Source organism: Bradyrhizobium brasilense (assembly GCF_029714345.1).
GTDB lineage: Bacteria > Pseudomonadota > Alphaproteobacteria > Rhizobiales > Xanthobacteraceae > Bradyrhizobium > Bradyrhizobium australafricanum.
The window spans coordinates 1-115,343 of the sequence record NZ_CP121669.1; the positions used below are offsets into that span (position 1 = coordinate 1).

97 protein-coding genes and 1 tRNA gene are annotated in these 115,343 nt (G+C 65.9%); 62 read left to right on the forward strand and 36 right to left on the reverse strand.

From position 1 onward, the window contains the following. From dnaA to QA635_RS00040, 8 genes are all read left to right on the forward strand, one after another. Positions 1-1,431, forward strand: coding sequence for a chromosomal replication initiator protein DnaA (gene dnaA, locus QA635_RS00005; protein WP_057015334.1), 1,431 nt, complete (start codon positions 1-3; stop codon positions 1,429-1,431). A 264-nt stretch (positions 1,432-1,695) separates the two neighbouring features. Further along, positions 1,696-2,814, forward strand: a complete 1,119-nt coding sequence (gene dnaN, locus QA635_RS00010; RefSeq protein WP_074126563.1) for a DNA polymerase III subunit beta — start codon at positions 1,696-1,698, stop codon at positions 2,812-2,814. 78 nt (positions 2,815-2,892) lie between these two features. After that, a complete protein-coding gene (locus tag QA635_RS00015) occupies positions 2,893-3,258 on the forward strand; it encodes an endonuclease domain-containing protein (RefSeq protein ID WP_076824746.1) in 366 nt (121 codons plus the stop codon). Between the two features lie 73 nt (positions 3,259-3,331). Further along, the gene (recF, locus tag QA635_RS00020; RefSeq protein ID WP_283065982.1) at positions 3,332-4,468 is read left to right on the forward strand and encodes a DNA replication/repair protein RecF; all 1,137 of its coding nucleotides are present in this window, start codon (positions 3,332-3,334) and stop codon (positions 4,466-4,468) included. Positions 4,469-4,955: 487 nt separating this feature from the next. Continuing rightward, entirely contained in the window at positions 4,956-7,391 is a 2,436-nt protein-coding gene (gene gyrB / locus QA635_RS00025; protein WP_283065984.1) for a DNA topoisomerase (ATP-hydrolyzing) subunit B, read from the forward strand. Positions 7,392-7,712: 321 nt separating this feature from the next. Then, positions 7,713-9,005, forward strand: a complete 1,293-nt coding sequence (gene murA / locus QA635_RS00030; protein WP_016842674.1) for a UDP-N-acetylglucosamine 1-carboxyvinyltransferase — start codon at positions 7,713-7,715, stop codon at positions 9,003-9,005. A 141-nt stretch (positions 9,006-9,146) separates the two neighbouring features. Beyond that, positions 9,147-10,544, forward strand: coding sequence for an MATE family efflux transporter (locus QA635_RS00035; RefSeq protein WP_283065986.1), 1,398 nt, complete (start codon positions 9,147-9,149; stop codon positions 10,542-10,544). Then, positions 10,541-11,014 (forward strand): DUF2867 domain-containing protein, encoded by a 474-nt coding sequence (locus QA635_RS00040; RefSeq protein WP_283065988.1) that lies wholly within the window; start codon positions 10,541-10,543, stop codon positions 11,012-11,014. Before QA635_RS00035 ends, QA635_RS00040 begins: the two co-directional genes overlap by 4 nt. 14 nt (positions 11,015-11,028) lie before the next feature. On the opposite strand, the gene QA635_RS00045 is transcribed toward QA635_RS00040, so the two are convergent. Further along, positions 11,029-12,168 carry an FUSC family protein gene (locus tag QA635_RS00045; protein ID WP_283065990.1) on the reverse strand — a complete coding sequence of 380 codons (1,140 nt, stop codon included), beginning with the start codon at positions 12,166-12,168 and terminating at the stop codon, positions 11,029-11,031. Positions 12,169-12,330: 162 nt separating this feature from the next. On the opposite strand from QA635_RS00045, the gene QA635_RS00050 reads away from it, so the two are divergent. Further along, positions 12,331-13,701: an MmgE/PrpD family protein gene (locus QA635_RS00050; protein ID WP_283065992.1), complete on the forward strand. Its 1,371-nt coding sequence runs from the start codon at positions 12,331-12,333 to the stop codon at positions 13,699-13,701. A gap of 273 nt (positions 13,702-13,974) precedes the next feature. Here QA635_RS00050 and QA635_RS00055 read toward each other — a convergent pair whose 3' ends face one another. From QA635_RS00055 to QA635_RS00070, 4 genes are all read right to left on the reverse strand, one after another. Further along, complete coding sequence (locus QA635_RS00055; RefSeq protein ID WP_225164648.1) at positions 13,975-14,265, reverse strand: DUF1330 domain-containing protein; 291 nt, start codon at positions 14,263-14,265, stop codon at positions 13,975-13,977. 128 nt (positions 14,266-14,393) lie between these two features. After that, complete coding sequence (locus tag QA635_RS00060; protein ID WP_283065995.1) at positions 14,394-15,821, reverse strand: serine hydrolase domain-containing protein; 1,428 nt, start codon at positions 15,819-15,821, stop codon at positions 14,394-14,396. A 328-nt stretch (positions 15,822-16,149) separates the two neighbouring features. Beyond that, complete coding sequence (locus QA635_RS00065; protein WP_283065996.1) at positions 16,150-17,223, reverse strand: AraC family transcriptional regulator; 1,074 nt, start codon at positions 17,221-17,223, stop codon at positions 16,150-16,152. A gap of 31 nt (positions 17,224-17,254) precedes the next feature. Then, the gene (locus QA635_RS00070; RefSeq protein ID WP_283065998.1) at positions 17,255-17,830 is read right to left on the reverse strand and encodes a GNAT family N-acetyltransferase; all 576 of its coding nucleotides are present in this window, start codon (positions 17,828-17,830) and stop codon (positions 17,255-17,257) included. 293 nt (positions 17,831-18,123) lie between these two features. Between QA635_RS00070 and QA635_RS00075 the strand changes: the two genes are divergently transcribed. The 4 genes from QA635_RS00075 (at position 18,124) to QA635_RS00090 (ending at position 23,600) form a co-directional block, all read left to right on the forward strand. After that, positions 18,124-19,041 (forward strand): pirin family protein, encoded by a 918-nt coding sequence (locus QA635_RS00075; RefSeq protein WP_028335539.1) that lies wholly within the window; start codon positions 18,124-18,126, stop codon positions 19,039-19,041. Between the two features lie 82 nt (positions 19,042-19,123). Next, positions 19,124-20,038 (forward strand): phosphoribosylaminoimidazolesuccinocarboxamide synthase, encoded by a 915-nt coding sequence (locus QA635_RS00080; protein WP_283066001.1) that lies wholly within the window; start codon positions 19,124-19,126, stop codon positions 20,036-20,038. 259 nt (positions 20,039-20,297) lie between these two features. After that, positions 20,298-21,104 carry a crotonase/enoyl-CoA hydratase family protein gene (locus tag QA635_RS00085; RefSeq protein ID WP_283066003.1) on the forward strand — a complete coding sequence of 269 codons (807 nt, stop codon included), beginning with the start codon at positions 20,298-20,300 and terminating at the stop codon, positions 21,102-21,104. 342 nt (positions 21,105-21,446) lie between these two features. Next, entirely contained in the window at positions 21,447-23,600 is a 2,154-nt protein-coding gene (locus QA635_RS00090) for a SulP family inorganic anion transporter (protein WP_283072110.1), read from the forward strand. A gap of 119 nt (positions 23,601-23,719) precedes the next feature. On the opposite strand, the gene QA635_RS00095 is transcribed toward QA635_RS00090, so the two are convergent. Further along, complete coding sequence (locus QA635_RS00095; RefSeq protein WP_283066005.1) at positions 23,720-25,096, reverse strand: NAD(P)/FAD-dependent oxidoreductase; 1,377 nt, start codon at positions 25,094-25,096, stop codon at positions 23,720-23,722. A 54-nt stretch (positions 25,097-25,150) separates the two neighbouring features. After that, positions 25,151-25,852, reverse strand: coding sequence for a GntR family transcriptional regulator (locus QA635_RS00100; protein ID WP_283066007.1), 702 nt, complete (start codon positions 25,850-25,852; stop codon positions 25,151-25,153). A 144-nt stretch (positions 25,853-25,996) separates the two neighbouring features. Between QA635_RS00100 and QA635_RS00105 the strand changes: the two genes are divergently transcribed. Continuing rightward, positions 25,997-26,896 (forward strand): amino acid ABC transporter substrate-binding protein, encoded by a 900-nt coding sequence (locus QA635_RS00105; RefSeq protein ID WP_283066009.1) that lies wholly within the window; start codon positions 25,997-25,999, stop codon positions 26,894-26,896. A 102-nt stretch (positions 26,897-26,998) separates the two neighbouring features. Here QA635_RS00105 and QA635_RS00110 read toward each other — a convergent pair whose 3' ends face one another. Further along, on the reverse strand, positions 26,999-29,065 hold the full coding sequence (locus tag QA635_RS00110) for a TonB-dependent receptor (protein WP_283066011.1): 2,067 nt from the start codon (positions 29,063-29,065) through the stop codon (positions 26,999-27,001). Positions 29,066-29,425: 360 nt separating this feature from the next. On the opposite strand from QA635_RS00110, the gene QA635_RS00115 reads away from it, so the two are divergent. Continuing rightward, complete coding sequence (locus tag QA635_RS00115) at positions 29,426-29,629, forward strand: hypothetical protein (protein ID WP_283066012.1); 204 nt, start codon at positions 29,426-29,428, stop codon at positions 29,627-29,629. A gap of 56 nt (positions 29,630-29,685) precedes the next feature. On the opposite strand, the gene QA635_RS00120 is transcribed toward QA635_RS00115, so the two are convergent. Together QA635_RS00120 and QA635_RS00125 are read right to left on the reverse strand one after the other, a co-directional pair. Continuing rightward, positions 29,686-31,182: an NAD-dependent succinate-semialdehyde dehydrogenase gene (locus QA635_RS00120; RefSeq protein ID WP_283066014.1), complete on the reverse strand. Its 1,497-nt coding sequence runs from the start codon at positions 31,180-31,182 to the stop codon at positions 29,686-29,688. A gap of 194 nt (positions 31,183-31,376) precedes the next feature. Next, positions 31,377-31,700, reverse strand: a complete 324-nt coding sequence (locus QA635_RS00125) for a hypothetical protein (protein WP_283066016.1) — start codon at positions 31,698-31,700, stop codon at positions 31,377-31,379. A 345-nt stretch (positions 31,701-32,045) separates the two neighbouring features. Between QA635_RS00125 and QA635_RS00130 the strand changes: the two genes are divergently transcribed. After that, positions 32,046-33,239 (forward strand): serine hydrolase domain-containing protein, encoded by a 1,194-nt coding sequence (locus QA635_RS00130; RefSeq protein WP_283066018.1) that lies wholly within the window; start codon positions 32,046-32,048, stop codon positions 33,237-33,239. Between the two features lie 315 nt (positions 33,240-33,554). Further along, entirely contained in the window at positions 33,555-35,267 is a 1,713-nt protein-coding gene (locus QA635_RS00135) for an AMP-binding protein (RefSeq protein WP_283066020.1), read from the forward strand. A 127-nt stretch (positions 35,268-35,394) separates the two neighbouring features. Here QA635_RS00135 and QA635_RS00140 read toward each other — a convergent pair whose 3' ends face one another. Continuing rightward, positions 35,395-36,396 carry an adenosine kinase gene (locus QA635_RS00140; protein ID WP_283066022.1) on the reverse strand — a complete coding sequence of 334 codons (1,002 nt, stop codon included), beginning with the start codon at positions 36,394-36,396 and terminating at the stop codon, positions 35,395-35,397. A gap of 268 nt (positions 36,397-36,664) precedes the next feature. Here QA635_RS00140 and murJ point away from each other — a divergent pair, with 268 nt between their 5' ends. The 16 genes from murJ to QA635_RS00220 all read left to right on the forward strand — a co-directional run bounded on the left by murJ (position 36,665) and on the right by QA635_RS00220 (position 51,831). Next, complete coding sequence (murJ, locus tag QA635_RS00145; RefSeq protein WP_283066024.1) at positions 36,665-38,203, forward strand: murein biosynthesis integral membrane protein MurJ; 1,539 nt, start codon at positions 36,665-36,667, stop codon at positions 38,201-38,203. Between the two features lie 65 nt (positions 38,204-38,268). Then, the gene (trpS, locus tag QA635_RS00150; RefSeq protein ID WP_283066026.1) at positions 38,269-39,321 is read left to right on the forward strand and encodes a tryptophan--tRNA ligase; all 1,053 of its coding nucleotides are present in this window, start codon (positions 38,269-38,271) and stop codon (positions 39,319-39,321) included. An 88-nt stretch (positions 39,322-39,409) separates the two neighbouring features. Further along, positions 39,410-39,904, forward strand: a complete 495-nt coding sequence (locus QA635_RS00155) for a universal stress protein (RefSeq protein ID WP_028335525.1) — start codon at positions 39,410-39,412, stop codon at positions 39,902-39,904. Positions 39,905-40,104: 200 nt separating this feature from the next. Next, on the forward strand, positions 40,105-40,674 hold the full coding sequence (locus QA635_RS00160) for a NifU family protein (protein ID WP_028335524.1): 570 nt from the start codon (positions 40,105-40,107) through the stop codon (positions 40,672-40,674). Between the two features lie 88 nt (positions 40,675-40,762). Next, positions 40,763-41,458, forward strand: a complete 696-nt coding sequence (gene tsaB, locus QA635_RS00165) for a tRNA (adenosine(37)-N6)-threonylcarbamoyltransferase complex dimerization subunit type 1 TsaB (protein ID WP_283066029.1) — start codon at positions 40,763-40,765, stop codon at positions 41,456-41,458. After that, positions 41,455-41,940, forward strand: a complete 486-nt coding sequence (gene rimI, locus QA635_RS00170; RefSeq protein WP_283066031.1) for a ribosomal protein S18-alanine N-acetyltransferase — start codon at positions 41,455-41,457, stop codon at positions 41,938-41,940. The genes tsaB and rimI overlap by 4 nt, the downstream gene beginning before the upstream one ends. Before the next feature lie 77 nt (positions 41,941-42,017). Continuing rightward, positions 42,018-42,470 carry a Fur family transcriptional regulator gene (locus tag QA635_RS00175; protein ID WP_016840396.1) on the forward strand — a complete coding sequence of 151 codons (453 nt, stop codon included), beginning with the start codon at positions 42,018-42,020 and terminating at the stop codon, positions 42,468-42,470. A gap of 5 nt (positions 42,471-42,475) precedes the next feature. Then, positions 42,476-43,156, forward strand: a complete 681-nt coding sequence (locus tag QA635_RS00180) for an HAD family hydrolase (RefSeq protein WP_283066034.1) — start codon at positions 42,476-42,478, stop codon at positions 43,154-43,156. A 204-nt stretch (positions 43,157-43,360) separates the two neighbouring features. Continuing rightward, positions 43,361-44,749 (forward strand): tRNA (N6-isopentenyl adenosine(37)-C2)-methylthiotransferase MiaB, encoded by a 1,389-nt coding sequence (gene miaB / locus QA635_RS00185; RefSeq protein ID WP_283066035.1) that lies wholly within the window; start codon positions 43,361-43,363, stop codon positions 44,747-44,749. A gap of 5 nt (positions 44,750-44,754) precedes the next feature. Further along, a complete protein-coding gene (locus QA635_RS00190) occupies positions 44,755-45,825 on the forward strand; it encodes a PhoH family protein (protein ID WP_077231173.1) in 1,071 nt (356 codons plus the stop codon). A 68-nt stretch (positions 45,826-45,893) separates the two neighbouring features. Next, entirely contained in the window at positions 45,894-46,391 is a 498-nt protein-coding gene (gene ybeY / locus QA635_RS00195) for an rRNA maturation RNase YbeY (RefSeq protein ID WP_212057937.1), read from the forward strand. Between the two features lies 1 nt (position 46,392). Then, positions 46,393-47,505: a hemolysin family protein gene (locus QA635_RS00200; RefSeq protein WP_283066039.1), complete on the forward strand. Its 1,113-nt coding sequence runs from the start codon at positions 46,393-46,395 to the stop codon at positions 47,503-47,505. Beyond that, positions 47,502-49,115 (forward strand): apolipoprotein N-acyltransferase, encoded by a 1,614-nt coding sequence (gene lnt, locus QA635_RS00205; RefSeq protein WP_283066041.1) that lies wholly within the window; start codon positions 47,502-47,504, stop codon positions 49,113-49,115. Before QA635_RS00200 ends, lnt begins: the two co-directional genes overlap by 4 nt. A 261-nt stretch (positions 49,116-49,376) precedes the next feature. Further along, positions 49,377-49,793 carry a helix-turn-helix domain-containing protein gene (locus QA635_RS00210; protein ID WP_028335515.1) on the forward strand — a complete coding sequence of 139 codons (417 nt, stop codon included), beginning with the start codon at positions 49,377-49,379 and terminating at the stop codon, positions 49,791-49,793. Positions 49,794-49,972: 179 nt separating this feature from the next. Next, entirely contained in the window at positions 49,973-51,097 is a 1,125-nt protein-coding gene (locus QA635_RS00215; RefSeq protein WP_283066044.1) for a M20 family metallopeptidase, read from the forward strand. Beyond that, positions 51,094-51,831, forward strand: a complete 738-nt coding sequence (locus tag QA635_RS00220; RefSeq protein ID WP_283066046.1) for a tRNA (guanine(46)-N(7))-methyltransferase TrmB — start codon at positions 51,094-51,096, stop codon at positions 51,829-51,831. The genes QA635_RS00215 and QA635_RS00220 overlap by 4 nt, the downstream gene beginning before the upstream one ends. A gap of 104 nt (positions 51,832-51,935) precedes the next feature. Here the strand turns inward: QA635_RS00220 and QA635_RS00225 are convergent, their stop codons facing one another. Then, positions 51,936-52,775, reverse strand: a complete 840-nt coding sequence (locus tag QA635_RS00225; RefSeq protein ID WP_283066048.1) for a phytanoyl-CoA dioxygenase family protein — start codon at positions 52,773-52,775, stop codon at positions 51,936-51,938. Between the two features lie 217 nt (positions 52,776-52,992). Continuing rightward, positions 52,993-54,063: a DUF2336 domain-containing protein gene (locus QA635_RS00230; protein WP_283066050.1), complete on the reverse strand. Its 1,071-nt coding sequence runs from the start codon at positions 54,061-54,063 to the stop codon at positions 52,993-52,995. Between the two features lie 347 nt (positions 54,064-54,410). Here QA635_RS00230 and rimP point away from each other — a divergent pair, with 347 nt between their 5' ends. The 11 genes from rimP (at position 54,411) to QA635_RS00285 (ending at position 66,899) form a co-directional block, all read left to right on the forward strand. Continuing rightward, positions 54,411-55,199 (forward strand): ribosome maturation factor RimP, encoded by a 789-nt coding sequence (gene rimP / locus QA635_RS00235; protein ID WP_283066052.1) that lies wholly within the window; start codon positions 54,411-54,413, stop codon positions 55,197-55,199. A 3-nt stretch (positions 55,200-55,202) separates the two neighbouring features. Further along, positions 55,203-56,819: a transcription termination factor NusA gene (gene nusA / locus QA635_RS00240; RefSeq protein ID WP_057015297.1), complete on the forward strand. Its 1,617-nt coding sequence runs from the start codon at positions 55,203-55,205 to the stop codon at positions 56,817-56,819. A 15-nt stretch (positions 56,820-56,834) separates the two neighbouring features. Further along, positions 56,835-57,521, forward strand: coding sequence for an RNA-binding protein (locus QA635_RS00245; protein WP_283066056.1), 687 nt, complete (start codon positions 56,835-56,837; stop codon positions 57,519-57,521). A 107-nt stretch (positions 57,522-57,628) separates the two neighbouring features. Continuing rightward, entirely contained in the window at positions 57,629-60,325 is a 2,697-nt protein-coding gene (gene infB / locus QA635_RS00250; protein WP_225164079.1) for a translation initiation factor IF-2, read from the forward strand. Between the two features lie 174 nt (positions 60,326-60,499). After that, on the forward strand, positions 60,500-60,910 hold the full coding sequence (gene rbfA / locus QA635_RS00255; RefSeq protein ID WP_028343913.1) for a 30S ribosome-binding factor RbfA: 411 nt from the start codon (positions 60,500-60,502) through the stop codon (positions 60,908-60,910). Then, a complete protein-coding gene (gene truB, locus QA635_RS00260) occupies positions 60,910-62,019 on the forward strand; it encodes a tRNA pseudouridine(55) synthase TruB (RefSeq protein ID WP_225164078.1) in 1,110 nt (369 codons plus the stop codon). Before rbfA ends, truB begins: the two co-directional genes overlap by 1 nt. 2 nt (positions 62,020-62,021) lie before the next feature. Then, entirely contained in the window at positions 62,022-62,291 is a 270-nt protein-coding gene (gene rpsO, locus QA635_RS00265; RefSeq protein ID WP_016844725.1) for a 30S ribosomal protein S15, read from the forward strand. A gap of 314 nt (positions 62,292-62,605) precedes the next feature. Beyond that, a complete protein-coding gene (gene pnp, locus QA635_RS00270; protein WP_283066060.1) occupies positions 62,606-64,768 on the forward strand; it encodes a polyribonucleotide nucleotidyltransferase in 2,163 nt (720 codons plus the stop codon). Between the two features lie 203 nt (positions 64,769-64,971). Beyond that, on the forward strand, positions 64,972-65,706 hold the full coding sequence (locus QA635_RS00275; protein WP_283066067.1) for a superoxide dismutase: 735 nt from the start codon (positions 64,972-64,974) through the stop codon (positions 65,704-65,706). Between the two features lie 123 nt (positions 65,707-65,829). After that, positions 65,830-66,306, forward strand: a complete 477-nt coding sequence (locus QA635_RS00280) for a GNAT family N-acetyltransferase (protein ID WP_283066069.1) — start codon at positions 65,830-65,832, stop codon at positions 66,304-66,306. Next, positions 66,303-66,899 carry a glutathione S-transferase family protein gene (locus QA635_RS00285; protein WP_283066070.1) on the forward strand — a complete coding sequence of 199 codons (597 nt, stop codon included), beginning with the start codon at positions 66,303-66,305 and terminating at the stop codon, positions 66,897-66,899. The genes QA635_RS00280 and QA635_RS00285 overlap by 4 nt, the downstream gene beginning before the upstream one ends. Before the next feature lie 121 nt (positions 66,900-67,020). On the opposite strand, the gene fabV is transcribed toward QA635_RS00285, so the two are convergent. The 3 genes from fabV to fabA all read right to left on the reverse strand — a co-directional run bounded on the left by fabV (position 67,021) and on the right by fabA (position 70,060). Beyond that, positions 67,021-68,193, reverse strand: coding sequence for an enoyl-ACP reductase FabV (fabV, locus tag QA635_RS00290; RefSeq protein ID WP_283066072.1), 1,173 nt, complete (start codon positions 68,191-68,193; stop codon positions 67,021-67,023). Positions 68,194-68,271: 78 nt separating this feature from the next. Further along, positions 68,272-69,495, reverse strand: coding sequence for a beta-ketoacyl-ACP synthase I (gene fabB, locus QA635_RS00295; RefSeq protein WP_092081034.1), 1,224 nt, complete (start codon positions 69,493-69,495; stop codon positions 68,272-68,274). 43 nt (positions 69,496-69,538) lie between these two features. Next, positions 69,539-70,060 (reverse strand): 3-hydroxyacyl-[acyl-carrier-protein] dehydratase FabA, encoded by a 522-nt coding sequence (gene fabA / locus QA635_RS00300; protein ID WP_057015289.1) that lies wholly within the window; start codon positions 70,058-70,060, stop codon positions 69,539-69,541. A gap of 327 nt (positions 70,061-70,387) precedes the next feature. Between fabA and irrA the strand changes: the two genes are divergently transcribed. After that, complete coding sequence (irrA, locus tag QA635_RS00305) at positions 70,388-70,879, forward strand: iron response transcriptional regulator IrrA (protein ID WP_026192029.1); 492 nt, start codon at positions 70,388-70,390, stop codon at positions 70,877-70,879. A 72-nt stretch (positions 70,880-70,951) separates the two neighbouring features. Here irrA and QA635_RS00310 read toward each other — a convergent pair whose 3' ends face one another. After that, complete coding sequence (locus QA635_RS00310; protein ID WP_425249112.1) at positions 70,952-71,476, reverse strand: SH3 domain-containing protein; 525 nt, start codon at positions 71,474-71,476, stop codon at positions 70,952-70,954. Positions 71,477-71,819: 343 nt separating this feature from the next. Between QA635_RS00310 and QA635_RS00315 the strand changes: the two genes are divergently transcribed. Then, positions 71,820-72,824, forward strand: a complete 1,005-nt coding sequence (locus tag QA635_RS00315) for a 2-hydroxyacid dehydrogenase (RefSeq protein ID WP_028335496.1) — start codon at positions 71,820-71,822, stop codon at positions 72,822-72,824. Between the two features lie 539 nt (positions 72,825-73,363). Here QA635_RS00315 and QA635_RS00320 read toward each other — a convergent pair. Continuing rightward, on the reverse strand, positions 73,364-74,275 hold the full coding sequence (locus QA635_RS00320) for a LysR family transcriptional regulator (RefSeq protein ID WP_050383437.1): 912 nt from the start codon (positions 74,273-74,275) through the stop codon (positions 73,364-73,366). A 121-nt stretch (positions 74,276-74,396) separates the two neighbouring features. On the opposite strand from QA635_RS00320, the gene QA635_RS00325 reads away from it, so the two are divergent. After that, on the forward strand, positions 74,397-75,404 hold the full coding sequence (locus QA635_RS00325) for an aldo/keto reductase (RefSeq protein WP_283066081.1): 1,008 nt from the start codon (positions 74,397-74,399) through the stop codon (positions 75,402-75,404). Between the two features lie 9 nt (positions 75,405-75,413). Here QA635_RS00325 and QA635_RS00330 read toward each other — a convergent pair whose 3' ends face one another. Beyond that, positions 75,414-76,217, reverse strand: a complete 804-nt coding sequence (locus QA635_RS00330) for a HesA/MoeB/ThiF family protein (protein ID WP_283066084.1) — start codon at positions 76,215-76,217, stop codon at positions 75,414-75,416. 111 nt (positions 76,218-76,328) lie between these two features. Between QA635_RS00330 and QA635_RS00335 the strand changes: the two genes are divergently transcribed. Continuing rightward, positions 76,329-77,687 (forward strand): serine protease, encoded by a 1,359-nt coding sequence (locus QA635_RS00335; protein ID WP_283066086.1) that lies wholly within the window; start codon positions 76,329-76,331, stop codon positions 77,685-77,687. Positions 77,688-77,990: 303 nt separating this feature from the next. On the opposite strand, the gene ggt is transcribed toward QA635_RS00335, so the two are convergent. The 3 genes from ggt to mutM all read right to left on the reverse strand — a co-directional run bounded on the left by ggt (position 77,991) and on the right by mutM (position 81,263). Further along, positions 77,991-79,676: a gamma-glutamyltransferase gene (ggt, locus tag QA635_RS00340; RefSeq protein WP_283072112.1), complete on the reverse strand. Its 1,686-nt coding sequence runs from the start codon at positions 79,674-79,676 to the stop codon at positions 77,991-77,993. A 115-nt stretch (positions 79,677-79,791) separates the two neighbouring features. Then, positions 79,792-80,355 (reverse strand): GNAT family N-acetyltransferase, encoded by a 564-nt coding sequence (locus QA635_RS00345; RefSeq protein ID WP_283066088.1) that lies wholly within the window; start codon positions 80,353-80,355, stop codon positions 79,792-79,794. Between the two features lie 2 nt (positions 80,356-80,357). Continuing rightward, the gene (mutM, locus tag QA635_RS00350; RefSeq protein ID WP_283066090.1) at positions 80,358-81,263 is read right to left on the reverse strand and encodes a bifunctional DNA-formamidopyrimidine glycosylase/DNA-(apurinic or apyrimidinic site) lyase; all 906 of its coding nucleotides are present in this window, start codon (positions 81,261-81,263) and stop codon (positions 80,358-80,360) included. A 162-nt stretch (positions 81,264-81,425) separates the two neighbouring features. Between mutM and ubiE the strand changes: the two genes are divergently transcribed. From ubiE to QA635_RS00390, 8 genes are all read left to right on the forward strand, one after another. Next, complete coding sequence (gene ubiE / locus QA635_RS00355; RefSeq protein WP_283066093.1) at positions 81,426-82,187, forward strand: bifunctional demethylmenaquinone methyltransferase/2-methoxy-6-polyprenyl-1,4-benzoquinol methylase UbiE; 762 nt, start codon at positions 81,426-81,428, stop codon at positions 82,185-82,187. Further along, positions 82,184-83,758 (forward strand): 2-polyprenylphenol 6-hydroxylase, encoded by a 1,575-nt coding sequence (ubiB, locus tag QA635_RS00360; protein ID WP_283066095.1) that lies wholly within the window; start codon positions 82,184-82,186, stop codon positions 83,756-83,758. The genes ubiE and ubiB overlap by 4 nt, the downstream gene beginning before the upstream one ends. A 134-nt stretch (positions 83,759-83,892) precedes the next feature. After that, a complete protein-coding gene (gene coaBC / locus QA635_RS00365) occupies positions 83,893-85,317 on the forward strand; it encodes a bifunctional phosphopantothenoylcysteine decarboxylase/phosphopantothenate--cysteine ligase CoaBC (RefSeq protein ID WP_283066097.1) in 1,425 nt (474 codons plus the stop codon). Next, the gene (gene dut, locus QA635_RS00370; RefSeq protein ID WP_076833820.1) at positions 85,314-85,772 is read left to right on the forward strand and encodes a dUTP diphosphatase; all 459 of its coding nucleotides are present in this window, start codon (positions 85,314-85,316) and stop codon (positions 85,770-85,772) included. Before coaBC ends, dut begins: the two co-directional genes overlap by 4 nt. A 520-nt stretch (positions 85,773-86,292) precedes the next feature. Continuing rightward, positions 86,293-88,803: a sensor histidine kinase gene (locus tag QA635_RS00375; protein ID WP_283066101.1), complete on the forward strand. Its 2,511-nt coding sequence runs from the start codon at positions 86,293-86,295 to the stop codon at positions 88,801-88,803. Next, positions 88,800-90,323 carry a tRNA (adenosine(37)-N6)-threonylcarbamoyltransferase complex ATPase subunit type 1 TsaE gene (gene tsaE / locus QA635_RS00380; RefSeq protein ID WP_283066103.1) on the forward strand — a complete coding sequence of 508 codons (1,524 nt, stop codon included), beginning with the start codon at positions 88,800-88,802 and terminating at the stop codon, positions 90,321-90,323. Before QA635_RS00375 ends, tsaE begins: the two co-directional genes overlap by 4 nt. Positions 90,324-90,411: 88 nt before the next feature. Then, positions 90,412-90,732 carry a PilZ domain-containing protein gene (locus QA635_RS00385; RefSeq protein ID WP_028337556.1) on the forward strand — a complete coding sequence of 107 codons (321 nt, stop codon included), beginning with the start codon at positions 90,412-90,414 and terminating at the stop codon, positions 90,730-90,732. A gap of 125 nt (positions 90,733-90,857) precedes the next feature. Continuing rightward, on the forward strand, positions 90,858-91,580 hold the full coding sequence (locus tag QA635_RS00390) for a nucleotidyltransferase family protein (RefSeq protein WP_283066106.1): 723 nt from the start codon (positions 90,858-90,860) through the stop codon (positions 91,578-91,580). Positions 91,581-91,593: 13 nt separating this feature from the next. On the opposite strand, the gene QA635_RS00395 is transcribed toward QA635_RS00390, so the two are convergent. Both QA635_RS00395 and QA635_RS00400 read right to left on the reverse strand, forming a co-directional pair. Then, the gene (locus QA635_RS00395; protein ID WP_283066108.1) at positions 91,594-92,607 is read right to left on the reverse strand and encodes a DUF2891 domain-containing protein; all 1,014 of its coding nucleotides are present in this window, start codon (positions 92,605-92,607) and stop codon (positions 91,594-91,596) included. After that, positions 92,604-93,527, reverse strand: a complete 924-nt coding sequence (locus QA635_RS00400; RefSeq protein ID WP_283066110.1) for a hypothetical protein — start codon at positions 93,525-93,527, stop codon at positions 92,604-92,606. The genes QA635_RS00395 and QA635_RS00400 overlap by 4 nt, the downstream gene beginning before the upstream one ends. Before the next feature lie 57 nt (positions 93,528-93,584). Between QA635_RS00400 and QA635_RS00405 the strand changes: the two genes are divergently transcribed. From QA635_RS00405 to trxA, 4 genes are all read left to right on the forward strand, one after another. After that, complete coding sequence (locus QA635_RS00405; RefSeq protein WP_283066111.1) at positions 93,585-94,541, forward strand: LysR family transcriptional regulator; 957 nt, start codon at positions 93,585-93,587, stop codon at positions 94,539-94,541. 80 nt (positions 94,542-94,621) lie between these two features. Next, positions 94,622-97,768, forward strand: a complete 3,147-nt coding sequence (gene addB / locus QA635_RS00410) for a double-strand break repair protein AddB (RefSeq protein WP_283066114.1) — start codon at positions 94,622-94,624, stop codon at positions 97,766-97,768. After that, positions 97,762-101,238: a double-strand break repair helicase AddA gene (gene addA / locus QA635_RS00415; protein ID WP_283066115.1), complete on the forward strand. Its 3,477-nt coding sequence runs from the start codon at positions 97,762-97,764 to the stop codon at positions 101,236-101,238. Before addB ends, addA begins: the two co-directional genes overlap by 7 nt. A 116-nt stretch (positions 101,239-101,354) precedes the next feature. After that, positions 101,355-101,675 (forward strand): thioredoxin, encoded by a 321-nt coding sequence (gene trxA, locus QA635_RS00420; RefSeq protein ID WP_016847387.1) that lies wholly within the window; start codon positions 101,355-101,357, stop codon positions 101,673-101,675. 158 nt (positions 101,676-101,833) lie between these two features. Here the strand turns inward: trxA and QA635_RS00425 are convergent, their stop codons facing one another. The 12 genes from QA635_RS00425 to aroA form a co-directional block, all read right to left on the reverse strand. Next, complete coding sequence (locus QA635_RS00425; protein ID WP_283066116.1) at positions 101,834-102,574, reverse strand: metallophosphoesterase family protein; 741 nt, start codon at positions 102,572-102,574, stop codon at positions 101,834-101,836. Between the two features lie 148 nt (positions 102,575-102,722). Beyond that, positions 102,723-103,967 carry a bifunctional folylpolyglutamate synthase/dihydrofolate synthase gene (locus tag QA635_RS00430; protein WP_425249223.1) on the reverse strand — a complete coding sequence of 415 codons (1,245 nt, stop codon included), beginning with the start codon at positions 103,965-103,967 and terminating at the stop codon, positions 102,723-102,725. Between the two features lie 95 nt (positions 103,968-104,062). Next, on the reverse strand, positions 104,063-105,004 hold the full coding sequence (gene accD, locus QA635_RS00435) for an acetyl-CoA carboxylase, carboxyltransferase subunit beta (protein ID WP_057020415.1): 942 nt from the start codon (positions 105,002-105,004) through the stop codon (positions 104,063-104,065). Between the two features lie 104 nt (positions 105,005-105,108). Then, positions 105,109-105,945, reverse strand: coding sequence for a tryptophan synthase subunit alpha (trpA, locus tag QA635_RS00440; RefSeq protein ID WP_283066121.1), 837 nt, complete (start codon positions 105,943-105,945; stop codon positions 105,109-105,111). Then, a complete protein-coding gene (gene trpB, locus QA635_RS00445; protein WP_057020413.1) occupies positions 105,942-107,159 on the reverse strand; it encodes a tryptophan synthase subunit beta in 1,218 nt (405 codons plus the stop codon). The genes trpA and trpB overlap by 4 nt, the downstream gene beginning before the upstream one ends. After that, positions 107,156-107,815, reverse strand: a complete 660-nt coding sequence (locus QA635_RS00450; protein ID WP_283066123.1) for a phosphoribosylanthranilate isomerase — start codon at positions 107,813-107,815, stop codon at positions 107,156-107,158. The genes trpB and QA635_RS00450 overlap by 4 nt, the downstream gene beginning before the upstream one ends. Before the next feature lie 75 nt (positions 107,816-107,890). After that, positions 107,891-108,277, reverse strand: a complete 387-nt coding sequence (locus QA635_RS00455) for a lipopolysaccharide assembly protein LapA domain-containing protein (RefSeq protein ID WP_283066126.1) — start codon at positions 108,275-108,277, stop codon at positions 107,891-107,893. An 84-nt stretch (positions 108,278-108,361) separates the two neighbouring features. Further along, complete coding sequence (locus tag QA635_RS00460) at positions 108,362-108,691, reverse strand: integration host factor subunit beta (protein ID WP_016847379.1); 330 nt, start codon at positions 108,689-108,691, stop codon at positions 108,362-108,364. 174 nt (positions 108,692-108,865) lie between these two features. Continuing rightward, positions 108,866-109,843, reverse strand: a complete 978-nt coding sequence (sppA, locus tag QA635_RS00465) for a signal peptide peptidase SppA (RefSeq protein ID WP_283066127.1) — start codon at positions 109,841-109,843, stop codon at positions 108,866-108,868. Positions 109,844-110,310: 467 nt separating this feature from the next. Further along, a complete protein-coding gene (rpsA, locus tag QA635_RS00470; protein ID WP_028337539.1) occupies positions 110,311-112,020 on the reverse strand; it encodes a 30S ribosomal protein S1 in 1,710 nt (569 codons plus the stop codon). A 394-nt stretch (positions 112,021-112,414) separates the two neighbouring features. After that, positions 112,415-113,044 (reverse strand): (d)CMP kinase, encoded by a 630-nt coding sequence (gene cmk, locus QA635_RS00475; RefSeq protein WP_283066129.1) that lies wholly within the window; start codon positions 113,042-113,044, stop codon positions 112,415-112,417. After that, a complete protein-coding gene (gene aroA, locus QA635_RS00480) occupies positions 113,041-114,378 on the reverse strand; it encodes a 3-phosphoshikimate 1-carboxyvinyltransferase (protein ID WP_283066131.1) in 1,338 nt (445 codons plus the stop codon). The genes cmk and aroA overlap by 4 nt, the downstream gene beginning before the upstream one ends. A 145-nt stretch (positions 114,379-114,523) precedes the next feature. Here aroA and QA635_RS00485 point away from each other — a divergent pair, with 145 nt between their 5' ends. Both QA635_RS00485 and QA635_RS00490 read left to right on the forward strand, forming a co-directional pair. Then, positions 114,524-114,931, forward strand: a complete 408-nt coding sequence (locus tag QA635_RS00485) for a TIGR02300 family protein (RefSeq protein ID WP_057020408.1) — start codon at positions 114,524-114,526, stop codon at positions 114,929-114,931. A gap of 95 nt (positions 114,932-115,026) precedes the next feature. After that, a tRNA-Ala gene (locus QA635_RS00490) sits at positions 115,027-115,102 on the forward strand. The last annotated feature ends 241 nt before the right edge of the window (positions 115,103-115,343 follow it).

Sequence of the window (115,343 nt, forward strand, 5' to 3'; positions counted from 1 at the left end):
ATGACGAACACGGAACAGGATCGCTGGTCGCGGGTGAAGGGACGTTTGCGGACGAGCGTTGGCGAGGACGTCTACACGAGCTGGTTCGCTCGGATGGATCTGGAGAGCGTGCACGACGAGAGCGTGCACCTGTCGGTTCCGACCCGGTTCCTCAAGAGCTGGATCCAGGCGCACTATGCCGAACGCGTGCTCTCCTGCTGGCAGGCCGAGATGCCCGAAGTGCATCGCATCGACCTCACCGTGCGCTCGGCGATCCGCGCGACGGCTCCGGTGAAGGAAACGGTTGCGCCCGTCGAAGTGCGCCGCATCGAGCGCACCGACGGCAGGCTCGTGCCTGAACTGCGCTCGGTTGCGACCGCGCCGGTGTCCGCGAGCCACGACGCGCTCGGCGGCTCGCCGCTCGATCCGCGCCTGACCTTCGCCAGCTTCGTCGTCGGCAGGTCCAACACGCTGGCTCATGCGGCGGCCCGCCAGGTCGCGGAAGGTCGCCGCGGCGATCCCGTGATGTTCAACCCGCTCTACATTCATGCCGGCGTCGGCCTCGGCAAGACGCATCTGCTGCAGGCGGTAACCTGGGCCGGCAATTCCGGCGGCGAGCGCAAGGTGCTGTATCTCACCGCCGAGAAGTTCATGTACGGCTTCGTCGCGGCGCTGAAGACGCAGACGGCGCTGGCCTTCAAGGAGGCGCTGCGCGGCATCGACGTGCTGGTCATCGACGATCTGCAGTTCCTGCAGGGCAAGTCGACGCAGGCCGAGTTCTGCCACACGCTGAACGCGCTGATCGATGCCGGCCGCCAGGTCGTGATCGCGGCCGACCGTCCGCCGTCGGATCTGGAAAGTCTCGACGACCGCGTGCGCTCGCGGCTCGCCGGTGGCCTCGTGGTCGAGATGGGCTCGCTCGGCGAGGAGCTGCGGCTCGGCATCCTGAAGTCGCGCGTCGCCGCCGCCCGCGCCCACCATGCGAGCTTCGATGTGCCGGAGGAGGTGCTCGACTATCTGGCGCGTACCATCACCCATAACGGCCGCGACCTTGAAGGCGCGATCAACCGCCTGCTGGCGCACTCCAAGCTCAACAACCAGCCGGTGACGCTGGAGATGGCCGAGCGCGAGGTGCGCGACCTGATCCGCCCGCAGGAGCCGAAGCGGATCAAGATCGAGGACATCCAGCGCGTGGTCGCCCGGCAGTACAATGTCAGCCGCTCCGACTTGCTGTCGTCCCGCCGCACCGCCAATGTGGTGCGCCCGCGCCAGGTCGCGATGTATCTGGCGAAGACGCTGACCTTGCGCTCGCTGCCGGAGATCGGCCGGCGCTTCGGCGGCCGCGACCACACCACGGTGTTGCACGCCGTGCGCAAGATTGAGGCACTGGTCGCCAAGGACACGGCGCTGTCGGAGGAAGTCGAATCGCTGAAGCGCCAGCTGCAGGAATAGGGCCGCTTCATCCAGCCGGATCGTTCCATAGCCCTCCCCTCGCCAAAGGGGAGGGCTAAACTTTTTTCCGACCCAAAACGTGGGGAACGGGGCTCGTTTCGCGCCCGTATCCCTTGCACCAGCCGCCCATCCGCGCCACCTTGCGGTCCCCCCGTGGGTTTGATCAAATCCGGTATTGATCCGGCTTTTCGGGTTTCCAATGCCGCGGTGCTGCCCTGAACGGCCGCCCGGCTTTTCCATCTGAGGGATCTGGCGGGTATTGCAATGAAGGTCACCGTCGAGCGCGCGCAACTCCTGAAATCGCTGGGTCACGTTCACCGCGTGGTCGAGCGCCGCAACACCATCCCGATCCTCGGCAACGTGTTGATCCGCGCCGAGGGCGCCAAATTGTCGCTGAAGGCGACCGACCTCGACCTCGAGGTGACGGAGACCTTGGCCGCCGAGACCGGAACCGCCGGCTCGACCACGGTGCCCGCGCACATGTTCTACGACATCGTCCGCAAGCTGCCCGACGGCTCGCAGATCGTGCTGGAAGCCGACGGCGACCGCTCGGTACTGGCCGTGCGCGCCGGCCGCTCGCGCTTTACACTGCAGACGCTGCCCGAGAGCGACTTCCCGGGCCTTGCCGCCGGCGACATGACGCATTCGTTCTCGCTGCCGGCGTCCGACATCAAGCGCCTGATCGACCGCACGCAGTTCGCGATCTCGACCGAAGAGACCCGCTACTACCTCAACGGCATCTATCTGCACGCGGCCGGCAGCGCCAAGGCGGCGACCCTGCGCGGCGTTGCGACCGACGGTCACCGGCTGGCGCAGATCGACCTCGCGCTGCCCAAGGGCGCAACCGGCATGCCCGGCGTGATCGTCCCGCGCAAGACGGTCGGCGAGGTGCAGCGGCTGATCGAGGGCGACGACGCCGAGATCTCGATCGAGCTGTCGGACGGCAAGATCCGCTTTACGCTGGGCAATGTGGTGCTGACCTCGAAGCTGATCGACGGCACCTTCCCGGACTATGGCCGCGTCATTCCGCAGAACAACGACAAGGAACTCGTCGTCGACAAGAAGGATTTCGAGGCCGCCGTCGACCGCGTCTCGACGATTTCCAGCGAACGCGGCCGCGCGGTGAAGCTCGCACTGTCCGCGGGCAAGCTGGTGCTCTCGGTTACCAACCCGGATTCCGGCAGCGCCACCGAAGAACTCGAGGTCGAGTACGCCTCCGACGCGCTCGATATCGGCTTCAACTCGCGCTATCTGCTCGACATCGCCGCCCAGATCGAGGGCGAGGTCGCAGTGCTGAAGCTCGCCGATCCCGGTTCGCCGACCCTGGTGCAGGACCGCGACAGCAAGGGCGCGCTCTACGTGCTGATGCCGATGCGGGTGTGATGACCCTCTCTTCACGAGCAACTGCACCCTCTCCCCTTGTGGGAGAGGGTGGCGCCGCAGGCGCCGGGTGAGGGGTTGGTGCCGCGAACGCCGCACCATCGACCGACCGATGAACGCCTCCGCAGCTTCGCAAAGAAGATGCGCCGGGAGCCGACTGACGCGGAAGCGAAGATGTGGCGCCTGCTACGCGATCGGCGCCTGTCGCACTTGAAATTTCGAAGGCAGGTTCCGTTTCGAAATTACATTCTCGACTTCGCGTGCTTCGAGAAGCGCCTCGCCATCGAGATCGACGGCGGCCAGCACGCTTCGTCGCCGCGTGATGCATCCAGGACTGACGCGCTTGCGGCGGAAGGCTTTCAGGTCTTGCGCTACTGGAACAATGACGTATTGCGGACGCCCGGGGCGGTGCTGGAAGACATTGTCGCCAAGCTTGCCGAGCTGTGAGATACCCCTCACCCGTCGCCTCACTTCGTGAGACGCCACCCTCTCCCACAAGGGGAGAGGGGAAGGAAGAGAGATGACCCCGTCCCGCATTCACCGCCTGTCGCTGACGCATTTCCGCAATTACCGGACGGCGACGCTACAGGTCGCCGGCGACATGGTGGTGCTGGTCGGGCCGAACGGCGCCGGCAAGACCAATTGCATGGAAGCGGTCTCGTTCCTGTCGCCGGGCCGCGGCCTGCGCCGCGCGACGCTGGAGGACATCGCCGACAACCAGGGCGACGGCTCCTGGGCGGTCTCGGCCGAAGTCGAAGGCGCGCTCGGCCTTGCGACGCTCGGCACCGGTATCGATCCGCCGACCGGTGACGCCGGCAACACAAGGCGCTGCCGCATCGATCGCGAACCGGTGGGGTCCGCAACCGCGTTCGGCGATCATCTGCGCATCGTGTGGCTGACGCCGGCGATGGACGGCCTGTTCATGGGCGCCGCCTCGGAACGGCGGCGCTTCTTCGATCGCCTGGTGCTGGCGATCGATTCCGAGCATTCCAGCCGCGTCTCGGCACTGGAGCGCTCGCTGCGCTCGCGCAACCGGCTGCTCGAGGTGCGCAACTATGACGACCATTGGTGTGATGCGATCGAGCGCGAGACCGCCGAGCTTGCGGTCGCGGTCGCCGCATCGCGCGGCCAGACCGCGGCCAAGCTCGCCGTGATGCTGCGCGAGCGCGGCGCGGCCTCGGCCTTCCCTTCCTCCGAGATCATGCTCGACGGCTGGATGGAGAACGCGCTGCTGCAGGAGCCCGCAACGGCGGTGGAGGACCGCTACCGCGAGATCCTGCGCGCCAGCCGGCCGCGCGATGCCGCCGCCGGGCGCACGCTCGACGGCCCGCATCTGACCGACCTGCAGGTGGTCTACGCGCCGAAGAACATGCCGGCGCGTGACGCCTCGACCGGCGAGCAGAAGGCGCTCCTGATCGGGCTGGTGCTGGCGCACGCCACGATGGTCGCGGAGATGACCGGCATCGTGCCGCTGCTGCTGCTCGACGAGGTCGTCGCCCATCTCGATCCGAACCGCCGCAAGGCGCTGTTCGACGAGCTCGCCAAGCTCGGCGCGCAGGTCTGGATGACCGGCGCCGATCCCGCGGCGTTCGTCGATGTCGGCCCGCGAGGAGAGATTTTCGACGTCGAATCCGGCCGCGCCACGCGGCGCGGCTGATTGGCTAGTCTAGGGCAATCTGAAGCGATGGCGCCGTCGCAGAGCGCATTGCCAAAATATCGAAAACAACCCCATGCAAAGTGGCCAGCGGCGGCAGGCGTTCGACCAAGCAGCTTGACACGTCGGGCAACTCAGGAACAATATTCTAATATTCCGAAATTACGCGAGCATCCCTCGCCCCCGGTTCGCCCATGCCCAGCGGGGAGAAGCGAACCTCCGAAGTCGCTCCAATTCAGCCTGGTCTCATCATGTTTCTGGCGGCGCAGAATCGGCCTCGATAAGGGCTCCGAATCCGCCACCGAATCGGGCTTTTCAAAGCCCTCGGAATCGGCCTTTGAAAGCCTTGAAACAGGCCGAAAAAATCCTATTTATTCAATAGTTTGTAGATGGAGACTTTGCGCTAGGCGCAACCCCTCTTTCATGGCACAAATAGCGGAATCAGCGCCTCATATTGCGCGGCTGATTCGGATATCCTCGAAGGCCTCACATGACTGAACCTGCCCGGCAGACCCCTGCCGAATCTGAGCATCCCGTTCCGGCCGAATATGGCGCGGAATCGATCCGGGTGCTGAAGGGCCTCGACGCCGTCCGCAAGCGCCCCGGCATGTATATCGGCGACACCGACGACGGTTCCGGCCTGCACCACATGGTCTACGAGGTCGTCGACAATGCGATCGACGAGGCGCTGGCGGGCCATGCCAGCCGCGTCCTGGTCACCCTCAACGCCGACAATTCCGTCACCGTGTACGACGACGGACGCGGCATTCCGGTCGGCATCCACAAGGAAGAAGGCGTCTCGGCAGCCGAAGTCATCATGACCCAGCTGCACGCCGGCGGAAAATTCGACCAGAACTCCTACAAGGTTTCCGGCGGTCTGCACGGCGTCGGCGTCTCCGTCGTCAACGCGCTCTCCAGCAAGCTCGCGCTGCGGATCTGGCGCGACGACAAGGAGCACTACATCGAATTCGCGCACGGCGATGCCGTGGCGCCGCTCAAAGTGGTCGGCGATGCCCCAGGCAAGCGCGGCACCGAGGTCACCTTCCTCGCCTCGGTCGAGACCTTCAAGAACATCGAATATGATTTCGCGACGCTCGAGCACCGGCTGCGCGAGCTCGCCTTCCTCAATTCCGGCGTCAACATCGTGCTCTCCGACATGCGTCACGCGGTCGAGAAGCGCGAGGAGATGCACTATTCCGGCGGCGTCGAGGAATTCGTCAAATATCTCGACCGCAACAAGAAGGCGATCGTGCCGGCACCGATCATGGTGCGCTCGGAAGCCAACGGCATCGGCGTCGAGGCGGCACTGTGGTGGAACGACAGCTACCACGAGAACGTGCTGTGCTTCACCAACAACATCCCGCAGCGCGACGGCGGCACCCATCTGGCCGGCTTCCGCGGCGCGCTGACCCGCCAGGTCAACGGCTATGCCGACGCCAATGCGAAGAAGGAAAAGATTGCGCTGACCGGCGACGATTGCCGCGAAGGCCTCACCGCGGTGCTGTCGGTGAAGGTGCCCGATCCGAAATTCTCGTCGCAGACCAAGGACAAACTGGTGTCCTCGGAGGTTCGGCCGGTGGTCGAGAACGTCCTGAACGAGGCGCTGGCCGCCTGGTTCGAGGAGAATCCGAAGGAAGCCAAGGAGATCGTCGGCAAGGTGATCCAGGCCGCCGCGGCTCGCGAAGCTGCGCGCAAGGCCCGCGAGCTGACCCGCAAGAATCCGCTCAGCGTCTCCTCGCTGCCCGGCAAGCTCGCCGACTGCCAGGAGAAGGACCCCGCCAAATCCGAACTGTTCATCGTCGAGGGCGACTCGGCAGGCGGCAGCGCCAAGCAGGGCCGCAACCGCGAATTCCAGGCGGTGCTGCCGCTGCGCGGCAAGATCCTCAATGTCGAGCGCGTCCGTCCCGACAAGATGCTGTCCTCCGAGCAGATCGGCACGCTGATCACCGCGCTCGGCACCGGCATCAGCGACGATTTCTCGGTCGACAAGCTGCGCTATCACAAAATCATCGTGATGACCGACGCCGACGTCGACGGCGCCCATATCCGCACGCTGCTGCTGACCTTCTTCTATCGTCAGATGCGCTCGATCATCGATGGCGGTTATCTCTATATCGCCCAGCCGCCGCTCTATAAGGTCTCGCGCGGCAAGTCCGAGCAATACCTGAAGGACGAGCGCGCCCTCGAGGACTACCTGATCTCGACCGGGCTCGACGAATGCGTCTTCAAGCCGGCCTCCGGCGACGACCGCTCGGGCCGTGATCTGCTGTCGCTGGTCGAAGACGCCCGGGTCATCCGCTCGGTGCTGCGCAACCTGCATAGCCGCTATAATCGCGCCGTCATCGAGCAGGCCGCGATCGCGGGCGTGCTCAATCCCAGGATCACCAGCGATATCGCCACCGCCAATTCGGCGGCCGAATACATCGCCAAGCGGCTGGACGCCGTGGCCGAAGAGGTCGAGCGCGGCTGGATCGGCACCTTCACGGAAGGCCAGGGGTTCCAGTTCGAGCGCACCGTGCGCGGGGTCAGGGAATTCGCCGTGATCGACGACGCGTTTCTCGGCTCGGCCGACGCCCGCAAGCTCGATGAATACGCGACCGAACTGCAAGAGATCTACGTGCGCGCGGGCAAGCTGCGGCGCAAGGATGCCGAGCAGATCATCCACGGCCCGATCGACCTGTTCGAGGCCGTGACCGACGCCGCCCGCAAGGGCATCTCGCTGCAGCGCTACAAAGGTCTCGGCGAGATGAACCCGGAACAGCTCTGGGAGACCACGCTGGACACCGAGGCGCGCTCGCTGCTGCAGGTGAAGATCAAGGAGGTCGACGAGGCCGACGATATCTTCACCAAGCTGATGGGAGACGTGGTCGAGCCGCGCCGCGAGTTCATCCAGGACAATTCGCTCAGCGCCACCATCGACATCTAGGAGGCCTGCGGCGCATTGCACCACCGTCATTGCGAGGAGCGAAGCGACGAAGCAATCCATTTTTCAGCTTGCGGCGCGATGGATTGCTTCGCTCCGCTCGCAATGACGTGGATCGTACAGTGCACACTACTTCCATTACCCTGGAGGCGAGCAACCGTCCTGACGGGTGACATCTCCGTGACAGCGCGACCGGTGCAGCCGCGGCGCCACCTTTCGTGTGGAAGCAGCGCCGCCAGTTGTGTTACGGTGCCGGACGGCCTTTGATTCCGTTGTGGAATTTCCAATGGCCCAGTCTGAATGATGCGTTAGGGGACATTCCGCGTGCCGCCGATCCAATACATCGTCGAAGGCGGCCGCCGCCTTTCGGGCACCATCGAGCCGTCGGGCAACAAGAACTCCGCGCTGCCGATCATCGCCGCGGCGCTGCTCACCGAGCACCCGGTCACGCTGACCAACGTGCCGCGTATCCGCGACACCGAAACGCTGGTCGAATTGTGCCGCTCGGTCGGCGCCACCGCCGAATGGACCGAACGCAACACGCTGCAGATTCATGCCAAGGAAATCCGCGCCGCCGATCTCGATCCGGCGCTGTGCGCGCGCATCCGCGCCTCGATCCTGCTCGCAGGCCCGTTGCTCGCCCGCTGCGGCGAGGTCGCGCTGCCGCCGCCCGGCGGCGACGTGATCGGCCGCCGCCGGCTCGACACGCACTTCCTGGCCTTCGAGCAGCTCGGCGCAACCGTCACCGCGACGCACCGGCTCGAATTCCGCGCCACGCGGCTGAAGGGCGCCGACGTGTTCCTCGACGAGCCCAGCGTCACCGCGACGGAGAACGCGCTGGTCGCCGCAGTCGCGGCGCGCGGCACCACCTATCTGCGCAACGCGGCCTCCGAGCCGCATGTGCAGGACCTCGCCAATTTCCTGATCGCGCTCGGCGCCAAGATCGAAGGCGTCGGCACCAACACCATCATCGTGCACGGGCCGGCAACGCTCGGCAGCACGACTTTCGCGATCCAGCCCGACCATATCGAGGTCGGATCGCTGATCGGGCTCGCCGCGGTGACCCGCTCGCCGCTACGCATCGCGCGCGCCGGCGTCGAGCATCTGCGCTCGATCCGGATGGGCTTTGAGCGGCTCGGCATCGTCTGCGGCGTCGAGGGCGACGACCTCGTCGTCCCGTCCGGCCAGACCATGAAGATCCAGGACGATTTCGGCGGCCATGTGCCGAAGCTCGAGGACCAGCCCTGGCCGGCCTTCCCGGCCGACCTGATGTCGATCGCGATCGTCACCGCGACGCAGTGCGACGGCGTCATCCTGATGCACGAGAAGATGTTCGAATCCCGGATGTTCTTCGTCGACAACCTGATCGCGATGGGTGGCCGCATCGTGCTGTGCGACCCGCACCGCGCGATCGTCGCCGGCCCCAGCCGGCTGCGCGGCGCGCCGATGAACTCGCCCGACATCCGGGCCGGTATGGCGATGCTGCTGGCCGCGGTGTGTGCCGAGGGCACCTCCACCATCAACAACGCCGACCAGATCGAGCGCGGCTATGAGCGGATCGATGAGCGGCTCAACGCCCTCGGCGCCAAGATCAAGCGGATTCCCGCGCGATCGTGATCCGGGCTCGATCCGGAAAGGTCTAAGGCGGTCTTCCGATTTCAATCGACAATCTGGGACGCGACGACCTCTGCGTGAGATCGTCGCGTTTGCGCAACTTGGCCATCCTTCCGGCCGGTTTGCCGTGCTATGCGTGCCGTCATGACCTGCATCGACAAGATCGACCCGGCCGCGCCGAACGCGGCCGTTGTCGTCCCTCGCAACCTGCTCACGGCCGAGCTCGCGGAAACGCTGAAGCTCGCGGTGCCGCTCGCGCTGACGCAGCTCGGGCAGATCGCGATGATGACGACCGATCTCGCCTTCATCGGCCGGCTCGGCAGCGAAAACGTCGCCGCCGCGGCTCTGGCGCACACCGTGTATTTCGTCAGCTTCACCATCGGCATGGGCATGATGTCGGCGGTCTCGCCCCTGGCCGCGCAGGCGTTCGGCGCGCGCAACCCCCGCGTGATGCGGCGCGCGCTCCGCGTCGGCCTGTGGGCCGGCTTCTTCATGGTGCTGCCGCTGATGGCGCTGCCGTTCCAGGGCGAGCGCATCCTGCTTATGCTCGGCCAGACCCAGGCCACCGCGCATCTGGCGCAGCAATATCTGTTCGGTCTCGCCTGGGGCATCCTGCCGGCGCTGTGGTTCATCGCGCTCCGCGGCTTCATGAGCGCGGTGAACCGGCCGGAGCCGGTGCTATGGATCACGCTCGCGGCGATCCCGGCCAATGCGCTGATGGTCTACCTGTTGCTCTACGGCAAATGGGGCATGCCCGAACTCGGCATGTTCGGCGCCGGGCTTGCGACCACGATCGTCAATCTCGGCACCTTCCTTGCCGGCGTGTGGTTCGCGGCGCGCCGCCGCCCGTTCCGCAAGTACCACGTATTCAGCCGCGTTTGGCGCATCGACTGGCCGCTGATGGGCAAGCTGGTCGCCGTCGGCGCGCCGATCTCGATCGCCTTCCTGCTGGAATACGGCCTGTTCGGCGCGGCCGGACTGCTGATGGGGCTGATCAGCACCACGGCGCTGGCCGCGCACCAGATCGCGCTGCAGATCGCGGCGATCCTGTTCATGGTGCCGTTCGGCGTCAGCATGGCCGCCACCGTGCGGGTCGGCCAGGCCGTCGGCCGCCGCGATACCGACGCGGTGCAGCGCGCCGGCTTTGTCGCGATCGCGCTCAGCGGGATCTTCATGAGCGTCATGACGCTCGCGGTGATCCTGGCGCGCTTCGAGATCGCGGCGCTGTTCCTCGGCGAGGCCTCCGATACCACCGCGCAGCTCACCGCGGCGCTGCTGTTGATCGGCGCGACCTTCTTCATCGCCGACGGCATCCAGACCACCACCGCGGGCGCGCTGCGCGGCATGAACGACACCCAGGTGCCGCTGCTGTTCGCCGTCATCAGCTACTGGCTGATCGGCTTCGCGTCGGCCTCGGCGCTCGCCTTCTGGGTCAAGCTCGACGCCGCCGGTGTCTGGATCGGGCTGTCGCTCGGGACGGCGGTCTATGCGACCCTCCTTGTCTTGCGTTTCCGCCTGCTGGCACGCAGACTGGGCAAATGAGGGTCGACGAGGTCACGCCGAACGTAGACTCCGCCGCGCTGCTCGCCGGCGCGCAGTTCATCGACGCGTTCCGGATCGCGACTGCGCGCCCCGACCTCGATGCGCGGCACGCCGCCGAAGCGATGGTGGCCCGGCAGCCGCGCTGGATCGAAGGGCTGCTTGCCCTGCGTAATTTCATCGTCGCGCCGCTTGGCCTGAAAACCTCGGGCGCCGCCGACGGCGCGACGCGCGACATGATCGGGATATTTCCGGTGGTCAGCGAGACGCCGGAGCGGCTGGTCGCGGGCTTCAACGACAAGCATCTCGACTTCAGGCTCGTCGTCGACGTCGCCTCCGCGGGAGCTGTGCGCAGCATCACCGCGACCACGCTGGTGCTGACCCACAACTGGTTCGGGCGCGCCTATCTCGCGGTAATCCTGCCGTTCCACCGCCTGATCGTGCCCGCGATGCTGCGCAAGGCCGGAGGCTGAACTACTACTCGATCTCAAGCCGCGCTCTTCTCCGGCGTGTCGGCGACGATCTTCTCGGAGGCGTCGGCGTTGGTGCACCAATTGCCGTGGCAGCGCTTGAGGTCGTTGAGATTCTGCCGCATCTGGTCGAGCGAGAAGCCGAGCGCGTAGAAGCGCTCGGCGGCATCGACCGGCAGGCCGCGGATCAGGCCATCCCTGCGGACCGCGGCGACCTCCTCGCTATAGGCATGCAACGCCGCATCGACCGGCGCCATGTCGGCCGGGCCGCTGCCGGCGCGCAACGCGGTCGCGACCGCCACCATGTAAGTCACGATCGCCTTGCTGACGTCGGCCAATGGCCGCGCCAGCCTCGCCTGGATATCGGCCGGCAGCGGCACCACGCAGGCCCGCCCGATCATCACGACGTCGTGCCGCAGCCGCTGAATGGTCCGCAGCAACGGGCCGGTGTCCGGCCCCGATGACAGATGCATCGAGCGCTCGCGCTCGGCCTCGAGGCCGGTCGCGTGCAGATTGGTCACCGCGGTGCCGATGCCGTCCTGGATCCGGTGCAGCGCGTCGTTGTCGAGGCCGCGCGTCAGGCCGGCGAGCAATTCGGCGAACGCCGCCGACAGCAGCTCCAGCAGCTTCGATCCGTTGACCCTGATCTGGCTGACCGCGCGCGACGGCAGCACCAGGAACGAGATCAGAAGCCCGGTGATCGCGCCGACCGTCACCTCGAGGACGCGGTCGATCGCGGAATCCAGCGGGTTGGAGTGATGCATCGTCGGCAGCAGCAGCACGATCACTGCCGTCACGGTCGCAGAGTTCAGGCTCGGATTGAGCGCGGCGATGAAGGCCAGCGGCACGATCGCCAGCACCAGCAGCGCCAGCAGGCTGCCCTCGCCGGAATGCGGGATCAGCACCGCGATCGCGCCGCCATAGACGGCGCCGCCGATGGTGCCGAGCATGTAATCGCGGCTGGCCTTCAGCGAGCGGCCGACGCTCATCTGGGTCACGATCAGCGAGGTCAGCACCGCCCAGAGCGGCAGCATGAGGTTGAGCGCCAGCGCGATGGTATAGGCCGCCACGCCGGCGGACGCGATCCGGACCGCCAGCGCCAACTGCGTCTTGCGGGTCCAGAGCTGGTCGAACATGCGTTTTGCGAAGGTCCTCATGCACCGTGATCCGCAATCAAAGGAAAGGCCCGTGTTACATGACTTGAAGCTAACCGACCTGAAGCTAACCGATTTGGAGCATGGCAGCTGCCCGCGGCGGCAAGGTGGCTTGAAAGGCCTGACCTGCCCGCCTACCCTGCGCCGCAAAATTGAGGAAACACGATGGCCCACGAAACCGCAACGCTCGCCGCCTATGTCGCCGACCTGAAATATTCCGACATTCCGCCGGAGGTGCTGGAGCGCGCCAAGGTTTTGACGCTGGATTTCCTCGGCAGCACCATCCGCGCCCGGCGCGATGCGGAATCGACGCCGTCGCTGATGAAGATGCTGGAGGCGCTGGCGCTCGACGGCAAGGGCGAGGCCACCGTGTTCGGCGATACCAAGACCTGGACCCCGGCGGTCGCCGCGCTGCTCAACGGTGCGCTCGGCCATTCGCTCGATTTCGACGACACCCACGCCGATTCCTCGCTGCATCCGAGCGCACCGGTGGTGCCCGCCGCGTTCGCGGTCGGCGAGATGGTCGGCGCCTCCGGCCGCGACGTGCTGACCGCGATCGTCGCCGGCTATGAAGTGTGCTGCCGGCTCGGCAACGCGCTGGACCCGACCTCGCATTACGCCCGCGGCTTCCATCCGACCGCGACCGCCGGCACCTATGGCGCTGCCGCGGCGGCGGCCAAGCTGTTCGGGTTGTCGAAGGATCAGATCGTTTCCGCGTTCGGCGTCTCCGGCAGCCAGGCTGCGGGCTCGCTGCAATTCCTGGTCAACGGCGCCTGGAACAAGCGCTACCAGGTCGGTGCCGCCGCGATGAACGGCGTGATCGCCGCGACCCTGGCGCGCAACGACTTCATCGGCTCGAGCGAGTCGGTCGAAGGCAAGCACGGCCTTCTGGTCGGCTATACCGATGACGCTCATCCGGACAAGGCGGTGGCGGACTTGGGCCACACCTATGAGACGCTGAAGATCGGCGTGAAGCCGTATCCGAGCTGCCGCTACACCCACGCCGCGATCGACGCGCTGATCGCGATGCGGCGCGAGCACAATCTGACGCCGGACCAGATCAGGAAGGTCGAAATCGGTCTGCACCGCAACGGCATCACGCTGACCGGCGATGCCGCCACCAAGCGCCACCCGACCTCGGTGGTCGGCGGGCAGTTCTCGATGTTCTTCACCGGCGCGATCGCGCTCGACCAGGGCCATTTCGGCTGGGACGATTACGACCGGCTGGGCGACAAGGCGATCGACGCGCTCGCCGACAAGTTCGACGTGGTGCAGGACGACCGCCTCGAGGTCGGCCGCACCCATCCGTTCGGCGCCCGCGTCTCGATCACGACAGATGACGGCACCCATGAGCGCCTCTATGCCGATCCCTCCGGCGAGCCGACCTCGTTCCCCGACGCAAAGGCGATGCAGCAGAAATTCCTGACGCTGGCCCGCCCGGTACTCGACAAGCGCGCCGACCAGCTCGCCGACGCCATCCTGACGCTCGAGCGCTTCGATCGCGTGGAGAAGGCGACGCAGCTGGGAAGGCAGTAGGCGGGGCGTCGAGGCGCAGGCTGCACGCCACGCCCACAGCTGTCGTCCTGGCGAAAGCCAGGACCCATAACCACCGCATTTGATCATGAACGGGATCGTGGCCCCAGCGTCGCGCAACAAGTCTCATTTGGGGTAATGGGTCCCGGCCTTCGCCGGGACGACGACGGCGGGGATGCGTCGTAATTCAAGAAGTCAAACAGCGCGGTGTCATCGCCCGCGTGGCGAAATGGATTCCGGGCTCATGCTTCGCATGCCCTGGAATGACGGCGCGTCCTACTCCGCTCCATCGATAATCACAAAATCTCCCTCTGAATATTTCTGCCGGATCGCCTTCGCGGCCTGATATTCCGGGCAGGTGTAGCATTCCATCGCAGTGGCGCGATCCCTGAATTCGATGACGAAGTTGCGCTGGCGCGTTGTGCCTTCCATCACCTCATAGGGGCCATTGCGCACGATGAAGTTGGCGCCGTATCTGGCGAATACCGGCATCGCGGCAGCGAGATATTCGGGATAGCGGGCTTCGTCGTGAACCGTGACGTGCACGATCCAGTAGGCTTTCGGCATGATGGTCTCCGGCTGACGCGTGGTTCAAGAAACTGTGGCGCTCCTCCTCACGAGATGCGCCATCGCATCAGAAATTCCGGAGGCCGAGATTCAATTCACGATCGCGCGGGCGCTGTGTGACGTGCCGGTCAATTGCCGCCCGCGAGCCGCGGACTTATGGAAGTCGATGTAACCACATCGCGAACCAGATCGAACACACCGTCCGCCTCGGGCGGCACGTTCGGCGAGCGGCCGAGGCGCACGATGACGAGCCGCTGTGACGGCACGATGATCACATATTGCCCGATCGTGCCCTTGGCGAAGAAGGCATCGCGCGGCCAACCGTGCTCGACACGGTAGTGGGCGCCAAAGCTCTCGCCGAGATTGGTCCAGAAGCCCGCGCCATAGCCGACCCAGGCATTCGGCGTCGGCGATGCCGAGTACTTCACCCAGCCCTCTGGCAGGATGCGCTTGCCGCCGACCACGCCGTCATTGAGATAGAGCTGACCCAAGCGCGCCCAGTCGCGCGCGCTCGCCATCATCGCGCCCGATCCTTCCGGCGTGCCCGCAGCATCGAACTGCATCACGACATTGCGCATGCCGAGCGGTCCGAACAGCTCCTCACGCGCGAAGCGCATCACATCAGTCGCATGCCCGCCGGCGGCGTTGCGGATCAGGTGCGAGAGGATCAGGTAGTTGCCGTCGTGATAGTTCCAGACCCGACCGGGTGCGCTCTCCAGCGGAGCGCTCTCGGCGAAGGCGGCCATATCCGATTCCATGAACTTCATGCGGTTGACCGGCTCGAGCACGGATGCCAGCGACGCCTGCAGCGAGCTGCCGAGCGCAAGCCCTGCAGTGTGGCGCAACAGCTCGTCGACCGTGATCGCGTGGCGCGGATCGTCGGGATTCCGCCAGGCCGCGATCGGGACCGGCTGGTCGCGCGTCAGCCTGCCCTCGCGGACGAGGATTCCGATCAGGGCCGAGATCGCCGACTTGCTCATGGAGAAGCCGAGCAGCGGCGTGTCGATGCCGATGCCGTTGGCGTAGCGCTCGGCGACGATGCGGCCATCCTTCATCACGACGACAGCGCGGGTGCGGCGGAACGGCGGCTCGGCCGGCTCGGCAAAGGCGCGGTCGAGCGCAGCCGCAAGCTGCGGGGTCTGCGGCGGGACGAACTCCGGACCCGCGATCTCGGGCAGCAGCGCGGCCTGTGGCTTCTCCGGCGGAAGCGCGGTATCGCCCAGCGTCTCGCCATGTTCGAGCGTGCAGCCCATGCCCTCGCGATAGACCGCATGGCTGCGGCCGAGCCCGAACAGCGTCACGGTGACGTCCCTGCGGTCGAGGTCGACCTCGGTGTCCATCGCCCAGGTGATCAGGCCGGCCCCCGGCATCGCGTCAGTGGTCTCGGTCAGGTTTCGCCTGGGGTCGAGCCCGCTGACGAAGGTCTCCGAGCAGATCACATTGGCGACAAAGCCGGTCGCGACCTCAGGCACATCGCGGGCGCGGGCGGCGGACAGCGCCAACGCACCGAACGCGGTGGTAGCGGCGAAAACGAGAAAGAGCTTTCGACGGGTCACGGAATCCTCCGGCAATGCGCAATGGGCGCGTGGCCGGATCAGGCCGCAGGGGACGGGAGAGCGCTCGCCGGATTTGGAAATCGGGCTGGTCGAGGATTGGAGGTGACTGGTCGATTCTGGAATTCTACAGCGATTACAAGGGCCTGTAATCGCGACGCCTCTTACCTTCTCCCCTTGTGGGAGAAGGTGGCGCGGACGAAGTCCGCGACGGATGAGGGGTCTCTATCCGCGGAGACAAACCCCTCACCCGGCTTCGATGCTACCGCATCGAATCCACCCTCTCCCACAAGGGGAGAGGGTGCAGCGGTATCCGCCGCAAGCAGGACATCTACACCGCGCTTGCCTTCAGCTTCCTGTACTCCGTCGGGGTCACGCCTGTTGTCGCCTTGAAGGCGCGGTTGAAGGGGCCGAGCGACTGGAAGCCGGCGTCCATGGCGATGGTGATGACCGGGACTTCGGCCTGGGAGGGATCGGCGAGCGCGGCCTTGGCCTCCTCGATCCGGTGGTTGTTCAGGAAGACGTTGAAGTTGCGGTAGCCGAGCCGCTGGTTGATCAGCCGCCGGAGACGATATTCGGGAATCCTCAGCCGGGTCGCCAGCGTGCCGATCGTGACGTTGTCGTGGCGGTAGATGCGCTCGTCCGCCATCAGCCGCATCAGGGCATCGACCAGCTTGCGGTCGGTCGCCTCCTCGGCCGCGGCTGGCTTCGTCAGCGCGACGGCCTCCGCCGGCACCGTGAACAGGTCGGCGCCGTCGACGCGCATCATCGCCCAGGTGATTGCGGCCACGATGGCGGTGAACACGGCCGCGTTCACCAGGTTGGCCCATTCCACGGTCACGCGACTGCCGGCATAGGCAATCTGAAGCAGCGCGTTCAATCCGCCGTACAGCGCAGACGCGGCGACGATGAAGACGCGGACACGGCGGCGACGCTCGACCAGATCCGCCGACCACGATCCGATCGTTTGCGCCACCGCGAGCGCAACGAAGGCGAGCGTGAGCGAATTGACCATGATGATCGCGATCTGCGCGTGACCGGCGGGTGCAATCCACATGCAACTGACGAAGCTGTAGGCCACGACCGCGGCCCAGATCAGGCCGTGCCACCAGCGCAGCACAAACGCGTCATCGAACAGCGCGCGCGTGAACAGCCAGAACACCACGATATCGCCGGTCGAGAGCGCGATCAGTGGCGCATGCCAGTCCGAGACCGGCGGCCCGGCGCCGATCGAGGCGGTCACCGCATGCGCGGCCGCGCCGAGCGCGAAGGCGGCTGCAAGGCGCCCGGAAAGCGCCTTGCGAAAGTCAGTGAGCAGCAAGGCGGCAAGCACCAGCAGCAGCGCCACGCTGGCGCTGCGCAGGCAGAGTTCAAGTGCGGCCCAATGTGAAGCAGCCGATGTCATCGCCGAACAATCGTCGGTCGGACGTGGTTTTTCAAGATGGCTCGCGCTGCCAGCGCTGACGCGACGTCACCCAGATATCGACGACGTCACCCTCGAGCTGGCCCGGCCCATCATTCACGGCACCGAGCCGCCGCGCCACCGCCTGCGAGGCGACGTTGGCCGGATCGATGCAATGGATGATGCGGTCGACCGTGAAGTTCGCGAACACAAAGTCGATCGCGGCACGCGCCGCTTCCACCGCATAGCCCTTGCCGCGATGCTCTTTGGCGATGCCCCAGCCGACCTCGAAGCCGGGCCATTCCGGCGGATAATACGGGCCGACGCGGCCGATGTAGCGGCTGGAAGATTTCTCCTCCACCGCGAACATGCCGAAGCCGTATAGCGCCCAGTGGCCCGAGATGACGGCGGCATTGCGCCAGCCCTTCAGCTCCGACGTGATCGGCTGGTGATCCGGCGTGATGAAGCGCGCCGTCTCGGGATCGGACAGCATCCGCGTGTTCTCAGCGACATCGGATGCACGCCACGGCCGCAGGATGAGCCGCGCGGTCTCGATCACGGGACCGTCGACCTGCAGCAGACTTGCGCCTGGCTTGATCAGAGAAACCATGACTGTCTCCGGTTTCCAAGTTTGAACTTGCTGCCATCGAGAGCAGGTGCAAGCCACAAGTAATTCGTCGTCCCTGCGAAAGCAGGGACCCATAACCACCGATGTGTGTTGCTAGCGAAAGCTGGGGCCGCAGCCTTCGTAACATTAGTATCGGTGGTTATGGGTCCCGGCTCGCGCGGAGCCTGTCATCGGGCGGCGCTTCGCGCCGACCCGTTGGCTTGGCCGGGACGACGGATAGAGAGTATGATCAAGGCAAAAGAGTATCATCGCTACACCACCGTAAGGAGTCCGATATGAGCTGGCAGCCCTCGACCGATCCCGAACTCGGCGATCCCAAGACCTGCGACGCGCTGGATCTGATCATCGTGCCGCGCACCCGCGATCTCGGCGACGGCTTTGCGGTGCGCCGCGCGCTGCCGCATGGCAAGCGGCAGATGGTCGGACCCTTCATCTTCTTCGACCATTTCGGACCGGTGCAATATCTCGCCGGCAAGGGCATGGACGTGCGGCCGCATCCGCATATCGGGCTCGCCACCGTCACCTACCTGTTCGACGGCAGCATCATGCACCGCGACAGCGAAGGCAACATCCAGGAGATCCAGCCCGGCGCGATGAACCTGATGACCGCGGGCCGCGGCATCGCGCATTCCGAGCGCACGCCCGACGTGCAGCGCCGCGACGGCCAGAAGATGCTGGGCCTGCAAAGCTGGATCGCGCTGCCGGCGGGCAAGGAGGAGATCGCGCCGTCGTTCCAGCACTATGGCGCGGGCGACCTGCCGATGATCTCCGAGCGCGACTTCACCGCGCGCATCATCGCAGGCTCCGCGTTCGGCATCACCTCGCCGGTCAGCATGGTCTCGCCCTGGTTCTACACCGAGGTGACCGCAAAGGCCGGCACCTCGGTGCCGCTCGACCCCGATCACGAGGAACGCGCGATCTACCTCGTCGACGGCGAGGTCGAGATCGCGGGCGACCGCCACGAGGGGCCGAGGCTCCTGATCTTCCGGCCCGGCGACCGCATCACCGTCAAGACGCTGCGGCCGACCCGCATGATGTTCCTCGGCGGCGACGCCCTGGAGGGGCCGCGCCACATCTGGTGGAATTTCGTCTCGTCCTCGAAGGAGCGGATCGAGCAGGCCAAACAGGACTGGAAAACCGGCCGTTTCGCGCAGGTTCCGCACGAACACGAGTTCATTCCGCTGCCGGAGTGAGCTAATTCCTGTGATAATCTCGAACGCCCGCACGGCCGTGTGCGGGCGCTCGTCTTTGAAGGCCACCTAGAAAGATCACGCCATGACCGCGATGCTATCCAGCGATTTGCCCCTGCCCCGGATCGGCCGCGGCAAGGTGCGCGATATCTACGCCGTTGGCGACGATCGCGTGTTGCTGCTGACCACCGATCGCATCTCGGCATTCGACGTGGTGATGGCGGAAACCATTCCGATGAAGGGCGCGGTGCTGACCCAGATCAGCGCCTGGTGGTTCCGGCAGCTCGAGGGCACCGTGCCGCATCACATGATCAGCGCCGATGCCGACGAGATCATCCGCGCGGTGCCTGAACTGAAGGCCCATCGCGCCGACATCCTCGGCCGCGCGATGCTGTGCCAGCGCACCACCGTGTTCCCGATCGAATGCGTGATCCGCGGCTACATCTCGGGCTCGGCATGGAAGGAATACGCGGCCGATGGCACGCTTGCCGGCGAGAAGCTGCCGGCAGGCCTGGTCGAGAGCCAGAAGCTCGAACCCGCGATTTTCAGTCCGGCGACCAAGGCCGAGGCCGGCCATGACGAGAACATCACGGTCGCGCGGGTGCGCGAGATCGTCGGTGCCGACGTCGCCGCGACGCTGGAGAAGATGGCGCGCGACGTCTACGGCTATGGCGAGCAGACCAGCCGCGCCCGCGGCATCATCATCGCCGACACCAAATTCGAGTTCGGCCGCGACAAGGACGGCCGCATCATCCTGATCGACGAGGTGATGACGCCGGACTCGTCGCGCTTCTGGGCGGTCGATGCCTACAAGCCCGGCCAGTCGCAGCCGAGCTTCGACAAGCAGCCACTGCGCGACTATCTCGACGTCGAGCGCCGCGCCGGCCGCTGGAACGGCGACGCGCCGGCCCCGCCGCTGCCGGCGAGCGTGGTGGATGCGACGAGCAAGCGGTATCTGGAAGCGTATCGCCGCGTGACGGGAAGTGAGCTGAAGGTTTAGCTGCACCGTCGGCGCGTTCGCTCTTTCACCGTCACCCTGAGGAGGCCGCAACGCGGCCGTCTCGAAGGGTCGACGGCCCGGCTGGTGGCCGTCCATCCTTCGAGGCTCGCTCCGCTCGCACCTCAGGATGACGGGGAATGAGCGGTGCACGCTTCGCTTTGCCCACCCTGCGGAATTGCGCTGTCTGTCGTGGGATTGCACCGAGGTCGCCACTGATGCCACTCTCCGGGCACAACAAGAACAGCCCAGGGAGCGCCCCATGTCCGATGCCGATACCGTGCTCGTCGAGCGCGACGGTCCTGTCACCATTATCTCCATCAACCGTCCGCACAACCGCAACGCCGTCGATGGCGCCACCGCGCGCAAGCTGTATGACGCGTTTCTCGCCTTCGATGCGGACGCGAGCGCATCGGTCGCGGTGTTCACCGGCACCGGCGGCTATTTCTGCGCCGGCGCTGATCTGAAGGCGGTGGCGGCGGGCGATCCCGAGAAGAAGCGCGAGGTCGGCGGCCACGACACGATCGCGCCGATGGGACCGAGCCGGCTGCGGTTATCGAAGCCGGTGATCGCCGCGATCGAAGGCTTTGCGGTCGCCGGCGGCATGGAGCTCGCGCTGTGGGCCGACATGCGTGTCGTGGCCGAGGACGCAACCTTCGGCGTGTTCTGCCGCCGCTTCGGCGTGCCATTGATCGATCTCGGCACCATCCGCCTGCCGCGACTGATCGGCCATTCGCAGGCCATCGACCTGATCCTCACCGGACGCCCGGTCGGCGGCGCTGAAGCCCACCGCATGGGGCTCGCGAACCGGCTGGTGCCGAAGGGCGAGACCCGCGCCCACGCCATCGCGCTCGCCAAGGACATCGCGAAATTCCCGCAGAACTGCCTGCGCGCCGACCGGCTGTCGGCGCTGCGGCAGTGGGACCTCGACGAGGAAGAGGCAATCAGGAACGAGATGCGCGGCGGGCTCGAGGTGATCGCCTCAGGCGAAACGCTGTCGGGCGCGGCGCGCTTTGCCTCCGGCGTCGGCCGTCACGGCGCCTTCGGCAATGAGGGCGGGCACGGCTAGATCACGTCTCGCTAGCCTTCTCCTTCCCCCTGAAAGGGGGAAGGCCGGGATGGGGGTCAGCCGCAGGCGACGCTCTGTGCGGAGAGAGCAGATCCCCACCCGCTTTGCTCTGACGTGCAAAGCGACCTCCCCTTTTCAAGGGGAGGTCCGAGCCATTTCCGCGGCGCTGGGTTTCGCTTGCCTTGCGCGAGAAGCGAAATGCCCGCGTTGAGAATTGGTTGTCACAAAAAAATCCTGTTGTCGTCCTGCGCCGGGCTCGTCTACGACTGGCGGCGAAAGTTCAGGACATTTTTTAACGTGATTAGTCGATCGCTCTATTTCGGCTCGCAAGCGCGGCGGGCCATGCACGACGTGCTCGGCGGCAGCGCCGCCAGTGTGCTCGGCATCACGTTCGGCCTGTCCTACGCGCTCTTGATCTTCGCCGGGCCATTGTCGCCCTATCTGTCATACGGCGTCGCGGCGACATTCATTTCCTCGGCAGTGCTCGCGACCTTCATCGCGCTCGGCAGCTCGCTGCCCTTCGCGGTCGCCGGCCCCGACACCTCCACCGCGGCGGTGACGGGAATCCTGATGGCCTCGCTGGTCGAGCGCATCAGTGCCGCCAACCCGACGGCGCCGCTGCTCGCACCGGTGCTGATCACGCTCGGGCTCTCGACCATCGTCACCGGCATCGTGCTGTGCTGTCTCGGACTGACACGGTTCGGCCGCGCCATCCGCTATGTGCCTTACCCTGTCGTCGGCGGATTCCTCGGGGCGACCGGCCTGTTGATCGTGCTGGGCGCGATCAGGGTGATCACCGGCTACCCCGTGCAGCTCAGCACCCTCTTCCACTTCACCAACATCATCACGATCTCCGAGCTCAGTGCCGCCTGCGCGATGGCGCTGGTGCTGTATCTGACCTGGCATCGCTCGCGCACCCCGTTCGGTCTGCCGATCATCCTGATCGGCGGCGTGATCGTGGCGCACCTCGTATTCTGGATCATCGGCATCACGCCCGAGGAAGCGCATCTGACCGGCTGGACCTTCGAGCCGCCGCCGGCATCGACCTTCATGCTGCCGTGGCACATGGCCGAGCTTGCACAATATCCATGGTCGGCAGTGCCGGACCTGCTCGGCAACATGATCGCCGTCGTGTTCGTCACGGCGGCGAGCACGCTGTTCAACACCACCGGCATCGAGGTCGCGGTGCATCGCGAGGCCAATCTCGAGCGCGAGCTCAACATCACCGGCTTCGCCAACATCGTGACCGGCGCGCTGGCCGGCTATGCCGGCTGCATCTCGGTCAGCCGCTCGATCCTTAATTTCTCCAGCGGCGGGCGCGGCCGGCTGTCGGGGCTGACAGTCGCTGCGATCTCGCTGCTGATGCTGGCGGTGGCGCCGCAGTTGCTCGGCTACATGCCGAAATTCGTGCTCGGCGGCCTTCTGCTCTATCTCGGCGCCGACCAGCTGCACAAATGGATGATCGAATCGCGCAAGCGGCTGTCGAAGACCGAATATGTGTCGCTGCTCGCGATCATCGCTATCATCGTGACCTGGGGCTTCGTGCCCGGCATCCTGATCGGCGTCATCATCGGCTGCGCCACCTTTGCGCTCAGCGCGGCGCGGGTCGAGGCGATCAAATACGGTTTCGACGGCTCGGAATATCGCAGCTCGCTGGATCGCTCGCGCGACGACCGCGAGGTGTTGTCGGCGCATGGCGGCAAGATCCAGGGGCTGACCCTGCAAAGCTATCTGTTCTTCGGCTCCGCCAACCGCCTGTACCAGCACGTCAAGGCGCTGCTGCGCGAGCACCCGGAGTGCCGCTATCTGCTGTTCGATTTCAAGCTCGTTACCGGCGTCGATTCATCGGCGGCCTACAGCTTTGCGCAGATCAAGCGCAGCGCGCACGAGGTCGGCGTCGAGCTGGTCCTGGTGCATCTGTCGGCCAAGGCCGAGCAGGTGCTGCGCTCCAGCGATTTCATCACAGAGGGTGTCACCGTGATCGACGAGCTCGATCGCGCGCTTGAATGGTGCGAGAACCAGATCATCGCGCAGCACCAGGAGCTCGCGCAGGAGGAAGCCGACCTGCGTGGCTGGTTCGCCGGGATGCTCGACAGCGAGAACGACGCCGATGCGCTGATCCGCCGCTGCCAGCGCATCGAGGTCGACGCCGGCGAGATCATCGTGCACGCCGGCGACGCCGCCGATTCCATGCACTTCATCCTCGACGGCCGTGTCGGCATCATGGTGCCCGCCGAGGATGGCCGCTCCACCCGGGTGCGCAGCCTCGGCCGCTACACCACGATCGGCGAGATGGGCCTCGTCTCGCAGGCCCCGCGCAGCGCCACCATCCAGGCCGAGATGGCGAGCGTGCTTTATGTGCTGAACACCCACCAGTTCACCGCGATCCGCGACGAGGACCCCGAGCTCAGCCACAAGCTGCTGACCTATTTCGTGTCGGTGATGGCGGAGCGGCTGACGTTTGCCAATCGCACCATTGCGGTGCTGCGGCGGTAGACAAGGCGTAGCCCGGATGGAGCGCAGCGCAATCCGGGGTTATCGCCCCCAGCAATATGGGTCCCGGATTTCGCTTCGCTTCATCCGGGCTACGACGCTGAAGCGAGGACGCGGATACGCTACAGCAACCCGCGACTTTCGCTCGCCGCAAGCTGATCCATCAGCGCCTTGTCGTCATAGCGCGCGAGCGAGAGGCTGCGGGCGAAGGCCGGCACGGGCGCGCCGACCACGGCGCGGGCGCAGAGATCGCCGGTGGCGCAGGCGCCCATGGTGCCGTAGCCCGACAACGCCGCGGCGAGGAACACGCCCGGCGTCTTCGCAGACCCGATCAGCGGCCAGTTTTCCCTGGTCATCGGATAGTAGCCTCCGTAATGCACGCGGTCGCGCGGCAGCGCGCCGAGATAGTGCGCGAGCTTTGGCTGCAGCCGGCTCGCCGCACGCAGCACGACTTCGGGGAAGTAGGGATTGAGCTCCGGCTCGCGAACCGGCTCCGTGGTCTGTTCCGCGTTGAACGCCCAGCCGAGCTTGATCCACTCGCCGTGATCGCCGCCGTCAGGCCGGCAATGGATGCTGCCCGCCATCGGCGCCAGCAGACGCGAAAATTCCGGCGCTGCTGACAGCGCCTCGCGCTCGTCATCAGACCAGGCCAGCGTCTGGCCGTCGAGATCGATCGCGAACGGCATTTTTCGATCGACCGCGCGGTTGCGGTCGGCGAACGCGATCTTCTGCTGCAGCACATTGACGATCGGCAGCTCTTCGCCATGCATCGCCGCGACATGTGCCGCGAACGGGCCTGCGGCGTTGACGATGATGTCGGCCTTGATGATCTGCCTCGCGCCATCGGCCAGCACCTCGACGGTGAAGCGGTCGGTCTTCGCGATGCCGACCACCTTGGCCTGCTGGAGTTGCGCGCCGAGCGGACGCATGGTCTCCAGCATGTACTGGCCGAGTTGCTGGCCGCTGATGTCGCCCGCGCGGCGGATATGCAGCGCGGTTGCGACCTCCTTGTCGAAGTTCGGATAATGCGCCTGGATCAGGTCGCGGCCGAGCAGGACGTCGACGCCGTCGGGCGCACTCTGCCAATCCGCCGAATGCGGCGGCAGATAGCCTCGGCCGTCGCCCTCATGCATGCGGATCAACTTTTCGGCCTGCGCGCCGTAACCGGCATGGAGCTGCCGCAGCAGCTCTTCGGGCTTCTCCTCGCGCGTGACCAGAAGATAGCCGCGCCGGGTCATGTGGATGCGGTTGTCGCTGCGGCGCGCGATCGCCTCCATCCGGTCGGTGGAATGATTGGTGAAATCGGCCATCGTCGGATGCGGCCACCAGTTGCGGTAGTTCTCGCCCGACTGCGCCGAGGTCAATGCCATCGGCTGGCCTTCGTCGACGATCAGCAGGCGCGAGCGCCTGTGCTGTACGGCGAGGTAGTAGGCCGTGGCGATGCCGACGATGCCCGCACCGATCACCAGGATTTCGACGTCATTGGTCTTCACGCGCATTCTCCTGCCGCCGCGCAGCGCAACCCGCGATCATTCACATTGTCTGAACGACGATCAGGCAGGGCGACCCTCGCCTGCATCGCGCAGCGCCTGGCGCTGCGCCGAGCGCAGCGTCTTCTGCGTCTCCTCGATATGGTCGCGCAGCAGCCGGACCGCCTTCTTGACCTCGCCGTCGCGGCAGAATTCGAGCAGCCGGTAATGCTCGCGCTGCGGCCGCTCCTTGCCGGTCGCCTGCGACACCAGCGCGCGGGTGAAGCGGCCGACATGGCCGTAATTCGCCTCGATCATGCCGAGCAGGCGCGGACGATTGCACGGCGCGTAGAGTGTGGCGTGGAATTTCCAGTTGAAGGCGCCCCATTGCGCCGGATCAGGCTCGGCATCGTAGGCGCGGAGGATTTTCGTCGCCTCCTCGAGATCGATCTCGCCCATGGCCGGGATCGCCAGGCGCAGCGCGTGGCATTCAAGCGCGATCCGGATCTCGAGCAGCTCGATCACCTCGTCGATCGAGAGATCCGAGACCACCGCGCCGCGGTTGGGCAGGAAGGTCACAAAACCCTCGGCCTCGAGCTGGCGCAGCGCCTCGCGCACCGGGATGCGGCTGGTCCCGAACCGCGCGGCAAGCTCGTCCTGACGCAGCTGCAATCCGGGCGCGAGCTCGCCCGAGCTGATCGCGGCCCGCAATGCCTCGCGCACGGCGTCCGGCGCGGAACCGTGGGGTCCGGCCCCTCGATGGCTGGTGACGGTTGCGGGCTCCATCCGGCTTCTCTCTCGCTGTGTGGCGGCGGCCAGGATATCCGGCCTAGCCATGATTGTATAAAATCAGTTTGCTGATTATGCAATCAGCGCATATAAAATCCTGCCTCATCGTATCCAATATTGCCAGCGCTCGCGAGCACCCCGATGCATCAAGCCACCAAACGATTGATCTGCCTAGCTTTTCTTGCGGCGGCGACATCCGCCCCGGCGCAGGCCCAATCGTCCGGCGGCACCCTGGCCAAGATCCGCGATGCCGGCGAAATCCGGCTCGGGCACCGCGACGTCTCGGTCCCGTTCTCCTATCTCGACGACAACCAGAAGCCGGTCGGCTTTGCGATGGACCTTTGCAGCCGGATCGTCGATGCGGTGAAGGCCGAACTGAAGCTGCCGGCGCTGCAGACCAGGCTGCAGCCGATCCAGCTCTCCACCCAGATCCCGCTGGTCGAGAACGGCACCATCGACATCGTCTGCGGTCCCGCCACCAACACGCTGGAGCGGCAGAAGGTCGTCGCCTTCAGCAACACGATCTTCGTGTCGAGCATCCGCGCGGTGGTGCAGAAGGACGCGCCGATCAAGACCTTTGAGGATCTCGGCGGCCGGCCGGTCTCGCTCACCTCGGGCTCGACCTCGATCGGACTGTTGAGCGCACGGTCGCAGGAGAAGAACTTTCAGACCAAGAACATCCTGACGGCGGACCACGCCGCATCGTTCCTCGCGCTGACCACCGGGCGCAGCGAGGCCTTCGTGATGGACGACATTCTGCTGGCGAGCCTGATCGCGGGCAGCCGCAATCCGGCGGACTGGCGCATCATCGACGACAGCCTGCGCACCGAACCCTACGGGCTGATCATCCGCAAGGGCGATCCGGAGTTCAAGGCGCTGGTCGACAAGACGCTGGTCGCCATGATGAAGAACGGCGAATTCCAGGAGCTCTACGCAAAATGGTTCACGCGGCCGATCCCGCCGAAGAACGTGAACCTGAATTTTCCAATGACGGCGCCGCTGAGGGATGCCGTCGCCAACCGGAACGACAAGGGTGTGTGACGCAATCGCCGGATCGGCGGCGGATCTTTCGCAACACAGCCGGGACGACTGAGCGGCCACCGCACACCAGCGTGTGGCGCGCGATAGCCCTCGGCTTTTCTGCTAGAAATCCACCGTCATGGAAAGCCACAGCGTCCGCGGCATGCCGCTGATTACATAACCGGTTGGATTGCCGATCCAGTAGTGCTTGTCGAACAGATTGGTCAGTGACGCCCTGAAGGTGGTCGGACGCCCCGCGAGGGTCGTCGCGTAGCGCGCACCGATGTCGAAGGTCGCCCAGGCGGGAACGCTTTGGACGTTGTCGGCACTGACATAGGCCCGGCTGGTGTAGATGGCGCGCGCCGTCGCGGTGAGGCCCGGCACGAAGGGCGTATCCCATTCGACACCGAGATTGCCCTGCAGGTCGGGCGCGCCGATCGCGTGATTGCCGTCGTCGAGGTGTCCCTGCGTTTGGGTAAGCCGGGCATCGAGCCAGGTCACGCCACCGAGAACGCGGACGCCGGGCGTGACCTCGCCGAAGGTATTGAGCTCGATACCGCGGTTTCTCTGCTCGCCATCCAGACTGTAGATCTTGGTGACGGGATCGATCACACCGCTCGGTTGGCTGATCTGGAACGCCGCAAGGCTCGCACCGAAGCCTCCGAGATCGAGCTTCGTGCCGACCTCGACTTGTCGCGTCTTGAACGGCGCAAACACCGCATTGGTATTCACCGCGCCAGAGGGCGGCGTCGGCCCCGGCGTCAGCCCTTCGATGTAATTGGCATAAAGCGAGAGTTGCTTGATCGGCCTCACCACCAAGGCGATCGAAGGCGACGTCGCGCTATCGTCGTAATGCGTTGTTTCCAGGCCGCTGACCGGATTGAAGCTATTCGCGATCACCTGCTGCTGGCGCGCGCCCACCATCACCTGCAACAGGCCCCCCATAGTCGTGATGGTGTCGGCAACACCGACGCTACGCAGCCCGAGGAAGCCGGACTTACCCTCGGGGAAGGTCGATACCGGCGTGCCGGCAGTCGTCAACAAGGTCGGTCTGTAGATGTTGGTCAGGTAGGTCGCGTAGTTGGTCTGACCGAGCCAGTCCGTCCGGTTTTGCGCGCTGCCGCTGACCACGACCTCGTGGCCGACAGGCCCCGTATCGAAACGCGCGCGTATACCCGCCTCACCCGAGGCGCCCTCCGACTTGCCGGTCTGGAACCGTGACGTGCCCAGGGCATCGCCTGCGGTGTTGAGCAGCGTTGCACCAGGATCTTCCTGCTTGTCGTAGCGGAACTGATTGCCGCCGATCGCACCAAACACGGTGACGCTGTTGCTGAGATCGTATTCGGCCCTGGTCAAGCCGGTCAGGCTCTGCGACCGCGCATAGTCAAACGGCTGCGCGAGATTGATGCGCGGATCGGGGGCGCTCGGCATGGCGATGCCGGGCACGGGCGTGTAGCCGCGCTGGGCCGCCTTCATCCAGTCGTCCTGGGAGATGATGTCCGCCGACCAGCGAAAGCGCTCTCCATGATAGTCCACGCCGAGCGAGCCCACGCCGTTGCGCGCCGACTGCCGATCGATCGTGGTGTTGCCGCCATCGATCCCGCCGTTGAAGCGGACGCCCCATTCCTTCTGTTCGCCATAGCGGCGTGCGAGATCCAGCTCTGTCCCAAAACGTCCATCCGAGATGTAGCCGGCGGTCAGGCGCGTGATGTCTTCCGCCGCCCGCTTCGTCACGACATTGACCGTGCCGCCGATGCTGCCTTGCGGAGCCATTCCGTTGAGGAAGGCACCCGGCCCCTTGAGCAGCTCAATGCGCTCGATGGGAGCCGGATTGACGCGGTAGGCTGGAACGAGGCCGTAGAGTCCGTTCAAGGCGATTTCGCTGTTCTCGACCCGGAAGCCGCGGATGGTCAGCGCGTCGTAACGGTTGCTGCTGCCGATCGCAGCACGCACCGACGGATCGGAATTGGTCAGCACTTCCGCAACGCTTGTTGCCTGCTGATCGCGGATCGTCTTCGCGGTGTAGCTCGTCAGGCTGTACGGGGCCTCCATATAGTCCTTGTTGCCGAGCAGGCCGAGTTGCCCGCCGCGCGCGACCTGGCCGCCGATATAGGGCACAGGTAACGCCGCCTGCTGCGCGCCCGCCGTCGGCGTGGCTGCAACCTGCGGCGCGTGCTCGCGCCTGCTCACCTGACGCGATGCCGACGAGCGCAGTGAGCGCGACGACGACGGCCTCCGAACCGGCGTGGCTCGATGCTGCGGGGCGGTGACGACGACTGGAGGCAGCGGCGCAACACTGCTCGCGGGTGGTTGCTCCGGCGACTGCGCGAACGAAGGGACGGCGGTAAGGAGGAGAGACGCCCACGCGAATTGGAATGCGCGTGGAGCGTTTGAACTGACGAGCATGAGGTCCCCGGATTCTTCCTGGCTTCGCCTCGAACATCATCAGGGTTCGAGCGCGACCACCGGGGCATAAGCAGCATGCGTTGTGAGGCCAACTAGAACGCATCTAAGCGACGGGGATAACACCTGCTGCATGAAGCGACATCGATGCGGCAGCTTCCGCGTTTCGACTATTCTTTCGCTGAATCGGCGTTGCGCGCATGCGGCTTGCTTCTAATCGCCACCTTCGAGGTTAGAGGGATTCTTGATGCGATCGTCGTCGCGATCGACGCGCTGCATCCAATCGTCGCGATGAATTGTCGCAGACCGCGAATGCCGGCGGACGGAGCGATCGACAACGACAATCGATGAATTCACGCGCATGCGTCCCCTCGCCCGCCAGGGCGAAGGGACACGCAGCCTGCCAATCAGACGCCGGCCATCATCACGTATTTGATCTCGACATATTCATCCATGCCGTGGCGCGAGCCTTCGCGGCCGAGGCCCGATTCCTTGACGCCGCCGAACGGCGCCACTTCGGTCGTGATCAGGCCGGAGTTGACGCCGACCATGCCCGACTCCAGCGCCTCGGCGACGCGCCAGACGCGGCCGATGTCGCGCGAATAGAAGTAGGAGGCGAGGCCGAACGGCGAGGCATTGCACATCGCGATCACGTCGGCCTCGTCCTTGAAGCGGATCACCGGCGCGAGCGGGCCGAAGGTTTCCTCGTGCGACACCAGCGCGTCCGGCCGCACATCCGACAGCACCGTCGGCTCGAAGAAGCTGCGGCCGAGCGACGAGCGCTTGCCGCCGGTCACTATCTTGGCGCCGCCCTTCACGGCGTCAGCGATGTGCCGCTCGACCTTCTCGATCGCCTCCATGTTGATCAGTGGCCCCTGCGTCACGCCCTGCTCCGTGCCGTCGCCGATCTTCATCTCGGCGACCTTCTTCGACAGCTTCGCGACGAACGCGTCGTAGATCTTGTCCTGGGCATAGAGACGGTTGGCGCAAACGCAGGTCTGGCCCATGTTGCGATATTTCGAGACGATGGCGCCTTCGACGGCGGCATCGATATCGGCGTCGTCGAACACCACGAACGGCGCGTTGCCGCCGAGCTCGAGGCCGAGCTTCTTCACGCCGACCGACGCCTGCCGGTACAGGATCTTGCCGACCTCGGTCGAGCCGGTGAAGCCGACGAAGCGCACCGCCGGATGCTCGCACAGCACCTTGCCGATCGGCGGCGCATCACCGGTGATGATGTTGAACACGCCCTTCGGCACGCCGGCCTTCTCGGCCAGCGCAACGAGCGCGAGCGCGGACAGCGGCGTCTCGTTGGCGGGCTTCAGCACCACGGTGCAACCGGCCGCCAGCGCCGGCGAGACCTTGCGGGTGATCATCGAGTTCGGGAAATTCCAGGGGGTGATGGCGCCGCAGACACCGATCGGCTGCCGGATCGCGAGCAGACGCGCATCCGGGCGCTGCGTCGGGATCGTCTCGCCGTAAACACGCCGCGCCTCTTCCGCGAAGAATTCGACATAGGCGGCGCCGATATCGACCTCGCCGAGCGCTTCCGCCAGCGGCTTGCCCTGCTCGGAGGTCAGGATCAGCGCAAGGTCCTCGCGGTTGGCGATGATCAGATCGAACCATTTGCGCAAGATGTTGGAGCGCTGTTTCGCGGTCAGCTTGGCCCAGGCCGGAAACGCGCGCTCGGCGGCCTCGACGGCCTTGGTCGCGTCATCGGCGCTCAGCTGCGGGATCTTGATCAGCTCGACGCCGGTCGCCGGATTGTTGACGGCGAATTCTGACGTGCCGACCCAGGCGCCGTCGATGTAGCAGCGGTCGCGCAGCAGCGAGGGGTCCTTCAGGCGGCTCTGCAGGGAGGATGCTGCGGATTGAGTGGCGCGTGCGGCGACGGGCGGGGTCATGGCGTTACTCCTGTCATTTCTGGAATTTCTTGGGGGTGTTCGCCGCCTATATAAGCGGAAAGCCGCTGCGATGCACCGGCGCCGGGCGCGACCCTGCTTCAAGCAATATCGAGGGCTGGCGCGCGACCGTGAAACTGATACGTCGTCATTCCGGGTTTCGATGCTGCGCATCGCCTCGGAATGACAGCCTCGCGTCAGACTGCGCCGCCAGACATATAGGTTTCACGACGCCCGATCATGCGCTCGGCCGCGGCCTTGGCGTCCGCCTTGGTCGAGGTCGCACAGGTCCGGTATTCGAGGTCGGCTTGCGACCGCGTCTCGCGGCGGCCGAACCAGGATTTGGCGCCGGTCTGCAGCAGCGCGAGCGCCCGCGCGACATTCTCGACGGCCTCGAACGAGTGCAGTGCGCCGGTACCTGCGTAGCGGACTTCGTAGAGACCTGGGCTGATCGGCGCTTCGATATTCTCGCCGCGGCCCGGCCGCGGATAGCGCTTCCATTCACTCCATGTCGAAATCATTGTTGCGCCCCCGCAAGGCGGGAAATGACGAATCTTTTCGTCAAATCCGGTCCAATCCGCCGCACCGTTTATGCAGCGATCTGAATGCGTTAATGCAAATAATCAGGTACGAAAATCATTCCTTGATCACGTTACCGTGGCCACCCGCGAAGGTCACCGGGACTTGCGCGAAGTCCCCTGCAAAATCTGCGCGCGTGGTGAACGCCTCCCGACCAAGGCCGTTCCTAGCGGCCGGCCTTCACGACATCGCGACGTCGTCGCATCGCGCCCGCCTTGCGGGAGCGGAAAAGCGGGAGGATGATCCGCCCACTTCAAAACAATAAACCCCACCGGAGGAAGCCCCCAATGCAGAGCAAGGCTCAGATCGATCAGGTATTGCGCCAGAAGAGCGAGGCAAAGGAAATTCCCGGCGTGGTCGCCATCGCGGCCACCGGCAAGGACGTGATTTATGAAGGCGCGTTCGGCCAGCGCGACCTCTCCAAGAGCGATCCCATGACGGCGGACAGCGTGTTCTGGATCGCCTCGATGACCAAGGCGGTGACCTCGGCGGGCGCGATGCAACTCGTCGAGCAGGGCAAGCTCTCGCTCGATGAGCCGATCGGCAAGCTGTTGCCCGATCTCGCCGCGGTGCAGGTGCTCGACGGCTTCGACGCCAAGGGCGAACCGCAACTGCGGCCGGCGAAAAAGCCGATCACGCTGCGCCAGCTCATGACCCACACCGCCGGCTTCGCCTACGACATGTGGGACGGCAACCTCGGGAAGTATCTGGAAAAGACCGGCACGCCCGGCATCATCACCTGCCTGAATGCCGCGCTGAAGACGCCGATCATGACAGACCCCGGCACGCGCTGGGAGTACGGCACCAATATCGACTTCGTCGGCAAGGCGGTGGAAGCCGCATCCGGCAAGAAGCTCGACGCCTATCTGCGCGACAACATGTTCGCGCCGCTCGGCATGAGCGACACCGCCTTCAAGATCTCCGACGACATGCGGAAGCGGCTGGTCGGCATGCATGCCCGCGGCGAGGACGGCACGCTGGCGGCAATCCCGTTCGAGCTCGAGCAGAATCCTGAATTCCACATGGGTGGCGGCGGCCTGTATTCGACGGCGGCCGACTACATCAAGTTCTGCCAGATGATCCTCAACAAGGGCAAAGGCAACGGCAATCAGGTGCTGAAGGCCGAGACGGTCGCGACCATGGGGCAGAATCACATCGGCGAGCTCACCGTCGGCAAGATGACGACGGCCTTGCCGATGTACACCAACGATGTCGATCTCTATCCCGACATCGTCAAGAAATGGGGACTGAGCTTCCTCATCAACACCGCCAAGACGCCGGAAGGCCGCAGTGCCGGCAGCCTCGCCTGGGCGGGCCTTGCCAACACCTATTACTGGATCGATCCGTCGCGCGACGTCTGCGGCGTGATCCTGACCCAGCTGTTGCCGTTCGCCGACAAGCACAGCCTGGAAGCCTTCGCAGGCTTCGAGAAGGGCATCTATGCCGGGCTCGACGCCGGCAGCGGGCAGAGAGCGGCGTAAGGCTCGATGAGATAAGTCGTACCAACCGTGACGGGACTCCTCTCCCTCTCCCCGTTCTTACGGGGAGAGGGTTGGGGTGAGGGGCCACTTCCGCGCAGACGGTCGCAATTGGACTCGCAGAGACCCCCCTCACCCGGATCGCATCTTTGATGCGATCCGACCTCTCCCCGCACGCGGGGCGAGGTGAAGCGGAACCCGTCGCCGCTACAATCGAAAACCATACCCGCCATAGGTCGGGCCTGTCCCGTCGGCGCCAAACGACTAAGATCGCGCAAAAAGCGTGACGACACGAACACGACCACGAGGAGGACGAGCTTGGCACCCACACCCAAGGGAGACAGCAAAGCCGACAGCTATGTCTGCGGCATTTCCGATACGCCGCTGCTCGGTGAAACCATCGGCCGCAGCCTCGACCGCGCACGGGCGCGCTGGGGCACGCGCGAGGCGCTGGTCTCGCCGAGTCACAATGTGCGCTGGACCTGGAACGAATTCGCCTGTCACGTCGATGCCTTGGCGGCGGGCTTCATCGCGCTCGGGCTGCAACGCGGCGAGCGGATCGGCATCTGGTCGCTGAACCGCCCGGAATGGACGCTAACGCAATTCGCCGCTGCGAAAGCCGGACTGATCCTCGTCACCATCAATCCGGCCTATCGCCTCAGCGAGCTGGAATTCGCGCTCGGCAAGGTCGGCTGCGCCGCGATCGTGACGGCGACCGCATTCAAGACCTCGGCCTATATGGAGTTGCTGAACACGCTGCTGCCCGAGCTTGCGAGCTCCGAGCCCGGCCATCTGCGCTCGGCGCGGCTGCCGCAACTGCGCGCCGTGATCCAGATCGGCGGACCGGCGGCGCCGGGCACCATTCCGTTCGATGCGGTCGCGCAGATGGGCGGCGATCGCCATCGCGAGCAGCTTGCGGCGCTCGGCGAGAGCCTGCAGTTCGACGATCCCGTCAACATCCAGTTCACCAGCGGCACCACCGGCTCGCCCAAGGGCGTGACGCTGACCCATCACAACATCCTCAACAACGGCTACTTCACCGGCCGCGCCATGCGCCTGACCGAACAGGACCGCATCTGCATTCCGGTGCCGCTCTATCACTGCTTCGGCATGGTGATGGGCAACCTCGCCTCGGTCACGCTCGGCACCACCATGGTCTATCCCGGCGAAGGCTTCGATCCGCTGGCGACGCTGACGACGGTCGCGCAGGAGAGATGCACGACGCTGTACGGCGTGCCGACCATGTTCATCGCCGAGCTCGACCATCCGGACTTCAAGCGCTTCGACCTATCCTCGCTGCGCACCGGCATCATGGCCGGCGCGCCCTGCCCGATCGAGGTGATGAAGCGCGTCAACACCGAGATGAACATGCGCGAGGTGACGATCGCCTACGGCATGACCGAGACCAGCCCGGTGAGTTTCCAGAGCGCGACCGACGATCCCTTGGAGCGCCGCGTCTCCACCGTCGGTCGCATCCATCCGCATGTCGAGGTCAAGGTCGTCGATCTCGACGGCAAGGTGGTGCCGCGCGGCGAACGCGGCGAGCTCTGCACCCGCGGCTACAGCATCATGCTCGGCTATTGGGACGAGAAGGAGAAGACATCAGACGTGCTCGACGCCAATGGCTGGATGCACACCGGCGATCTCGCCGTGATCGACGACGAGGGCTATTGCAACATCGTCGGCCGCATCAAGGACATGGTGATCCGCGGCGGCGAGAACCTGTATCCGCGCGAGATCGAGGAATTCCTCTACCGCCATCCGAAGATCCAGGACGTGCAGATCTTCGGCGTCGCCGACGAGCGCTATGGCGAGGAGCTGTGCGCCTGGGTCAGGATCAGGCAGGGCGAAACGCTGACCGCGGACGAGGTCCGCGCCTTCTGCCATGGCCAGATCGCCCACAACAAGATCCCGCGCTACGTCGAATTCGTCGACGAATTCCCGATGACGGTGACGGGGAAAATCCAGAAGTTCGTGATGCGCGACGCGGTCGAGCAGCGGCTCGGATTGAAGGCCGCGAAGACGGCGTGAGGCCGGCACCACTCTCTCAACATCGTCATGCCCGGGCTTGACCCGGGCATCCACGACTTCGGATCCGCGACAAGAAAGACGTGGATGGCCGGGACAAGCCCGGCCATGACGGAAGAGAAACTCCGCCTTAAACCAGCAGCCCCTGCTGCTTCGCCAGATCCTGCAGCGACACCAGCGGCCGGGCACCGATGTGCTGGATCACTTCGGCTGCGGCGAGCGCGCCGAGCCGGCCGGCATTCTCATGGCCGACATTGCGCACGAGACCGACCAGGAAGCCGGCGGCGAACAGATCGCCGGCACCGGTGGTATCGACCAGCCTGTCGATCGGCGAGGCGGGCGCCGAGACGACGGCATCGCCTGATATCACGACGCAGCCCTTCTCGCTGCGGGTGACGACGCCGAGCTTGGTGTCCTTGCCGAACTGCTTCAGCGCGGTGTCGAAATCCGAGGTCTGGTACAGCGAGTGCAGCTCGGACTCGTTGGCGAACACCAGGTCCACGATGCCCTTGCGCATCAAATCGAGGAATTCGTCGCGGTAGCGATCGACGCAGAACGAATCCGACAGCGTCAGCGCGACCTGGCGGCCGGCGCCGTGCGCGATGGTCGCCGCCTTCACGAAGGCGTCCTTGGCGTTCTTCGGATCCCAGAGATAGCCCTCGAGATAGATGATGCTGGCGGCCGCGATCTGGTTTGGATCGATGTCGTCGGGCGTCAGATCCTGCGCGGCTCCGAGATAGGTGTTCATGGTGCGCTCGCCGTCCGGCGTCACCAGGATGTAGGAGCAGCCGGTGGCCGGGCCGGTCCGGGCCGGCGCGGTGTCGAAGGCGACGCCTGCGGCGCGGATGTCGTGGACGTAGAGCTTGCCAATCTGGTCGTCCTTGACCTTGCCGACATAGGCGGCGCGGGCGCCGAGACTGCCGACGCCGACGATGGTGTTCGCGGCCGAGCCGCCCGACATTTCGGTCGCCACCCCCATGTCGCCGTAGATCGCGGTGGCGCGCGCCTCGTCGATCAGTTGCATCGAGCCCTTGGTCATGCCGTGACGGGCAAGGAACCCCTCGTCGGTCTGCACCAGCACGTCGAAGATCGCGTTGCCGATCCCAAGAACGTCGTATTTTGCGTCAGCCATAGACCTGCCCTGTGTTAACGCCACCCAACAAGAGTGGCGGCCTATCACGTTACGCCTCGGGGCAGCAAGGGAAGCTATTTGGGCGAAACCCTGTCAGCATTGCGCTCTGCCAACCCGTCATCCTGAGGAGCGCGTAGCGCGTCTCGAAGGATGAACGGCCCGACTTTGGCCGATTCATCCTTCGAGGCTCGCCGAAGAGGCTCGCACCTTAGGATGACGGGACTGACACCGCTGGCAGCAACGCAGGCTGCTGCTATAGAGACACACGATGTTCCGCTCCTTCCTTACGGTCTCCTCGGGAACGCTGGCCTCGCGACTGCTCGGCTTCGTGCGCGATTCCGTGATCGCGGCGCTGCTGGGCGCGGGACCGGTGGCGGATGCCTTCCTGGCGGCATTCCAGCTTGTGAATGTCGTGCGACGGCTGTTGTCCGAGGGCGGACTGAATGCCGCCCTGGTGCCGGCCTGGCTGAAGGCGCGCGATGCCGGCGGCATGGACGCCGCAACCGCCTTTGCCGGCCGCGTGCTCGGCACCGTCAGCGCCGCTGTCATCGCAGCCGCGCTCGTCATCGGCGTGCTGATGCCGCTGGTGATCGCGGCGATCGCGCCGGGGTTCGTCGGCCGCGACACGCTGCAATTCGCCGTCGACGACGCGAGGCTGATGCTACCCTATCTCGCCTTCGCCGGCCCGGTCACCGTGATGATGGCGCTGCTCAGCGCGCAGGGGCGCTTCGCGCTGACCGCGTTCTCGCCGCTGTTGTTCAACATCGCGCTGATATCAGTGATGGCCGTGTTGCTGATGCGGCAGCAGGAGCCGGCGCAGGCCGCGCTTGTGATGGCGGCGACGATCGGCGTCGCCGGCTTCCTGCAACTGTCGATGCTGGCGCTGCGCGGCGCAAAGCTCGCCTCGCCGCTCCGCGTGTCCTTCGATCCCGACATGCGCGGCTTTCTCGGCCGCGCGATTCCCGGCATGGTCGCGAGCAGCGCGCCGCAATGGCTGATGGTGGCAGGCGCGGTGATCGCATCGACCTCGCCGTCGGCGGTGTCCTGGCTCTATTTCGCCAACCGCCTGCTCGAGCTGCCGCTCGGCATTGTCGGCGTCGCCATGGGCACCGTGCTGATCCCGGAGATGACCCGCGCCGTGCGCAACGGCGAATCCAGCGCGATCGCGCATGCGGAATCGCGTGCCCTCGAGCTTGCGGTCGGGCTGGCGCTGCCGGCGACGCTCGGCCTGATGGTGCTGAGCGAGCCGATCGTGCGGATGCTGTTCGAGCACGGCGCCTTCACCGCCCAGGATAGCGCGGCAACCGCGCAAGCCTTGATCTGGCTGACGCTGGCCTTGCCGGCGCATGTGCTGGTGAAGGCGCTGTCGCCGGCATTCTTTGCGCGCGAGGACACGCTGACGCCGCTGCTCGCGACGCTGAAGGCGGTCGTGGTGACGATCGCGGCGGCCTTTCTGCTCGGCCATCTCTTCGGTGCGAGCGGAATTGCCGCAGGCATCGCGCTCGGCGCCTGGAGCAACGCACTGGCGCTGATCCGCAAGGGGGCCGCGACCTTCGGCTTCTCGATCGATGCCGATGCGCGCCGCCGGCTGCCGCGCATCCTGGCCGCGGCGCTCGCGATGGGCGCCCTGCTCTGGCTCGCGGAGGGCGCGCTGCCGTCAGCCGGCAGCCACGGTTTCGTGCAGGCAGCCTCGCTGCTCGTGCTGATCGCGGCAGGTATCGCCGGTTACGGGCTGTTCTTGCAGCTTTTCGGCGTCACCGGCTGGCGCGAGGCGGTTAACGCCGTCAGGCAAAGGCGCCCCGCCTGACTTGCGCGCGCGGAGCTTAAGTGGCAAACGACGCGGCAAAACTAGCCATTTCCGGGAATTAGACCATGGCGTTCGTTGAACGGGTTTTCTCAGGCGTCCAGCCGACGGGCAATCTGCACCTCGGCAACTACCTCGGCGCCATCGTCAACTTCGTGAAGATGCAGCAGACCCATAACTGCATCTATTGCGTCGTCGACATGCATGCGATCACGCAGGGAGTCGAGGTCTGGGGCGGCCCGGCCGAGCTCGCCCGCAACACCCGCGAGGTCACCGCGGCCTTCATCGCCGCCGGCATCGATGCCAAGAAGCACATCGTGTTCAACCAGAGCCAGATCGCCGGCCATGCCGAGCTGACCTGGATCTTCAACTGCGTCGCGCGGATCGGCTGGCTGAACCGCATGACGCAGTTCAAGGAGAAGGCCGGCAAGGACCGCGAGAACGCCTCGGTCGGCCTCTACGACTATCCGGTGCTGATGGCCGCCGACATCCTGCTGTATCGCGCAACCCATGTACCGGTCGGCGAGGACCAGAAACAGCATCTGGAGCTGTCCCGCGACATCGCGCAGAAGTTCAACAACGATTTCGCTGATTCAATTCGTGGTCATGGTTTCGGCGACGGCCTGTTCTTCCCGCAGCCCGAGCCGCTGATCACGGGGCCGGCGACGCGGGTGATGAGCCTGCGCGACGGCACCAAGAAGATGTCGAAATCGGATGCGTCGGACAATTCGCGCATCAACCTCACCGACGACGCCGACACCATCGCGCAGAAGATCCGCAAGGCGAAGACCGATCCGGAGCCGCTGCCGTCCGAGGAGAAGGGTCTGGAAACCCGCCCCGAGGCCGACAACCTGGTCGGCATCTACGCAGCGCTGGCCGGTATCTCGAAGCAGGAGGTGCTGACGCAGTTCGGCGGTGGGCAGTTCTCCAGCTTCAAGAACGCGCTGGTCGAGGTTTGCGTCGCAAAACTGGCGCCGATCGCTTCCGAGATGAAGAAGCTGGTCGCCGATCCCGGCCATGTCGACGCGGTCCTGGCCGACGGCGCCAACCGCGCCCGCGGCATCGCCGACGAGACCATGCGCATCACCAAGGACATCGTCGGCTTCATCCGCCCGCGCTGACGCGCGAGGCAGGAACTGCGCGCTCCCTCTCCCAAACGGCGAGGGAGTATGGCACCATGGGTTGGTTTGGTTCAGCACCGGGACATGCATGACCACCCAGCGACGAAGCTACGAGTCAGGTCACAAGCCGAAATGCCTCGTCATCGTTGACGACACTGCGGAATGGGACCGCGCGGTCTACTACGCCAGCCGGTGGGCGATCCGGGTCGGCGGCGGCGTCGTGATGCTGCGGGTGATCGAGACCGAGGACCAGAACCAGCAATGGCTCGGGGTCGCCGACATCATGCGCGCGGAGGCCGAGGAGGCCGCCAATGAGGCGCTCGACCGCGCCGCCGGCCGCGCCAACGGCATCGCCGCGATCACCCCGGAGCGGGTGATTCGCGAGGGCGACCCGATCGAACAGATCCTCGACGTGATCGACAAGGACGTCGATATCGCAGCGCTGGTACTGGCCGCCAACCCGGGCGCCGAGGGGCCCGGGCCGATCATCACCACCATGGCCAAGACCATGGGGGCATTCCCGATCCCGGTAACCATCGTGCCGGGCGGCCTGACCGACGCCGAGATCGACGCCCTGTCCTAGGGCATTACCGCACCGGACCCGCTTCCGGGCATGGGTATGCGCCTGGAACCGCGGTTTTGCGGCTTGATCGCGGGCTTTTTAGTTGCCATCTGACTCCTTGATTTGACGCGTTTTCTTCGCGAACCGGTGTCACTTCGCTCGAAAACGCTATAATGGAACCCAACGCGCCGGCCTTGAACCGGCGACGCCGGAGACAGCAGATGTTCATTCAGACCGAAGCCACGCCCAATCCCGCCACGCTGAAATTCATTCCGGGCCGCATGGTGCTCGACAGCGGGACGATGGAATTTTCCTCGCCCGAGTCCGCCGCGCGCTCGCCGCTCGCCGAACGGCTGTTCGCCGTATCCGGCGTCACCGGCGTGTTCTACGGCGGCGACTTCATCACCGTGACCAAGGCGGACGGCGACTGGCAGCACCTCAAGCCCGCGATCCTCGGCGCGATCATGGAGCACTACATGTCCGGCGCGCCGCTGCTCGCCGACGGCACCGCGGCCAGCGACGACGCCCGCGATGAGGAAGACGAGTTCTTCGACGAGGCCGACGCCGAGACGGTCGAGCAGATCAAGGACCTGATCGAGACCCGCGTGCGTCCCGCGGTCGCCAATGACGGCGGCGACATCACCTTCCGCGGCTTCAAGGACGGCATCGTCTACCTCAACATGAAGGGCTCCTGCGCCGGCTGCCCGTCATCGACCGCAACCCTGCAACACGGCATCCAGAACCTGCTCCGGCACTTCGTGCCCGACGTGCAGGAAGTCCGGCCGATGTGATGGAGCGGCGAATGGCGAGTGGCGAATCGCGAATAGCATTCTCCGCAAGACCCCTGTTCGCCATTCCCTATTCGCCATTCGCCCTCCCATGATGATTCTCGCCATCGATACGGCGCTCGACGCCTGCTCCGCGGCGGTGCTCGACACCACCTCCGGCAATACAATCGCCATTGAATCGCAGGCGATGCAGCGCGGCCATGCCGAGGCGCTGATGCCGCTGATCGCTCGGGTGATGAAAGAGAGCGGCATCGGCTTTGCCGGGCTCGACCGCATCGCCGTCACCACCGGCCCCGGCAGTTTCACTGGCCTGCGCGTCGGCCTCTCGGCGGCGCGCGGCCTGGCGCTGGCCGCGGAAAAGCCGGTGGTCGGACTGTCGACGCTCGCCGCCTACGCTGCGCCTGTCGTCGCCGAGAATGGCGCGTCTGCGATCCTGTCGGCGATCGATGCGCGGCATGATCACGTCTATTTCCAGCTGGTGGGCGGCGACGGCAGCCCGATCATCAAGCCGAAGGTGGCGCCGATCGCCGAAGCGCTCGAGGCCTCGCAACACGGCGCGCTGCATCTGGTCGGCAACGCCGCCAATATCCTCGCCGAGCGCTGGCCCGCCGACGCCGCACCGCCGGTCAAGGTCGACCGGCAGCCCGCGCCCGATATTACCTGGGTCGCCTGGATCGGCGCGGCCGTGGATCCTGAAACCGCGCCGCCGCGGCCGTTCTATCTGCGTGCGCCCGACGCCAAGCCGCCGAAGGACCGGCTCGAAATCAGCGTGCCGCGATCGACATGATCGGCTGGCTGCCACGATGGTGGGGCGGCGGTCCGCCCGCGGTCGAGCCCGCATCGCTGCGCGATGCGGCGCGACTCGCGCAATTGCACGGCGCGTCGTTTCATCGCGGCTGGGGCGAGGGCGAATTCGAGGCGATGCTGACCGAGCGCAACACGCTGGTGCACCGGCTGCGGCAGGGACGCAAGGTGATCGGCTTTGCCGTCTCACGGATGGCAGCGGACGAAGCCGAAATTCTGTCGATTGCGATCGATTCCAATCAGCGCGGTCGCGGCCTGTCGCGCGACCTGCTGCTGACCCATCTCGGCCATCTTGCCGGCCGCGGCATCCGCACCATCTTCCTCGAGGTGGAAGAGAACAATCAGCCCGCGCGACGGCTCTACGAAAAGGCCGGATTCGGCGTGATCGGCCGCCGCGAACGCTACTACAAGCAGCCCGGCGGGGAACATTTGAACGCGCTTCTGATGCGGCGCGACTTGTCGTAACATCGGCGCGATGGCAGAACAGCGCCCTGCTCTGCCATCCAAGGCTCAAGGACTGGCCAAGGACCTGCCAAGGACCCATGACGACGGTGAAAATCACGCCTGCGCAGAAGAATACCGGCATCGAGGCGCGCTGCGCCGCGACCGGCATGCGCATGACCGAACAGCGCCGTGTGATCGCACGCGTGCTGGCGGAGGCCATGGATCACCCTGACGTCGAGGAGCTCTATCGCCGCTGCGTGGCGGTCGACGACAAGATCTCGATCTCGACCGTCTATCGCACCGTCAAGCTGTTCGAGGATGCCGGCATCATCGAGCGCCACGACTTCCGCGAGGGCCGCGCGCGCTACGAGCAGATGCCCGAGAGCCATCACGACCACCTGATCAATCTGCGCGACGGCAAGGTGATCGAGTTCACCTCCGAGGAAATCGAAAAGCTGCAAGCCGAGATCGCGCGCAAGCTCGGCTACAAGCTGGTCGATCATCGTCTCGAGTTGTATTGCGTCCCGCTCGACGAAGACAGCAAGTCGTAAGCCGGGTGAGTTTCGACCTCGTCATCTTCGATTGCGACGGCGTGCTGGTCGACAGCGAGGTGATCTCCTGTCGCGCGCATGCGGAGACGCTGACGCGGCACGGCTTTCCGATTACACCCGACGGCGTGCTGAAGCGCTTCCTCGGCGTGTCCGACCGCGAGGCGCGGCGGATCGTCGAGAGCGAGATCGGCCGCGCGCTGCCCGAGACCTTCGAGGCCGAGGTCAAGCACGCGACGCTGAGCTTCTATGCCGACGATCTCAGTGCGATCGCGCATGTCGGCGAGGCGATCGCCGCGCTCGGCTTACCGAAATGCGTGGCGTCGAGCGGCACGCCGGAAAAGATCCATCACGGCCTGACCTGCGCCGGGCTCTACGACCAGCTCGTACCGCATATTTTCTCCGCCACCCAGGTCAAGCGCGGCAAGCCGGCGCCCGATCTCTTCCTGTTCGCGGCGGCGCAGATGGGCGCCAGCCCCGCGCGTTGCGTCGTGATCGAGGACAGCGTGGCCGGCGTCACCGGCGCCCGCGCCGCCGGGATGACCGTGCTCGGTTTTTACGGCGGCAGCCATTGCACGGCGGAACACGAGGACATGCTGCGCCAGGCCGGTGCGGCCGTCACCTTCGCCGATATGCGGAAATTGCCCGGTTTGATCGCCCGGGTGGGGGCCACGGCGAGCGCTGACTGACCCTGCGAGGTCATTCCGGGGCGCGACCGAAGGGAGCGAACCCGGAATCTCGAGATTCCCCGGTGCGCAATTGCGCACCTGAGGTTCGATGCTGACGCATCGCCCCGAAATGACGTCCAGACCGCTGGATTTTCCCCGGTTTAAGCTATATTTCAGCCCCGGCGCCCCGATGGCGCCGTTTCCATTTTTCACTCTCAGGGTTCCATGACGACGCCGCGCAAGCTGCACATCAAGTCCTATGGCTGCCAGATGAATGTCTACGATGCGCAACGCATGGCGGACACGCTGGCCGGCGAGGGCTTTGTCGAGACCGCGAGCGCCGAAGACGCCGACCTCGTCATCCTCAACACTTGCCACATTCGCGAGAAGGCGTCGGAGAAAGTCTATTCCGAACTCGGGCGGCTGCGCGTCGCCAAGGACGAGGCCGCGCGGGCGGGCCGCGAGATGAAGATCGCGGTCGCCGGCTGCGTCGCACAGGCCGAAGGCGCCGAGATCATCCATCGCGCGCCCACCGTCGACATCGTGGTCGGGCCGCAGAGCTATCATCATCTGCCCGAGCTCTTGAAGCGCGCCAAGGCAAACGGCCGCGCGCTGGAAACGGAATTCCCGGTCGAGGACAAGTTCGGCTTCCTGCCGCAGCCGAAGCCGGATGCGATCCGCGCCCGCGGCATCTCCGCCTTCGTCACGGTGCAGGAAGGTTGCGACAAGTTCTGCACCTTCTGCGTGGTGCCCTACACGCGCGGCGCGGAAGTCTCGCGTCCGGTCGCCAGGATCATCGACGATGTGAAGCAGCTCGCCGACAACGGCGTGCGCGAATTCACGCTGATCGGACAGAACGTCAACGCCTATCACGGCGAAGGTCCCGACGGCCGCGTCTGGCCGCTCGGCAAATTGTTGCAGCGGCTGGCCACAATTCCCGGCGTCACGCGGCTGCGCTATTCGACCAGCCATCCGCGCGACGTCGACGACGCCCTGATCGCGGCGCATCGCGATTTGCCCGAACTGATGCCGTTCGTGCACCTGCCGGTGCAATCGGGGGCGGACCGGATCCTTGCCGCCATGAACCGCAAACATACCGCCGATGACTACCGGCGCGTCATCGACCGGTTCCGCGCCGCGCGGCAAGACATTGCTTTTTCATCAGATTTTATCGTGGGCTTCCCCGGAGAGACCGCGGAAGAATTTTCCGCCACCCTCGCGCTTGTCACGCAAATCGGATACGCTGCGGCGTATTCATTCAAATATTCGCCACGGCCGGGCACGCCGGCGGCGGAGATGCGGGAGACGGTGTCAGCAGCCGAGATGGACGAGCGCTTGGGGCGGCTTCAGGAATTGATCGACAGCCAGCAATCGGCCTTCAACCGGGCTGCGATTGGCACAACGGTCGATGTGCTGTTCGAGCGCGCCGCGCGCAATCCGGGCCAGATCGTCGGCCGTACCGCCTATCTGCAGCCCGCCCATGTGATGGCGTCGCCTGACATCATTGGCCAGGTCCTCCCGGTGAGGATCGACAGCCTCGAGCGCTACAGCCTGATCGGCGAGCTCGCGACGCGACCCGCGCCCGGCCTCATTTCGCAGACCATTGGAGCCTGAAATCCTTGCCCAAAAGCGCATCGGATTCGTCTTCGCTCGCTCCCAGCCGCAAACCTGACCGCGACATGCAAATGCCACCTGAGACCCGGCCCCCTGAAACTCAGGTCGTCATCGATTTCGACGACAACCGCGCGGCATCCGCGCTGGTCGGCCCCTACGGACAGAATCTGGCGCTGATCGAGCGGCGGCTCGGCGTCGTGGTCGATTCCCGCGGCAATCATCTGACCATCGCAGGCTCCCGCGACGGCTGCGACGCGGCGCGGCGCGTGCTGGAGACGCTCTACGCGCAGGCCGTCGAAGGACACGACCTCGATCAGGGCGAGGTCGAAGGCGCGATCCGCGCCGTGATCGCACAGGGCTCGCTGTTCGAATTCGACAACAAGACCGCCAAGCCGACCTTCGAGACCATCAATCTGCGCAAGCGTCCGGTGCGCGCCCGCACCGCGGCGCAGGATTCCTACATCCGCGCCCTGAAGCGGCATGAGCTGGTGTTCGGCATCGGCCCGGCCGGCACCGGCAAGACCTGGCTCGCGGTCGCCCATGCCGCGCAGCTGTTCGAGCGCAAGGAGGTCGATCGCATCATCCTGACGCGGCCCGCGGTCGAGGCCGGCGAGCGGCTCGGCTTCCTGCCCGGCGACCTCAAGGAGAAGGTCGATCCGTATCTGCGCCCGATCTATGACGCGCTGTACGATCTGATGGACGCCCGCGTCGTCGAGCGCGCGCTGCAGGGCAACGAGATCGAGATCGCCCCGCTCGCCTTCATGCGCGGCCGCACCCTGACCAATGCCGCCATCATCCTCGACGAGGCGCAGAACACCACGACGATGCAGATGAAGATGTTCCTGACGCGCCTCGGCGAGAACAGCCGGATGATCGTCACCGGCGATCCGTCGCAGGTCGACCTGCCGCATGGCCAGGCCTCGGGCCTCACGGAAGCCGTGAAGCTGCTCGACGGCGTCGAGGGCATCGCGCAGGTGCATTTCAAGGCCGAGGACGTCATCCGCCATGAATTGGTGGCGCGCATCGTGGCCGCCTATGAGGGATTGCCGCAAAAGCCGGCAAACGCCAGATCTTGAGACCAATAGCTTCGGCCGCGAGCCCGCACGACGCGGGATCCGGCCATAACGCAGATTTTGAAACCAACGTGTCTGCTTTTCCTGCCACCGAGGTTCTCGTCACCGCCGAATGCTGGCAGGCCGAGCCCAATGCCGACGCGGTGATCCACCGCGCCATCGAGGCTGCCGCCGAAATCGCCGATGCCGATGTCGCCGACGCCGAGCTTGCGGTCATGCTGACCGACGATGCCGGTATCCGCACCCTGAACGCCAACTGGCGCAGCATCGACAAGCCGACCAATGTGCTGTCGTTTCCGGCGCTGCAGCCGGAAGGCGCCGGCGGACCCGACGATGCCCCGCGCATGCTCGGCGACATCGCGATCGCCTATGAGACGACACGGCGGGAAGCCGATGAAGAACAGAAACCGTTCGACCATCATTTGAGCCATCTCGCGGTGCATGGCTTCCTGCACCTGATCGGGTACGACCACGAGAACGACGACGATGCCGAGGACATGGAGGCGCTCGAGCGCGAGATCCTCTCTTCCCTCGGCATTCCCGACCCCTATGCGGATCGGATCGCCTGACATGCCGGATTCCGAACCGACCCACGACAATCCGCGCAACGTGAGCAACCTGCCCGCCGTGGTGCACGACGGCGAGGTGCAGCGCCCGGCGGCCGAGGGTTGGCTGGTGCGCGCGATCCGCACGCTGTTCGGCTGGAAGGCCGGCTCGGTGCGCGACGATTTGCAGGTGGTGCTCGACGCCTCGACGCCCGACGACGTCGGCTTCTCGGCGATCGAGCGCACCATGCTGCGCAACATCCTGTCGCTGAACGAGCGGCGGATCGCCGACGTCATGGTGCACCGCGCCGACATCGTCGCGGTCAAGCGCGACATTCCGCTCGGCGAATTGATGAGCCTGTTCGAGAGCGCGGCGCATTCGCGGCTCGTCGTCTACAACGAAACCCTCGACGACCCCGAGGGCATGGTGCACATCCGCGACCTGCTCGCCTTCATGACCGCGAGAGCCCGCGTCACCGACGCGACCAAGACTCGGCGCAAGAAACCGTTCCCGGCCGGGCTCGATCTGCGCAGCGTCGATCTCGCACTGCCGCTGTCGGAAGCCAATATCATTCGCAAGCTGCTCTATATCCCGCCATCGATGCGCGCGATCGACCTGCTGGCGCAGATGCAGGCCTCGCGGATTCATCTCGCTTTGGTGGTCGACGAATATGGCGGCACCGACGGGCTGGTGTCGATCGAGGATATCGTCGAGCAGATCGTCGGCGAGATCGACGACGAGCACGATTCCGACGAGCCGCCGTCCATCGTGCGCCAGCCGGACAACTCCTTCATCGCCGACGCGCGCGCCAGCCTGGACGATGTCCGCTCAGTGATCGGCGAGGATTTCGTGATCGGCGACGCCGGCGAGGAGGTCGAGACGCTCGGCGGCTACCTCGTATCGTTCGTCGGGCGCCTGCCGGTACGCGGCGAGGTGATTTCGGGGCCCGGCAATTACGAGGTCGAGGTGCTCGACGCCGATCCGCGGCGGGTCAAGCGCGTGCGCATCACCGCGCGCAAGGAGCGGCCGACGCCGCGCAAGGAGCGCGAGCGGCGCCGCGAGCAGTCGCCGGACTCCGGAAACCCGCAGGCGAATGACAACATGCCGCCGCCCGGCGAGGGAGCCGGTCCGCAGTGAGGCTGTCCGACAAGCTCCGATCGATCGGCCTTGCAATCATCCTGACCTGGGGATGGAAACGCGCTGTCCTCGCGCTCACGGCCGGCGCGCTGTCTGCGCTGGCGATGGCGCCGTTCAACGCCTGGCCGGTTCTGTTTCTCACCTTTTCCATCGCGGTCTGGCTGATCGACGGCAGCGCGGCCGGCCGCTGGCGCGGTCTGCCTGCCGCGGCGCTGTCCGGCTTCTGGTTCGGCCTCGGCTATTTCGTGCCGGGACTGTACTGGATCGGCTACGCCTTCTTCGTCGATGCGGACACCTTCGCCTGGCTGACGCCGTTCGCGGTGCTCGGCCTGCCCGCCTATCTCGCTTTGTTCACCGCGTTCGGCTTCGCGCTGGCGCGGCTGATCTGGCCGCGCGACGCCTCGCGCGTGCTGGCGCTCGCGGTCAGCCTGACGGTTTCGGAATGGCTGCGCGGCCATGTCCTCAGCGGCTTTCCGTGGAATGCGTTCGGCTACGCGCTGACCGAGCCGCTGGCGCTGGCGCAGACCGCGTCGCTGATCGGGCTGTGGGGCATGACGTTCCTGGCCGTTGCGATCTTCGCAAGCCCGGCCGTGTTGATCGACGGCGCCTCGCGCGGCCGCAAGCCGTGGCGCGCGCCGGTGGCCGCGGTGCTGGTGCTGGCGGCGATGCTGGCGTTCGGCGTGATCCGCCTCGCGCAGCAACCGACCAGGATGGTCGACAGCGTCAAGCTGCGCATCATGCAGCCAGATTTGCAGCAGGACGCCAAGTTCAACTACTCCGCCAAGGCGGCGGTGATGCAGAAATATCTCGCCCTGTCGGATCGCGCCTCCGGGCCGCATGCCACCGGCGTGAAGGATGCCACCATCCTGATCTGGCCGGAATCCGCGTTTCCGTTCTTCCTGACCAAGGAAGCCGACGCGATGGCGCAGATCGCCGACCTGCTGCCGAAGGGAACCGTGCTGATCACCGGTTCGGTGCGCGCGCCCGATCTGCCGCCCGGCGTCCGCGTGACGCGCGCCTATAATTCCATCTACGTCATCGACCACGACGGCAGCGTGCTCGCGGTCTACGACAAGCTGCATCTTGTCCCGTTCGGAGAATATCTGCCGTTCCAGGATTGGATGGAGAAGCTCGGCTTCGTGCAGCTCACCAAGGTGCAGGGCGGCTACATTCCCGGCACGATCCGCCGGCCGCTCGATATTCCGAATGCACCACGCGCCCTGCCCGTGATCTGCTACGAGGCGATCTTTCCCGGCAACGTCGTGAGTCGCGACGACCGTCCCGGCTGGATCGTCAATGTCACCAATGACGGATGGTTCGGAATCTCGACCGGCCCTTACCAGCACCTGCAACAGGCCCGGCTGCGCACCATCGAGGAAGGCCTGCCGATGGTCCGCGCCGCAAATACGGGAATCTCGGCCGTCATCGACCCGGTTGGCCGGATCGTCGCACAACTCGGGCTCGGCATCGAAGGCGTCCTGGATGCCGGCCTGCCGGCGGCCATCGCGCCGACGATCTATGCGCGTGTCGGGAACGTCCCCGCCGCTGTGATTGTGATCACAGCCCTGGCGTTCGTGTTGCGGCGGCGGTTTGTGAGGCGAAAACCCTGACGGCTGCATATCGCCGGTTGTCGCGAACCCGAAAAAACGTCGAAATTTACCTCAGTATGATTCCACCAGTTGACAGATCGACCGTGCACTTCGCATTGTACGGGTCCACGCGAAATCACAAGCCAAGTCAGCCCCTTTGCGCAAATTGTCCGCATTTCGTCCCGATCCTCCTTGCAGGATTTGACGGCACCGGCGCCTGAGGCATACTCCACTTCCAACTTGCCTCATCCACGGGCGCGCAATCCCTTAGGAGAGTTGGAGATGTCCACCAAAGCGCCCAATCCTGTTGACAAATATGTCGGCAGCCGCGTCCGTATGCGACGCATCATGCTCGGCATGAGCCAGGAGAAACTGGGCGAGGCGTTAGGCCTGACGTTCCAGCAGGTGCAGAAATACGAGAAGGGCACCAACCGCGTCGGCGCCAGCCGGCTGCAGCAGATCTCCGAAATCCTGCAAGTGCCGGTCTCCTTCCTGTTCGACGGCGGCCCGAGCGGGGTCAAGACCGCCGACGGCTTCAGCGAGGGCGCCTCGCCGACCTACGTCTCCGATTTTCTGGCAACCGCCGAGGGCCTGGCCCTGACCCGCGCCTTCACGCGGATTGCGGACGCTAAGCTCCGCCGCAGCATCGTCGAACTGGTCGAGCAGATCGCGGCGCGCGAGGCAGCCGAGCAGGCCTGATTCAGCCATATCCGTTTGAGAGATCGTCAAATCTGGAATATGCCATTCCGGCGCGCGCCAACGCGATGAGCTCAGCTTGAGCATCATCGCGCTTGAGCGCCTCCTTTGAGCATGATTCCGGATCGTGCTTCGGCGCGTGCGCGCAATGACAAAGCGAATCCACAGGCGACGACAACAGCATGTCCAGCAATCCGTTCGAAACCGCCGTGATTCTCGACGGCATCCGCCGCTGGGTCGAGATCGAATCTCCGACCGAGCGGCCCGATCAGGTCAACAAGCTGGCTGATCTCGTCGCGTCGGGCTATCGCGACCTGCCGGCCACGGTGGAGCGCATTGCGGGACGCGACGGCTGCGGCGATCACCTGGTGACGCGCTCGTCCTGGGGCCAGGATGCACCGGGCATCCTGGTGCTGAGCCATCTCGACACAGTTCATCCGATCGGATTCATCGAACGGTTACCATTCAGGGTCGACGGCGACAGCGCGTTCGGCCCCGGCATCTACGACATGAAGGGCGGCGCCTACCTCGCCTATCATGCATTCAGGCAGGTCTGCGCCGACGACGCGCGCCCGCCGCTCGGCATCACCCAGCTCTACGTGTCGGACGAGGAGATCGGCAGCCCGACCTCGCGGGCACTGATCGAGGCCGAGGGCCGCAAGGCGAAATATGTGCTGGTGACCGAGCCGGCGCGCGACGGCGGCAAGATCGTCACCGGGCGCAAGGGCGTTGCGCGCTTCGACGTCACCATCAAGGGCGCGCCGGCCCATGCCGGCACGCGCCCCGAGGACGGCCGCAGCGCGATCCGGGAACTCGGCAATGTGATCCAGGCGCTGGAGGCGATGAACGACCTGAAGCGCGGCGTCACCGTCAATGTCGGCGTCGTCCGCGGCGGCACCAAGCCGAACGTGATCGCCGAAGAGGCCTATGCGGAAGTCGACATGCGCGTGCCGACCATGGCCGACGCCGACGAGCTGGTGCCGAGGATCCTCGGAATCACCTCACGCACCGAGGGCGTCAGCGTGAAGGTATCGGGCGAATTGAACCGTCCGCCCTATGAGAAGAGCAATGCCGGCGCCGCGCTCTACGAGCACGCCAGGGGGGTAGCCGCCGAGCTCGGCTTCGAGCTGCTGGATGTGTTCACCGGCGGCGGCTCCGACGGCAACTTCACCGCGCCGCACACCGCGACCCTCGACGGCCTCGGCGTCGACGGCAAGGGCGCGCATACCCATTACGAGCAGCTCTACATCTCCTCGATCGAGCCGCGCGCGCGGCTGCTCCATCGTCTCTACCAAACGCTGCGATGACACCGGCTTCAGGCGACCGCGGCGATCGCGATTCCCCCGACGACGGCGCGACGGCGCATGCGCGCGGCTCGTTCTTCGGACGGCGCAAGGGCCATAAGCTGCGCCCGCATCAAGCCGATCTGATCGACACTCTGCTGCCGCATCTGGCGGTCGACATCGCGGCGCCCGCGCCCGAGGCGCTGACCGAGTTGTTCGACGACGGCATCGAGAATGTCAGGCTCGAAATCGGCTTCGGCGGCGGCGAGCATCTGATCGCGGAGGCGCAGGCCTTTCCGACCACGGGCTTCATCGGCTGCGAGCCCTATGTCAACGGCATGGCGAAGATCCTGACCCAGATCGAGGCGCTGAATATCGGCAATATCCGCCTGTTCGCCGGCGACGCGGCCGAACTGCTGGCTTGGGCGCCGACGCGCTCGCTTGCGCGCATCGACCTGATTCATCCCGATCCCTGGCCGAAGCGGCGGCACTGGAAGCGGCGCTTCGTGCAGGATGCAACGGTCGCTGCGATGACGCGGCTGCTGCCGCCGGGCGGCGAATTCCGCTTCGTCAGCGATATCGACGACTACTGCGCATGGACGCTGGCGCATCTGATGCGCTCGCCCGACTTCGCCTGGCTCGCCGAGCGCGCGATCGACTGGCAGCAGCCGTGGCCGAACTACACGATGACGCGCTACGGCGCCAAGGCCGAGCGCGAGGGGCGCAAGGCCGCGTATTTGAGGTTTCGAAGACTCTAACACCTCGTCATGCCCGGGCTTGACCCGGGCATCCACGTCTTTGAAGCTGCGTGGAAAAAAGACGTGGATGGCCGGGACAAGCCCGGCCATGACGGCGACGAGAATTACTTCCCCGCCATCCGCGCCTTCCTGACGTCGGTCGCCTCCCACACCATCCGCTTGCCGCGCTCGCGGCCGAGCAGCTCGATCGGATCGTGATTGTCGATGTGGCCGAACTGGCCCTTGTAGACGCTGTAGCCGCACAATTCCTGCAAACGGCGCGGAAAGCGGGCCGCGGTCTCGCGCGGAATACCGAGCTGCAGGTTCTCCTGCTGCCGCATCCAGCCCCAGCAATAGGCGCAGGAGAAGGCAAAGCGCCTGGCGTCGCTGCTATTGGCGCCACCGCCATGCCACAGCGCGCTGTCGAACAGCATCACGCTGCCAGCCGGCATGGTCGCGGTGACCGCGTCGTACTCCTTGCCGTATTCCGGCGACGAATCGAATTTGTGGCTGCGCGGGATGATCCGCGTCGCGCCGTTATCTTCGCGGAAATCGGACAGCGCCCAGATCGCATTGATCGTGATCGGAATGTGCGGCCGCGGCAACGGGATCAATTGGGTGTCTTCGTGAATCGGCTGCGCCTCCTGGCCGGGCCCGAGCACCAGCGAGCAGAACGACGACAGCAGGCATTCCCTGTCCAGCACGCGTTCGACCACCGGCAGCACGTTGTCATGCAGCGGCACCTCCCAGAACAGATCGTCATAGGTCAGGAGGTTGTTGATGCGCAGCGTCTTGAAGCCTTCGAACGACGTCCTGGCAGGTGCGAGATTGTGCTCGCTCTCGATTCTCAGCACCGCCGCCTTCAACCCCTCGACCAGATCGGGCGAGGCGGCGCGCTCGATCACGGTGTATCCGTCGTCGCGGATCCGCTCGGCGTGCGTTTGGATGTCGGCGTCCGTCAGCATGGCAATCTCCCCGTTGGCGCTGTGTCGCGCCTTGCGGAAAGCATAGCGGAACGATTTTGGGTTTGGGAAGTGTGCACTATGATCCGTCATGCTGAGGAGGCCGCAAAGCGGCCGTCTCGAAGCACGACGGCCCGGCTGCAACAGCGTGGCCGTGCATCCTTCGAGACGCGCCTGCGGCGCTCCTCAGGATGACGGAGCCAAGAGCAGTTAGCGTGAACTAGCGCGACTTCCAGAACTCCACGACGCGCTGCGCCGTCGAGGGCATCAGGCGCACGAAATTCACCCGCGCACCTTCGATATCGGCAGGAGACGGCACGCGGTTCGGCCCGAGCCGCATCAGGATCAGGGCGCGCACGGTCGGCCATTCGAACCCGATCGTCTTGCTGGCGATCAGGATCGGATCGTAACGGTCGCCGGAGATCAGGCGATCGAGCGTGACGATCTTCACGCCGGCCATCGCGGCGAGCGCCGCCACGCATTCCTCATATTTGAAGGCCTTTGCGAAGCCGGCCACCGCGGCCTCGTTCAATTCGCCGGCGCGATGCAGTGCCAAGATGGCGCGCTGCGCGGCTGTGAAATCGCGGCCCTCGACCTGAACGATCACGCCCTCGATCTCGGTCATCGCCAGCTTGATCTCGGCCTGGCGTTCCGGCTTGGCGACGGCATGCAGACGTCGGCGGATCACGTCGATCGAGCCGGCGAGCAGGCCCTTCAGATGCTCGGGCGGAAGATCATCGCGGCGGCCGATCCGCAGCGTCAGCACGCCGTCCTGGCTGGCGCGTTGCACGAGCGTCGTGAAGGAGGCGTCCGAGAACGCCGCGCCCGCATTGCCGGCCGCGCATCGGATGACGTCGCGATCGCCGCGTCGGACGAGGACGTCGGTCAGCGCAGTCGAGAGCTTCGATCGCTCGGCCATCGCGAGCAGATGGCCCTGGCCCTTGGCATTGGCGATCTCGACCAGCACCTTTTCGTCAATCACCGGCGATCGGCGCAGCAGCGGCCCCGCGATCGCGACCTCGTCGTCTCGGGCGAGCTGCCCGACCAGATGCCGCGGCGCGTTGGCGAGCAGCGCGAGCCGTTCGGCGAGATCGATCCGCGCGGCAAGCTCGGCATGCGGGACCAGGCTCGTCAGCACCCCGTCAAACAGGTCGATATGGTCGGGGCGAAAACTCGCGGCGCCCTGCAGGAACAGCTCGCCGAGCCGCCGCGCGGCCTCGGCGCGGCGCTTGGGGTCGCCGCGGCGAACGATGTCGTCGAGTTCCGGGATCAGCGCAGGGGCTGTCGTCATGAGCCTTGTCCAACCGGCGACTTCTGCCGATTTTCGGCAATCTATGGTCCCGTTCGTAAACGGAGGGTTAGATCAATCCGGCATCCGGAGAGCCGTAAAATCGCCTCCCGCCGGACCCGAGGGCCTTGCCGGACCCGGGCAAAAGAGCTATATCCAGCGCAACTTATGGTATCTCATACGATCGCGTAGGAGAGTGGGCCCCCCGGGACCCGCTCTTTTTTATTACCTGACGGGACCCAACGAGGCCGGGTCCGGTTTGGGTAGCGTTAGCGGCCCCTTAAGGCCACCTGAACAACACAACAGACCTCAGCAGCCTTTAAGACCCTAGACAGCCTTTGACACTGGATATGACCGAACCGACTGCCACGTCCGTGGACACCGAACTGCTCGCCGAGCCGCGTCTCGTCGTCGAGCCCGGGGTTGCGGCGCGCGTCGCCGCGGTCGCGGTCCCGGTGCTGCAGGGCATGGGCTATCGCCTGGTGCGCATCAAGGTCTCGGGCGATGCCGGCTGCACCGTGCAGGTCATGGCGGAGCGGCCCGACGGCTCGATGCAGCTCGAGGATTGCGAGGCGATCTCGCGCGCGCTGTCGCCGGTGCTCGATGTCGCCGACCCGATCGAGCGCGCCTACCGGCTGGAAATCTCTTCGCCCGGCATCGACCGCCCGCTGGTGCGCCGCTCCGACTTCGAGCGCTACACCGGGCATCTCGTGAAGATCGAGATGGCGGTGGCGCATCAGGGCCGCAAGCGGTTCCGCGGTGTGCTCGCCGGCGTCGAGGGCGATGCGGTGCGCGTCAGGCGCGACGATCCGCGTCCGGACGAGGACGCCGAGGTTCTCCTGGTGATGGAGGACATCTCGGACGCGCGGCTGGTGCTGACCGATGAGCTGATCGAGGAATCGATGCGCCGCGGCAAGGCCGCCGAGCGCGAGCTGCGCCGCGAGCTCGGCCTCGCGCCGCCGCAGCCGGCCCACGCCAAGAAGAGCGATCCGGCGAAGAGCCAGAAGCCGAAACCCAAGCCTGGTGATAAGCCTGCTCACAAGCCCGGCAAGAAGCCGGCCCCGACCAATACCAAAAAGCACCGCCTGGCGGCCGAGCGCGCGCGCCGTGGCGAGATCGATCCATCCGAAGGAGACTAAGCCATGGCAGTCAGCGCCAACAAACTCGAACTGCTGCAGATCGCAGACGCAGTTGCGCGCGAAAAGTCGATCGACCGCTCCATCGTGATCGCGGCGATGGAAGACGCCATCGCCAAGGCCGCGCGTGCCCGCTACGGCAGCGAGACCGACGTCCATGCCGAGATCGATGCCAAGAAGGGCGAGCTGCGGCTGACCCGCCACATGCTGGTGGTCGACGTCGTCGAGAACTCCTCCAACCAGATTTCGCTGCACGACGCGCAGCGCGCCAATCCGGGCGCTCAGGTTGGCGACACCATCGCCGACACGCTGCCGCCGCTGGAATATGGCCGCATCGCCGCGCAGTCGGCCAAGCAGGTGATCGTGCAGAAGGTGCGCGAGGCCGAGCGCGACCGGCAATACCAGGAATTCAAGGACCGCATCGGCGACATCGTCAACGGCATCGTCAAGCGCGTCGAATATGGCAGCGTGATCGTCGACCTCGGCCGTGGCGAAGCGATCGTGCGCCGCGACGAGATGCTGCCGCGCGAAGTGTTCCGCAACGGCGACCGCGTCCGCGCCTATATCTTCGACGTCCGCCGCGAGACGCGCGGTCCGCAGATCTTCCTGTCGCGCACCCATCCGCAGTTCATGGCGAAGCTGTTCGCGCAGGAAGTGCCGGAGATCTACGACGGCATCGTCGAGATCAAGGCGGTCGCCCGCGATCCGGGCTCGCGCGCCAAGATCGGCGTGATCTCGCGCGATTCCTCGGTCGACCCGGTCGGCGCCTGCGTCGGCATGCGCGGCTCGCGCGTGCAGGCCGTGGTGAACGAGCTGCAGGGCGAGAAGATCGACATCATCCCGTGGTCGCCCGACATTGCGACCTTCGTCGTCAACGCGCTGGCGCCGGCTGAGGTCGCCAAGGTCGTGATCGACGAGGACCGCGAGCGCATCGAGGTCGTGGTTCCCGACACCAACAACCAGCTGTCGCTGGCGATCGGCCGCCGCGGCCAGAACGTCCGCCTCGCCTCGCAGCTGACCGGCTGGGACATCGACATCCTGACCGAGCAGGAAGAGTCGGAGCGCCGCCAGGCCGACTTCGAGAACTCGACCCGCGTGTTCATGGAAGCGCTCAATGTCGACGAGGTGGTCGGCCAGCTGCTCGCCTCCGAAGGCTTCACCTCGGTCGAGGAACTCGCGCTGGTGGACGTCAAGGAACTCGCGGGCATCGAGGGTTTCGACGAGGAGACCGCCACCGAGTTGCAGACCCGCGCTCGCGAATATCTGGAACAGCTCGAGGCGGAACTGGAAGCCAAGCGCAAGGAACTCGGCGTCGAGGACGCCATGAAGGACGTGCCCGGCATCACCGGCAAGATGCTGGTGAAGCTCGGCGAGAACGACGTGAAGACGGTCGAGGATCTCGCCGGCTGCGCCACCGATGATCTGGTCGGCTGGACCGAGCGCAAGGAAGGCGGCGAGCCGACCAAACATGCCGGGTTCCTCGACGGCATCGAGATCTCGCGCGACGAGGCCGAGGCCGTGATCATGCAGGCCCGTCTGAAGGCCGGCTGGATCACCGAGGCCGACCTCGCCAAGCCTGCTGAGGAGGCCGAGGCCGCCGAAGCAGAAACGACGGCTTCGTAAGGAGATGCCCCACGGATGCTGGCTCAGGCTGACCCCGATCTCGACGATGGGCCGCGGACGCAGAAGTCCGCGACCACGCGGATGTGCGCGGTCAGCCGCGAGGTGCGTCCGATCGACGAGCTGATCCGGTTCGTCGTCACGCCCACGGGCGAGGTAATCCCGGATATCAAGCGCAAGCTGCCCGGCCGCGGACTATGGGTTTCCGCATCGCGGCGCAGCGTTGCGGAAGCGGTCCGCCGTCACCAATTTAGCAAGGGATTCAAGCGCGACGTCCGCGTCGCGCCGACCCTCCCCACCGACACCGACACCCTCCTGGTGCGCAGCGTCACCGAGGCCCTGGCGATGGCCGCCAAGGCCGGTCAGGTGGTTTCGGGCTTCGGCAAGGTCGAGGACGCACTCAACCGGAACGAAACTGCAGCCCTGATCCACGCTTCCGACGGCGCGGCGGACGGAATCCGCAAATTGGACGCGATCGTGAGGCAAAGGGGCGAAAAACGTGGTGAATCGCCGGTAATCCCCGTCGTCAATGTTTTGACGTCGGAAGAATTGGATTTGGCACTTGGGCGGTCAAATGTGATACATGCTGCGCTGCTCGCGGGCCCAGCGAGCAAGACGTTCCTGTCGCGCTGCCAGATGCTGGTCCGATACCGGATGGCCGACGACGACAAGACCGCCGAAGCGGCCAGAAATTCCAGAGCGTGATCCGGGAAGGCGGACGCCGTCTTTCCGACCGGTCATGCTCAGCAAACGACGACACGTTGAAGGATTTGTGCGGCAAACGCACAGCGAAACGAGATTAGGACTGCTGAATGGTTGATACCAAGACCCCTGGCGACAAGACTTTGAGTGTCCCGAGCAAGACGTTGTCGCTGAAGCCGCGCGTCGAGACGGGCACCGTGCGCCAGAGCTTCAGCCACGGCCGGACCAAGCAGGTCGTGGTCGAGAAGCGCGGCAAGCGTCGCGTCGGTGGCGATGGTCCCGGCGAGGCGCACGCGCCGGAACCCGTGGTTGCAAAGCCTGCGGCTCCGGCCGCCAGGCCGCCGCTCGGCCGCCCCTCAGGCCCGCCCCCCGGCCAGCAGCAGCGTAACACCCGCTCCGGCGTGGTGCTGCCGACCCTGACCGAGGACGAGCGTTCCGCGCGCGCCAGCGCGCTGGCCGACGCCCGTCAGCGCGACATCGAGGAGCGCCGCCAGGCCGAAGAGGAAGCCAAGCGCCGCGCCGTCCGCGAGGCTGCCGAGAAGGCCGAGCGCGAGGCCGCCGAAACCCGCCGCAAGGCGGAAGAGGAGCGCCACCGCCACGAGGAAGAGGCCAAGCGCAAGGCCGAGGTCGAGGCCAAGCGCCGCTTTGGCGAGGGCGAAGCCAAACCCGGCGCTCCGGCCACAACAGCGGCCAGGCCCGCGACAGCCGCACCTGCGTCTGCTCCGCCTGCCCGCGCGCCCGCAGCACGCCCGACCACCACGACAACCGCGCGCGCACCAGCCTCTGCGCCGCGGCCGGCGGCAGTTGCGGCCGGGCCGGACGAAGACGAAGGTCCGCGCCTGGTGCGCCGCCCCGGCGGCGCCGTGCGCCCCGCCGCGGCTCCGAAGACCACCCACAAGCCCGGTCCGCAGAAGGAGCGCGGCCGCCTCACGCTGACCACTGCGCTCAACGCCGACGACGTGCGCGAGCGTTCGATCGCCTCGTTCCGCCGCCGCACCCAGCGCCTGAAGGGGCATGCGTCGAACGAACCGAAGGAAAAGCTGATCCGCGAAGTCACCATTCCGGAAGCGATCACGATCCAGGAACTCGCGAACCGCATGTCGGAACGCGCGGTCGACGTCATCCGCATGCTGATGAAGCAGGGCGCGATGCACAAGATCACCGACGTGATCGATGCCGACACCGCGCAACTGATCGCCGAAGAACTCGGCCACAGCGTCAAGCGCGTCGCGGCGTCCGACGTGGAAGAGGGCCTGTTCGACGTCGTCGACAATTCCACCGACACCGAGCCGCGCTCGCCGGTGGTCACCGTCATGGGTCACGTCGACCACGGCAAGACCTCGCTGCTCGACGCACTGCGCCACGCCAACGTCGTATCGGGCGAAGCCGGCGGCATCACCCAGCATATCGGCGCCTACCAGGTGCTGTCGCCCGAGAGCGGCACCAAGATCACCTTCATCGACACGCCCGGCCACGCCGCGTTCACCGCGATGCGCGCCCGCGGCGCCAAGGTCACCGACATCGTCGTGCTGGTGGTCGCGGCCGATGACGGCGTGATGCCGCAGACGATCGAGGCGATCAATCACGCCAAGGCGGCCAAGGTGCCGATGATCGTGGCGATCAACAAGATCGACAAGCCGGATGCGCGGCCGGAGCGCGTGCGCACCGAGTTGCTCCAGTACGAGGTGCAGGTCGAATCGCTCGGCGGCGACGTCGTCGACGTCGAGGTTTCGGCCAAGAACAAGACCAATCTCGACAAGCTGCTCGAGATGATCGCGCTGCAGGCTGAAATCCTCGACCTGAAGACCAACTCGGAGCGTCCGGCGGAAGGCACCGTGATCGAAGCCAAGCTCGATCGCGGACGCGGTCCGGTCGCGACCGTGCTGGTGCAGCGCGGCACGCTGCGCGTCGGCGACATCATCGTGGCCGGCGCCGAGATGGGCCGCGTCCGCGCCTTGATCTCCGACCAGGGCGAGAATCTCGAAGAGGCCGGCCCTTCGGTGCCGGTCGAGGTGCTCGGCTTCAACGGTCCGCCGGAAGCCGGCGATCGTCTCGCCGTGGTCGAAAACGAAGCCCGCGCCCGTCAGGTCACGAGCTATCGCGCGCACCAGAAGCGCGAGAATGCCGCGGCCTCGATCTCGGGCATGCGCGGCTCGCTCGAGCAGATGATGTCGCAGCTCAAGACCGCGGGCCGCAAGGAGTTCCCGCTGATCGTCAAGGCCGACGTGCAGGGCTCGCTGGAAGCGATCCTGGGCTCGCTCGAGAAGCTCGGCACCGACGAAGTCGCCGCCCGCATCCTGCATGCCGGCGTCGGCGGCATCTCGGAGTCCGACGTCACGCTGGCGGAGGGCTTCAACGCCGCGATCATCGGCTTCTCGGTCCGCGCCAACAAGGAAGCGGCGGCCGCGGCCAAGCGCAACGGCATCGAGATCCGCTACTACAACATCATCTACGACCTCGTGGATGACATCAAAAAGGCGATGTCCGGCCTGCTCGCGCCCACACTGCGCGAAACCATGCTGGGCAACGCGCAGATCCTGGAAGTGTTCAACATTTCCAAGGTCGGCAAGGTCGCGGGTTGCCGCGTCACCGACGGCACCGTGGAACGCGGCGCCAATGTTCGCCTGATCCGCGACAACGTCGTGGTGCACGAAGGCAAGCTGTCGACGCTGAAGCGCTTCAAGGATGAAGTGAAGGAAGTGGTCGCCGGCCAGGAGTGTGGCATGGCGTTCGAGAACTACGGCGACATGCGTGTCGGCGACGTGATCGAGTGTTACCGCATCGAGACGATCCAGCGCTCTCTGTAAGTCCAAATCTTACGAAGCGCAGATCTTGCTAGGCGTTGGGTCCATTTAACTGAGAATGCGACGGCGTGGCCGGACTTTAGTCCGGCCACCAGCGCATCGTCCGATTGAAAGCAAAGCAAGGACATTGATGCCCGCGGCCACGGCCGGCGGGCGCGACGGTTTTGGAAGAAGGTCATGCCCCGTCAAAAGAAGAGTTCCAGCCCCGGCGGATCGCAACGTCAGCTGCGCGTCGGCGAAACGGTTCGCCATGCAGTTGCCGAGATTCTGTCACAGGGTGAGGTTCACGATCCCGATCTGGAAGGCCACATCATCACCGTTCCCGAGGTGCGTATGTCGCCGGATCTGAAGCTCGCCACGATCTACGTGATGCCGCTCGGCGGACGCGACACCGACACGGTGATATCCGCGCTCGAGCGCAACAAGAAGTTCCTTCGCGGCGAGATCGCGCACCGCGTCAACCTGAAATTTGCACCCGACATTCGCTTCCGCGTCGATGAGCGGTTCGACGAGGCGGAGCGCATCGAGAAACTACTGCGGACACCTGCGGTGCAGCGAGACCTTGCACCCGATTCGGACGACGAGTGATGACTGTGATGACGACCAACAGCGTTATCGACGCGAAGGATACCGACGCGCGCGACGCTGAGCGGGATGCTTTTGCCGGCCAGCGCACCGACGATGCGCGCCGCACCAACAACGACCCGCGCCAGAAGCAGGGCAGGCAGAACCAGCAGCCGCGCCGCGACAAGCGCGACGTCCACGGCTGGGTGGTGCTCGACAAGCCGATCGGCATGACCTCGACGCAGGCGGTCGCGGTGCTCAAGCGCCTGTTCCAGGCCAAGCGCGCCGGCCATGCCGGCACGCTCGATCCGCTCGCCTCCGGCGGCTTGCCGATCGCGCTGGGCGAGGCGACCAAGACGGTGCCGTTCGTGATGGATGGCCGCAAGCGCTACCGCTTCACGGTGTGCTGGGGCGAGGAGCGCGACACCGACGACACCGAGGGGCGGCCGGTCAGGACCAGCGAGAGCCGGCCGACCGCCGATTCGATCCGGGAACTCTTGCCGCGCTTTACCGGGGTGATCGAGCAGATCCCGCCGCAATATTCGGCGATCAAGGTGCAGGGCGAGCGCGCCTATGATCTGGCGCGCGACGGCGAGACCGTCGAACTGAAGCCGCGCCCGGTCGAAATTCACGAGTTAACCCTCGTGGAACATGGCGATAACGGCCAGTCCGTATTCGAGGCCGAGTGCGGCAAGGGAACCTATGTCCGGGCGCTGGCCCGCGATATGGGCCGGATTCTGGGCTGTTTCGGCCATATCTGCGCCCTGCGGCGGACCCTTGTCGGTCCGTTTACCGAACGGGACATGATTCCGCTGGAACAGTTGGAGGCTTTATGCAATAGAGCCGCGTCTGGCGAGGGCAGCCTCGCCGACGCGCTTTTGCCCGTTGAGACCGCGCTGGACGACATCCCGGCACTGGCCGTCACACGGGCTGATGCGGCAAGGCTCCACAGGGGCCAGGCCGTTTTGTTGCGCGGACGGGATGCGCCCAATACCAGCGGCACAGTCTATGTCACGGTGGCAGGCCGGCTTCTCGCGCTTGCCGAAATTGGCAATGGCGAACTCATCCCCAAGCGCGTGTTCAACCTGAACGGACTGACTGCCGGTCCGGCTCGCAACGATGAAAGTAACTGACGATGTCGATTACCGCCGAACGCAAAGCGGAAGTCATCAAGACGAATGCCAACAAAGCCGGCGACACCGGCTCGCCCGAGGTTCAGGTCGCGATCCTGTCGGAACGCATCAATAACCTCACCGAGCACTTCAAGAGCCATGTGAAGGACAACCATTCACGTCGCGGCCTCCTGAAGCTCGTGTCGACGCGTCGTTCCCTGCTTGACTACATCAAGCGCAAGGACGAGGCGCGCTACAAGGCGCTGCTCGAAAAGCACAACATCCGTCGTTGATTTGAGAAGCACGCGCGCGAGGGTTCGCGCGCGTTTTCGCATGGTCGTCCGTGAACTCGGGCTTTCGTATTGTCGAAAGATGATCATGCGCAGCATGGCAGTCGCGCCATGCACACTAGCGTCCAGCAGCAATCCGGCCGCTGGACCGGGCAAGATGCCCAGATGACCGAAAGGATGGACGCCATCCGAAATCCAGGGACCATGGCAGGATCGCCGGATGCTGATCGCGACAGCGCATCAGTGTCTCGCCGTCTTGGCATGGTCTTTGTGTTTCAGGGCGCCGTGCTTTCGTGAAACCATGAAAGAAAACCGAAATGTTCAATTCGCATTCCGTCGAAATCGACTGGGGTGGACGTCCCCTCAAACTTGAAACCGGCAAGATCGCCCGCCAGGCCGACGGCGCCGTGATGGCCACCTACGGCGAGACCGTGGTGCTTGCCACCGTCGTTGCGGCGAAGGCGCCGCGCGAGGGCGTCGACTTCCTGCCGCTCACGGTCGACTACCAGGAGAAGACCTACGCCGCGGGCCGCATTCCCGGCGGCTATTTCAAGCGCGAAGGCCGTCCGACCGAGAAGGAGACGCTGGTCTCCCGCCTGATCGACCGCCCGATCCGTCCGCTGTTCGTCGACGGCTGGCGCAACGAGACCCAGGTGATCGTCACCGTGCTCTCGCACGACATGGAGAACGATCCGGACATCGTGTCGCTGGTCGCCGCCTCCGCCGCCCTGACGCTGTCGGGCGCACCGTTCAAGGGCCCGATCGGCGCCGCGCGCGTCGGCTTCGCCAATGACGAGTTCATTCTCAACCCGACGCTCGACGAGATGACCGAGACCCAGCTCGACCTCGTCGTCGCCGGCACCGCCGACGCCGTGCTGATGGTCGAATCGGAAGCCAAGGAGCTCAACGAGGACGTGATGCTCGGCGCGGTCATGTTCGGCCACCGCCACTTCCAGCCGGTCATCAACGCGATCATCGAGCTCGCCGAGAAGGCTGCCAAGGAGCCGCGCGAAGTCACCACGATCGACAATTCGGAGATCGAGAAGGAGATGCTCGGCATCGCCGAACAGGAGCTCCGCAAGGCCTATGCGATCCCGGTCAAGCAGGAACGCTATGCCGCGGTCGGCGCCGTCAAGGAGAAGGTGCTGGCGCACTTCTTCCCGGAAGGCCAGGAGCCGAAATACGACAAGCTTCGCGTCGCCGGCGTGTTCAAGGAACTGGAAGCCAAGATCGTTCGCTGGAACATCCTCGACACCGGCAAGCGCATCGACGGCCGTGACGCCAAGACCGTGCGCAACATCATCGCCGAAGCCGGCGTGCTGCCGCGTGCCCACGGCTCGGCGCTGTTCACCCGCGGTGAGACCCAGGCGATGGTCGTGACCACGCTCGGCACCGGCGAGGACGAGCAGTACATCGATGCACTGTCGGGGACGTACAAGGAAACGTTCCTGCTGCACTACAACTTCCCGCCCTACTCGGTCGGTGAAACCGGTCGCCTCGGCGGCACCAAGCGCCGCGAAATCGGCCACGGCAAGCTCGCCTGGCGCGCGATCCACCCGGTGCTGCCGCCGCATCACGAGTTCCCGTACACGATCCGCGTGGTCTCCGAGATCACCGAGTCGAACGGCTCGTCCTCGATGGCCTCGGTGTGCGGCGCCTCGCTGTCGCTGATGGACGCCGGCGTGCCGCTGAAGCGGCCGACCGCCGGTATCGCCATGGGCCTGATCCTCGAAGGTCAGCGCTTCGCGGTGCTGTCGGACATCCTCGGTGACGAGGATCATCTCGGCGACATGGACTTCAAGGTCGCCGGCACCGACCACGGCATCACCTCGCTCCAGATGGACATCAAGATCGAGGGCATCACCGAGGAGATCATGAAGGTTGCGCTTGGCCAGGCCAAGGAAGGGCGCATCCACATTCTCGGCGAGATGGCCAAGGCACTGACCGCGGCGCGCGCCGAGCTCGGCGAATACGCACCGCGCATCGAGACCTTCAAGATCGCCACCGACAAGATCCGCGAAGTGATCGGCACCGGCGGCAAGGTGATCCGCGAGATCGTCGAGAAGACCGGCGCCAAGGTCAACATCGAGGACGACGGCACCGTGAAGGTCGCCTCCAACGATGGCGAGGCGATGAAGGCTGCGATCAAGTGGATCAAGTCGATCGCCTCCGATCCGGAGGTCGGCCAGATCTACGAGGGCACCGTCGTCAAGGTGATGGAGTTCGGCGCGTTCGTGAACTTCTTCGGCGCCAAGGACGGCCTCGTCCACATCAGCCAGCTCGCGTCCAACCGCGTGCAGAAGACCTCCGACGTCGTCAAGGAAGGCGACAAGGTCAAGGTCAAGCTGCTCGGCTTCGACGATCGCGGCAAGACCCGCCTGTCGATGAAGGCGGTCGACCAGGAGACCGGCGAGGATCTCGAGGCCAAGCAGAAGACCGAAGCGCCGGCTGCGGCGCCGCGCGAAGCTGCCGGCGAGTAAGCCAAGGCCAATCGACTAGAAAATCGACTGTTACGAAAAGGGCGGCCCTGTGGCCGCCCTTTTTGGTTTGCCGAGATCGGACGCAAATCAATCTCCGCTGATCGGCATGCGCGATTTTGACCCGGCATTGTGACCGGATTCGCTGGAACCCGTTCACAACTCGGGCCTAACATCAGGGAGCTTTCCCAGCACGGAGAACCACGATGTCCTCGATGTCCCGACGCCATTTGATCATCGCAGCAGGCGGCATCGCCGCGGCCGCCGCCGCATCGCGCGCAGCGTTCGCGCAGGCCACGGCGCAGGCTCCAGCCGGACCGTTCAAGATCGATCCGCTGACCTATCCCACCAATGCGCTGGAGCCGCATATCGACGCCAAGACGATGGAAATCCATCACGACCGGCATCATCAGGCCTATGTCACCAACCTCAACAATTTCGCCAAGGACAATCCGCAGATCGCCGAGAAGCCGGTCGTCGAGGTGCTCGCCAATCTCGGCAGCGTGCCGGAGGCGATCCGTACCGGCGTTCGCAACAACATGGGCGGCCATGCCAACCACACCATGTTCTGGCAGATCATGGGGCCGAACGGCGGCAAGGCAGACGGCGAGGTGCTCGCCGCGATCGATCGCGACCTCGGCGGCATGGAAAAATTCCAGACCGAATTCAACGCTGCCGGCGGGCGCGTGTTCGGCTCCGGCTGGGTGTTCGTCACCGTGACCAAGGACGGCAAGCTCGCGATCGAGACGCGGCCGAACCAGGACAATCCGATCATGGACGGCAAGCGCGCGCTGCTCGGCAACGACGTCTGGGAGCACGCCTATTACTTGACCTACCAAAACCGCCGGCCGGATTATCTCAAGGCGTGGTGGAATACGGTGAACTGGAAGGCCGTGGCTGAGCGCTATGCGGCAGCAAAGGCCGGCACGCTCGGCGTGTGAGCCGCCGGGCTCGCCGGTTGCACACAACTGCGCTAGAGTTGAAAGCTCCGCGAGACGATCGCGGGCTTTCGACTTTATGCACCCACAGCGTCGCGCCGCCGGCGTCGAACGCGATAGGGATCAATGACGCCGCCGATCATCCGCCCCGCTCGTCCCGACGAACATGACGCGATCGCGCGCGCCTGGATGGCGAGCTGGGTTTCGACCGGGCTCTCGCAAGCCAGCGACAGCTTGTTGAACGATCTGCGTGTCCGCCTGCCGCGCGAGATCGCCGGCGGCTGGAGCCTGTTCGTCGCCGACGATCGCGGCGCCATCGCCGCCATGCTTGCGCTGCACATGCCGACCTCGCTGCTCGATCAGCTGATGGTGGTCCCCACCTATCAGGGCCGGAGCCTGGGACGCGAGCTGCTTGCCTTCACGCGCCGGCAGATGCCCGACGAGATCTGGCTGAAATGCGTCCGCGAGAATGAGAAGGCCTGGCGCTGGTACGAGCGCGAAGGCTTCATCTTCGAGAAGGAAGCGCCCAATCCGGTCACCGGCTTCATGATGAAGCACTATCGGTGGATGAGAACAAACCGCACATCGGAGGCTAAGCCATGATCAAGCTGTACTGGTCGCCGCGCTCGCGCTCGTTCTCAGCCATCTGGCTGCTGGAGGAATCCGGTCTGCCATACGAACGGGTGCTGACCGACATCAGCACCGGCGCGCAGAAATCGCCGGACTTCCTCAAGATCAACCCGATGGGCAAGGTGCCGGCGCTGACCGACGGCGGCGCGCAGCTCGCCGAGGCCGCCGCGATCTGCGCCTATATCGCCGACCGCTATCCCGAGACCAAACTCGCGCCGGCAGCGACGGACCCAAAGCGGGCGCGCTATCTGCAGTGGCTATTCTTCTCGCCGAGTTGCATCGAGCCGGCGCTGATCCAGCTCTTCACCAAGCTCGAGGTGCCGACCAGCACCGCGGCATGGGGCAGCGCCGCGCAGGTGTTCGACGTGCTCGACGCCGAGCTGCAGAAGGGGCCATGGATCCTCGGCGATCAATTCTCCGCGGCCGACATCGCGATCGGTGCGGGACTGAACTTTGCGGTACGCGTGTTCAAGATGGTGCCGTCGCGGCCGTCATTCGAGGCCTATATCGGCCGCTGCGTGGCCCGGCCCGCGTTCCAGCGCGCAGAGAAGATCGCGGCGGGGTGAGACATGTAGCCCGGATGAAGCGCAGCGAAATCCGGGGCTCTCCGCCACAGAGGGACTGTTCCGGATTGCGCTTCGCTCCATCCGGGCTACGAAGCTGTGAATGCGATGTTTCCCGAACGGCCTAACCCGGCACGACGCGGGGATCGACATCCTGCGTATAGTCGACGCCGTCGATGCCGAAGCCGAATAGGCGCAGGAACTGGCTCTTGTACTCGCCGAGATCGGCCAACTCGCCGAGCGTCTCGGTGGTGAGCAGTGGCCAGCGCCGCGACACTTCCGTCTGCACTTCGGGCGAAAGCTCCCAATCGTCGACCCGGACGCGCTGCGTATCGTCGAGCGCGACATCCTTGCCGAGTTTGGTGCGGAACAGGCGATCGATCTGCTCGATGCAGCCTTCGTGAAGCCCGAGCTGCTTCATCACCTTGAACAGCACGGTGCCATAGAGCGGCACCACCGGAATGGCCGAGCTCGCCTGGGTGACCACGGCCTTCAGCGCGACGACGCGGGCGGCGTCCGCACCGAGCCGGCCGCGGATCGCTTCCGCCTTGCTGTCGAGATCGACCTTGGCGCGGCCGAGCGTGCCGTTCCAGTAGATCGGCCAGGTCAGTTCACTGCCGATATAGGTGTAGTTGAGCGTCCGGAAGCCCGGCGCCAGCACGCCGGCATCCGCGAGCTGGTCGATCCAGCGCTTCCAGTCGTCGCCGCCCATCACCGCGACGGTTGCCGCGGTTTGCTCCTCGCTCGCCGGTTCGAGCGTGGTCTGGAACACCTCGCCGGTCTCGGTGTCGAGCGTCTTGATCTCGACCGGGGCGCCCAGCGGCTTGATCACCGAACGATAGGTCTTGCCGGTGTCGGGATCGGTCCGGACCGGAGCGGCCATGCTGTAGACCAGCAGGTCGAGCTGTCCGAATTTCTCGCGCACGCGCTCGATGAAGGTCGCCTTCAGCTCGTCGGAGAAGGCGTCGCCTTCGAGCGTGAGCGGCGAGCGTCCGATCTTCTGGGCCTCGATCTCGAAGGCGCGGTTGTTGTACCAGCCGGCGCTGGCGCTTCTCTTTTCCGACGGCTCGCGCTCCAGCGACACGCCGATCGTATCGGCGCCGTCGGCGAAGGTCGCGACGATGCGGCTCGCGAGGCCATACCCCGTCGAGCAGCCCAGCACGGCAACGCGCTTCGGGCAGTCGGCGACCGGGCCCTGCTTCAGAACATAGGCGATCTGTTCGCGGACATTCGTGGCGCAGCCGACGGGATGTGCCGTCGTGCAGATGAAGCCTCGCACGCGCGGTTCAATAATCATTCCCACCCCATTCCGGATCGTTGCAATGTTCCCATTCGCTGCCCGCGGACCTCCCTCGGCAAGCGAGGAGAGGCGAAATCACGCGTCAAGCCGCCTGAACACCAGCGTCGCGTTGGTGCCGCCGAAGCCGAACGAGTTCGACAGCACGGTGTTGAGCTTGGCGTTGTCGATGCGCTTGCGCACGATCGGCATGTCGGCAAACACCGGATCGAGTTCGGTGATATGCGCGCTCTCGCAGATGAAGCCGTTGTTCAGCATCAGCAGCGAATAGATCGCTTCCTGCACGCCGGTGGCGCCGAGCGAGTGGCCGGTCAGCGCCTTGGTCGCCGAGATCGGCGGGCACTTGTCGCCGGTGCCGAACACCTTGCGAATCGCCTCGATCTCCGGCGGATCGCCGGCGGGCGTCGAAGTGGCGTGCGGATTGATGTAATCGACCGGCGTGTTCACCGTCGACATCGCCATGCGCATGCAGCGCTCGGCGCCCTCGCCTGACGGCGCCACCATGTCGTAGCCGTCGGAGGTTGCGCCGTAGCCGACGACCTCGCCATAGATCCTGGCACCGCGCGCCTTGGCATGCTCGAGCTCTTCCAGCACCACGACACCCGCGCCGCCCGCGATGACGAAGCCGTCGCGGTTGAGATCGTAGGGACGCGAGGCGGTGGCGGGCGTGTCGTTGTATTTCGAGGACATCGCGCCCATGGCGTCGAACAGCACCGACAGCGTCCAGTCCAGTTCCTCGCAGCCGCCGGCGAAGATGACATCCTGCTTGCCGATCTGGATCGTCTCATAGGCGTTGCCGATGCAGTGGTTCGACGTCGCGCAGGCCGACGAGATCGAATAGTTCACGCCCTTGATCTTGAACCAGGTGGCGAGCGTCGCCGACGCGGTCGAGGACATGCCCTTCGGCACCGCGAACGGACCGACGCGCTTCGGGCCCTTGGCGCGCGCGATGTCGGCGGCCTCCACCAGCGTGCGCGTCGACGGACCGCCGGATCCCATGATGATGCCGGTACGGATGTTGGAGACTTCGCTTTCCTCGAGGCCCGAGTCGCGGATCGCCTGTTCCATCGCAACGTGATTCCACGCCGCACCTTCGGCAAGGAACCGCATCGCGCGGCGATCGATCACCTCGGCAGGATTGAGTGTCGGCGCACCGTGCACCTGCGAACGGAAGCCGAGTTCGGCGGCCTTCTCCGCGCGCGAAATGCCCGATTTCGCCTCGTAGAGGCTCGCAAGCACTTCCTGGGTGTTGTTACCGATGGACGAGACAATACCCATCCCCGTGATGACAACCCGCCTCATGTTCGCCTCGCCCTGCCTTTATGTTGCCGCATGATGATCCTGCTCAAGATGGCGCCGTGCCCTGCTTGAACAACCCGACCTTCAAGTCCTTGGCGCGATAGATAATCTCGTCGTCCATGGAAAGCCACCCGTCGGCAATTCCAAGCACGAGCTTTGACCGCATCACGCGCTTGATATCGATGTTGTACACAACCTTGCGCGCTTGCGGCAGCACCTGTCCGGAGAACTTCAGCTCGCCGAGGCCGAGCGCGCGGCCACGACCTTCGCCACCGATCCAGCCGAGGTAAAAGCCGACCATTTGCCACATGGCATCGAGGCCGAGGCAGCCCGGCATCACCGGATCGTTCTTGAAATGGCAGCCGAAGAACCAGAGATCCGGTTTCACCTCGAGTTCGGCGCGCACCAGCCCCTTGCCGAACTCGCCGCCATTCTCCGAAATCTCGCTGATGCGATCGAACATGAGCATCGGCGGCAGCGGCAACTGGGCGTTGCCGGGACCGAAAAGCTCGCCCCGCCCGCAAGCCAGCAAATCCTCGTATTCGTAACCGCCGCGCCGATCCAGCATCCTCTTTCCACCTCTGATGTCCCGATGAGCGCTTTGCTTGGTCGGACCTTGATCTACCCACGGGAACCGGAATAACCCGTCCCGCATCTTGGCGCTACCTGGGTACGCTACGGCCTGTTATCTCTGCCGAAAGCGCATATGTGGTCCGCGCGCTCTCTAACATAGCGCCAACTGGGCGGCAAAGCGGCATTCCGAGGATAAATGACCGCTTCTCCTTAGGTTTCTACCGCAGCTTGGATTCGTTCTAGTTGCGAAAAACTTGCATCTGATAGGCATCCTTTTTATATTTATGAGGAATATTGCCTGAGTTGGGTGCATAGAGTGGATATGAACGAGGAAGTACCGGCTGTGAACGATGATGCCGTGCACCCGGCTGCCCGGGGCGCTGGGCACCACCCTGCCCTGACCGGCTGTCCGTGGCATGACGTCAACGAGATGTTGCAGTCTGCCGGTCTGCGGCCGACCCGCCAGCGCATGGCGCTGGGCTGGCTGCTGTTCGGCAAGGGTGCCCGCCACCTGACCGCTGAAATGCTGTACGAGGAAGCCACGCTGGCCAAGGTTCCGGTGTCGCTGGCGACCGTCTACAACACGCTGAACCAGCTGACCGATGCCGGCCTGCTGCGCCAGGTCAGCGTCGACGGCACCAAAACCTATTTCGATACCAACGTGTCGACGCACCACCACTTCTATCTCGAGCACAACCACGAGCTGGTCGACATTCCCGACCCGAACCTCGTGCTGTCGAAGATGCCCGACGTGCCGGAAGGCTACGAGATCTCCCGCGTCGACATGGTGGTGCGGCTGCGCAAGAAGCGCTGAACGGTCTTACCGTCGATTTGAGTTGTGATGGCCGGGCTCGTCCCGGCCATTGTCGTTCGGGACGAGGAAAACTCAGTCCACCTTCTCGTCGGCGTAGACGCCCCAGAGGCGCTGCTGCTCGATCCAGCCGTCGAACCCGTTGCCGGTGACCCGGCACCAGTTATTGGCGCATTTCTTCACCTGCGCGACGACGCCGGCCTGCAGGCGCGCCGCGACGGCGCTGGTGGGGTCGGGGCGATCGTACAGCGAGGCCAGATCGTCCTTGTTCTTCATCGTGACGACGGCGGTGCGGCGGCCCGACAGCAGGGAATGATAGACCCAGCCTTCGGCGCCCTCGGAATCGCGCACCCGGCGCCAGTTCTCGAACTCGGCAGTGATTTCGACCGGCAGCCCCGACCGGGTGTAGACCCAGGCGACGTCATTGTCCTTGGTCGGGCCGGCCCGGACGTTCACGTGATCCGACTTCAGGCTGACGTAGCGCGGGATCGGCAGGCCGCTGGTGGTGGGGCTCAAATCCTTGGCGGAATGTCCGGGGATGACCGACGCGCTCAGCATGCTTCCGACCAGCGCCACCAATGAACCGAAACGCCAGACCATCAACTCGTCTCCTGCCGAGATGCCCAACCCGCATTCGGCGAATTGCAACCCAAACCACGCCCGAAGGCCCTGCGCCCGCGCCCGTTCGCTCCCGCACTGCAAGCCCGAGGGGTTCTTGTCTTGGCCCGGCCTTCTGCTAGAGAGGACGGAACGCCTGAGAGCCAGAACACCCGAATTTCCCGTCGTTTCGCCTTGGCGAAAAGCCGGGGCAAGTATCGGGGAACCCTAGGAAACGCGAAGGAAACGCCGGGACAGCGCGGCTATCAGCAGTGTCGAACAACCGGGTTAATGAGGCCTGAACGGTTTGTTTTTTGACAGGCCGCGCGCCTCATGAAAGCAGGACATGTCGGTGAAGAAAAAGCCTCTCGTCGTCGTCACCCGCAAGCTGCCGGACTCGATCGAGACCCGGATGCGCGAGCTGTTTGACGCCAGATTGAATCTCGACGACACGCCTATGACGCCGGAGCAGATCGCCGAGGCGGCGCGAACCGCCGACGTGCTGGTGCCGACCGTGACCGACATGATCCGCGAGGACGTGATCAATCAGCCCGACTGCAAGCTGAAGATGATCGCCAATTTCGGCAACGGCGTCGACAACATCGATGTCGCCGCGGCGCATGCGCGTGGCATCACGGTGACCAACACGCCGAAGGTGCTGACCGAGGACACCGCCGACATGACCATGGCGCTGATCCTGGCGGTGCCACGGCGCCTGATCGAGGGCGCCTCGATCCTGACCGAAGGCAGGCAGCACTGGGCGGGCTGGTCGCCGACCTGGATGCTCGGCCACCGCATCGGCGGAAAGAGGCTCGGCATCGTCGGCATGGGCCGCATCGGCCAGGCCGTGGCGCGCCGCGCCCGGGCGTTCGGCCTGCAGATCCACTATCACAACCGCCGCCCAGTGGCGCCCATGATCGCCGAAGAGCTCGGGGCCACCTATTGGGAAAGCCTCGATCAGATGCTGGCGCGGATGGACATCATCTCGGTGAATTGCCCGCACACGCCGGCCACCTATCACCTGCTCTCGGCGCGGCGGCTCAAGCTGATCCGCAAAGAGGCCTATGTCGTCAACACCGCGCGCGGCGAGGTGATCGACGAGGACACGCTGATCAAGCTGATCGAAGCCGGCGATATCGGCGGCGCAGCCCTCGACGTCTATGAGCACGAGCCCGCGGTGAACCCGAAGCTGGTGCGGCTCGCCAAGGCCGGCAAGGTGACGCTGCTGCCGCATATGGGCTCGGCCACCATCGAGGGCCGCGTCGAGATGGGCGAGAAGGTGATCATCAACATCCGAACCTTCCTCGACGCCCACAAGCCGCCGGATCGCGTGCTGCCGAGCATGCTGTGATTTCGTAGCCGGGATTGCGCCGCGCTCGATCCAAGCCACGCAGCTCCGACCTCCCCTTGAAAAGGGGAGGTCGCCTTGCTCGCCAGAGCAAAGCGGGTGGGGATCATCTCTCTCCACGAGCGACGGTGCATGTGGCTGACCCCCATCCCGACCTTCCCCCTTTCAGGGGGAAGGAGAAGAGAGATCTGTAGCCCGGATGGAGCGCAGCGAAATCCGGGGCTTGTATCCACGGACAGACCGCCCCGGATTGCGCTTCGCTCCATCCGGGCTACGAGACGTGGGTAGTCATAATGCGATAGCCCCGCCGTCGCAGGGGCGCGCTGCCAAAATATCGAAAACAACCCCATGCAAAGGAGCCGGTGCGGCCGGCGAGGCGCATGTTGTAATCACGCATTCGGTGTCGTCCCTGCGCAAGCAGGGACTCATAACCACCGAAGCTCGTGGTTGGACCGAGCTGGAGCTCCAGCCCTGGTCATTGTAAGAGCTGTGGTTATGGGTCCCGGCTCAAGGCCGGGACGACGATGTGGTGACAGCCCGTCTTACCTCTTCCGCCGCGCCTGCTTGCGCCAGTCGGCGACGAACGATACGAACGCCGCCAGCGCCGGCGGCGGCTGGCGACGGCTCGGATAATAGAGGAACGGTCCGTCGAATGGCGGGCACCAGTCGTCGAGCACGCTGACCAGCGCGCCGGATTTGACGCCGTAGCGGACATAGCCCTCGAACGTCGCCCAGTAGCCGACGCCGTCATGAACCGCACGCAGCGCGAGGCCGAGATGGGTCGCGGTCAGCCTGGCCGGCGGCGAAATCTTCACCACGCGGCCGTTCTTCTCGAACTCCCAATCGAACATCACACCGTTGCTGAAGCGGCTGCGGATGCAGGGGTGCGCCAGCAGGTCTTTCGGATGCATCGGCCGGCCGTGCTTTGCGACATACTCACTGGACGCCACGATCGCGTAACGTTGCGGCGCACCAAGCGGAACCGCGACCATGTCCTGTGCCAGGTGCTCGCCGTAACGCACGCCGGCGTCAAAGCCCTGCGCGACGATGTCGACGAACGCACTCTCCGCGACGACGTCGAGCTCGACCCGCGGATATCTGGCGAGGAACGGCGCGATCATCGGCGCCAGCACCAGATCAACCGCGGGCGGCGGTGCGTTGATGCGCAACCGCCCCGACGGCTCGGCGCGCAGGCCGCGCACCTCAGTGATCGCATCGGCGACGTTGACCATGGCCGGCGCGACGCGGGCAAGCAGCAGTTCGCCGGCCTCGGTCAGCGCGACGCTGCGGGTGGTGCGGTTCATCAGGCGGACGCCGAGCCGCTCTTCCATGTCGCGCAGGCGCTGGCTGAGGCTGGAGACCGAGACGCGCTGCTCGAGCGCCGCACGCCGGAAATTGCGCGTGCGCGCCACCGCCACGAAGGCGTCGAGGTCGCGAAGGTCGAAATCCTGCATTGTTCGCTATAGTGAACAAGCCATTCGGGATTGTCCAGCTTATCGTCCGAAACCGTCCGGCCCATATCAGCTCGGCATTTGGCGACGGATTTTCCGCCGCAAACGTTTGAGGAACATCCACATGGACACACGCAAACTCGGCTCAACCGGGCCCACCGTCTCGGCCCTCGGCCTCGGCTGCATGGGCATGTCCGAGGTCTATGGCCCGACCGATCGCGGCGAGAGCATCGCCACGGTGCATGCGGCGCTCGATGCCGGCATCACGCTGCTGGATACCGGCGACTTCTACGCGATGGGCCACAACGAGATGCTGGTGCAGGAAGCCCTGAAGGACGTCGCGCGCGACCGGCTGCAGATCAGCGTCAAGTTCGGCGCGCTCCGCGGCCCCGCGGGTGAATTCGCCGGAATGGACACCCGGCCGGCCGCGACGAAGAATTTCCTCGCCTATTCGTTGCAACGTCTCGGCACCGACTACATCGACATCTACCGCCCGGCACGTCTCGATCCCAACGTTCCGATCGAGGAGACGATCGGCGGCATCGCCGATCTGGTGAAGTCCGGCTACATCAGACATATCGGCCTGTCCGAGGTCGGCTCCGACACCATCCGCCGTGCTCATGCCGTGCATCCGATCGTCGATCTCCAGATCGAATACTCGCTGATCGAGCGCGGCATCGAGCGCGATATCCTGACGACCTGCCGCGAGCTTGGCATCGGCATCACAGCCTACGGCGTGCTGTCGCGCGGACTGATCAGCGGCCACTGGTCGAAGGAGTCCGGCAAGATCGGCAGGGACTACCGGCTGATGACGCCGCGCTTCCAGGGCGCGAACCTCGATGCCAATCTCGCGCTGGTAGAGCAGTTGCGCGCCATTGCCGCCGAGATCGGAGCAACGCCGGCGCAGGTCGCAATCGCCTGGGTCGCGGCGCAGGGCAAGGAGATCGTGCCGCTGGTCGGCGCCCGTACCCGCAACCGTCTCACCGAAGCGCTCGGCGCGACCAGGCTGACGCTGACGCAAGCTCATCTCGCGGCGCTGGCGAAAGCCTTCCCGCCGGATATCGCTGCCGGCACGCGCTATGCGGCCGAGCAGATGGCGCATCTCGACAGCGAGAAGCCGGCCAGCAAATAACGGCAGCAATCAGGTGCGATGGGCGCTGAGGTCAGTGATGACAGGCCCATCGCCATTGAGCGGGTTCTGCGGATCGCGCGCGTAGCGTAGGGTTTCGAACCGCATCGCGCGCGTATCCACCATCAGGAGGCGGCCGACCAGGCCCTCGCCGAAGCCGACGATCTCGCGGATCGCCTCCAGCGCCATCATCGATCCCAGGACGCCGGCAAGCGCACCCATCACGCCGGCCTCGGCGCAGGCCGGCACCGTGCCCGGCGGCGGCGCCTCCGGAAACAGGCAGCGATAGGTCGGGTTGAACACGCCGTCCGCATTCTTCTCATGCGCGCGGATCGTGGTCAGCGAACCGTCGAACTGGCCCAGTGCGGCCGTGATCAGCGGCCGCTTCGCGAGGAAGCAGGCATCGGCGACGAGATAGCGGGTCTCGAAATTGTCGGAGCCGTCGAGCACGAGGTCGTAGTTCGCGATCAGCGCCATCGCATTGTCGGCGGTGAGCCGCATCGGATGCGCCTCGAACGTCACATGCGGATTGAGCCCATGGATCTGCGCCGCCGCGCTGTCGACCTTGCGCTTGCCGATGTCGGACGTCGCATGGATGATCTGGCGCTGCAAATTGGAGAGCGAGACGATGTCGTCATCGATCACGCCGAGCCGGCCGACACCGGCGGCGGCCAGATACATCAGCACCGGCGCGCCGAGGCCGCCGGCGCCGATCACCAGCACCGACGCTTTTTTCAGCGCATTCTGGCCGGGGCCGCCCACCTCGCGCAGCACGATATGGCGGGCATAGCGTTCAAGTTCGTCGGCACTCAGCATTGCGGTGTCCTGCGCGCTGTTCCCTGAACCGGAGCGCGGTTGTTGCCGACCAAGCAGATGTGCTTAATTGCCTGGACGTCAATGGTGTCAGTCATTCCCCCCGGATTTGTCATGAGATCGGTGCTTTCGGCAACATTGATGGCCGCTTCCATGGGCATGGCGCAGGCCCAGATGACGCCGCCCTCGACGGCGGGGGCGAAGCCGAAAACCGTGGCGACGGTGCCGATACGCCCCGGGCTGCAGAAGCCGGAGGATACCGCTGGCGCGATGGCGCAGGCCGAGCGGCTGGCGCTGCAATCCGACCTCGCCTGGGTCGGCGAATATAACGGCGCCATTACCGGCGACGTCAGCGAGCGCATGGTCAATGCGATCAAGGAATTCCAGAAGAAGCGCGGCGGCAAGCCGACCGGCGTGCTGAACCCGCAGGAGCGCGGCGTGCTCGCCGACACTGCGCGGCGGAAGCGGGAAGGTGTCGGCTGGCGGATCGTGACCGAGCCGGCCACCGGGGCGCGGCTCGGCATTCCGACCAAGCTGGTGCCGCAGCTCACCAGCGACGCTTCTGGGGCCAAATGGACCTCGCCGACCGGCACCGTCCAGGTGCTGCTGACCCGGCGCAAGGAAGCAAGCCCCGCCACCGCAAAGCTTGCCGAGCAGGAAAAGAAGGAGCCGGCCGGCCGCACCATCGACTACACCGTGGTGAAGCCGGATTTCTTCGTGCTGTCGGGCATGCAGGGGCTGAAGAAGTTCTATCTGCGCGGCACCCTGAAGGGCGACGAGGTCCGCATCCTCACCATCCTCTATGACCAGGCGATGCAGACCACGGTCGAGCCGGTGGTGATCGCGATGTCGAGCGCCTTCAACGCCTTTCCGTCCGCCGTGCAGGCCGGTCCGCCGCCGCGCAAGACCGTCGAATATGCCACCGGCGTCGTGGTCAGCGACGACGGCGCCATCGTGACCGATCGCGTGGCGACCGACGACTGCATCGCGCTGACGATCCCGGGCTATGGCAATGCCGATCGGGTCGCCGCCGACAAGGATCACGACCTCGCGCTGCTGCGCATCTATGGCGCGCGCGGGCTGAAGCCGCTCAATATCGCAGGCCAGGCGACGCAGACCGCGCTCGACATCACCGGGATCGCCGATCCGCAGAACCAGGGCGGCGGCGCGGCCGCGAGCAGCGTGAAGGCCTCGGTCGCACAGATCGGCGGCGGCGATCAGGCGCTGTCACCGGCGCCGGCGATCGGGTTCTCCGGCGCAGCGGCGCTCGACGGCGTCGGCAGGTTTGCCGGCATCGCGACGCTGAAACCCGTCATCGTTGCAGGCCCCGCAAACGCGGCGCCGCCGGCGCAGGCCGCGCTGGTGCCGGCCGACACGGTGCGCAGCTTCCTGAAGGCGCATGGTGTCACCGCGTCGGGCGACTCGGCGGACGCCAAGGCCGCCGTGGTCCGCGTGATCTGCGTCAGGAAGTAGAACTCCGTAGCCCGGATGCAGCGAAGCGCAATCCGGGGCGGCTCTCGCCGCCGGCGCGACCGGTCCCGGATTACGCTTCGCTGCATCCGGGCTACGAGCTTTCGCGGGTATCGCAGCCACGGCTCTTCCCATACGTCGTCCTGGCGAAAGCCAGGACCCATAACCACCGCATTCAGCGATGAAACCGGATCGCGGCCCCGGCGTCGCCCAACAATGAGAGATTTGGGGTAATGGGTCCTGGCTTTCGCCAGGACGACGTTGAGGATGGTTCTCGGTTCAACCTGTCAAACAGCGTAGTCGGCGTCACCTCAACGCAAACCGCACCCCGGCGCGGGCGAGACCGCCGGCAATGCCGACCGGGGTGCCGTCGGCGCGCCAGCAGGCTGCGCCCGACATCGTGCCGTCAGCGTGAAACTGGATCGCGTTCATGCCGCCGGCCACCGTCGGCACGACCTGCACCTTGTGGCCCTTGGCTGATAGCGCGGCGCGGACGGTCTCCGGCACCGCCTGCTCGACCTCCAGCGCATTGCCCTCGGTCCAGACCCGCGGCGCCTCGACCGCCTCCTGCAGGCTCATGCCGTGGTCGATCAGGTTGATCAGCGCCTGCATCGCGCTCGGGAAGATGCGTTTGCCGCCGGGCAGGCCGAGCGCGTAAGCGAGCTTGCCGTCGCGCAGCGCCATCATCGGCGACATCGAGGTGGTGACGCGCTTGCCTGCGGCCAGCGACAGCGCGTGTCCCGGCCGCGGATCGAACAGGTTCATGTAGTTGTTCGGCACGGTGCCGAGGCCCGGGATCAGGATCTTGGCGCCGAACAGATTGTTGATGGTCTGGGTGGTCGCGACCACATTGCCCATCGCATCCGCCGCGGTCATGTGCGTGGTGTGCGCGCTTTCGAGCTGGGTGACGCCGGCGCTCCAGGCTTGTGCAGCGGCAGGATCGATCGCGCGGCGGCGCTCCTCGGCATAGGCCTTCGAGGTCAACCGCTCCACCGGCACGTTGATATAGGCGGGATCGCCGCTCGCGGCCGCGCGGTCGGCAAAGGCGATCTTCAGCACCTCGGCAAGGTAATGGATGGTCTCGGCCGTGCCGAAGCCGAGGCGCGCGATGTCATAGCCTTCGAGGATGTTGAGCATCTGCGTGATGTGCACGCCTGATGCCGCCGGCGGCGGGGGCCCGAGGATTTCCCAGCCGCGGTAGTCGCAGCGGATCGGCTGCCGCTCGACGGTCTTGTAGGTCGCGAGATCCTGTTGTGCGATGAAGCCGCCGTTCTTCTTCATGTAGTCGACCAGGATGTCGCCGAGCGGTCCCTGGTAGAGCGCGTTGTCGCCATGATCCGCGATGTATTTCAGCGTCTCGGCATATTCCGCCTGCACCACGCGCTCGCCGGGCTTCAGCGGCGTGCCATTAGGCAGATAGATCGCCGAGATCGGCTTGTCCTTCAGCATCTCCTCGGCGCCGTCGGTGATGCATTCATGCAAATAAGGCGTCGCCGCATAGCCGCGCGCGGCGTGCTTGATCGCAGGCTGCATCACGTCGGCAAGGCTCATGGTGCCGAAGCGGCGCAGCGTTTCGCACCAGGCCTTCAGCGAGCCCGGCACCGCGACCGCCTTCGGCCCGTTGAGGTTCTCGTTGCCGACGGTGTCGAACACGTCATGCGCCGAACCGGGCTTCGAAGTGTAGGTATCCGGCCGCACCGCCTGCGGCACCGTGCTCTGGCCGTCGATGAAGCGATGGCTGCCGTCGGCGAGGCGAATATGCGCCATGCCGCCGCCGATGATGCCGACCATCATCGGCTCGACCACGGTCAGCGTGAACAAGGTGGCGATCGCCGCATCGATCGCATTGCCGCCGGCAGCCAACATCTCGGCGCCCGCGCTCGATGCCAGCGGATGATTGCTCACCACCATGCCGCGGCTGCTGGTGGCCGGCTGCTTCTCGCATTGAAAACTTGTCGCGGCGCGGTCGCGCCAGGCGTCATTCGTCGACATGCCGTTCATCGCCATTGTGTTCTCGTTCTTGATGGAGCGATGAGCCATGTTCTCCGGCTGCGCGTGCACGGTCAAGGCGCTGCGATTTTCCTCGCGGCGGTATTCGCAAATAAGGTCACGGCTTCGCGCGATCGCGCAACCAGGTCTCGCGCGTCACCTTCCACTTCTCCGCTCTGGATTCGCCATTGTGGTGCGGAAGCTCGACGAAGCCGGCGAATTCGGCCCCGGTCTTCTGCTTGACCCGGCGCGAGCCGACGTTGGACGGCGCGTTGCACACATGGAAGTGATCGAGGCCGAGCGTCAGGAAGGCGAAATCGTTCACCGCAGCGATCGCCTCCGTCATGAGGCCCTGATTCCAGTACGGCTCAGCGAGCCAGAACCCGCGATTGCCCTTGCGCCCATCGGCGCGCGGCCGGAAATTGATATTGCCGATCGCCTCGCCGGCGCCGGCGCGCAACACCAGCACCCATTGATAGCTTTCCTCGCCGGCCGCGATCTTGTCGAACTCGCGCCTGATGAAGCTTTCCGCACCGTCGCCGGGATAAGGCCACGGCACCACCCTGGCGAGGGTCTTGATCACGTTCCAATTGTTGAAGTGACGCTGGATCGCCGGAGCATCCGACAGCGCAAGCGGCCGCAGGATCAGGCGCGGCGTCTCGATTCGCGGGGTCTCGAACATTGCTACTTCTGGCACTTCGGGCACCAGAACGTCGAACGGCCGTTCTGGGTGAAGCGCCTGACGATACCCTCGCAGCCCGACGTGCGGCACGTCTCGCCCTCGCGGTCGTAGACCTGGAACGAATGCTGGAAATAGCCGAGATCGCCATTGGTCAATCGATGGTCGCTGATCGAGGAGCCGCCGGCCTTGATCGCCTGGTTGAGCACCGAATGGATCGCGTCGACCAGCCGCCTGGCGTGGTCGGTCGGCTCGCCCCCGGCAACGCCCTTGCGTTGTCCGGACTTGGTCGCAAGCGTCGCGGCCAATCGCCGCGGCGACAGATGCGAACGAAACAGCGCCTCGCAGACATAGATGTTGCCAAGTCCCGCCACCACGCGCTGATCGAGCAGCGCGGCCTTCAGGCTGGTCTTCTTGTTGTGACAGGAGCGCGCCAGCATCGCCGCGTCGAACTCGTTGCCGAGCGGCTCGGGACCGAGCCCTTTCAGCAGCGGCTCATCCTCGATGGCGTTGCGCGCGATGATCTTCATGTAGCCGAAGCGCCGCGGATCGTTGAAGACGACGGCCGCGCCCGACGACATGTGGAACACGACGTGATCATGCGCGCGATCGTCACTGCGCGGATGGTGGAATTGCCCCGGCGTCGCCGCGCCGTCCTGCTTCAGCACGCGGAACGAGCCCGACATGCCCAGATGCATCAGCAGCACGTCGCCGGAGTTCAGGTCGGCCATCAGATATTTGGCACGGCGGCCGAGCCCGGTGATGGTCCGGCCCTCGAGCCGGGCGATAAAGTCTTTTTGAAACGGAAACCGCAAATCCTTGCGGCGGGCCTCGGCCTTGAGGATCCTGGACCCCTCCATGGCCGGCTGCAGGCCGCGGCGGACGGTCTCGACTTCGGGTAATTCCGGCATAGCAGGCATTCACCTTTTGGAAGTGACGTGATAGCGCCATTGCGGCCGCCGCGCTATGGTTTGGCTGGAGCGTTTTTCGAGCGAAGCCCGTCCGCACTTGATGGGGACGGCTACCGGTTCGCGTAAAGAAAGCGCGACCAAAAAGGGTAAGAGTTCTGAGTGATGGATCGGCCGGATCAAACCACCCATTTCGGCTTCAGGGACGTGCCCCTGGGCGAGAAGCAGACGCTGGTGAACGACGTGTTTCACAGCGTGGCGTCCCGCTACGACCTGATGAACGATCTGATGTCGGCGGGCCTGCACCGGGCCTGGAAGGACGTCATGATCACGACGCTCGATCCGCCGAAGGGCGACCGGCCGTTCACGCTGCTCGACGTCGCCGGCGGCACCGGCGACATCGCGTTCCGGGCCGCCAAGACCGCGGGCGCGGGCTTTCATGCCACGGTCTGCGACATCAATGCCGACATGCTCGCCGTCGGCCGCGAACGTGCCGCGAAGCAGCACCTCGATGACCGGGTGTCGTTCGTCGAGGGCAACGCCGAAAGGCTGGGTTTTGCCGACCGCGCGTTCGACGCCTACACCATCGCATTCGGCATCCGCAACGTGCCGCAGATCGACCTTGCGCTGCGCGAGGCCTATCGCGTGCTCAAGCCGGGCAGCCGCTTCCTGTGCCTGGAATTCTCCACCGTCGACGTGCCCGGCCTCGACAAGATCTACGATCTGTTTTCCTTCAAGGTGATCCCGCCGCTCGGCCGCGCCGTCACCGGTGACGCCGAGTCCTATCAATATCTCGTCGAGTCGATCCGCAAATTCCCGCGGCCGAGCGCGTTCGCCGAGATGATCGGCGCCGCCGGCTTTGCCCGCGTGAAGTGGCAGAGCCTCTCCGGCGGCATCGTGGCGCTGCATTCGGGCTGGCGTTTGTGATCTCTGCACTGACCCACATCACGCGCCTCGCCCGCGCCGGTTTCGTGTTTGCGCGCGAGGGCGTGTTCGGCGTCGTCGACCCCGCGCTGGTGCCGCCGCCCGGGCAGCTCGCGCTGAAGCTGGCGCGGCTGATCGAGCGCCGCTCCGCCAAGTCAGGTCCGCGGTTGTCGCGCGCACTGACGCGGCTCGGACCCGCCTATCTCAAGCTCGGGCAATTCCTCGCCACCCGCCCCGACGTGGTCGGCGTGGCGATGGCGCGCGATCTTGAAGCCCTGCAGGACCGGCTGCCGCCGTTCGCGCAGGAAGCGGCCGAAACCGTCATCACGCAATCGCTGGAACGGCCGTTGGCGCAGGCCTTCGTGCATCTGGGTCCTGCGGTTGCCGCGGCCTCGATCGCGCAGGTGCACCGTGGCGAAATCGAGCGCGACGGCGTGCGGCAGCAGGTTGCGGTCAAGGTGCTCCGGCCCAATGTAGCCGCGCGCTTCCGCCGCGACCTCAGCGACTTCTTCTTTGTCGCGCACAAGGCCGAGGCGCATTCCGCCGAGGCGCGGCGCTTGCGGCTGATCGAGGTCATCAACACGATGTCGCGCTCGGTCGCGATGGAGATGGACCTGCGTCTCGAGGCGGCCGCGCTGTCCGAGATGGCCGAGAACACCCGCGACGATCCGGACTTCCGCGTCCCCGCGGTGGATTGGGATCGCACCGCGCACAGCGTGCTGACGATGGAGTGGATCGACGGCATCGCGCTGAACGATCACGTCCGGCTGGCGCAGGCCAAGGTCGATTTGCCCGATCTCGGCCGCAAGGTGATCCAGAGCTTCCTGCGCCACGCGCTGCGCGACGGCTTCTTCCATGCCGACATGCATCCCGGCAATTTGTTCCTCGACGAGGCCGGCCGGCTCGTTGCCGTGGATTTCGGCATCATGGGACGGCTCGGGCTGAAGGAGCGGCGCTTCCTGGCCGAGATCCTGCTCGGCTTCATCACCCGCGACTATCGCCGCGTCGCCGAGGTGCATTTCGAGGCCGGCTATGTGCCGGGCCACCATTCGGTGGAGAATTTCGCGCAAGCGATCCGCGCGATCGGCGAGCCGATCCACAATCGCACCGCCGAGGAAATCTCGATGGCGAAGCTGCTCACGCTTCTGCTCGAGGTCACCGGCCTGTTCGACATGCAGACGCGCCCCGAGCTGATCCTGCTGCAGAAGACCATGGTGGTGGTCGAGGGCGTGGCGCGCGGCTTCGACCCGAAGCTCGACATCTGGAAGATCGCCGACCCCGTCGTGCGCGAATGGATCACGCAGAATCTCGGCCCGGCCGGCCGTATCCAGGGCGCGCTATCGGGCGCGGGCGAGCTCGGCCGCATCCTCGCCAACCTGCCGTCGATCGCCAACCGCGCCGTCACGGTGCTCGAGCAGCTGGAGACCATGACGCTGGAGGGCCACATGCTGTCGTCGGACTCGATCGACGAAATGGCCCGCGCCGAGGCCCGCAAGGCGCGGGTGCAGACCGTCGGCCTCTGGGTCATTGCGATCGCCTCCATCGCGATCTTTTTCGCCATCCGGGCGCACTGATTGCAATGCATGCACTATGTGATAGCATCGCTATCACACTTGTTTGAGCATGATCTCCGCGCAAACGCCTTGCGTTTGTCGCGAGGGAAAACCGCTTCACACTTTTCCGGATCATGCTTTGAGGGCAGCACGCCATGGCCAGCCTGACCATCCGTAAACTCGACGACACGCTGAAGGCCTATCTGCGGCTGCGCTCCGCCAAAAACGGCCGGTCGGTCGAGGAGGAGGTCCGGGTGATCCTCCGGGAGCTCGCAGACGGCGGTACGGAGCCTGCGGAGGTGCTTGGGGCGGGTTCCGCGACAGTGGCAGCCCCCGCTCCTCGGGCCGCCAGCGCGGCCGGCGAGCCGCGCGTCACCCTGATCATCGGCGGGGGGATAGCGGCCTACAAGGCGCTGGATCTGATCCGGCGGCTCAAGGAACGGCACATCCAGGTCCGCTGCGTGCTGACCAGGGCGGCCCAGCAATTCGTCACCCCGCTCGCCGCCAGCGCGCTGTCGCATGAGCGCGTCTACACCGACCTGTTCGACGCCGAGAGCGAATTCGACGCCGGCCATATCCGCTTGGCCCGGGACTGCGATCTGATCGTGGTGGCGCCGGCGACCGCCGACCTGATGGCCAAGATGGCGCAGGGCCATGCCGACGATCTCGCCACCGCCACCTTGCTGGCGGCCAACCGGCCGATCCTGCTGGCACCGGCGATGAACCCGCTGATGTGGAACAATCCGGCCACCCGCCGCAACGTGCTGCAGCTCCGCCGCGACGGCGTCCATACCGTCGGCCCCAACGCCGGCGAGATGGCGGAAGCCGGCGAAGCCGGCGTCGGCCGGATGGCCGAGCCGACCGAGATCGCCGCCGCAGCCGACCGCATGCTGCGCCCGCCGCAACCGCGTCCGCTGGCCGGCAAGCGGGTGCTGATCACCGCGGGCCCGACCCATGAGGCGATCGACCCGGTCCGCTACATCGCCAACCGCTCGTCCGGCAAGCAGGGCTTTGCCATTGCCGCCGCCGCGCGCGCCGCCGGCGCCGAGGTGGTGCTGGTGACGGGGCCGGTCGAGCTCGGCGATCCCCAGGGCATCTCCGTGATGCGCGTAGAATCCGCCCGCGACATGCTGCACCGGGTCGAGGCCGCGCTGCCGGTCGACGTCGCGATCTTCGCCGCCGCGGTCGCCGACTGGCGGGTCGCCACCGAGGGCAGCCAGAAGCTGAAGAAGACCGCGGCCGGCATGCCGCCGCTGCAGCTGGTCGAGAACCCCGACATCCTCGCGACAATTTCCAAGCTGAAGGAGCAGCGGCCGCCGCTGGTGATCGGCTTCGCCGCCGAGACCGAGCATCTGATCGAGAACGCCAAGGCGAAGTTCGCGCGCAAGGGGTGCGACTGGATCGTCGCCAACGACGTCTCGCCGGCGACCGGCGTGATGGGCGGCGACCGCAACACCGTTCACCTGCTCTCGCGTGAGGGCAAGGACGTCACCGTCGACTCCTGGCCTGTCATGACCAAGGAGGAAGTCGCGACCGCGCTAGTGTCGCGCATCGCAAGAGCCGTAGGAACCGCATCGTGAGCGCCACCATCAAGGTCGAAGTCCACCAACTGCCGCACGGCGCCGATCTCTTGCTGCCGATCTATCAGACCGCCGACGCGGCCGGCCTCGACCTGCTTGCGGCGGTGCCGCAGTCGGCGCCGCTGCTGCTGCTGCCGGGCCGCTACGAGATGGTTCCGACCGGACTGACGATCGCGCTGCCGCCGGGCTACGAGGCCCAGGTGCGGCCGCGCTCCGGCCTTGCCGCCAAATACGGCGTCACGGTGCTGAACTCGCCCGGCACGATCGACGCCGACTATCGCGGCGAGATCAACGTGCTGCTGATCAATCACGGCCACGAGGTGTTTTCGATCCGGCGCGGCGAGCGCATCGCGCAGATGGTGATCGCGCCGGTCACGCGGGCCGAGCTGGTTCCGGTCGACGTGCTGCCGGCGACCGGGCGCGGCAGCGGCGGCTTCGGCTCGACCGGACGCTAGAGCGCGACGACTTCACTCGAGCGGCGGCGCCACTTCACCTCGCCCCGCGTGCGGGGAGAGGTCGGAACGCATCGTCAGATGCGTTCCGGGTGAGGGGGGCTCTCCGCAAACGCAGCTATCACCGTATCCGCGGATGCAGCCCCTCACCCCAACCCTCTCCCCGTAAGAACGGGGAGAGAGGGAGCCAAGCGCCTTCGCATCGGAGAAGTGTGCGGACGAGCTCGGGAAGATCACGCTTCGTGCGCGCTCTCCGCACCAATACGGAGTCAATTCGCGTAAAATCCGCCCCACCCGGCGGCATTTTTTCACAGGGGATTCTGCGTTCACGGTCTGGACTCTTACTCGCCGAGTCCCGTTGGGACTATTCTGTTTTGATTCGAGCGCGACGGGGGGTCTTCGTCGGGCTGACTGGTCCTGCTTGGGCATGATCGGCGGACAAACGTCGTACGTTTGCCGTGAGGGAACACCGGTCTCCTCTTTTCCGGATCATGCCTGGGGTTTGTGCGTTCTGGGGCAACATATGTCGGGCGTAGTCGCGGCAATGCGTCGAACCCTGCTGTCATGCACCTCACTGGCGCGCGACGGCATGATTGGGCTCGCCATCACCGCATTGCTGCCGGCTCGCGCCTCGTTTGCCGCCGAGAGCCCGGTCGCCCAGGCGATGTCGGACCATTTCGGCTTCAATCACCAGGAGGTCGCGGTCCTCGCGACGTCGCTTGCGCTGGTCGGCTTCTCGGCCGTCGCCGCGATCCTCTTGATGCGCACCCGCGTGCGGGCGACGAGGAACGAGGAGCAGTTGCAGTCCGAGATCACGGACCTGCAGGCGCAATCGGACCGGCTGCGCGCGCTGCTGTTCGTCGAGCCGCAGGTCCTGATCTCCTGGGCCGCCGGCGACAACCGGCCGCAGATCTCGGGCGACATCTCGCTGGTGATGTCGCAGGAAGGCTCGCCGCAACGGGTCCTCGCCTTCGGAACCTGGCTGCCGCCCGAGCCGGCGCTGCAGATGGACCACGCCGTCGACGCGCTGCGCGAGAAGGGCGAGGCGTTCCTGCTCAACCTCTCGACCTCGGCCGGCCGCGCCATCGAGGCGATGGGCCGCGCGATCGGCGGCCAGGCCATCGTGCGGATCCGCGAGCTCGGCGGCCTGCGCCGCGAGCTCGCCGAGTCCAACCTGCGCTACAAGACGCTGCAGGAGGAAACCGAGCTGCTGCGCGATTTCGCCGCCGCCGCGCCGTGGCCGATCTGGGCCAAGAGCCTCGAGGGTAATCTGCGCTATGCCAACGCCGCCTATGTCCGCGCCACCGAGGGAAAGAGCGTGTCGGACGCGCTGCAGCGCAATCTCGAATTGCTCGAAAGCGACCAGCGCGGCGAATTGACCCGCGCACTGAACGACAATGCCAATTATGCCGCGCGGCTGCCGATCGTGGTCAGCGGCGAGCGGCGGATCTACGACGTGCAGGCGCTCAAGCTCTCCGGCGGCAGCGCCGGCATCGCGATCGACGCCAGCGAAGCTGCGGCATTACGCGCGGCGATCGCGCGGATGGTCGAGGCGCACCGGCGCACCCTCGACCAATTGTCGTCGGGCGTCGCGGTATTCGATGCCGACCGGCGGCTCACCTTCTACAATGAGTCCTATCGGCGGCTGTGGGGCCTCGACCAGGCCTTCCTCGACGGCAACCCCGACGATTCCAGCGTGCTGGACCGGCTCCGCGCCAACCGCAAGCTGCCCGAGCAGCCGGATTTCCGCGCTTGGAAGGCCAAGCTGCACGAAGCCTATCGCGCGGTCGAATCCGAGACCTACACCTGGTTCCTGCCCGACGGCCGCGCCATCAGCGTCGTCACCACGCCGAACCTCGAGGGCGGCGTCACCTATCTGTTCGACAACGTCACCGAGAGCCTCGACCTCGCGCGCCGCTACGACCGCCTGACGCGGGTGCAGCGCGAGACCCTCGACAATCTCGGCGAAGCGGTCACGGTGTTCGGCAGCAACGGACGCGCGGAACTGTTCAACCCGCCCTTCGCCAAGATGTGGAAGCTACCGGCCGACGCGCTGCAGGGCGAGCCGCATATCGAGGCGGTGGAAGCGCTGTGCCGGCCGCTGTTCGACGACGCCCTGACCTGGCGCACGCTGCGCGAATCGATCACCGCGATCGAGAACCGCGCCCAGGTCGCGCTCAAGCTCGAGCGCAAGGACGGCAGCGTGCTGAATTGCATGACCATCCCGCTGCCCGACGGCAAGACCCTGCTCGCGTTCCAGGACATCACCGACACCGAAAATGTCGAGCGGGCGCTGCGCGAGCGCAACGAGGCGCTGGAAGCCGCCGACCAGATGAAGGTGGATTTCGTCCACCACGTCTCCTACGAATTGCGCGCGCCGCTCACCACCATCATCGGCTTCGCGCATTTCCTCAGCGATCCCTCGACCGGACCGCTGACGCCGAAGCAGGCCGAATATCTCGACTACGTCACCAAATCGACCAACGCGCTGCTGGCGCTGACCAACAACATTCTCGATCTCGCCACCATCGACGCCGGCGCGATGAAGCTCGAGCTCGGTCCGGTCAATATCGGCCAGGCGATCGAGGCCGCCGCCGAAGGCATCCAGGACCGCCTCGCGACCGACCGCATCACGCTGAAGGTCGATATCGAGCCCGACATCGGCGCCTTCGTCGGCGACGAGCGGCGCGTGGTGCAGGTGCTGTACAATCTGCTCGCCAACGCGGTCGGCTTCTCGCCGCACGACGCCACCGTCACGATCAGCGCGCACCGCACCGAGCACAGCGTGGTGTTTGCGGTGACCGACGCCGGTCCCGGCATTCCGGCCGAGATGCGCGATAAAGTGTTCAACTGGTTCGAGAGCCATTCGCACGGCTCGCGGCACCGCGGCGCGGGGCTTGGCCTGTCGCTGGTCCGCTCCTTCGTCGAACTGCATGGCGGACGGGTGCGCGTCGATTCGACCGTAGGCCGCGGCACGACCGTGACCTGCGACTTCCCGATCGACCAGACCGCACATCGCAACGCTGCTGAATGACGGCGACCTCGACATTCTCGGTGGCACTCGCGAACGAGACCGCGACAGCAGAGCTGATGGCCGACCTCGCGCTCCTGATCGGCGCCGGCGACGTCATTACGCTGTCCGGCGACCTCGGCGCCGGCAAGACCACGGCCGCGCGCGCGTTGATCCGTTACCTCGCCGCCGACGACGCGCTGGAGGTGCCGAGCCCGACCTTCACGCTGGCGCAGAGCTACGAGCTGCCGTCGTTTCCGCTCGTCCATGCCGACCTCTACCGCATCAACGACGCCGGCGAGCTCGAGGAGATCGGGCTGTCGCCGCTGCCCGACGACATCGTGGCATTGATCGAGTGGCCGGAGCGCGCGCCCGACGCGATGCCCGGCGACCGCATCGATATCGCGTTCAGCCATCGTCCGGCGCTCGGATCGGCGGCACGCGCCGCCGAGATCACCGGCCATGGCAAGGGCGCGGCGAAGGTCGCGCGGCTCAACGAGCTGCGCCAGTTCCTCGACCGCGCGGGCTTTCTCAATGCCCGGCGCGAACGCATGCCGGGCGATGCCTCGACACGCTCCTATGCGCGGCTGCGCAACGACGACGGCACCGTCATCCTGATGAACTCGCCGCGCCGTCCCGACGGCCCGGCGATCTACAGCGGCCAGTCCTACAGCGCAGCGGTGCATCTCGCCGAAGACGTCAGGCCGTTCGTCGCGATCGGAAACGGCCTGCGCAAGCATGGTTTCTCCGCGCCCGCGATCCGCCACATCGACCTCAAGTCCGGCTTCCTCATCACCGAGGATTTCGGCGCCGAAGGCGTGGTCGAGGGCGATCCGCCGCAGCCGATCGCCGAGCGTTATGAGGCCGCCGTCGACATGCTGGCGGCACTGCATCGTGAAGTGCTGCCGGACACGCTGCCGCTGACGCCGGACGAGAACTACGACATTCCCGTGTTCGACATCGACGCCTGGCTGATCGAGATCGGGCTGATGCTGGAATGGTACCTGCCCGACCGCGGCGTGCAGCCGAGCGAGGAGCTTCGCGCCGAATTTCTCGGGATGTGGCGCGGCCTTCTGGAGAAGCCCGCGGCGGCGCCGCGGACCTGGGTGATCCGCGACTTCCATTCGCCGAACATCATCTGGCTTGCCGAACGCACCGGCATCCTGCGCGTCGGCGTCATCGATTTCCAGGACGCGCTGCTCGGCCCCGCAGCCTATGACGTGGTGTCGCTGCTGCAGGATGCGCGGATCGATGTGCCCGAGCAGCTCGAGCTGTCGCTCTTGACCCGCTACATCAAGGCGCGGCGCGCGACCGATGAAAGCTTCGATCCGGCCGGCTTCGCCGAGCTCTATGCGATCATGTCGGCGCAGCGCAACACCCGCCTGCTCGGCACCTTTGCGCGACTCAACCGCCGCGACGGCAAGCCGCAATATCTCAAGCACCAGCCGCGGATCTGGACCTATCTCGAGCGGTCGCTGGCTCACCCCGCGCTGACCAGCTTCCGCATCTGGTACACAGCCAACGTCCCTCCTCCAGTACCGTAGTTTACGGGTTATTAGCCTCGCCTCCCCTAAGGTTGCGGAGCCCGCACCTGATCCATGGCGCGGCCGGATTCTGGAGCGGGACCACACGATGGGGACGGAACGACGCAAGGGCGATCGTGTCACGTTTGAGCGCGGCATAGCAGCGCACATGATGGGCATCGACGGCACCTGGCGGCGCGACTGCACCATGGAAGACGTGTCGGAGACGGGCGCCAAGCTCTCGGTCGACGGCTCGGTCGAGGGCCTGAACCTGAAGGAGTTTTTTCTGCTGCTGTCGTCCACAGGATTGGCCTATCGCCGCTGCGAGCTGGCGTGGGTCAATGGCGACCAGATCGGCGTCAACTTTCTCAAACAAGGCGACAAGAAGAAGAAAACCGCCAGACGCGGCACGCAAGCTGCCGACGTCTAGGCCAGGGTCGTCATTGCCGTCTTACGGCCGTCATGTCTCGTGACTATGGCGTCTGATTGATGTGCTTGCCGAATCGCCGTGATATGATCGGCGCATGAGAGATGATGACCGAGAATATCCGGAAGATGCCCGTCACTCCCCATAAGGCCATGGTGCTCGCTGCGGGCCTGGGCGTGCGCATGCGCCCCCTGACCAACACGATGCCGAAGCCGCTGGTCAGCGTCGCCGGCCAGCCGCTGCTCGACCATGTACTCGACAAGCTCGCCGGCGCCGGCGTCAGCGAAGCCGTCGTGAACGTGCACTATCTGCCCGACCAGATCATCGAGCACGTCAAGACCCGCAGCCGTCCGCGCGTAATCATCTCCGACGAGCGCGACCAGGTGCTCGGCACCGGTGGCGCGGTGGTGAAGGCGTTGCCGCTGCTCGGCGATGCGCCGTTCTATCATCTGAACGCGGACACGATGTGGATCGACGGCGTGCGTTCCAATCTGGCGCGGCTCGCGGAAACCTTCGATCCGGCGCGGATGGATATCCTGCTGCTGATGGCGCCGACCGCTACGAGCATCGGCTATGGCGGGCGCGGCGACTATTCGATGTTGCCGGATGGCGCGTTGCGCAAGCGGCGCGAGCACCAGGTGGTGCCGTTCGTCTATGCCGGCGCCGCGATCATGTCGCCTGCGCTGTTCGCCGACGCGCCGGCCGGCGAGTTCTCGCTGACCAAGATATTCGACCGCGCCAACGAGCAGGAGCGGCTGTTCGGCCTGCGCCTCGACGGCGTCTGGATGCATGTCGGGACTCCCGACGCGATCCAGGCTGCGGAAGAAGCTTACCTGGAAAGCGTCGCGTAGGCGGCGCCCGTCGTCATCCCTCGGCATCGATCGCGAGCACGGCGAAGCTCGCAAGCCAGTGTTCGCCCATATAGTCGCTCGCGATATGCGGCAGGCCGGCGTTGAGATGGCGTCGCGCAGCCTCCTGCAGGATCGGACGACGGGCATCGGCCGCCGGCAACGCATCGGCCAGCGCCCGCCAGCACCATGCGCGGCTGAGATTGAGCCCGTCGAGATGCGCCAGCTTGCCGTCCGTGCGATCGGTGACCATGGCGGGCCGGAACAGGGTTGCGGGTTCGCGCAGCTCGAGCCGCGGCAGGAAGCGGTCGAACCAGGGCAGGAAGTCACCCGGTGCCAGCAGCCGGCGCATGCACTCCGCTTCGATCAGCGCGGACGACTGGAAGTCATCACCGCTCGGCTCACCCCAGGCGGGGCAGTCCTGATCGGCGCCGTACCAGCGCAGCGCTGTGTCGCGCAACAGCGCGCCGAACGCATCGTCCTGTATCACCGCGGCGTAGTCGGCTGCCATGCGCAGTCCGAACGCGGTGTTGAAATGGGTGCCGACCCGCACCGGATAGGTGGCGAGCGGCAGGAAATCGCGGTAGCGCTGCGCGAAGATCTCGGCGAGCGGAGCGATTCGATCGCGCCAGTTGGTGTTCTCGACGAGCGAGAGCTCTGCGGCGAGCTTCAACAGCCAGCCCCAGCCGTAAGGCCGCTTGAAGCCGCGCGCGGTCGGGGCGGCGAGATAGCTGCATTCGGCCGCGATCTTCTCCGCAACGAACTGCGCGTCGAACAGCGCGCGGATATCGTCCGCCGCCTCGGATGAGGGATAGCGGCGCAGCAGCCGGGCAAGCATCCAGTAGCTGTGGACGCAGGAATGCCAGTCGTAGCTGCCGAAGAACACCGGATGCAGCTCGCGCGGCGTGCGCGCATCCTGTGGCCCCGCCAGCACGTGATCCGGCTTGTTCGGATATTCGCGCGTGACATGGCCGAGCGCGATGCGCGCGAAACGGACGGCGAGGTCTTCGGTCAGGATCGTCGCGCTCATGGTGAGGCATTCTCCTTGCACTCGCGGCGAACAAGCATCTCGATCAGCCGCGGCGTCATATAGATCGGAAACTGCGTGGCGGCGAAGAACAACGCCGTCATCGGCGACACCGCAGCGCCCATCGCCGACCAGACCAGTCCGACATTGCGGTTGCCGAGAATGAGGCCGCTGGTCAGCCGCGCAGCCAGATTGCCCGGCGTGAGCAGCGCGCCACACAATTGCAGGGCGAGATTGCAGCCGAAGGCAAGGCCGACGCAGGTGAACGCGGCGGCCGGTTGCGCTTCGATCTGGGTGCGCACCCCCGCCATGGTGGCGATCGCGAACAGCAGCAGCGAGGCGAGCACGAGCGCGTCGATGATGCGCGCATGCTGCACCAATCGTGCGGCGGCCTGACGGCGCAGCAGCAACGCCAACGCGCCGGCGCCGCCGACCAGCAGCGCAAGCCGCATCGCAAGCGCCAGCGGATCGAGCGCCAGACCGGCAAATCCCGCGGCGATCAGCGGCACGGTGACCGGCGCCAGCGCCATCGACAGCAGCGTCACGGCAAGCGGAATGGTCGCATCGAAGCCGAGCATGCGCGCGACGGCCGCCGTGCCGCTCGACGGCGGCGCACACACCGACAGCACCAATGCGACGATCAGCTCCGGTCGAAAGCCGGCGCCGCGCGCGGCAAGGCCGACTGCAAGCGGGCTCGCCAGCATGGCGAGCGCCGGCAACAGCAGCCAGACCAGCGGCCGCCGCAACGCGCGCCGGAACGCCGTGCCGTCGACCTGGAGGAAGGTGCCGAGCACCAGAACGAAGATCGCCGCCGCCATCAGCGGGCGCACGCCATCCGCCAACGCAGGGAAAGCCAATCCTGCCAGCACGCCGATGATCAGCAGTGTCGGCCCGCGCGGCACCAGCCTCGCAAATCTCGCCAAATTCCTGGGTCCCGTCGTCATGCCCGGCCAACGAGCATAGGCCCGGGCAAATCATTGTTGAAATCGATTATTGTTATATGCACTATTGCCACGATGAATTTAGCCGCCATCGATCTCAACCTGCTGGTCGCCTTCGAGGCGCTGATGGAGGAGCGCCACGTCACCCGGGCGGCCGAGCGCATCGGGCTCGCCCAGCCGTCCATGAGCAGCGCGTTGCGGAGGCTGCGTGCGCTGTTTGCGGACGAGCTGTTCCTGCGCGCCGGCGCGGGCATGCAGCCGACCGAAAAGGCGCTGGCGCTGGCCGGGCCGATCGGCGAAGCGCTGCGGCAGATTCGGGGCGCGTTGGCGCCCGCTCAGGGCTTCGATCCGGCGATCGCGCGACGGCGCATCACCATCGCCGCGACCGACTATGGCGATCTCGTTGTGGTACCGGAACTGACCCGGCTGCTGCGCATCGAAGCGCCCGGCATTGACCTTGCCGTGCGCCCGCTCACCGATGCGACGGTGGCGCTGGCGAAGCTGGAGCGCGGCGAGCTCGATGCGCTGATCGGTGGGCACCTGCCGGAATCGCTGCGCTGTGTCCGGCACCGGCTGTTCGAGGAGCGCTTCGTCTGCGTCCGCGATACCGCGCGCACGAACCGATCGGAGCGCCTCAGTCTGGAAGATTACGCGACCTTACCGCACGCGCTGTTCTCGGCGGCCGGCGGCGACGGCCTGCCGAGCGTGATCGACGCGCTGCTGGCGCGCCATGGACTGAAGCGGCGGGTGGCCGTGACGCTTGCGCATGTGGTGGCCGTTCCGTTCGCCGTGGCCGGCACCGATCTCATCGCCACGATGTCCGAGCGCATCGCCCGGCGCTTCACGCATCTGGCCGACATTGCCGTCGTCGCGCCGCCGATCGACATCCCCGCCTTCGCGATCGACCTGATCCATACGAGCCGCGCTGCCCGGGATCCGGCGCTGCGCTGGTTCCTGGATGCCGCCGATCGCTGCGCCGGCCGACTGCGATATTGAGCGGTGACGGTTCTCTGACAGGGGTGGCTAACGACGGCCGCCGCTCCCTATATTGGCGCCGGATTCGAATCAGGCAGCCCATGCGCGTCTTCAGTGTTCCCGTTTCTGCGCCGTTCCTGCGCACCGTCATCTCGGCGCTGGTCGATGGCCGGCTGGTCGCGGGATTCGAGGCGCAGAGCGATCCGGCAAGGCTCGCCAATGCCACGCTGTATCTGCCGACCCGCCGTGCCGGACGGCTGGCGCGGGAAATCTTCCTCGACGTGCTCGAGTCGGACGCCGCCGTGCTGCCGCGCATCGTCGCGCTTGGCGACATCGATGAGGACGAGCTCGCCTTCGCCGACCAAGGCGAGGACGTCGGCGGCGCCGCGCCGCTGGAGATTCCGCCAAGGCTCGGCGAGCTCGAGCGCCGGCTGACCCTGGCGCATCTGGTCGCGGCATGGGCGAAGACGCCGGTCTCGGCGCCGCTGGTGGTCGGCGGGCCGGCCTCGACGCTGCAACTCGCCGGCGATCTGGCGCGGCTGATGGACGACATGGTGACGCGCGGCGTCGACTGGCGCGCGCTCGACCGCCTGGTGCCGGACCAGCTCGACAAATATTGGCAGCATTCGCTCGACTTCCTGCGGATCGCGCGTGACGCCTGGCCCCGCTACCTCAAGGAGATCGGCCGGATCGAACCCGCCGCGCGCCGCGATCTCCTGATCGAGGCGGAGGCGGCGCGGCTGACCGCGCACCACGCGGGCCCGGTGATCGCGGCCGGTTCGACCGGCTCGATGCCGGCGACGGCGAAATTCCTGCACGCGGTGGCGAAGCTGCCGAACGGTGCCGTGGTGCTGCCCGGGCTCGACACCGATCTCGACGAGGACTCCTGGGACACGATCGGCGGCGAGCGCGGCGACGACGGCAGGTTCGTAACGCCGCCCTCGTCGAACCATCCGCAATTCGCGATGCACGCCTTGCTCGACCGCTTCGGCATCAAGCGCCGCGACGTCGAGAGCCTTGCCGAGCCGGCGCCGCTCGGCCGCGAGGTGCTGGTGTCGGAGACGATGCGTCCCTCGACCGCGACCGCGCAGTGGCACGACCGGCTGGAACGGCCGGAGATCGTGGCGCGGATTTCCGCCGGGATGACGAACCTCACCGTGGTCGAGGCGCCCAATCCGGAAATGGAGGCGCTGGCGATCGCGGTGGCGATGCGCGAGGCGCGGCATCTCGGCAAATCGGCCGCGCTGGTGACGCCGGACCGCGCGCTGGCGCGCCGCGTGATGGCGTCGCTGACGCGCTGGAAGCTCGAGTTCGACGATTCCGGCGGCGATGCGCTGACGGAAACGCCGGCCGGCGTGTTCGCCCGCCTGACCGCGGAGGCGGCGGCCAAGGGGCTGGAGCCGCCAACACTGCTCGCGCTGCTCAAGCATCCGCTGTTCCGCCTCGGCGGTTCGCATGGCGCGCTGCGGCGCGCGATCGAGGTGCTGGAGATTGCGCTGCTGCGCGGCACGCGGCCGCAAGCCGGGACCGGCGGCCTCGCCCGCGACTTCGCGCGCTTCGGCGCCGAGCTGGTCAAGCTGCACGGCGGCGAGACCTCGTCGCTGCATGCCATGGAGCCGCGCGCCCGGCTGCGCGACAACGAGCTCAACCGGGCGCAGGACCTGATCGCCAGATTGCAGGCGGCGCTGGCGCCGCTCGAAGGCATGGCGTCGTCAAAACCCCATGATTTCGCCGAGCTCGCCGCGCGCCACCGCGAGGCGCTGATCGCGCTGTCCGGCGACCAGAACGGCGTTGCGGTCGTGTTCGAGGAGCGCGCCGGTGCGTCGCTGGCGTCCGCGTTCGACGAGCTGCTCGCCAAACAGCAGCCGAGCGGGCTGATGACGCCGCTCGCCGATTATCCCGAGGTGTTCCAGACCGCGTTCGCCGACCGCATGGTGCGGCGACCGGAATCGGCGCGCGCGCAGCTCAACATCTTCGGCCAGCTCGAAGCCCGTCTCACCGAATCCGATCGCGTCATCCTCGGCGGCCTGGTCGAGGGCGTCTGGCCGCCGGCGCCGCGGATCGATCCGTGGCTGAGCCGGCCGATGCGGCATGAGCTCGGGCTCGATCTTCCCGAGCGCCGCATTGGGCTGTCCGCGCACGACTTTGCGCAGCTGCTCGGCCATGACGAGGTGATCCTCACCCACGCCGCAAAAGTCGGCGGCGCGCCGGCGGTCGCCTCGCGCTTCCTGCACCGGCTCGAAGCGGTCGCCGGCGAGGCGCGCTGGAAGGCCGCGACATCGGCCGGCGAAACTTACGTGCAATATGCCGCCGAGCTCGACCGGCCCGACAAGGTCGAGCCGATCCCGCAGCCGGAGCCGCGGCCGCCGCGCGAGGCACGTCCGCTGAAAATGTCTGTCACCGCGATCGAGGACTGGCTGCGCGATCCCTACACGATCTACGCGCGCTATATCCTCGATCTCGATCCGCTCGACCCCGTCGACATGCCGTTGTCGGCGGCCGATCGCGGCTCGGCGATTCACGAGGCGCTCGGCGAGTTCACGCAGGTCTATGCCGACGCGCTGCCCGCTGACACCCTGCGCACGCTGCGCGAGATCGGGGCCAAATACTTTGCGCCGCTGATGGAGCGGCCCGAGGCGCGGGCGCTTTGGTGGCCGCGCTTCCAGCGCATCGCAGGATGGTTTGCCGAATGGGAGCAGGCCCGGCGCGGCAATATCGCTTCCATCAAGGCCGAGATCCGCGGCGAGATCGGCATCCCGCTCGACGATGCCAGGACCTTCACGCTCTCGGCGCGCGCCGATCGCATCGAGCGTCGCGATGACGGCAGCTTTGCGATCCTCGACTACAAGACCGGCCAGCCGCCGACCGGCAAGCAGGTGCGTATGGGCCTGTCGCCGCAGCTCACCCTGGAAGCCGCGATCCTGCGCGAGGGCGGCTTCGCCGACATCCCGGCCGACTCCTCGGTCGGCGACCTCGTCTATGTCAGGCTGAGCGGCAACAACCCGCCGGGCGAGCAGCGTTCGCTGGAACTGAAGATCAAGACCAGCGACACGCCGCAACCGCCCGATGAGGCCGCCGACAGCGCGCGGCGCAAGCTCGAGGCCCTGATCCGCGCCTTCGACGACGAGCAGCAGGCCTACACCTCGCTGAATCTCTCGATGTGGGCGAACCGCTACGGCGCCTATGACGACCTCGCACGCATCAAGGAATGGTCCGCCGCCGGCGGCCTGGGAATCGAGGAATGGTGAAGGCTATCAGGCCCATCCCGCCCGCCGTGCGCGACGCGCAGGCGCGCGCGTCCGATCCGAAAGCATCGACCTTCGTGTCGGCCAATGCCGGCTCGGGCAAGACCCATGTGCTGGTCCAGCGCGTCATCCGCCTGCTGCTGTCGGGCGTGCCGCCGGAAAAGATCCTCTGTATCACCTTCACCAAGGCGGCTGCCGCAAACATGGCCGAGCGCGTCTTCACGACGCTCGGCCATTGGGTGACGCTCGACGACGCCGGGCTCGACGCCGCGATCCGCGAAGCCGGCATTGCCCATCCTTCCGCCACGCTGCGGCGCGAGGCGCGCAAACTGTTTGCCTGCGCGCTGGAGACGCCCGGCGGCTTGAAGGTGCAGACCATCCACGCGCTGTGCACCCGCCTGCTGCAGCAGTTTCCGTTCGAGGCCAACGTGCCGGCGCGCTTTGCCGTGCTCGACGATCGCGACCAGAACGAGATGATGGAGCGCGCCAATCTCGCGGTGTTCCTCGAGGCGTCGCGGATTCCCGACAGTCCCATCGGCCGCGCGCTGCGGACGGCGATGGCAAATGCCGCCGACGTCACCTTCAAGGAGGTGGTCCGCGAAGCCTGCCTCAGCCGCGACCATTTCATGGCCTGGACCGATGCCGCCGGCAACGCCGCGGCCGCCGCCGCGCAGATGTCGGCCGCGCTCGGCGTCTCCTCTGACATTCGCATCGAGGAGGTCGAGCGCGAGATCGTCGACGGGCCGAACCTGCCGCGCGCGAGCTGGAAGGAGATGGCGATGCTCCTCGATACCAGCAGCAAGGCGGATCAGAAGCAGGCCGAACGGCTGCGGAGCGCGCTGACCTTCACCGGTGCAGCCCAGGTCGACGAATATCTCGGCGTCTTCCTGACCGATGAACGCGCCCCGCGCGCGTCTATCGTCACCAACAGTTTCATCAAGAAAAATGCGGTCGCGGGCCATCGGTTCGAGGCGGAGATCGATCGGCTCGGTCCCTTGATCGAACGCCGCCGCGCGGTGGTCGCGCGCGACCGCACCGAGGCGCTGATCCACATCGCGACCGCGGCCGCCGCGCATTACCGGCGCGAGAAGCTCGAACGCGGCCTGCTCGACTATGACGATCTGATCGACAAGACGCTGGCGATGCTCGACCGCGTCTCGTCGGGCTGGGTGCATTACAAGCTCGACCGCGGCGTCGATCACGTGCTGATCGACGAGGCACAGGATACGAGCCCCCGGCAATGGGACATCGTCGCGCACATCATCTCGGAATTCACCTCCGGCGCCGGCGCGCGCGACAGCCTGGTGCGCACCGTGTTCGCGGTCGGCGACGAGAAGCAGTCGATCTTCTCGTTCCAGGGCGCGGCGCCGCGCGAATTCGACCTGCGCCGGCGCGAGCTGAAGCGGCGGTTCGAGGAAGCCGGGCTGAAATTCGACCCGGTGTCATTCACCTATTCGTTCCGCTCGGGGCCGGTGATCCTGCACTCGGTCGACCATGTGTTCCGCGAGCAGGAGATCTTCCGCAGCATTCATGCGGTCGAGAACGGCTATCCGATCCACAATGCGATGGGCGATGCCGGCCCCAGCCAGATCGAGCTGTGGGATCTCGCCGTGGCCGACGATCGCCAGGACATCGAGGGCTGGCGCGCGCCGTTCGACGGCGTCTCGGTGACCAGCCCCGAGGTGAAGCTGGCAAGGCGCATCCAGGCCGAGATCAAGCGCCTCGTTGCCAGCGGCACCATGACCGGCAGCGCCGGCGGACGGCGGCCGCTCAGCTATGGCGACATGCTGATCCTGGTGCGGCGGCGCGGCAACGCCTTCGACGCGGTGATCCAGGCGCTGAAGCACGCGGGCATCCCGGTGGCCGGCGCCGACCGGCTGAAGCTGACCGAGCACATCGCGATCATCGACCTGATGAACCTCGCCGATGCGCTCCTGCTGCCGCAGGACGATCTGGCGCTCGCGGTGGCGTTGAAGAGCCCACTGTTCGGCCTCGACGACGACGATTTGTTCAAGCTGGCGTATCAGCGTCGCGGCTCGCTGCGCGAGGCACTGGCCGCGCAGGCACCGACCGACGAACGATTTTCGGCCGCGCTGCGCCGTCTCGAACAATGCGAGCGCCGCTTCACCCAGGAGACGCCGTTCGCGTTCTACGCCTGGCTGCTCGGCGGCGATGGCGGGCGGGCGCGCATCCTGCGCCGGCTCGGCCATGAAGCTAACGACGCGCTCGACGAATTCCTCGAGCTTGCGCTGAGCTATGAGCGCAAGGCGCCGGCCTCGCTGCAGGGCTTCGTCGCCTGGCTGCGCGCCGCCGACACCGAGGTGAAGCGCGATATGGAGATTTCGCGCGACGAGGTCCGCGTCATGACCGTGCACGGCGCCAAGGGCCTCGAGGCATCGGTCGTGTTCCTGGTCGACACCACGACCTCGCCGTCGGACACGCAGCGGCTGCGGCTGATCCATCTGCCGCAGGGCAATGCCGCGCCGAACGCGCCCGGCGTCGTGGTGTGGGCCGGCAAGAAGGCCGAGGATCCGCCCGGTGTCGCCGAGGCGCGCAAGGCGATGCTCGGCGATACCGAGGACGAATATCGCCGCCTGCTCTATGTCGCGATGACGCGCGCCGCCGACCGGCTGATCGTCGGCGGCTGCATGCCGGGCAACATGAACACGGTGCGGAAATCCTCCTGGTACGATCTGATCACCAAGGGCCTCGCCAGTTCCGGGCTCAGGCTCGAGGAGCTGGAGACGCCAGGCGGCAAGGTGATGCGCTATTCGCGGCCGGATGACGTCGCCGATCTCACCGGCGCGACTGCGTCGGCGGCCGCGGTACCGATCGCGTTGCCGTCCTGGCTGCGTGCTGCGGCCGCACCGGAAGCATCGGCGGCGAGCATGCTGCGTCCGTCCGATCCGGCTGATGACGACAGCCATCCGATCCGGACCGGCGAATCGGTGCTGCTGCGTGCCCGCGCCCTGCAACGCGGCACGCTGGTGCACCGGCTGCTGCAGTCGCTGCCCGACGTCGCCCTCGAGCGGCGGCGCGCCGCCGCGCTCGGCTACCTCGCGCGCAATGCCGACGGCTGGAACGAACAGGAGCAGGTCGCGCTCGCCGATCAGGTGCTCGGCCTGATCGCCGATCCGCGCTTTGCCGTCGTGTTCGCGCCCGGCAGCCGCGCGGAAGTCTCGATCGTCGGGCGGCTGGAGCGGCCGGGCCAGCCGAAGGCGCTGGTCTCCGGCCAGATCGACCGCCTGGTGGTGACGCCGACCGACGTCCTGATCGTCGATTTCAAGACCAACCATGCCCCGCCCAGGACGGCAGCCGAGGCGCCGCGGGGCTATGTCCGGCAGCTCGCGCTGTACCGCGCGGTGCTCGCCAGGCTTTATCCCCAGCTGCCCGTGCGGGCCGCCCTGCTCTGGACCGAAACGACTGAAATCATAGAGATTTCCGCCTCCGCGCTGGACGCTGCCCTGGCATAAGTTCATGTCGGCGTGAGCAAGCTTGACCCGGCAAGGGGGCGTTCATAGGTTTGACCCATGCTCCTGGGCGCGATTCCCAACCGCGCCCTTTTGTCTCAACCGAACGAGGTACTCACATGGCCGTTGGCAAGGTTTCTGACGCCGATTTCGAAGCCGAAGTGCTCAAGGCGACCGGGCCGGTGGTCGTCGACTTCTGGGCCGAGTGGTGCGGCCCCTGCCGCATGATCGCGCCCGCTCTCGATGAGATTTCCGGCGCGATGGGCGACAAGGTCAAGATCGTGAAGCTCAACGTCGACGAGAGCCCGAAGACCGCATCGAAGTATGGCGTGATGTCGATCCCGACCCTGATGATCTTCAAGGGCGGCGAGATGGCGTCCCGCCAGGTCGGCGCCGCGCCGAAGGCCAAGCTGCAGCAGTGGATCACCGCTGCGGTCTGATCCGATTCGAATTAGCTGATTTGTGCAAACGGCCGGCGATGAGCCGGCCGTTTTGTTTGCGCGCTTCGTAGCCCGGATGGAGCGCAGCGCAATCCGGGAATGCCGTGCCCGCGGATGTCGCGGTCCCGGATTTCGCTGCGCTTCATCCGGGCTACGGATCAGCGAATCCACCCCGTCGCCAGCGCCGAGGCGAGCTCGGCCTGGCCATTGCGCTGCGCCAGCGCCGCCATTGCCGCGTGGTCGTAGGGGATGTGGCGGAAGGTGACATCCCAGCCACCATCGACCTGTTCGAGGATCGCATAGCGCGCATCGGGCGAACCGGCCTCCACGACATGCGGATGCGGCTTGCCGACGCGATAGCCGGGCGAGCCGACGCTGCCGGGATTGACGATCAGCCGGCCGTCGCGAAGCCGCACGGCGCGCGCAGTGTGCGTGTGGGCGCAGAGGATCAGCGATTGCAGCACGCCGGCCGCTCTCGCCTCGATCGCTTCCAGCGGGGACATGCAGACTTCGCCGCTCGGCAGCACCGTCTCGAGCCAATAGGTCTCGTCATCCTGGGGCGTTGCATGACAGACGAAAACCTCGTCGCGATAGATCGAATTCGCCGGCAGCGCGCGCATCCAGTCGAGATGCCGCGGCTCGAGCTGGGTATAGGTCAGCCGCTCCCAGGAGCCCATTTTCTCGTGCGGACGGTCGATCAGGTAGCGGTCATGATTGCCGAGCAGATGGACCGCATCGAGCGCCATCAGCATATCGATCGTCGGCCGGGCGTCGAGCGGTCCGCTCACCATGTCGCCGAGATCGACGATGTCGGAAATGCCCTGCGCGCGGATGTCCGACAGCACGGCTTCGAGCGCGAGATGGTTGCCGTGGATGTCGGCGATCGCAGCAAAACGCATGGTGTCTCATCCTTAGGCGCAACGTTTCCTGAGCGCAGGTTCACGCAAACCGTAGCCCGGATGGAGCGAAGCGTAATCCCGGGCCCTGTGTCCGCGGATCGAGCCTTCCCGGATTTCGCTTCGCTGCATCCGGGCTACGACACAAACGTTATGCAGGAGGCGTGCCGTTGGCCGCAAGCACGGGACCGGCCAGATACAGCGAGCCCGTGATCAGGATGCGCGGCGGCACCTCATAGGCCAGCACCGCAAGCCGTTGCAGCGCGGCGGCGACGCCATCCGCGATCTCGACCCGCATGCCGAGCGCTCGCGCGGCATCAGCCAGTCTGTCCGGCGCCATGCCGTTGTCGCGGCCGGGCACCGGGACCGCAATGATGTGGCGGGTCAGTCCGGCGAAATTGGCGAGGAATGCGTCGGCATCCTTGTTGGCCATCATCCCAACGATCACGACCAGCGGCCGCGACACGCGCTCCTCGAGATCGCCGAGCGCTGCGGCCGCGACGCGGCCGCCCTCGGCATTGTGTCCGCCGTCGAGCCAGACCTCGGAGCCCTGCGGCCCCTGTCCGACGAGAGTGCCGGAAACCAGCCGCTGCATTCGCGCCGGCCATTCCGCATTGACGATGCCGGCTTCAAAGGCCGCGATGTTGAGCTTGAATGCGTCGATCGCGCGCAGGGTCGCGATCGCAAGGCCCGCATTATCGAACTGGTGCCGGCCGAACAGTTTCGGCGCGGCGAGATCCAGCAGGCCGCGCTCGTCCTGATAGACCAGCCGGCCGCGCTCGACGCCGACATGCCATTGCTGGCCGGCCGCATGCAGCGGCGCGCGCATACGGTTCGCCTGCGCCTCGATCACGGCCATCGCATCCGGCGCCTGCTCGGCACACACCACCGGCACCTTGCGCTTGATGATAGCGGCCTTCTCGCCGGCGATTGCCGTCAGATTGTCGCCGAGGAACTCCATGTGGTCCATGCTCACCGGTGCGATCACCGAGGCGAGCAGCGCCTCGACCACATTGGTCGAATCGAGCCGGCCGCCAAGCCCGACCTCGAGCAATGCGACATCGGCAGGATGCTTGGCGAACAGGCAGAAAGCCACCGCCGTTTCCATCTCGAAGATGGTGATGGGACTATCGGCGTTGACGCGCTCGCAGTGCTCGAACGTCTCGCGCAGCTCATCGTCACCGACCAGCTTGCCGCCGCCGACGGCGCCCAGCCGGTAGCATTCGTTGATCCGCACCAGATAGGGCGAGGTGAAGACGTGCACGCGCAGGCCCGATGCCTCCAGGATTGCGCGCAGATAGGCGATGGTCGAGCCCTTGCCGTTGGTGCCGGCGACATGGATCACCGGCGGCAGCTTGCGCTCGGGATGGTCGAGCCGCTCCATCAGGCCGCGCATGCGATCGAGGCTGAGATCGATGCGCTTGGGATGCAGCGCCGATATCCGCGCGATCAACGCCTCGAACGAGGCTTGCGGTGAGGCGGCGCTTGCGGTCACGCGTGCGGCGCAGCCGGCACCGTCTCCGGCGCCGTGACGATCTGGGCCGGCTCGGTGACCGCGGCCTTGGGCTTCGATGCGGATTCAAGCGCCGGCGCCTTGGTCAGCAGGCGGCACAGCCGCGCCAGCGTGGCCTTCATCTCGTGGCGGTGCACCACCATGTCGACCATGCCGTGCTCGCGGAGATATTCGGCGCGCTGAAAGCCGTCCGGCAGCTTCTCGCGGATGGTCTGCTCGATCACGCGCGCGCCGGCAAAGCCGATCAACGCACCGGGCTCGGCGATCTGGATGTCGCCGAGCATCGCATAGGACGCGGTGACACCACCGGTGGTCGGATTGGTCAGCACCACGATGTAGGGCTGGCGCGCCTCGCGCAGCATCTGCACCCCGACGGTGGTGCGCGGCATCTGCATCAGCGACAAGATGCCTTCCTGCATCCGCGCGCCGCCGGATGCGGCGAACACGATGAAGGGCGACTTCTTCTCGACCGCGAGCTCGAGCCCGCGCACCATGGCTTCACCGGCGGCCATGCCGAGCGAGCCACCCATGAAATCGAAATCCTGCACCGCGACCACGACGCCGGCGCCCTCGAGCTTGCCGTAGCCGACCTTGATCGCGTCGTTCAGCCCGGTCTTGGTGCGGGCGTCCTTGATGCGGTCGACATATTTGCGCTCGTCGCGGAATTTCAGCGGATCCGCCGTCACCTCGGGCAGCGCGACGTCGAACCAGGTCTCGTTGTCGAAAATCGACTTCAGCCGCGCCACCGCGCCCATGCGCATGTGGTAGTTCGAGCCGGGGATCACGAACTGGTTGGCCTCGACGTCCTTGTAGAACACGAGCTGCCCGGAATCCGGGCACTTGATCCAGAGGTTTTCCGGCGTCTCGCGCCGCAGGATGTTGCGGATCTTCGGCCGGACGACGTTGGTGAGCCAATTCATGGTTCGCTCCGAAATGCGGATCGGTTCCGCACCAGCTGGATATATGGCGGGCCGGGCGAGCCCGGCAAGCCGCCATTGGCGGCCTTGTTGCCGCAAAATGTGGCTTATTCAGCGGCCTGCTTGGCGCCCCGGACCCCCTGCGCCAGCGCCGACACCAGGTCCGCCACCGCGTTCACGGTCTTCGGCGTCGCACGGCCCTCGGCATCGAGGTTGGCGCGCACCACATCGACGATCGCGGTGCCGACCACCGCGCCGTTGGCGTTCTCGGCGATCGCGCGCGCCGTCTCCGGGGTGCGGATGCCGAAGCCGACGCAGACCGGCAGCTTGGTGTGCCGCTTGATGCGGGCCACGGCTTCCGCGACCACCTTCGAATCGGCCGTCGCGGCGCCGGTGATGCCGGTGATCGAGACGTAATAGACAAAGCCCGAGGTGTTGGCGAGCACCGCCGGCAGCCGCTTGTCGTCGGTGGTCGGCGTCGCCAGCCGGATGAAGTTCAGCCCGGCCTTCATCGCGGGGATGCAGAGCTCGGTATCTTCCTCCGGCGGCAGGTCGACGATGATCAGGCCGTCGACGCCGGCGGTCTTGGCGTCGGCCAGGAAGCTGTCGACCCCGTAGATGTAGATCGGATTGTAGTAGCCCATCAGCACGATCGGCGTGGCGTTGTCGTCCTTGCGGAAGTCGCGGACCATAGCCAGCGTCTTGCGCAGCGTCATGCCGCCCTTGAGCGCGCGCAGGCCCGCGGCCTGGATCGAGGGGCCATCGGCCATCGGATCGGTGAAGGGCATGCCGATCTCGATGACGTCGGCGCCGGCCTTCGGCAGTGCCTTGAGGATGTCGAGCGAGGTCTTGGCGTCGGGATCGCCGGCCATCACGAAGGTGACGAAAGCGGAGCGGCCCTGCTGCTTCAGCTCGGCGAAACGTGCGTCGATACGGGTGGTCACTTCTTCCTCGCCTTCAAGATGTCGCCGACCTGCGGCACGTCCTTGTCGCCGCGACCCGAGAGGTTGACCACCATCAGGTGATCCTTCGGCCGCTGCGGTGCGAGCTCGGACAGTTTCGCGATGGCGTGCGCTGATTCCAGCGCGGGGATGATGCCCTCGAGCCGCGACAGCAGCTGGAATGCGGCCAGCGCCTCCTCATCGGTCGCCGAGAGATACTTCACGCGGCCGGTCTCGTGCAGCCAGGCGTGTTCCGGGCCGATGCCGGGATAATCGAGGCCCGCCGAGATCGAATGCGCTTCCTCGATCTGGCCGTCGGCGTCCATCAAAAGATAGGTGCGGTTGCCATGCAGCACGCCGGGACGGCCGCCGGCGAGCGAAGCGGCATGCAGCTGCGTCAGTCCGTGACCGGCCGCCTCGACGCCGAAGATCTCGATCAAGGGATCGTCGAGGAACGGATGGAACAGGCCCATCGCATTGGAGCCGCCGCCGATGCAGGCGATCAGCGAATCCGGCAGGCGGCCCTCGGCCTCCTGCATCTGCTTGCGCGTCTCGTGGCCGATGATCGACTGGAAGTCGCGTACCATCATCGGATAGGGGTGCGGACCCGCCACCGTCCCGATGCAATAGAAGGTGTTGTGCACGTTGGTGACCCAGTCGCGCAGCGCGTCGTTCATCGCGTCCTTCAGCGTACGCGCGCCCGACTGCACCGGGACGACCTTGGCGCCCAGCATCTCCATGCGGATCACGTTCGGCTGCTGCCGCTCGACGTCGACCGCGCCCATATAGACCACGCATTCGAGCCCGAACCGCGCGCACAGCGTCGCCGTCGCCACGCCGTGCTGGCCGGCGCCGGTCTCTGCGATGATGCGCTTCTTGCCCATGCGGCGCGCGACCATGATCTGGCCGAGCACATTGTTGACCTTGTGCGAGCCGGTGTGGTTGAGCTCCTCGCGCTTCAGATAGATCTTGGCGCCGCCGAGATGCTCGGTGAGCCGCTCGGCGAAATAGAGCGGCGAGGGCCGGCCGACATAGTCCTTCAGATAGACATTCATCTCGGCCTGGAACGCCGGATCGGCCTTGGCGTCGGCATAAGCTTTTTCCAGATCGAGGATCAGCGGCATCAGCGTTTCCGCGACGAAGCGTCCGCCGAAAATGCCGAAATGCCCGCGCTCGTCGGGACCGCTGCGGAAGGAATTGGGCAGGTTTGGATTCATCGAACCATCAGTTCTTGGGTTGCGCGCGCGGCGCGGATGAAGGCGCGGATCAATTCGGGATCCTTGACGCCGGGCGTGCGCTCGACGCCCGACGAGACATCGACGCCGCCGGCGCCCGTGACGCGGACGGCTTCAGTGACGTTGTCGGCGTTGAGCCCGCCCGAGACCATGTAGGGCAGCGCAAGATCGAGATTTTCCAGCACGTGCCAGTCGAACGGCGCGCCGAGGCCACCCGGCCGCGTGGCATCCTTCGGCGCACGGGCATCGAACAGGATGCGATCGGCGACGCCGGCATAACCCGGCAGCGGCACAAGGTCGGCGGACGTCTCGACCGGCAGCGCCTTCATCAGCGGCAGGCCGAACTTCGCCTTGATGTCGCGCAGCCGCGCCGTGGTCTCCTTGCCGTGCAATTGCAGGATATCCGGCCGCAGCGTCTCGACGATGTTTCCCAGGGTCGCATCGTCGGCATCGACGGTCAGGGCGACCTTGACGGCGCGGCCCTTGGCGCGGCTGCCGAGCTCGCGCGCGGTCTCGAGGCTGATGTGACGCGGGGACGGCGGAAAGAATACGAACCCCACCATGTCGGCACCGCCCTCAAGCGCGACGTCGAGCGTCTCGCGCGTGGACAGGCCGCAGATTTTGACGAGCAGGGGCATGGTCTCGAAACGGGTCTCAAAACGGGTTTTCGGGCGGCCGGAACCGGGGTGGATCCCGGTCCGACGGGGCGGGTTCTACAACGTCGCGCCCTGCTTGTCTCGCCCGGCGGCCCCGTAGAAACCGAGCTGGGCCGGCGCCGGACGGCGCTGCGCGTCGTCCCGGGAGGCGGCGGCCCTGAGCTCGGCGAGCTCGGCGCGGACATGGCGGGCGTCAGCCTCATGCTGCCGGGCCGCGCGGCGCCAGCGCCCTTGCTTGAACCAGGTTCCGATGCCGCCCGCGATCACGCCCAGGATCGCGGAGGCGATAATGACGACGAACAGCGGCAGCGTGACCGCAACCGTGGGGGTCACCGAATTGAAGGGATCGAACGACACCGTCACCCAGTGACGGTTGGCGACTGCAAAAATGATGAAGATCAGTCCGAGCGGAATGACGACCACTGCCGTGAAGAACTTTCGCATGACCATCTCTCGCAGCGATGGAGCAAATGCGGGCATATCACCCGCAGCACGGCAACGCCTGACGTCGCGCCTTAGGCGTCGACCTTAAGCATCAGCCTTGGGCGCATCGACCTTGGCGGCGCCCGCCTCGGTCACGTCGCGGTTGAGACGCTCGCGCATTTCCTTGCCGGTCTTGAAGAACGGCACGCTCTTCTGGTCGACCGGCACATGCTCGCCGGTGCGTGGATTGCGGCCGGCGCGCGCCGGGCGGTGCTTCACCGAGAATGCGCCGAAACCACGCAGCTCGACACGGTCGCCACGTGCCAGCGCCGCGACGATTTCATCGAGAATCGCATTCACAATGTTCTCGACATCCCGCTGATAGAGGTGCGGGTTGTGCTCGGCGATGCGCTGAACAAGTTCGGATTTGATCATCGAAAGTGGGATCCGGGCTCTTGCGGAAACCCATTTCCGTGAAAATGCCGTGCACTGTCAAGACGCTAAATCGATTTAGAGCGTCGTGAAATCACGTGACAAATAGCCCAATTGGGGCATGCGGCGATTCCCGCAAAGCGGGAATAGCCTGACGAGCACGCCTTTGGCAGCCGATCAATTGGTTCCAGCCGGGCTCCACAGCGCCAGCATGCCGTCAAGCCCGAACCGGTCGACTGCCTCGGCCAAGCCGCCCTGCTCGATCCGCCGCGCGATGGCACCAAGACCGAACGCATCGAGCGTCACGGACGCCGCCGTGCGCAGGAAGGTCAGATCGCCGAACCGCGGATTAAGCTTGTAATTGCGCACCGGCAGGTCGCTTTTGACCTTCTTCTCGGCAACCAGCCAGGCGATCGCGGTCTTCTCGTCCCCCAGCTGATCGACCAGCTTGAGATCGACCGCCTGCCGGCCGGTGAAGACGCGACCGTCCGCCACCTTCTCCAGCAGGTCATCGTCCATGCCGCGCCGTTGCTTCACCAATCCACGGAACCATGCATAGGAATCCTTGACGAGACCGTCGATCGCGGCGCGGGCCTCCGGGCTGGTCGGCTCGAAGCCGTTGGGCGCCGCCTTCAGCGGGGAAGATTTGATCTCCTCCATCTTCACGCCGACAGTCTTGAGCAATTCCGAAACGTTCGGATACTGGAACAGAACGCCGATCGAGCCGACCAGCGAGGTCTGCTGGGCGACGATATGATCGGAGGCGATCGCCGTGATGTAGCCGCCCGAGGCGGCCAATCCCTCGACCACGACGACAAGCGGCTTCTTCGCCTTCAGCTGCATCAGCGAGTCGTAGAGCTGCTCGGAGCCCGCGGTGGTGCCGCCGGGCGAATTGATGTGCACGACAACAGCCGCATAGCTCGACTTGCCGAGCCGCTCCAGCGCCTCGACGCGATCCTGGTCGCTGCGGATCAGTCCGTCGATATTGACCCGCGCGATCGTGTTCGATGTCGAAAAGGTGCCGCGTCCGCCGGCGGCGACCACGCCCACGCCGACGATGGCCGCGATCGCAATGACCGCGGCGGCGACGCGCCAGAACGTCAGTTTGCGCCTGATGCGGCGGCGATCGACGATCACGTCTGAATCCAGCGACATCCGATCTCTCCAGAAATGGTCAGCGTGCAATCCGCGCGTTTTGCAGTCGCAGCGTCACTATCAGCTTAGCCAAATACATCAATTGCGACGCAATATGAAGAAAACAAGGCCCGGTATTCGGAGGCACTTGTAGCCCGGGTGCACGTGCGCTTGATCCCGGCCGCGCCCTAACCTCCCCTTGAAAAGGGGAGGTCGCTTTGCTCGCCAGAGCAAAGCGGGTGGGGATCAGCTCTCTCCATGAGCAGCATCGCCTGTGGCTGGACCCCCATCCCGTCCTTCCCCCTTTCAGGGGGAAGGGGAAGACAAATCCGTAGCCCGGATGAAGCGAAGCGTAATCCGGGAGGCTTCAGCAGCACGGATAGAAAGTCCCGGATTTCGCTTCGCTTCATCCGGGCTACGGATGCCCCAAAGCAAAGGGCCCCGGCTTGCGCCGGGGCCCCGATTGTTCGCTCAAATCGCGCGAACGCTTACTTGTCGGTGCCGCGGTTCTTCAGCGCGGTGCCGAGGATATCGCCAAGCGTCGCACCCGAGTCGGAGGAGCCGTACTGCGCGATGGCTTCCTTCTCTTCGGCGACTTCCAGCGCCTTGATCGAGACCTGCACCTTGCGGGCCTTCTTGTCGAACTGGATGACGCGGGCATCGACCTTCTCGCCGACGGCGAAGCGCTCGGCGCGCTGGTCGTTGCGGTCGCGGGCCAGCTCGGACCGCTTGATGAAGGTGGTGAACTCGGTGCCCGAAATCCGGACCTCGATGCCGCTCTCCTTCACTTCGAGCACTTCGCAGGTCACGACCGCGCCCTTCTTGACGTCGCCCGGCTCGGCGAAGGGGTCGCCTTCGAGCTGCTTGACGCCGAGCGAGATGCGCTCCTTCTCGACATCGACATCGAGCACCACGGCCTTGACCATGTCGCCCTTCTTGAAGTTGTCGATGACCTGCTCGCCCGGAAGCTTCCAGTCGAGGTCGGAGAGGTGGACCATGCCGTCGACATCGCCCTCGAGACCCAGGAACAGACCGAACTCGGTCTTGTTCTTGACCTCGCCCTCGACCACCGAACCAACCGGGAACTTCTCGACGAAGACTTCCCAGGGATTGCGCATGGTCTGCTTGAGACCGAGCGAGATGCGGCGCTTGACCGAATCCACTTCCAGCACCTGCACTTCGACTTCCTGCGAGGTCGAAACGATCTTGCCGGGGTGCATGTTCTTCTTGGTCCACGACATCTCGGAGACGTGGATCAGACCTTCGATGCCCGGCTCGAGCTCGACGAACGCGCCGTAGTCGGTGATGTTGGTGACGCGGCCGGTGAAGCGGGCACCCAGCGGGTACTTGCCTTCGATGCCCTGCCACGGATCATCCAGCAGCTGCTTCATGCCGAGCGAGATGCGGTGCGTCTCGTGGTTGATCTTGATGATCTTGACCTTCACGGTCTGGCCGATGGTCAGCACCTCGGTTGGGTGGTTGACGCGGCGCCAGGCGATATCGGTCACGTGCAGCAGGCCGTCGATGCCGCCGAGATCAACGAACGCACCGTAATCGGTGATGTTCTTGACCACGCCGTCGATCACCTGACCCTCTTCGAGGTTCTGCACCAGCTCCTGGCGCTGCTCGGCGCGGGTCTCTTCGAGAACCGTGCGGCGCGACACCACGATGTTGCCGCGGCGGCGGTCCATCTTGAGGATCTGGAACGGCTGCGAATTGTTCATCAGCGGCGCAACGTCGCGGATCGGACGAATGTCGACCTGCGAGCGCGGCAGGAAGGCCACCGCACCGTCGAGGTCGACCGTGAAGCCGCCCTTGACCTGGTTGAAGATGACGCCGTTGACCTTTTCGTTGTTCTGGAACGCCTTCTCGAGCTTGCCCCAGCTTTCCTCGCGGCGCGCCTTGTCGCGCGACAGCACGGCTTCGCCGAGCGCATTCTCGATACGGTCGAGGAACACCTCGACTTCGTCACCGACCTTGAGATCGCTTTCACGGCCGGGGCCGGCGAATTCGCGCAGCGCAACGCGACCTTCAGTCTTCAGGCCGACGTCGATGACGGCCATGTCCTTCTCAATTGCAACCACCTTGCCCTTGATGACCGAGCTTTCCTGCAAATTGCCGCCGGCAAAGGACTCATCAAGCATCGCCGCGAAGTCATCGCGGGTGGGAGTATAGGAAGACGCAGAATTCGAAACCATTTGTTCTCCAGATGCGGGATCTCGCCGGCCGTTCGGGTTGATGGGCGCACCGTGCGTGAAGTGTCGGGGTTCCGCAAACCCTGACGACCGCTCATTGCAGGAGGTGCAACAGCGGGCCGGCAGCAAGACTGCACGTTCGGTACGTATGATTGATCCGGAGCCTGAAACGAAAATATCGACTGCAAGACCTGGGAGCGGGCGTTCCTCCAGATGCGGCGTTGGTTTCGTTTGAGGAATAGTTCAAACCCATCGCCGGCCCGCTCAGACACGGCCTCGACATCGTCGATGCTGCTCCGAACGGCGCTGATATAGCCCTGCATGCGACTTTCGGCAAGCAGGAAATGCCCCATTTTGCTGGGTTTTCGGGCCGAAAGCGCCGCGACGGCCCGCGATTCTAGCGCCTGGCGCGCACAGCCTCGACGATGGCGATGGCGGCACGCACGCCGGCCTCGATATCGAGGTTCGAATTGTCCAGCGTGTGGGCGTCCGGAGCCGGCCGCAGAGGCGCAATCGCCCGGTTCTTGTCCCGCTCGTCGCGCTTGAGGATGTCGGCGAGCACCGCCTCTTCGTCGGCGTCCTCGCCGCGGGCGCGCGCCTCCAGCGTGCGCCGCCGTGCTCGCACGCGGGGGTCGGCGACCACGAAGATCTTCACGTCGGCATCCGGGCAGATCACGGTGCCGATGTCGCGTCCGTCCAGCACCGCACCGGGCGGATCGGCGGCGAACTGGCGCTGGAAGTTCACCAGCACCTCGCGAACCTGCGGAATCGCCGACACCACGGAGGCGGCATCGCCGACCTTCTGGGTCTTCAGGATCGGATTGCCGAACTTTTCGGGGTCGAGCTCGAGCGCCGCAGCCACGGCCAGCACCTCGTTGCTGAGCTCGGCACCAGCTTGAATCATCGCATAGGCCACCGCACGGTAGATCACGCCGGTGTCGAGATGACGATAGCCGTAGTGGTGGGCGAGCCGCTTGCCGAGCGTGCCCTTGCCCGAGGCGGCGGGTCCGTCGATGGCGATGATCATGCGAAATCAGCTCCGAGCGCGCGCATCATCGGGATGAAATCCGGAAAACTGGTGGCGATGAAGGCGGTATCGTCGATTTTCACCGGCCGATCGGAGGCGCAGCCCATCACGAGCGCCGACATCGCGATGCGGTGATCCATATGCGTGGCAACGAGGCCGCCGCCTGGAACATGGCCGCGGCCCTCGACGATCAGATCGTCGCCGGAGACCTCGACCTTGACGCCGTTGACCCGCAGCATGTCGGCGGTGGCTTCAAGGCGGTCGGATTCCTTGACGCGCAGCTCCTGCAGGCCGCGCATGATCGTGGTGCCCTCGGCGAAGGCGGCCGCGACCGCCAGCACCAGATACTCGTCGATCATCGACGGCGCGCGCTCCGGCGGCACTTCGACACCCTTCAGCTTCGAGGCGCGCACGCGCAGCTGCGCCATCGGCTCGCCGGCATCGCCGCGCACATCGCTCTCCTCGATCGAGGCGCCCATCTCGCGCAGCGTGGTGAACAGGCCGGTGCGCAGCGGATTGGTCATCACGTCGGAGAACACGACATCGGAACCTGCGACGATCAGCGCGGCCACGATCGGGAATGACGCGGAGGACGGATCGGCGGGCACCACGACGCTGGCGCCGTGCAGCTCGGGCTCGCCGTGCAGCGAGATTCGCCTGCCGTGGCTGCCCTCCTTCTCCGAGGAGATCTCGGCGCCGAAATGCTTCAGCATCAGCTCGGTGTGGTCGCGGCTCGCCTCCTGCTCGATCACGGTGGTGATACCGGGCGCGGAAAGCCCCGCCAGCAACACTGCGGACTTGATCTGGGCCGAGGCGACCGGCGTCTTGTAGACGATCGGCACCGGATAGCGGGCGCCGTGCAGGGTGAGCGGCAGCCGGCCGCCCTCCCTGATGTCGCTGGTTCGGGCGCCCATCAGCTCCAGCGGGTCGAGGATGCGGCGCATCGGCCGCGAGCGCAGCGAGGCGTCGCCGTCGAAAATGGCGGCGATCGGGCAGCCGGCCACCGCGCCCATCACCAGCCGGCAGCCGGTGCCGGAGTTGCCGAAATCGAGCGGCGCGGCAGGCTGGGCGAAGCCGCCGACCCCGACGCCGGACACCGACCAGGTAAACGGCGCCGTCCGCTCCACTTTGGCGCCCAAGGCACGCATGGATTTGGCGGTGTTGAGGACGTCCTCGCCCTCCAGGAGGCCGGAAATGCGGGTTTCGCCGACCGAAAGCGCCCCCAGGATCAGGGCGCGGTGGGAAATCGATTTGTCGCCGGGAACGCGGACCGTGCCGGCCAGGGGGCCGCACGCGCGCGATTCCAGCGAGGTCGGGGTGTCAGAATGGGCCAAGATTGTGTCCTCTCGCGTCGCGGCAGGTATCACATAGGCAACACCGCGTCACGCGCCCGTCAAATGCGCGCAGACCGCTATTGACAGCGGCTCCTCAACTAGCCAAGTGAAGCTCCGTTTTTCAGGAAAATTCTGGGATTACCACGTGGCCAAGTCCGAGCTCGGAACCAAGCGCATTTGCCCGACCACGGGCAAGAAGTTCTACGACCTCAACAAGAATCCGGTGATCTCGCCCTATACCGGCGAAGTCGTGCCGATCGCGCCGATCGCCCCGCCGCGGGGCCGGGGCGCCACCGTCAGTTCGCCTGCGACCGCAGCCGACATGCCGGAGCCCGCCGAGGCCGAGGAGATGGTCTCGCTCGAGGAGGCCGATGCCGAGGAGAACACCGGGAAGGTCAAGGCCCAGGTTCCCGAATCCGAGGACGATATCGAGGTCGATGAGACCATCGACGACGATGACGACGACGATTCGACCTTCATCGCCGACGAGGAAGAGGGCGATGAGGACGTCACCGACATCATTGGTGACGTCGGAGGCGACGAAGAGACTTGAGATCGGCGCCGATCTATGATCAACGGTGCTGCCGCGCGAGTCGTCTAGGCCGCGCGGACCGGGATTGATCCCCCAGGATCATCCCAACGGGATAAGGGGCCATAGCTCAGCTGGGAGAGCGCTTGCATGGCATGCAAGAGGTCGGCGGTTCGATCCCGCCTGGCTCCACCACGCTTCGCCCTTCGGGCTACGCGTGGCGCAGCCACGAGTTGCCCGAAGGGCGAAGCGTGGTGTCCGGCGTAGCCCGAAGGGCGAAGACGGACTGGATCAACTGGCCGACTTATCTTATTAGTAACTGCGATGCGCTACGTGGTACGCGTGGCGCAGCCACGAGTTGCCTGAAGGGCGAAGCGTGGTGTCCGGCGTAGCCCGAAGGGCGAAGACGGACTGCCAAGGGCTCTACTCCCGTCCG

Coding starts and splice junctions, on each gene's coding strand:
- dnaA (WP_057015334.1), top strand. CDS start 1: ATGACGAACACGGAACAGGATCGCTGGTCGCGGGTGAAGGGACGTTTG.
- dnaN (WP_074126563.1), top strand. CDS start 1,696: ATGAAGGTCACCGTCGAGCGCGCGCAACTCCTGAAATCGCTGGGTCAC.
- recF (WP_283065982.1), top strand. CDS start 3,332: ATGACCCCGTCCCGCATTCACCGCCTGTCGCTGACGCATTTCCGCAAT.
- gyrB (WP_283065984.1), top strand. CDS start 4,956: ATGACTGAACCTGCCCGGCAGACCCCTGCCGAATCTGAGCATCCCGTT.
- QA635_RS00035 (WP_283065986.1), top strand. CDS start 9,147: ATGACCTGCATCGACAAGATCGACCCGGCCGCGCCGAACGCGGCCGTT.
- QA635_RS00040 (WP_283065988.1), top strand. CDS start 10,541: ATGAGGGTCGACGAGGTCACGCCGAACGTAGACTCCGCCGCGCTGCTC.
- QA635_RS00045 (WP_283065990.1), bottom strand. CDS start 12,168: ATGAGGACCTTCGCAAAACGCATGTTCGACCAGCTCTGGACCCGCAAG.
- QA635_RS00050 (WP_283065992.1), top strand. CDS start 12,331: ATGGCCCACGAAACCGCAACGCTCGCCGCCTATGTCGCCGACCTGAAA.
- QA635_RS00055 (WP_225164648.1), bottom strand. CDS start 14,265: ATGCCGAAAGCCTACTGGATCGTGCACGTCACGGTTCACGACGAAGCC.
- QA635_RS00065 (WP_283065996.1), bottom strand. CDS start 17,223: ATGACATCGGCTGCTTCACATTGGGCCGCACTTGAACTCTGCCTGCGC.
- QA635_RS00070 (WP_283065998.1), bottom strand. CDS start 17,830: ATGGTTTCTCTGATCAAGCCAGGCGCAAGTCTGCTGCAGGTCGACGGT.
- QA635_RS00075 (WP_028335539.1), top strand. CDS start 18,124: ATGAGCTGGCAGCCCTCGACCGATCCCGAACTCGGCGATCCCAAGACC.
- QA635_RS00080 (WP_283066001.1), top strand. CDS start 19,124: ATGACCGCGATGCTATCCAGCGATTTGCCCCTGCCCCGGATCGGCCGC.
- QA635_RS00085 (WP_283066003.1), top strand. CDS start 20,298: ATGTCCGATGCCGATACCGTGCTCGTCGAGCGCGACGGTCCTGTCACC.
- QA635_RS00090 (WP_283072110.1), top strand. CDS start 21,447: ATGCACGACGTGCTCGGCGGCAGCGCCGCCAGTGTGCTCGGCATCACG.
- QA635_RS00095 (WP_283066005.1), bottom strand. CDS start 25,096: ATGCGCGTGAAGACCAATGACGTCGAAATCCTGGTGATCGGTGCGGGC.
- QA635_RS00100 (WP_283066007.1), bottom strand. CDS start 25,852: ATGGAGCCCGCAACCGTCACCAGCCATCGAGGGGCCGGACCCCACGGT.
- QA635_RS00105 (WP_283066009.1), top strand. CDS start 25,997: ATGCATCAAGCCACCAAACGATTGATCTGCCTAGCTTTTCTTGCGGCG.
- QA635_RS00115 (WP_283066012.1), top strand. CDS start 29,426: ATGCGGCAGCTTCCGCGTTTCGACTATTCTTTCGCTGAATCGGCGTTG.
- QA635_RS00120 (WP_283066014.1), bottom strand. CDS start 31,182: ATGACCCCGCCCGTCGCCGCACGCGCCACTCAATCCGCAGCATCCTCC.
- QA635_RS00125 (WP_283066016.1), bottom strand. CDS start 31,700: ATGATTTCGACATGGAGTGAATGGAAGCGCTATCCGCGGCCGGGCCGC.
- QA635_RS00130 (WP_283066018.1), top strand. CDS start 32,046: ATGCAGAGCAAGGCTCAGATCGATCAGGTATTGCGCCAGAAGAGCGAG.
- QA635_RS00140 (WP_283066022.1), bottom strand. CDS start 36,396: ATGGCTGACGCAAAATACGACGTTCTTGGGATCGGCAACGCGATCTTC.
- murJ (WP_283066024.1), top strand. CDS start 36,665: ATGTTCCGCTCCTTCCTTACGGTCTCCTCGGGAACGCTGGCCTCGCGA.
- trpS (WP_283066026.1), top strand. CDS start 38,269: ATGGCGTTCGTTGAACGGGTTTTCTCAGGCGTCCAGCCGACGGGCAAT.
- QA635_RS00155 (WP_028335525.1), top strand. CDS start 39,410: ATGACCACCCAGCGACGAAGCTACGAGTCAGGTCACAAGCCGAAATGC.
- QA635_RS00160 (WP_028335524.1), top strand. CDS start 40,105: ATGTTCATTCAGACCGAAGCCACGCCCAATCCCGCCACGCTGAAATTC.
- tsaB (WP_283066029.1), top strand. CDS start 40,763: ATGATGATTCTCGCCATCGATACGGCGCTCGACGCCTGCTCCGCGGCG.
- rimI (WP_283066031.1), top strand. CDS start 41,455: ATGATCGGCTGGCTGCCACGATGGTGGGGCGGCGGTCCGCCCGCGGTC.
- QA635_RS00175 (WP_016840396.1), top strand. CDS start 42,018: ATGACGACGGTGAAAATCACGCCTGCGCAGAAGAATACCGGCATCGAG.
- miaB (WP_283066035.1), top strand. CDS start 43,361: ATGACGACGCCGCGCAAGCTGCACATCAAGTCCTATGGCTGCCAGATG.
- QA635_RS00200 (WP_283066039.1), top strand. CDS start 46,393: ATGCCGGATTCCGAACCGACCCACGACAATCCGCGCAACGTGAGCAAC.
- QA635_RS00210 (WP_028335515.1), top strand. CDS start 49,377: ATGTCCACCAAAGCGCCCAATCCTGTTGACAAATATGTCGGCAGCCGC.
- QA635_RS00215 (WP_283066044.1), top strand. CDS start 49,973: ATGTCCAGCAATCCGTTCGAAACCGCCGTGATTCTCGACGGCATCCGC.
- QA635_RS00220 (WP_283066046.1), top strand. CDS start 51,094: ATGACACCGGCTTCAGGCGACCGCGGCGATCGCGATTCCCCCGACGAC.
- QA635_RS00225 (WP_283066048.1), bottom strand. CDS start 52,775: ATGCTGACGGACGCCGACATCCAAACGCACGCCGAGCGGATCCGCGAC.
- QA635_RS00230 (WP_283066050.1), bottom strand. CDS start 54,063: ATGACGACAGCCCCTGCGCTGATCCCGGAACTCGACGACATCGTTCGC.
- rimP (WP_283066052.1), top strand. CDS start 54,411: ATGACCGAACCGACTGCCACGTCCGTGGACACCGAACTGCTCGCCGAG.
- nusA (WP_057015297.1), top strand. CDS start 55,203: ATGGCAGTCAGCGCCAACAAACTCGAACTGCTGCAGATCGCAGACGCA.
- QA635_RS00245 (WP_283066056.1), top strand. CDS start 56,835: ATGCTGGCTCAGGCTGACCCCGATCTCGACGATGGGCCGCGGACGCAG.
- infB (WP_225164079.1), top strand. CDS start 57,629: ATGGTTGATACCAAGACCCCTGGCGACAAGACTTTGAGTGTCCCGAGC.
- rbfA (WP_028343913.1), top strand. CDS start 60,500: ATGCCCCGTCAAAAGAAGAGTTCCAGCCCCGGCGGATCGCAACGTCAG.
- truB (WP_225164078.1), top strand. CDS start 60,910: ATGACTGTGATGACGACCAACAGCGTTATCGACGCGAAGGATACCGAC.
- rpsO (WP_016844725.1), top strand. CDS start 62,022: ATGTCGATTACCGCCGAACGCAAAGCGGAAGTCATCAAGACGAATGCC.
- pnp (WP_283066060.1), top strand. CDS start 62,606: ATGTTCAATTCGCATTCCGTCGAAATCGACTGGGGTGGACGTCCCCTC.
- QA635_RS00275 (WP_283066067.1), top strand. CDS start 64,972: ATGTCCTCGATGTCCCGACGCCATTTGATCATCGCAGCAGGCGGCATC.
- QA635_RS00280 (WP_283066069.1), top strand. CDS start 65,830: ATGACGCCGCCGATCATCCGCCCCGCTCGTCCCGACGAACATGACGCG.
- QA635_RS00285 (WP_283066070.1), top strand. CDS start 66,303: ATGATCAAGCTGTACTGGTCGCCGCGCTCGCGCTCGTTCTCAGCCATC.
- fabV (WP_283066072.1), bottom strand. CDS start 68,193: ATGATTATTGAACCGCGCGTGCGAGGCTTCATCTGCACGACGGCACAT.
- fabB (WP_092081034.1), bottom strand. CDS start 69,495: ATGAGGCGGGTTGTCATCACGGGGATGGGTATTGTCTCGTCCATCGGT.
- fabA (WP_057015289.1), bottom strand. CDS start 70,060: ATGCTGGATCGGCGCGGCGGTTACGAATACGAGGATTTGCTGGCTTGC.
- irrA (WP_026192029.1), top strand. CDS start 70,388: ATGAACGAGGAAGTACCGGCTGTGAACGATGATGCCGTGCACCCGGCT.
- QA635_RS00310 (WP_425249112.1), bottom strand. CDS start 71,476: ATGGTCTGGCGTTTCGGTTCATTGGTGGCGCTGGTCGGAAGCATGCTG.
- QA635_RS00315 (WP_028335496.1), top strand. CDS start 71,820: ATGTCGGTGAAGAAAAAGCCTCTCGTCGTCGTCACCCGCAAGCTGCCG.
- QA635_RS00320 (WP_050383437.1), bottom strand. CDS start 74,275: ATGCAGGATTTCGACCTTCGCGACCTCGACGCCTTCGTGGCGGTGGCG.
- QA635_RS00325 (WP_283066081.1), top strand. CDS start 74,397: ATGGACACACGCAAACTCGGCTCAACCGGGCCCACCGTCTCGGCCCTC.
- QA635_RS00330 (WP_283066084.1), bottom strand. CDS start 76,217: ATGCTGAGTGCCGACGAACTTGAACGCTATGCCCGCCATATCGTGCTG.
- QA635_RS00335 (WP_283066086.1), top strand. CDS start 76,329: ATGAGATCGGTGCTTTCGGCAACATTGATGGCCGCTTCCATGGGCATG.
- ggt (WP_283072112.1), bottom strand. CDS start 79,676: ATGTCGACGAATGACGCCTGGCGCGACCGCGCCGCGACAAGTTTTCAA.
- QA635_RS00345 (WP_283066088.1), bottom strand. CDS start 80,355: ATGTTCGAGACCCCGCGAATCGAGACGCCGCGCCTGATCCTGCGGCCG.
- mutM (WP_283066090.1), bottom strand. CDS start 81,263: ATGCCGGAATTACCCGAAGTCGAGACCGTCCGCCGCGGCCTGCAGCCG.
- ubiE (WP_283066093.1), top strand. CDS start 81,426: ATGGATCGGCCGGATCAAACCACCCATTTCGGCTTCAGGGACGTGCCC.
- coaBC (WP_283066097.1), top strand. CDS start 83,893: ATGGCCAGCCTGACCATCCGTAAACTCGACGACACGCTGAAGGCCTAT.
- QA635_RS00375 (WP_283066101.1), top strand. CDS start 86,293: ATGTCGGGCGTAGTCGCGGCAATGCGTCGAACCCTGCTGTCATGCACC.
- tsaE (WP_283066103.1), top strand. CDS start 88,800: ATGACGGCGACCTCGACATTCTCGGTGGCACTCGCGAACGAGACCGCG.
- QA635_RS00385 (WP_028337556.1), top strand. CDS start 90,412: ATGGGGACGGAACGACGCAAGGGCGATCGTGTCACGTTTGAGCGCGGC.
- QA635_RS00390 (WP_283066106.1), top strand. CDS start 90,858: ATGCCCGTCACTCCCCATAAGGCCATGGTGCTCGCTGCGGGCCTGGGC.
- QA635_RS00395 (WP_283066108.1), bottom strand. CDS start 92,607: ATGAGCGCGACGATCCTGACCGAAGACCTCGCCGTCCGTTTCGCGCGC.
- addB (WP_283066114.1), top strand. CDS start 94,622: ATGCGCGTCTTCAGTGTTCCCGTTTCTGCGCCGTTCCTGCGCACCGTC.
- addA (WP_283066115.1), top strand. CDS start 97,762: ATGGTGAAGGCTATCAGGCCCATCCCGCCCGCCGTGCGCGACGCGCAG.
- trxA (WP_016847387.1), top strand. CDS start 101,355: ATGGCCGTTGGCAAGGTTTCTGACGCCGATTTCGAAGCCGAAGTGCTC.
- QA635_RS00425 (WP_283066116.1), bottom strand. CDS start 102,574: ATGCGTTTTGCTGCGATCGCCGACATCCACGGCAACCATCTCGCGCTC.
- QA635_RS00430 (WP_425249223.1), bottom strand. CDS start 103,967: ATGCGCGGCCTGATGGAGCGGCTCGACCATCCCGAGCGCAAGCTGCCG.
- accD (WP_057020415.1), bottom strand. CDS start 105,004: ATGAATTGGCTCACCAACGTCGTCCGGCCGAAGATCCGCAACATCCTG.
- trpB (WP_057020413.1), bottom strand. CDS start 107,159: ATGAATCCAAACCTGCCCAATTCCTTCCGCAGCGGTCCCGACGAGCGC.
- QA635_RS00450 (WP_283066123.1), bottom strand. CDS start 107,815: ATGCCCCTGCTCGTCAAAATCTGCGGCCTGTCCACGCGCGAGACGCTC.
- QA635_RS00455 (WP_283066126.1), bottom strand. CDS start 108,277: ATGCGAAAGTTCTTCACGGCAGTGGTCGTCATTCCGCTCGGACTGATC.
- QA635_RS00460 (WP_016847379.1), bottom strand. CDS start 108,691: ATGATCAAATCCGAACTTGTTCAGCGCATCGCCGAGCACAACCCGCAC.
- sppA (WP_283066127.1), bottom strand. CDS start 109,843: ATGTCGCTGGATTCAGACGTGATCGTCGATCGCCGCCGCATCAGGCGC.
- rpsA (WP_028337539.1), bottom strand. CDS start 112,020: ATGGTTTCGAATTCTGCGTCTTCCTATACTCCCACCCGCGATGACTTC.
- cmk (WP_283066129.1), bottom strand. CDS start 113,044: ATGATCATCGCCATCGACGGACCCGCCGCCTCGGGCAAGGGCACGCTC.